This window comes from Moraxella bovis (assembly GCF_025985205.1).
Classification (GTDB): Bacteria; Pseudomonadota; Gammaproteobacteria; order Pseudomonadales; family Moraxellaceae; genus Moraxella; species Moraxella bovis.
Genome location: NZ_CP087840.1, coordinates 522,759 through 638,101, shown reverse-complemented (window position 1 = coordinate 638,101; position 115,343 = coordinate 522,759). Strand labels below are relative to the sequence as shown.

General features: G+C 42.7%; 119 protein-coding genes, 1 pseudogene and 1 CRISPR repeat array (1 of these 121 only partly in view). Of the genes and pseudogenes, 44 read left to right on the top strand and 76 right to left on the bottom strand.

The genetic code is table 11. The annotated features are described in order from the left end of the window. A protein-coding gene (epmA, locus tag LP107_RS03260) for an EF-P lysine aminoacylase EpmA (RefSeq protein ID WP_264675950.1) crosses the window boundary here: on the top strand, positions 1–115 show its 3' portion. 854 nt of this gene lie to the left of the window's left edge; 115 of the gene's 969 nt are visible here — the last part of the coding sequence; the start codon falls outside the window, past its left edge; it ends in the stop codon at positions 113–115. Here the strand turns inward: epmA and trmD are convergent, their stop codons facing one another. The 3 genes from trmD to nfsA form a co-directional block, all read right to left on the bottom strand. Then, a complete protein-coding gene (trmD, locus tag LP107_RS03255; RefSeq protein ID WP_078273933.1) occupies positions 116–874 on the bottom strand; it encodes a tRNA (guanosine(37)-N1)-methyltransferase TrmD in 759 nt (252 codons plus the stop codon). Between the two features lie 6 nt (positions 875–880). Continuing rightward, the gene (gene coaD / locus LP107_RS03250; RefSeq protein WP_078273932.1) at positions 881–1,366 is read right to left on the bottom strand and encodes a pantetheine-phosphate adenylyltransferase; all 486 of its coding nucleotides are present in this window, start codon (positions 1,364–1,366) and stop codon (positions 881–883) included. Between the two features lie 144 nt (positions 1,367–1,510). Then, positions 1,511–2,293, bottom strand: coding sequence for an oxygen-insensitive NADPH nitroreductase (gene nfsA / locus LP107_RS03245; RefSeq protein WP_078273931.1), 783 nt, complete (start codon positions 2,291–2,293; stop codon positions 1,511–1,513). A 344-nt stretch (positions 2,294–2,637) separates the two neighbouring features. Between nfsA and smpB the strand changes: the two genes are divergently transcribed. Further along, positions 2,638–3,105: an SsrA-binding protein SmpB gene (gene smpB, locus LP107_RS03240; RefSeq protein ID WP_029102357.1), complete on the top strand. Its 468-nt coding sequence runs from the start codon at positions 2,638–2,640 to the stop codon at positions 3,103–3,105. Positions 3,106–3,150: 45 nt separating this feature from the next. Here smpB and infC read toward each other — a convergent pair whose 3' ends face one another. The 3 genes from infC to LP107_RS03225 all read right to left on the bottom strand — a co-directional run bounded on the left by infC (position 3,151) and on the right by LP107_RS03225 (position 4,908). Then, the gene (infC, locus tag LP107_RS03235; protein WP_036387272.1) at positions 3,151–3,672 is read right to left on the bottom strand and encodes a translation initiation factor IF-3; all 522 of its coding nucleotides are present in this window, start codon (positions 3,670–3,672) and stop codon (positions 3,151–3,153) included. A 144-nt stretch (positions 3,673–3,816) separates the two neighbouring features. Further along, complete coding sequence (locus LP107_RS03230; protein ID WP_078273930.1) at positions 3,817–4,230, bottom strand: hypothetical protein; 414 nt, start codon at positions 4,228–4,230, stop codon at positions 3,817–3,819. Positions 4,231–4,248: 18 nt separating this feature from the next. Further along, positions 4,249–4,908, bottom strand: a complete 660-nt coding sequence (locus LP107_RS03225; RefSeq protein ID WP_078273929.1) for a hypothetical protein — start codon at positions 4,906–4,908, stop codon at positions 4,249–4,251. A 436-nt stretch (positions 4,909–5,344) separates the two neighbouring features. Between LP107_RS03225 and LP107_RS03220 the strand changes: the two genes are divergently transcribed. Further along, entirely contained in the window at positions 5,345–6,004 is a 660-nt protein-coding gene (locus tag LP107_RS03220; protein ID WP_078273928.1) for a hypothetical protein, read from the top strand. A 140-nt stretch (positions 6,005–6,144) separates the two neighbouring features. Next, entirely contained in the window at positions 6,145–6,546 is a 402-nt protein-coding gene (locus LP107_RS03215) for a hypothetical protein (protein ID WP_078273927.1), read from the top strand. Positions 6,547–7,150: 604 nt separating this feature from the next. On the opposite strand, the gene LP107_RS03210 is transcribed toward LP107_RS03215, so the two are convergent. The 4 genes from LP107_RS03210 to LP107_RS03195 all read right to left on the bottom strand — a co-directional run bounded on the left by LP107_RS03210 (position 7,151) and on the right by LP107_RS03195 (position 10,426). After that, entirely contained in the window at positions 7,151–7,372 is a 222-nt protein-coding gene (locus LP107_RS03210; protein WP_062501070.1) for a DUF2788 domain-containing protein, read from the bottom strand. Between the two features lie 68 nt (positions 7,373–7,440). After that, positions 7,441–8,634: a 5-demethoxyubiquinol-8 5-hydroxylase UbiM gene (gene ubiM, locus LP107_RS03205; RefSeq protein ID WP_112742560.1), complete on the bottom strand. Its 1,194-nt coding sequence runs from the start codon at positions 8,632–8,634 to the stop codon at positions 7,441–7,443. Between the two features lie 27 nt (positions 8,635–8,661). After that, positions 8,662–9,099, bottom strand: a complete 438-nt coding sequence (locus LP107_RS03200; RefSeq protein ID WP_078273925.1) for a hypothetical protein — start codon at positions 9,097–9,099, stop codon at positions 8,662–8,664. A gap of 283 nt (positions 9,100–9,382) precedes the next feature. Further along, entirely contained in the window at positions 9,383–10,426 is a 1,044-nt protein-coding gene (locus LP107_RS03195; RefSeq protein WP_264675951.1) for an FAD:protein FMN transferase, read from the bottom strand. Positions 10,427–10,626: 200 nt separating this feature from the next. On the opposite strand from LP107_RS03195, the gene cas12a reads away from it, so the two are divergent. From cas12a to cas2, 4 genes are read left to right on the top strand one after another with little or no spacing between them, the layout of a single operon-like run. Further along, positions 10,627–14,412 carry a type V CRISPR-associated protein Cas12a/Cpf1 gene (cas12a, locus tag LP107_RS03190; RefSeq protein ID WP_112742561.1) on the top strand — a complete coding sequence of 1,262 codons (3,786 nt, stop codon included), beginning with the start codon at positions 10,627–10,629 and terminating at the stop codon, positions 14,410–14,412. Positions 14,413–14,458: 46 nt separating this feature from the next. Further along, entirely contained in the window at positions 14,459–15,013 is a 555-nt protein-coding gene (cas4, locus tag LP107_RS03185) for a type V CRISPR-associated protein Cas4 (RefSeq protein WP_078273922.1), read from the top strand. A gap of 13 nt (positions 15,014–15,026) precedes the next feature. Then, positions 15,027–16,055, top strand: coding sequence for a type V CRISPR-associated endonuclease Cas1 (gene cas1 / locus LP107_RS03180; protein ID WP_078273921.1), 1,029 nt, complete (start codon positions 15,027–15,029; stop codon positions 16,053–16,055). Continuing rightward, on the top strand, positions 16,052–16,321 hold the full coding sequence (gene cas2 / locus LP107_RS03175; protein ID WP_029104087.1) for a CRISPR-associated endonuclease Cas2: 270 nt from the start codon (positions 16,052–16,054) through the stop codon (positions 16,319–16,321). The genes cas1 and cas2 overlap by 4 nt, the downstream gene beginning before the upstream one ends. Before the next feature lie 181 nt (positions 16,322–16,502). Then, positions 16,503–18,830: direct repeats of the CRISPR family, unit length 36 nt; unit sequence GTCTAACGACCTTTTAAATTTCTACTGTTTGTAGAT. Positions 18,831–19,047: 217 nt separating this feature from the next. On the opposite strand, the gene cmoB is transcribed toward cas2, so the two are convergent. Both cmoB and cmoA read right to left on the bottom strand, forming a co-directional pair. Then, positions 19,048–20,052, bottom strand: a complete 1,005-nt coding sequence (cmoB, locus tag LP107_RS03170) for a tRNA 5-methoxyuridine(34)/uridine 5-oxyacetic acid(34) synthase CmoB (protein ID WP_078273920.1) — start codon at positions 20,050–20,052, stop codon at positions 19,048–19,050. A 119-nt stretch (positions 20,053–20,171) separates the two neighbouring features. Beyond that, complete coding sequence (gene cmoA / locus LP107_RS03165; RefSeq protein ID WP_078273919.1) at positions 20,172–20,972, bottom strand: carboxy-S-adenosyl-L-methionine synthase CmoA; 801 nt, start codon at positions 20,970–20,972, stop codon at positions 20,172–20,174. A gap of 76 nt (positions 20,973–21,048) precedes the next feature. On the opposite strand from cmoA, the gene msrA reads away from it, so the two are divergent. Further along, positions 21,049–21,567: a peptide-methionine (S)-S-oxide reductase MsrA gene (msrA, locus tag LP107_RS03160; RefSeq protein ID WP_078273918.1), complete on the top strand. Its 519-nt coding sequence runs from the start codon at positions 21,049–21,051 to the stop codon at positions 21,565–21,567. A 209-nt stretch (positions 21,568–21,776) separates the two neighbouring features. Here the strand turns inward: msrA and LP107_RS03155 are convergent, their stop codons facing one another. The 24 genes from LP107_RS03155 to LP107_RS03040 all read right to left on the bottom strand — a co-directional run bounded on the left by LP107_RS03155 (position 21,777) and on the right by LP107_RS03040 (position 44,691). Continuing rightward, positions 21,777–23,894 carry a PhoX family protein gene (locus LP107_RS03155; protein WP_264675952.1) on the bottom strand — a complete coding sequence of 706 codons (2,118 nt, stop codon included), beginning with the start codon at positions 23,892–23,894 and terminating at the stop codon, positions 21,777–21,779. A gap of 184 nt (positions 23,895–24,078) precedes the next feature. Beyond that, positions 24,079–25,029 (bottom strand): glutathione synthase, encoded by a 951-nt coding sequence (gene gshB, locus LP107_RS03150; protein WP_112742563.1) that lies wholly within the window; start codon positions 25,027–25,029, stop codon positions 24,079–24,081. A 21-nt stretch (positions 25,030–25,050) separates the two neighbouring features. Beyond that, positions 25,051–25,506: a type II toxin-antitoxin system VapC family toxin gene (locus LP107_RS03145; RefSeq protein ID WP_112742564.1), complete on the bottom strand. Its 456-nt coding sequence runs from the start codon at positions 25,504–25,506 to the stop codon at positions 25,051–25,053. Further along, on the bottom strand, positions 25,503–25,742 hold the full coding sequence (locus tag LP107_RS03140; protein WP_078273914.1) for a hypothetical protein: 240 nt from the start codon (positions 25,740–25,742) through the stop codon (positions 25,503–25,505). Before LP107_RS03140 ends, LP107_RS03145 begins: the two co-directional genes overlap by 4 nt. 8 nt (positions 25,743–25,750) lie before the next feature. Next, the gene (gene pyrE, locus LP107_RS03135) at positions 25,751–26,389 is read right to left on the bottom strand and encodes an orotate phosphoribosyltransferase (RefSeq protein ID WP_078273913.1); all 639 of its coding nucleotides are present in this window, start codon (positions 26,387–26,389) and stop codon (positions 25,751–25,753) included. A 124-nt stretch (positions 26,390–26,513) separates the two neighbouring features. Then, entirely contained in the window at positions 26,514–28,862 is a 2,349-nt protein-coding gene (locus tag LP107_RS03130; RefSeq protein ID WP_112742565.1) for a TonB-dependent receptor domain-containing protein, read from the bottom strand. Positions 28,863–29,037: 175 nt separating this feature from the next. Beyond that, entirely contained in the window at positions 29,038–29,916 is an 879-nt protein-coding gene (tsf, locus tag LP107_RS03125; protein ID WP_112742566.1) for a translation elongation factor Ts, read from the bottom strand. 138 nt (positions 29,917–30,054) lie between these two features. Continuing rightward, a complete protein-coding gene (gene rpsB / locus LP107_RS03120; RefSeq protein ID WP_112742567.1) occupies positions 30,055–30,807 on the bottom strand; it encodes a 30S ribosomal protein S2 in 753 nt (250 codons plus the stop codon). A gap of 299 nt (positions 30,808–31,106) precedes the next feature. After that, a complete protein-coding gene (locus LP107_RS03115) occupies positions 31,107–31,562 on the bottom strand; it encodes a chemotaxis protein CheX (protein ID WP_029103043.1) in 456 nt (151 codons plus the stop codon). 135 nt (positions 31,563–31,697) lie between these two features. Continuing rightward, positions 31,698–32,060: a response regulator gene (locus LP107_RS03110; protein ID WP_029103044.1), complete on the bottom strand. Its 363-nt coding sequence runs from the start codon at positions 32,058–32,060 to the stop codon at positions 31,698–31,700. 230 nt (positions 32,061–32,290) lie between these two features. Continuing rightward, the gene (locus tag LP107_RS03105; protein WP_112742568.1) at positions 32,291–34,465 is read right to left on the bottom strand and encodes an ATP-binding protein; all 2,175 of its coding nucleotides are present in this window, start codon (positions 34,463–34,465) and stop codon (positions 32,291–32,293) included. 840 nt (positions 34,466–35,305) lie between these two features. After that, on the bottom strand, positions 35,306–36,397 hold the full coding sequence (locus tag LP107_RS03100) for an SPOR and LysM peptidoglycan-binding domain-containing protein (protein ID WP_158079639.1): 1,092 nt from the start codon (positions 36,395–36,397) through the stop codon (positions 35,306–35,308). A 137-nt stretch (positions 36,398–36,534) separates the two neighbouring features. Further along, positions 36,535–37,854: a bifunctional folylpolyglutamate synthase/dihydrofolate synthase gene (locus tag LP107_RS03095; protein WP_078273907.1), complete on the bottom strand. Its 1,320-nt coding sequence runs from the start codon at positions 37,852–37,854 to the stop codon at positions 36,535–36,537. Between the two features lie 125 nt (positions 37,855–37,979). Continuing rightward, positions 37,980–38,867 carry an acetyl-CoA carboxylase, carboxyltransferase subunit beta gene (gene accD, locus LP107_RS03090; protein WP_078273906.1) on the bottom strand — a complete coding sequence of 296 codons (888 nt, stop codon included), beginning with the start codon at positions 38,865–38,867 and terminating at the stop codon, positions 37,980–37,982. Between the two features lie 70 nt (positions 38,868–38,937). Continuing rightward, on the bottom strand, positions 38,938–39,756 hold the full coding sequence (gene trpA / locus LP107_RS03085) for a tryptophan synthase subunit alpha (RefSeq protein ID WP_078273905.1): 819 nt from the start codon (positions 39,754–39,756) through the stop codon (positions 38,938–38,940). A 121-nt stretch (positions 39,757–39,877) separates the two neighbouring features. Further along, entirely contained in the window at positions 39,878–40,351 is a 474-nt protein-coding gene (locus LP107_RS03080) for an HNH endonuclease (RefSeq protein ID WP_078273904.1), read from the bottom strand. After that, positions 40,351–41,553 carry a tryptophan synthase subunit beta gene (trpB, locus tag LP107_RS03075; protein WP_112742569.1) on the bottom strand — a complete coding sequence of 401 codons (1,203 nt, stop codon included), beginning with the start codon at positions 41,551–41,553 and terminating at the stop codon, positions 40,351–40,353. The genes LP107_RS03080 and trpB overlap by 1 nt, the downstream gene beginning before the upstream one ends. Before the next feature lie 20 nt (positions 41,554–41,573). Continuing rightward, positions 41,574–41,951, bottom strand: a complete 378-nt coding sequence (locus tag LP107_RS03070) for a type II toxin-antitoxin system VapC family toxin (protein ID WP_264675953.1) — start codon at positions 41,949–41,951, stop codon at positions 41,574–41,576. 8 nt (positions 41,952–41,959) lie between these two features. Continuing rightward, the gene (locus tag LP107_RS03065) at positions 41,960–42,196 is read right to left on the bottom strand and encodes a hypothetical protein (protein ID WP_078273901.1); all 237 of its coding nucleotides are present in this window, start codon (positions 42,194–42,196) and stop codon (positions 41,960–41,962) included. Positions 42,197–42,204: 8 nt separating this feature from the next. Beyond that, positions 42,205–42,957: an SDR family NAD(P)-dependent oxidoreductase gene (locus LP107_RS03060; protein ID WP_264675954.1), complete on the bottom strand. Its 753-nt coding sequence runs from the start codon at positions 42,955–42,957 to the stop codon at positions 42,205–42,207. A gap of 10 nt (positions 42,958–42,967) precedes the next feature. After that, positions 42,968–43,210, bottom strand: a complete 243-nt coding sequence (locus tag LP107_RS03055) for a PIN domain-containing protein (RefSeq protein ID WP_208624044.1) — start codon at positions 43,208–43,210, stop codon at positions 42,968–42,970. 173 nt (positions 43,211–43,383) lie between these two features. Further along, positions 43,384–43,620, bottom strand: a complete 237-nt coding sequence (locus LP107_RS03050; RefSeq protein ID WP_112742571.1) for a hypothetical protein — start codon at positions 43,618–43,620, stop codon at positions 43,384–43,386. 11 nt (positions 43,621–43,631) lie between these two features. Continuing rightward, on the bottom strand, positions 43,632–44,033 hold the full coding sequence (locus tag LP107_RS03045; RefSeq protein WP_078273898.1) for a hypothetical protein: 402 nt from the start codon (positions 44,031–44,033) through the stop codon (positions 43,632–43,634). A 1-nt stretch (position 44,034) separates the two neighbouring features. After that, on the bottom strand, positions 44,035–44,691 hold the full coding sequence (locus LP107_RS03040; protein WP_078273897.1) for a phosphoribosylanthranilate isomerase: 657 nt from the start codon (positions 44,689–44,691) through the stop codon (positions 44,035–44,037). Between the two features lie 313 nt (positions 44,692–45,004). On the opposite strand from LP107_RS03040, the gene gdhA reads away from it, so the two are divergent. The 11 genes from gdhA (at position 45,005) to LP107_RS02980 (ending at position 55,355) form a co-directional block, all read left to right on the top strand. Beyond that, positions 45,005–46,345, top strand: a complete 1,341-nt coding sequence (gdhA, locus tag LP107_RS03035) for an NADP-specific glutamate dehydrogenase (protein ID WP_112742572.1) — start codon at positions 45,005–45,007, stop codon at positions 46,343–46,345. A 322-nt stretch (positions 46,346–46,667) separates the two neighbouring features. After that, complete coding sequence (locus LP107_RS03030; RefSeq protein ID WP_078273895.1) at positions 46,668–47,696, top strand: aspartate carbamoyltransferase catalytic subunit; 1,029 nt, start codon at positions 46,668–46,670, stop codon at positions 47,694–47,696. A 9-nt stretch (positions 47,697–47,705) separates the two neighbouring features. Beyond that, positions 47,706–47,936 carry a hypothetical protein gene (locus LP107_RS03025; RefSeq protein WP_078273894.1) on the top strand — a complete coding sequence of 77 codons (231 nt, stop codon included), beginning with the start codon at positions 47,706–47,708 and terminating at the stop codon, positions 47,934–47,936. After that, positions 47,936–48,301: a type II toxin-antitoxin system VapC family toxin gene (locus tag LP107_RS03020; RefSeq protein WP_162860425.1), complete on the top strand. Its 366-nt coding sequence runs from the start codon at positions 47,936–47,938 to the stop codon at positions 48,299–48,301. Before LP107_RS03025 ends, LP107_RS03020 begins: the two co-directional genes overlap by 1 nt. A 2-nt stretch (positions 48,302–48,303) precedes the next feature. After that, positions 48,304–48,846, top strand: coding sequence for a Uma2 family endonuclease (locus tag LP107_RS03015; RefSeq protein WP_112742573.1), 543 nt, complete (start codon positions 48,304–48,306; stop codon positions 48,844–48,846). 68 nt (positions 48,847–48,914) lie between these two features. Beyond that, positions 48,915–49,148, top strand: coding sequence for a hypothetical protein (locus tag LP107_RS03010; protein ID WP_264675955.1), 234 nt, complete (start codon positions 48,915–48,917; stop codon positions 49,146–49,148). Positions 49,149–49,157: 9 nt separating this feature from the next. Further along, positions 49,158–49,304, top strand: a complete 147-nt coding sequence (locus tag LP107_RS03005) for an SEL1-like repeat protein (RefSeq protein WP_264675956.1) — start codon at positions 49,158–49,160, stop codon at positions 49,302–49,304. A gap of 3 nt (positions 49,305–49,307) precedes the next feature. Further along, a complete protein-coding gene (locus LP107_RS03000) occupies positions 49,308–49,811 on the top strand; it encodes a tetratricopeptide repeat protein (RefSeq protein ID WP_474198273.1) in 504 nt (167 codons plus the stop codon). 21 nt (positions 49,812–49,832) lie between these two features. Beyond that, positions 49,833–50,975, top strand: coding sequence for a dihydroorotase (locus tag LP107_RS02995; RefSeq protein WP_112742576.1), 1,143 nt, complete (start codon positions 49,833–49,835; stop codon positions 50,973–50,975). Between the two features lie 259 nt (positions 50,976–51,234). Continuing rightward, entirely contained in the window at positions 51,235–53,481 is a 2,247-nt protein-coding gene (locus tag LP107_RS14315; RefSeq protein ID WP_078273891.1) for a TonB-dependent receptor domain-containing protein, read from the top strand. 338 nt (positions 53,482–53,819) lie between these two features. Beyond that, the gene (locus LP107_RS02980) at positions 53,820–55,355 is read left to right on the top strand and encodes a mechanosensitive ion channel (protein ID WP_112742577.1); all 1,536 of its coding nucleotides are present in this window, start codon (positions 53,820–53,822) and stop codon (positions 55,353–55,355) included. A 127-nt stretch (positions 55,356–55,482) separates the two neighbouring features. Here the strand turns inward: LP107_RS02980 and efp are convergent, their stop codons facing one another. After that, on the bottom strand, positions 55,483–56,052 hold the full coding sequence (gene efp, locus LP107_RS02975; protein WP_029103061.1) for an elongation factor P: 570 nt from the start codon (positions 56,050–56,052) through the stop codon (positions 55,483–55,485). 97 nt (positions 56,053–56,149) lie between these two features. Here efp and epmB point away from each other — a divergent pair, with 97 nt between their 5' ends. Then, the gene (gene epmB / locus LP107_RS02970; RefSeq protein WP_078273889.1) at positions 56,150–57,154 is read left to right on the top strand and encodes an EF-P beta-lysylation protein EpmB; all 1,005 of its coding nucleotides are present in this window, start codon (positions 56,150–56,152) and stop codon (positions 57,152–57,154) included. A 79-nt stretch (positions 57,155–57,233) separates the two neighbouring features. On the opposite strand, the gene LP107_RS02965 is transcribed toward epmB, so the two are convergent. Beyond that, positions 57,234–57,806 (bottom strand): FxsA family protein, encoded by a 573-nt coding sequence (locus LP107_RS02965; protein WP_112742578.1) that lies wholly within the window; start codon positions 57,804–57,806, stop codon positions 57,234–57,236. Positions 57,807–57,946: 140 nt separating this feature from the next. Between LP107_RS02965 and ruvC the strand changes: the two genes are divergently transcribed. Then, entirely contained in the window at positions 57,947–58,549 is a 603-nt protein-coding gene (gene ruvC, locus LP107_RS02960) for a crossover junction endodeoxyribonuclease RuvC (RefSeq protein ID WP_078273887.1), read from the top strand. Positions 58,550–58,693: 144 nt separating this feature from the next. Further along, positions 58,694–59,998 carry a solute carrier family 23 protein gene (locus LP107_RS02955; protein WP_078273886.1) on the top strand — a complete coding sequence of 435 codons (1,305 nt, stop codon included), beginning with the start codon at positions 58,694–58,696 and terminating at the stop codon, positions 59,996–59,998. Positions 59,999–60,091: 93 nt separating this feature from the next. Here LP107_RS02955 and LP107_RS02950 read toward each other — a convergent pair whose 3' ends face one another. The 3 genes from LP107_RS02950 to LP107_RS02940 form a co-directional block, all read right to left on the bottom strand. Beyond that, on the bottom strand, positions 60,092–60,595 hold the full coding sequence (locus LP107_RS02950) for a redoxin family protein (protein ID WP_078273885.1): 504 nt from the start codon (positions 60,593–60,595) through the stop codon (positions 60,092–60,094). A gap of 201 nt (positions 60,596–60,796) precedes the next feature. Beyond that, positions 60,797–62,191: an FAD-binding oxidoreductase gene (locus LP107_RS02945; protein ID WP_112742579.1), complete on the bottom strand. Its 1,395-nt coding sequence runs from the start codon at positions 62,189–62,191 to the stop codon at positions 60,797–60,799. Between the two features lie 295 nt (positions 62,192–62,486). Next, positions 62,487–62,669 carry a hypothetical protein gene (locus tag LP107_RS02940; RefSeq protein WP_162860427.1) on the bottom strand — a complete coding sequence of 61 codons (183 nt, stop codon included), beginning with the start codon at positions 62,667–62,669 and terminating at the stop codon, positions 62,487–62,489. Between LP107_RS02940 and LP107_RS02935 the strand changes: the two genes are divergently transcribed. The 5 genes from LP107_RS02935 to LP107_RS02915 are packed head-to-tail and all read left to right on the top strand — an operon-like array spanning position 62,662 to position 67,892. Further along, positions 62,662–64,587 (top strand): hypothetical protein, encoded by a 1,926-nt coding sequence (locus LP107_RS02935; RefSeq protein WP_112742580.1) that lies wholly within the window; start codon positions 62,662–62,664, stop codon positions 64,585–64,587. The genes LP107_RS02940 and LP107_RS02935 overlap by 8 nt on opposite strands. 53 nt (positions 64,588–64,640) lie before the next feature. After that, on the top strand, positions 64,641–65,447 hold the full coding sequence (locus LP107_RS02930; protein WP_112741850.1) for a hypothetical protein: 807 nt from the start codon (positions 64,641–64,643) through the stop codon (positions 65,445–65,447). Beyond that, on the top strand, positions 65,448–65,792 hold the full coding sequence (locus LP107_RS02925) for a hypothetical protein (protein WP_078274937.1): 345 nt from the start codon (positions 65,448–65,450) through the stop codon (positions 65,790–65,792). Next, a complete protein-coding gene (locus tag LP107_RS02920) occupies positions 65,780–67,609 on the top strand; it encodes a hypothetical protein (RefSeq protein ID WP_078274936.1) in 1,830 nt (609 codons plus the stop codon). The genes LP107_RS02925 and LP107_RS02920 overlap by 13 nt, the downstream gene beginning before the upstream one ends. A gap of 58 nt (positions 67,610–67,667) precedes the next feature. After that, positions 67,668–67,892, top strand: coding sequence for a DUF2190 family protein (locus tag LP107_RS02915; RefSeq protein ID WP_078274935.1), 225 nt, complete (start codon positions 67,668–67,670; stop codon positions 67,890–67,892). 105 nt (positions 67,893–67,997) lie between these two features. Here LP107_RS02915 and LP107_RS02910 read toward each other — a convergent pair. The 6 genes and pseudogenes from LP107_RS02910 to LP107_RS02885 all read right to left on the bottom strand — a co-directional run. Further along, positions 67,998–68,447, bottom strand: a pseudogene (locus LP107_RS02910) (alcohol dehydrogenase catalytic domain-containing protein); the annotation flags it as partial. Positions 68,448–68,567: 120 nt separating this feature from the next. Continuing rightward, on the bottom strand, positions 68,568–68,735 hold the full coding sequence (locus LP107_RS02905) for a hypothetical protein (RefSeq protein WP_158079683.1): 168 nt from the start codon (positions 68,733–68,735) through the stop codon (positions 68,568–68,570). 452 nt (positions 68,736–69,187) lie between these two features. Continuing rightward, entirely contained in the window at positions 69,188–70,675 is a 1,488-nt protein-coding gene (locus LP107_RS02900) for an aminoacyl-histidine dipeptidase (protein ID WP_112742582.1), read from the bottom strand. 50 nt (positions 70,676–70,725) lie between these two features. Next, positions 70,726–72,531, bottom strand: a complete 1,806-nt coding sequence (locus LP107_RS02895) for an aminopeptidase P family protein (RefSeq protein WP_264675958.1) — start codon at positions 72,529–72,531, stop codon at positions 70,726–70,728. A 335-nt stretch (positions 72,532–72,866) separates the two neighbouring features. Then, on the bottom strand, positions 72,867–73,064 hold the full coding sequence (locus tag LP107_RS02890; RefSeq protein ID WP_078274757.1) for a hypothetical protein: 198 nt from the start codon (positions 73,062–73,064) through the stop codon (positions 72,867–72,869). 1 nt (position 73,065) lies between these two features. Continuing rightward, the gene (locus LP107_RS02885; protein ID WP_264676328.1) at positions 73,066–73,743 is read right to left on the bottom strand and encodes an ISAs1 family transposase; all 678 of its coding nucleotides are present in this window, start codon (positions 73,741–73,743) and stop codon (positions 73,066–73,068) included. Between the two features lie 166 nt (positions 73,744–73,909). On the opposite strand from LP107_RS02885, the gene LP107_RS02880 reads away from it, so the two are divergent. After that, positions 73,910–74,592, top strand: a protein-coding gene (locus tag LP107_RS02880; protein ID WP_112742585.1) for an IS1 family transposase whose coding sequence is annotated in 2 segments (ribosomal slippage) — positions 73,910–74,234 and positions 74,234–74,592 — 684 coding nt in all. Because the reading frame shifts where the segments join, the coding sequence is not laid out codon by codon here. A gap of 155 nt (positions 74,593–74,747) precedes the next feature. Here LP107_RS02880 and LP107_RS02875 read toward each other — a convergent pair. The 6 genes from LP107_RS02875 to LP107_RS02850 form a co-directional block, all read right to left on the bottom strand. Further along, positions 74,748–76,052, bottom strand: coding sequence for a TolC family protein (locus LP107_RS02875; RefSeq protein ID WP_078275054.1), 1,305 nt, complete (start codon positions 76,050–76,052; stop codon positions 74,748–74,750). A 201-nt stretch (positions 76,053–76,253) separates the two neighbouring features. Then, the gene (locus tag LP107_RS02870; RefSeq protein WP_078275053.1) at positions 76,254–77,681 is read right to left on the bottom strand and encodes an HlyD family type I secretion periplasmic adaptor subunit; all 1,428 of its coding nucleotides are present in this window, start codon (positions 77,679–77,681) and stop codon (positions 76,254–76,256) included. A 47-nt stretch (positions 77,682–77,728) separates the two neighbouring features. Next, the gene (locus tag LP107_RS02865) at positions 77,729–79,942 is read right to left on the bottom strand and encodes a type I secretion system permease/ATPase (protein WP_276001914.1); all 2,214 of its coding nucleotides are present in this window, start codon (positions 79,940–79,942) and stop codon (positions 77,729–77,731) included. A 64-nt stretch (positions 79,943–80,006) separates the two neighbouring features. Beyond that, positions 80,007–82,790: an RTX family hemolysin gene (locus LP107_RS02860; RefSeq protein ID WP_078275051.1), complete on the bottom strand. Its 2,784-nt coding sequence runs from the start codon at positions 82,788–82,790 to the stop codon at positions 80,007–80,009. A 36-nt stretch (positions 82,791–82,826) separates the two neighbouring features. Beyond that, positions 82,827–83,333, bottom strand: coding sequence for a toxin-activating lysine-acyltransferase (locus tag LP107_RS02855; protein WP_078275050.1), 507 nt, complete (start codon positions 83,331–83,333; stop codon positions 82,827–82,829). 130 nt (positions 83,334–83,463) lie between these two features. Next, positions 83,464–84,141: an ISAs1 family transposase gene (locus tag LP107_RS02850; protein ID WP_264676344.1), complete on the bottom strand. Its 678-nt coding sequence runs from the start codon at positions 84,139–84,141 to the stop codon at positions 83,464–83,466. Between the two features lie 6 nt (positions 84,142–84,147). Between LP107_RS02850 and LP107_RS02845 the strand changes: the two genes are divergently transcribed. Next, positions 84,148–84,354: a hypothetical protein gene (locus LP107_RS02845; RefSeq protein ID WP_208624045.1), complete on the top strand. Its 207-nt coding sequence runs from the start codon at positions 84,148–84,150 to the stop codon at positions 84,352–84,354. 85 nt (positions 84,355–84,439) lie between these two features. Here LP107_RS02845 and LP107_RS02840 read toward each other — a convergent pair whose 3' ends face one another. From LP107_RS02840 to LP107_RS02820, 5 genes are all read right to left on the bottom strand, one after another. After that, positions 84,440–85,426, bottom strand: coding sequence for a malate dehydrogenase (locus tag LP107_RS02840; RefSeq protein WP_078273815.1), 987 nt, complete (start codon positions 85,424–85,426; stop codon positions 84,440–84,442). A gap of 490 nt (positions 85,427–85,916) precedes the next feature. Further along, positions 85,917–87,944 (bottom strand): lytic transglycosylase domain-containing protein, encoded by a 2,028-nt coding sequence (locus LP107_RS02835; protein ID WP_228157709.1) that lies wholly within the window; start codon positions 87,942–87,944, stop codon positions 85,917–85,919. 411 nt (positions 87,945–88,355) lie between these two features. Further along, positions 88,356–88,580, bottom strand: a complete 225-nt coding sequence (locus tag LP107_RS02830) for a DUF2190 family protein (protein ID WP_078274935.1) — start codon at positions 88,578–88,580, stop codon at positions 88,356–88,358. A 58-nt stretch (positions 88,581–88,638) separates the two neighbouring features. Further along, positions 88,639–90,081 carry a hypothetical protein gene (locus tag LP107_RS02825; protein WP_264675959.1) on the bottom strand — a complete coding sequence of 481 codons (1,443 nt, stop codon included), beginning with the start codon at positions 90,079–90,081 and terminating at the stop codon, positions 88,639–88,641. Positions 90,082–90,095: 14 nt separating this feature from the next. Beyond that, positions 90,096–90,305: a helix-turn-helix domain-containing protein gene (locus tag LP107_RS02820; RefSeq protein WP_078274960.1), complete on the bottom strand. Its 210-nt coding sequence runs from the start codon at positions 90,303–90,305 to the stop codon at positions 90,096–90,098. A 164-nt stretch (positions 90,306–90,469) separates the two neighbouring features. Between LP107_RS02820 and LP107_RS02815 the strand changes: the two genes are divergently transcribed. The 3 genes from LP107_RS02815 (at position 90,470) to LP107_RS02805 (ending at position 91,667) form a co-directional block, all read left to right on the top strand. Further along, positions 90,470–90,769, top strand: a complete 300-nt coding sequence (locus tag LP107_RS02815; RefSeq protein ID WP_078274961.1) for a helix-turn-helix domain-containing protein — start codon at positions 90,470–90,472, stop codon at positions 90,767–90,769. A gap of 194 nt (positions 90,770–90,963) precedes the next feature. Continuing rightward, a complete protein-coding gene (locus LP107_RS02810) occupies positions 90,964–91,251 on the top strand; it encodes an ORF6C domain-containing protein (protein ID WP_078274962.1) in 288 nt (95 codons plus the stop codon). Next, positions 91,248–91,667: a S24 family peptidase gene (locus tag LP107_RS02805; RefSeq protein WP_112741841.1), complete on the top strand. Its 420-nt coding sequence runs from the start codon at positions 91,248–91,250 to the stop codon at positions 91,665–91,667. Before LP107_RS02810 ends, LP107_RS02805 begins: the two co-directional genes overlap by 4 nt. A 317-nt stretch (positions 91,668–91,984) precedes the next feature. On the opposite strand, the gene LP107_RS02800 is transcribed toward LP107_RS02805, so the two are convergent. Then, complete coding sequence (locus LP107_RS02800) at positions 91,985–92,374, bottom strand: hypothetical protein (RefSeq protein WP_112741840.1); 390 nt, start codon at positions 92,372–92,374, stop codon at positions 91,985–91,987. Positions 92,375–92,435: 61 nt separating this feature from the next. Then, on the bottom strand, positions 92,436–92,576 hold the full coding sequence (locus LP107_RS02795) for a hypothetical protein (RefSeq protein ID WP_264675960.1): 141 nt from the start codon (positions 92,574–92,576) through the stop codon (positions 92,436–92,438). A gap of 101 nt (positions 92,577–92,677) precedes the next feature. Here LP107_RS02795 and LP107_RS02790 point away from each other — a divergent pair, with 101 nt between their 5' ends. After that, positions 92,678–92,836 (top strand): hypothetical protein, encoded by a 159-nt coding sequence (locus LP107_RS02790; protein ID WP_162860343.1) that lies wholly within the window; start codon positions 92,678–92,680, stop codon positions 92,834–92,836. 39 nt (positions 92,837–92,875) lie between these two features. On the opposite strand, the gene LP107_RS02785 is transcribed toward LP107_RS02790, so the two are convergent. The 4 genes from LP107_RS02785 to LP107_RS02770 form a co-directional block, all read right to left on the bottom strand. Then, entirely contained in the window at positions 92,876–93,361 is a 486-nt protein-coding gene (locus LP107_RS02785) for an FKBP-type peptidyl-prolyl cis-trans isomerase (RefSeq protein ID WP_112741839.1), read from the bottom strand. Between the two features lie 78 nt (positions 93,362–93,439). Next, a complete protein-coding gene (locus LP107_RS02780; RefSeq protein WP_112741838.1) occupies positions 93,440–94,267 on the bottom strand; it encodes an HpcH/HpaI aldolase/citrate lyase family protein in 828 nt (275 codons plus the stop codon). Positions 94,268–94,593: 326 nt separating this feature from the next. After that, on the bottom strand, positions 94,594–95,163 hold the full coding sequence (locus tag LP107_RS02775) for a c-type cytochrome (RefSeq protein ID WP_112741837.1): 570 nt from the start codon (positions 95,161–95,163) through the stop codon (positions 94,594–94,596). 135 nt (positions 95,164–95,298) lie between these two features. Beyond that, on the bottom strand, positions 95,299–95,502 hold the full coding sequence (locus LP107_RS02770) for a hypothetical protein (protein ID WP_264675961.1): 204 nt from the start codon (positions 95,500–95,502) through the stop codon (positions 95,299–95,301). Positions 95,503–95,638: 136 nt separating this feature from the next. On the opposite strand from LP107_RS02770, the gene ileS reads away from it, so the two are divergent. From ileS to LP107_RS02735, 8 genes are all read left to right on the top strand, one after another. Beyond that, positions 95,639–98,446 (top strand): isoleucine--tRNA ligase, encoded by a 2,808-nt coding sequence (ileS, locus tag LP107_RS02765; RefSeq protein ID WP_112741835.1) that lies wholly within the window; start codon positions 95,639–95,641, stop codon positions 98,444–98,446. A gap of 67 nt (positions 98,447–98,513) precedes the next feature. Then, complete coding sequence (locus tag LP107_RS02760; protein WP_078273413.1) at positions 98,514–98,768, top strand: hypothetical protein; 255 nt, start codon at positions 98,514–98,516, stop codon at positions 98,766–98,768. A 93-nt stretch (positions 98,769–98,861) separates the two neighbouring features. Then, positions 98,862–99,200 carry a hypothetical protein gene (locus tag LP107_RS02755; RefSeq protein WP_162860342.1) on the top strand — a complete coding sequence of 113 codons (339 nt, stop codon included), beginning with the start codon at positions 98,862–98,864 and terminating at the stop codon, positions 99,198–99,200. A gap of 55 nt (positions 99,201–99,255) precedes the next feature. Further along, complete coding sequence (locus LP107_RS02750) at positions 99,256–99,573, top strand: hypothetical protein (protein ID WP_264675962.1); 318 nt, start codon at positions 99,256–99,258, stop codon at positions 99,571–99,573. A 102-nt stretch (positions 99,574–99,675) separates the two neighbouring features. Beyond that, the gene (locus LP107_RS02745) at positions 99,676–99,966 is read left to right on the top strand and encodes a GNAT family N-acetyltransferase (protein ID WP_264675963.1); all 291 of its coding nucleotides are present in this window, start codon (positions 99,676–99,678) and stop codon (positions 99,964–99,966) included. Beyond that, positions 99,872–100,069 carry a GNAT family N-acetyltransferase gene (locus LP107_RS14430; protein WP_420832146.1) on the top strand — a complete coding sequence of 66 codons (198 nt, stop codon included), beginning with the start codon at positions 99,872–99,874 and terminating at the stop codon, positions 100,067–100,069. The genes LP107_RS02745 and LP107_RS14430 overlap by 95 nt, the downstream gene beginning before the upstream one ends. Positions 100,070–100,092: 23 nt before the next feature. Next, entirely contained in the window at positions 100,093–100,719 is a 627-nt protein-coding gene (gene lspA / locus LP107_RS02740) for a signal peptidase II (protein WP_264675964.1), read from the top strand. A gap of 268 nt (positions 100,720–100,987) precedes the next feature. Then, complete coding sequence (locus LP107_RS02735) at positions 100,988–105,460, top strand: S8 family serine peptidase (protein ID WP_264675965.1); 4,473 nt, start codon at positions 100,988–100,990, stop codon at positions 105,458–105,460. 58 nt (positions 105,461–105,518) lie between these two features. On the opposite strand, the gene LP107_RS02730 is transcribed toward LP107_RS02735, so the two are convergent. From LP107_RS02730 to LP107_RS02690, 9 genes are all read right to left on the bottom strand, one after another. Continuing rightward, the gene (locus tag LP107_RS02730; RefSeq protein WP_115368629.1) at positions 105,519–106,283 is read right to left on the bottom strand and encodes a sulfite exporter TauE/SafE family protein; all 765 of its coding nucleotides are present in this window, start codon (positions 106,281–106,283) and stop codon (positions 105,519–105,521) included. Between the two features lie 143 nt (positions 106,284–106,426). Beyond that, on the bottom strand, positions 106,427–106,675 hold the full coding sequence (locus LP107_RS02725) for a DUF2789 family protein (protein ID WP_078273421.1): 249 nt from the start codon (positions 106,673–106,675) through the stop codon (positions 106,427–106,429). A gap of 122 nt (positions 106,676–106,797) precedes the next feature. After that, entirely contained in the window at positions 106,798–107,295 is a 498-nt protein-coding gene (locus LP107_RS02720; protein WP_228157765.1) for a YggT family protein, read from the bottom strand. A gap of 360 nt (positions 107,296–107,655) precedes the next feature. After that, positions 107,656–108,498 (bottom strand): pyrroline-5-carboxylate reductase, encoded by an 843-nt coding sequence (proC, locus tag LP107_RS02715; RefSeq protein ID WP_078273423.1) that lies wholly within the window; start codon positions 108,496–108,498, stop codon positions 107,656–107,658. Positions 108,499–108,573: 75 nt separating this feature from the next. Continuing rightward, positions 108,574–110,028: a tRNA lysidine(34) synthetase TilS gene (gene tilS, locus LP107_RS02710; protein WP_264675966.1), complete on the bottom strand. Its 1,455-nt coding sequence runs from the start codon at positions 110,026–110,028 to the stop codon at positions 108,574–108,576. A 1-nt stretch (position 110,029) separates the two neighbouring features. Beyond that, the gene (gene parE / locus LP107_RS02705; RefSeq protein WP_112741831.1) at positions 110,030–111,922 is read right to left on the bottom strand and encodes a DNA topoisomerase IV subunit B; all 1,893 of its coding nucleotides are present in this window, start codon (positions 111,920–111,922) and stop codon (positions 110,030–110,032) included. Between the two features lie 81 nt (positions 111,923–112,003). Continuing rightward, a complete protein-coding gene (locus LP107_RS02700; RefSeq protein ID WP_162860341.1) occupies positions 112,004–112,627 on the bottom strand; it encodes a GlxA family transcriptional regulator in 624 nt (207 codons plus the stop codon). Further along, the gene (locus tag LP107_RS02695; RefSeq protein ID WP_264675967.1) at positions 112,611–112,961 is read right to left on the bottom strand and encodes a hypothetical protein; all 351 of its coding nucleotides are present in this window, start codon (positions 112,959–112,961) and stop codon (positions 112,611–112,613) included. The genes LP107_RS02700 and LP107_RS02695 overlap by 17 nt, the downstream gene beginning before the upstream one ends. A 570-nt stretch (positions 112,962–113,531) precedes the next feature. Then, the gene (locus tag LP107_RS02690) at positions 113,532–113,795 is read right to left on the bottom strand and encodes a hypothetical protein (protein ID WP_112741828.1); all 264 of its coding nucleotides are present in this window, start codon (positions 113,793–113,795) and stop codon (positions 113,532–113,534) included. Between the two features lie 159 nt (positions 113,796–113,954). On the opposite strand from LP107_RS02690, the gene LP107_RS02685 reads away from it, so the two are divergent. Together LP107_RS02685 and LP107_RS02680 are read left to right on the top strand one after the other, a co-directional pair. After that, positions 113,955–114,116: a hypothetical protein gene (locus LP107_RS02685; protein ID WP_158079600.1), complete on the top strand. Its 162-nt coding sequence runs from the start codon at positions 113,955–113,957 to the stop codon at positions 114,114–114,116. After that, positions 114,116–114,454 (top strand): cysteine hydrolase family protein, encoded by a 339-nt coding sequence (locus LP107_RS02680; RefSeq protein ID WP_264675968.1) that lies wholly within the window; start codon positions 114,116–114,118, stop codon positions 114,452–114,454. Before LP107_RS02685 ends, LP107_RS02680 begins: the two co-directional genes overlap by 1 nt. A gap of 52 nt (positions 114,455–114,506) precedes the next feature. On the opposite strand, the gene LP107_RS02675 is transcribed toward LP107_RS02680, so the two are convergent. Genes LP107_RS02675 through LP107_RS14425 form a run of 3 tightly spaced genes read right to left on the bottom strand, consistent with a single transcriptional unit; the run spans position 114,507 to position 115,342 of the window. Beyond that, entirely contained in the window at positions 114,507–115,007 is a 501-nt protein-coding gene (locus LP107_RS02675) for a LysR substrate-binding domain-containing protein (RefSeq protein WP_208624072.1), read from the bottom strand. Positions 115,008–115,019: 12 nt separating this feature from the next. Beyond that, entirely contained in the window at positions 115,020–115,202 is a 183-nt protein-coding gene (locus LP107_RS02670) for a hypothetical protein (protein ID WP_208624114.1), read from the bottom strand. Next, positions 115,148–115,342, bottom strand: a complete 195-nt coding sequence (locus LP107_RS14425; RefSeq protein ID WP_208624071.1) for a helix-turn-helix domain-containing protein — start codon at positions 115,340–115,342, stop codon at positions 115,148–115,150. The genes LP107_RS02670 and LP107_RS14425 overlap by 55 nt, the downstream gene beginning before the upstream one ends. Position 115,343 lies beyond the last annotated feature (1 nt).

Sequence of the window (115,343 nt, the reverse complement as noted above, 5' to 3'; positions counted from 1 at the left end):
CGATGATTTACCGCGATGTAGTGGGATTGCGTTGGGGCTTGACCGTCTGTTTATGGTGCGTGAGAAGCTCTCTGACATTAGTGAAGCGGTGATGATGATGACGAATAGGGCGTGACTATTCATTAAGCTCCGCCAACCACTTCGCCTGCTCTTTGGTGGGTTCAAACCGCTCCCATAAGTCAGGGCGACGCTCTTTGGTGCGTTTGACTTGCTCTAAAAACCGCCATTTGGCAATATTGGCATGATGACCCGACAGCAGGACATCAGGAACTTGTTTATCCTTAAAAATCAAAGGCTTGGTATAGTGGGGACAATCTAGTAGCCCATCGACAAAGCTGTCTTCTAGGGCGGATTGGTCATCATTCATCACACTTGGCAGACGGCGAATGACGCTATCCATCAGTACCATCGCAGGCAACTCACCCCCTGTCAGCACATAGTCGCCAATGGAAATCTCGCCATCGACATAGGCACTAAGCAGCCTTTCATCAATGCCTTCATAACGCCCACACAGCAGTATCATGCCATCGAACTGGCTACATTCTACCACCGTCTGCTCATCTAGGGTCTTGCCCTGTGGCGACAGATAGATGACAGGGCAGGTAGGATTGTCCTTACCCACGTTCCCAAAATGCTCATCAGCTAGGGCTTTGGCGTGCAATATCGCCTGCTCCAACGGCTCGGCAAGCATGACCATGCCCGGCCCCCCGCCAAAGGGACGCTCATCAATCCGCCGATAGTTATCCGTGGTAAAATCTCTGGGGTTAATGGTGTGTATCACTACCTGTCCACGCCCCACCGCACGCCCCGTAATGCCATACTCTGTGGTCGCCCCGAACATCTGGGGCAAGATACTAATGACCGCAAAAAACATGACGTCTTACCCACCGAACTTTTTGGCAAAGCCGTTAAGCACACAAGACGGCACAAACTTTGAGACATCACCACCGAGTTTTGCCACTTCTCGCACGAGCGTGGACGAGACGAATGAGTACTCTTGGGCGGGGGTTAAAAATACCGCTTCAAAGCTCTCATCTAGGCTACGGTTCATGTTGGCAAGCCCAAATTCATACTCAAAATCACTCACCGCACGCAGTCCACGAATGACCGCCACCGCATTTTGCTCCTTGACAAAATCCACCAGTAGCCCTTCAAAACCGACCACCGACACCCGTTCATTGCCCTTAAAAATCTCCTGCACCAGTGCCACTCGCTCATCAAAGCTAAATAAGGGCTTTTTGTGATGAGCGAACGCCACCGAGATGATGACTTCATCAAAGATTTTTAAGGCACGATTGACAAGGTCAATGTGTCCGTTGGTAATGGGGTCAAAGGTGCCGGGGTATAGGGCTTTTTTTGGAGTCATGGCTTGTATAATTTGCTAGAAATGATATTAAAAAGTGCTTATGGTAGCAAATTTTTGGCGGTTTTGGGGATTTTATTTTAAATTTTTATAAAAAAAGAAAAAGCCGACCTGTTGTCCGGCTTTTGTCCGACTTTTGGTGTTTTCTTAGCGTTTGGCAAAACCTTGCGATTGCAAATAGTCCAGCATAAACGGACGCACGTCCCCGCCAAAGGTCTCGGCAATTTGAGCCCTCCAGTCAAGCTCCAAACCACGACCGCCATAGTAAGCTTTAACTTCATCATTATAAGCGGACAATACGTCATCGCTTGGGGTTTGATAGGTATCAGTTGAGACGATAACATCAAGCGGTAGGCGTGGACGTTGCGATTGGTTGATTTTGGAATCCCAGTCAGGGTGTCCTAGACACAGCCCAAACAGTGGCACGACGTGTTTTGGTAGTGCCAACAGCTCGCCTGCTCGCTGAATGTCGTTACGCAGTGAGCCGATATAGACCCCGCCCAACCCTAGACTCTCGGCAGTTGCCAGCATATTTTGAGCCATAAGAGCCGAGTCAATCGCCCCGATGAGCATGACTTCTGTCCAGTCGGTATTGACATCGGCAAGGGCATGATGACGATAAGCGTCCATACAAAACACCAAATATTCGGCACAGTCTTCGACATAGCCATGTCCCAACCGCTTGCCTTGGGAGATAAGGTCGTTATATTTGTCTTCGCTTAGGTTGTTCGAGATTTGGCGAAATGCCGTCCGCTTTGCCTTATCACGCACACGCACCACGCTCACCGCTTGTAGGTAGCTTGATGTCGAGACAGCACGCCCTGCTTCCAAAATAGCAGTTAGCATCTCATCAGAGATTGGCTCGCCAGTGTATTTACGCACCGAGCGGTGATTTAGCAAGGTTTCTAGGGTTGGTTTTGAGTCAAGCATAGCAAATCCTATGATGATGAATTTGCCTTATCTTATCAAGTATTACCCCCAAAGGCAAATGCTGTTTTATTAGACAAATGTAACAGGGGCGGCTTTGTTTGTAATTATCCACCAAATCTTTTATAATAGGTAGGGCATGCCCACTCTTATAAAATAAGATGAAAATTTAACACTTTAATCCATTTTTGCATGAAAAATGGCTAAATCTGGTTTTTCTACGTCAAAATCCTTGTTGATATTTCAATATCAACGGCAGACTTTTCCTTGAAAAACGGACAATTTCCCCTATTTTTCATTGCAAACACCAAAGGCAGGCACGCCCTAGACAATATTGAGATACAAACATGGCAAAAAAACCGTCAAACCAAATCTGTACCAACAAAAAAGCCCGCCACGAATACTTTATCGAAGAAACCTTTGAAGCGGGTTTATCGCTTGAAGGTTGGGAAGTCAAATCAATACGAGCAGGCAAAATGGCAATCACGGATGCTTATGTGATTTTTAAAAATGGCGAAGCGTTTTTGTTCGGGGCTCACATTCAGCCCCTACTGACTAGCTCCACGCACATCAACCCTGACAATATCCGCACCCGCAAACTGCTTTTGCACCGCAAGCAGATTGACAAACTCTTTGGCATGGTCAATCAAAAAGGCTATGCAGTCGTCCCCTTATCCTGCTACTGGAAGGGCAGTCGGGTCAAATGCGAGATTGCCCTAGCCAAAGGCAAAAAACTCCACGACAAACGAGCCACACTCAAAGAACGTGATTGGCAAATGGATAAAAAACGTGGCTTTAAGGCGGACATGAGGTAAAATAAAACCCCAATCGGCATTTTGATTGGGGTTTTTGGATTTCACTCACTTCTTCTTAGCAGGCCCTAGTAGCATACCCATTTGGCGACCTTCCACCTTGGGGGCTTGCTCTACGCTGGCTATCTCTTCGGTATCTTTGATGATACGTTCAAGTTGGGCTCGTCCAATCTCTTGGTGGCTCATCTCACGTCCACGAAAACGAATGGAGACTTTGACCTTGTCTTTGTCTTCTAGAAATTCAACAATTTTACGCAATTTGACCTGATAATCAGCTTCTTCGGTACCAGGGCGTAGCTTGATTTCTTTGACTTGGGTCTGTTTTTGGTTCTTTTTGGCTTCTTTTGCCTTTTGTTTTTGTTCGTACAAATGACGTTTGTAGTCCATAATCTTGGCAACGGGCGGTTTGGCATCTGGGACAATCTCAACCAAGTCCAGATTGTTTTCACGAGCGGTCTCTAATGCCTGTTTTAGGCTTACCACGCCAAGCTGTTCGCCGTCAGCCTGTACTAGGCGGACTTCTTTGGCACGAATGTCTTCATTGACATTTAGACGATTTGACGGTTTAATGGGTCATACTCCAAATAAAAAGATAGACCCTTATTTTACTTAAAAATTGTGGGGATTTCAAGGGGTTTTTAAACATAACCCGTATTTTTGTTATTTAATATGGAAATTTACTTAATCATTTTGTATAAATACCAGAAAATCACATCATTCTTTTCTAAAAAAATAAAAACCACCTCCATAACTGCTATACCCCCAATCACCATTTAATTTTTCAACAATACGCTTGGCATAGCGTTCATAAATATTATCTTTTCGCTCGGTGCTTGATGTAAAACTAAAATGTTTAATTTCATCAACGCCCTTTTGATAGGGCGAGTGATTAACATAATTTACAATCGCCTTAATAATCCGCTCAATGGTTTGAAAAGGGTATTTGTTATAATTAACATCGTCCATTGTTTCATCATCAACATAAAATAATGCTGATTTGCCATATTTTTCCCTTAAAATTTTAAAGTCAGGAATTAAAGTAAAATAAAATCGTTTACCCGTATAATACACCTGATAATACCCACAATCAGGAATGCTAAATTTGTCAATGACGATTTCTTTGCTCATAAAACTCCATTAAAAGGATTAACTGATGATTTGATGAATGGACTGTTTAAGGCAATCTATATCAATATTATCAGAAAATTCTGCCGATAATAATTGCGTTTTAAACGCATCAATACCAATCAACTTTTTATCAAAAATAATGCTTGCCAATGATTGACAGGCGGTATGATATTTTAAAAGGTTTTTGAGTTGTTTTTGGTTTAATTCATCAATGCTTTGTACACCCAATCTTTGATAATTTAAATTACTTTTTAAATCAGACAATTTAACAATCATTGCTTTAAATGCCACTTCTTTTCCATCTAAATAATACTGATACAACCGCACCAAATAATCCACATAATTTTGTTTAAATAAACAATTTTTATTAAATGCTGTATCATTATCACTGTGCGGTTTGGTCATTAAGCGTACGCCATTTACAACCGTCTCGCCATAATTTGCTTGAATAATATTAAAAGACAAATCGCAATCTTCCATACTGTCGTGCAAAAGTCCAATTTCCATACAATCAAAAATAAAGTTTTCATCGCTAATGGCTAATTGCTCACAAATGCGTTTGGCATTGTCCGCCACTTCATACAAATGATGATAATAAGGGCTACCGCCTTTATCTACTTGATTTTTATGCAGTTCTTTGACAAATGACGCACAGGCATGATAACGCTCAATTCTCATAAATTGCTGGCAAAGATGATAAATTAAATGTCAGGTTGGCGAATTGCCGATTGAAAATGGGGGTAAGATGACGATAAAATCGCCCAAAAAGAGAAGTTACGCAATGAGTATAACCAACTCAATACAAAAAGTCAAGACCTACAAACCGCCAATTTTACTCCATATTGATTAATAAAATAAATATTAAAAATTTAAAAAATATATTGAAAAATAAAAGTTTGTATTGTAATATCTAAAAGTAATCAAAAAACACCCCAATTTCTCCATTCCTGCTCTCTTTATTAAATTTTCTCCAACTTTTCTTTAATTAAATTTATTGTGCGATGTTTGTTGTTTGATAAACATCAATGCCCTTTTGTTTTCTTTTTTTAATCCAATTACTTATTCAACCTTAATAACCCGCTTAGTTTATCAACCTTTATTGTGGAGTTATTCTATGAATAAATCAAATCGTGTGTCTATTAAAAACAGCACCCCAATTCTTTTTCAACAAGACATTGAATGTTTTATCCATAAATTTCAAAAACACGATGCGGTCATTATCACGGCATTGCATGATGATTTTTATAAATACAAACAACCTATCTTGAATAACAACAGAGCATTGTATTCGGCATTGTTTGCACTGGGTTATCCCATTACCGAACTTGACAGTTCTTATATTAAAGACTATCAAAAACTTTTAAAATTGAACAATGATTTCTTTATGGGGTCTTATTTGGTGGTCAATCGGTTTAATAAACCTGATTTTATTGAAACGATGGCAAAATTGGCAAATTATTATGGACAAGAATTTATTTTTGTCATTCAAGGGGGTGAAAATCCCAAAGGGTATTTTTTGGGGACAAAAGAAAAAGGCAGGTTAAAACTTGGGCAAAGATTGTTTTATCCAGAATGTCATTTTTTAATGAATAATCCTAAGTTTTTTAAACCATATCGTAACAGAAAATTTTATTTTACAGGGGCGATGAATGACGGTAAAATCGGTAATAGTGAAATGAAAGGTGTGTATCAACCTGCAAATTGGTTGGGTCGGTGGGCGTGTTCAACAATGGGCAAAAGAGTATTAAGGGAAATTGGAATTTTGTGTTCTTAATATTTGAAAATAAATTGAATTAATAGAAGGTAAATAATATGACGGTAATTGAATAATTAAATAACCTATTACATTTTAATAAAAAGTTAAGTAAAAAACTTGAAACACTTTTTCAAACCAATTTTACTTATCAAGAATATGTGAAAATTAAAGAACATATTCAATATCAGAGTAAATATTTAAAACCCAAATACGATTATGAAAATTTTGAAAGAGAGCGAGAAATGATTGGGTGTATTTTGTATTCTACCATTGGGCAAGAAAGTATGGATTGGGTAAAAGAATGGTCGGACATTCCTTATGAAATTTTTACGGGGACAGAACCCAATTCTTATGGATATGACCAAGTTAAATTATTTGTAGAGAATTATTATGAATTAATGAAAGAAACAGGGCGGTTAAAAATGTTTGTTAATGAAGATTATTATCTTAATAAATGGCGAGAAAAACACAAAGACAAAAAAGATGAAATACAACAAAAGTTAAAATATTATCAAGCGTTGGTAGAAGATTGTCAAGAAGCATTAAGGAGATTGGAATAGGATTTTTATAAATTTTTAAGCACTGTTTTATTGCGATAAAAAAGTCATGTATACCTCCCTTGCCAACATGGGTGCATAGCATTTTCTTGCTCTTTTTATCAACAACGATTTGTACTTTTAAGGTGTGACCTTTCTTTTTACCTGAGTGCTGTCGCCTTTGCCTTTTTGGGTCGTTCTATGGGAATTTCTGTGGCATCGATAAGTGCCGTTTCAAGGTTATTGTCTTGCCATAAGGTTTTTTACTTGGCAAAGCAAAGTCTTGGGCGATGTGAAATTGACTGCAGTATTCTCTGTAGTGGTTTAAGGTTATCACAAGTTTACTCTCTAGGCTGATTTTGGCTTTTCTACTACCTTTTATGTTGTTCGCTGTAGGCTTCTTGGAGTATTGTAAGCATGTGTTGATACGTGGTTCTTTTTACGCCAAAGTATCGTTCAAACTCACTGTCGCTTAGTTGTTCAGCTTGCTTGGGTGTCATGTCTTGGCTTTTTGGGTGAAATGGGTATTATGGCATGTTTACTCTGGGGTTTGGAAAAGAGGTCTAATAATATATGGTGTAGGGACGTGCTGAGTACGTCCTTTGATGGTGTTGTTTTGGGTATTGCCCTAAATAAACCACGTCTTTAACACAAACTCAATCACGATTTTTAATAAAAAGCCGACAAACCCCGCCCCCAATGCCACAAAAATCCAAAACGTCCCTGCCTTGCCGGCATTGGTGCTTTTTGCCATATCCCACATGATAAAAAACAAAAAAGCAATGAACGCAGGCAGTAGCCCATACAGTCCAATCTTGACAATCAGTCCTTCGGAAATGGCAACAATCATAAAAACACCTGTGGATGAGTGAGTACAATAGTCTATTATAACATAACTTGATAAGATGGCGGCATGGCTTATTTACCCGTCAGTTGCCCTGCTATCCACCGTTTGACAGGCGGCAGATGGTTACTCACTCGCAGGGTCAAATCCCGCACCGTTTGCATGGGCGTGCTGTCATCGGTAAACATTTTTACCATCAAGTTGGTGCCGTGATATAGGGGACGGGTGTGGGCTTGGTGGCGGACGTTGTATTTTTGTAGTAGGGCAGGGCTTGCGATGTCTTGCCCTTTGGCGTGAGCGTCTAGGATGAGCGTGGCTAGCGTGTTCGCCCCCATAAGCCCTAGGTTAAAGCCGTGAGCGGTCACGGGGTGCATGCCCACCGCACTGTCGCCCACCAATGCCGAGCGGGTGGAGACAAAGGTTTTGGCGTGTACGCCCATGAGTGGATAATGGTGTACGGTGCCCGCTAAGGTCAGTTTGCCCAAGCGGTCGCTCATCATCCGCTGAACTTCTAAGACAAGCTCATCGGCATTCATGGCAAGCAGGCTGTTGGCTTGGGTATTATCTAGCGTGATGACACAGTTGGTCAGATGGTCATGTAGGGGCAATAGAGCGAGCGTTCTGCTGTACAAAAAGCACTCTCTGGCGGTCGCTTCGTTGGATAAAGGGTGTGATACCCGAAAGACGATGACCGTCCGCCCAAAGTCGTTCATCTCGGCTCCAATACCGAGCTTTTTACGCACAAAGGACAGACGGCTGTCCGCTCCGATAAGCAGGTTGGCGGTCAAGGTGCGACCATCTGCCAGGGTTACGCTCGTCCCTCGGCTGTCAGTTTTGATGTCTTGGACAGACTGTTCGGTTAGGATTTGTACATTGGGCAAATCCTTGACTTCATCATAAAAGGCTTGTCTGATGTTATGATTTGAGATGAGATTGCCCAAGCGGTCAATGCTGGTGAGCAGGTTCAAATCTTTTGGTACTTTAAAATGCAAGGCATAATTAAAATCACCATTATAAACCTTAGCATCGGCAAGTTTATAAATCTCATCATCGGGTATGCGTTGCCATGCCCCTAGGTTTAGCATAATCTCCCGAGAACGGTGAGTCAAGGCAATCTCACGCCCGTCATAAGCAGGATTTGCGATGGTATCTAGGGGGGATTTTTCGATGATGGTTACGGTCAAATCCACGCCCTTAAAATGCCGTGCAAACGCAAGACCTGCAGGCCCTGCCCCGATGATGATGATGTCGCTGTGTGCTGTGTTCATGATAAGCCTTATGATGGTGTGGACGGATTATTGGTGGTTGGCAAATTCGTTTTTTAGGGCGGTTTTTAGCCAGCCTTTTAGATCGTCAGAGACCTGTGCCATGTGTTCGCCCAAAAAGTCGTCAATTTGTTTGCTAAGCTTGTCCGTAATGCGTGCTTCTAAGACATCCAAATCCTTGGGGTGTAGCCGTTGGGCAGGGGCAGATGTCTCGCTAAATAGGGCTTGGGGTGTTTCTAGGTTGTGAATGATACGGGCAGGGATGGGCGTGTCATCTCGGTGGATAAAAAACAAATCTTCAACGGTCTGCCCAAAATCGGCATGGTTAAACTCAAATTCATGGGCAGGCGTGCTACCGTAGAGCATGTCAATGATGTCATCAAGCTCTTGATGAAAGGCGTTTTTGACGGCGGTGGGGGTGGCGTACCAACGCTTGGTAAATTGGGGGCTGGGGGAGAATGCGGTCATGATTATCCTTGTGGGGTTTTATGCTAGGGCGTGTTGAACGTTGGTATTTGCCATGAAAAATAGGGGGAATCGCCCGTTTTTCAAGGAAAAAGTGAAGTTTGATAGTTATTCTATCAAACGATCTTTTGACGATGAAAAACCAGATTTAGCCATTTTTCATGCAAAAATTGACTCAAAGCGTTAAATTTCATCATATTTTTAATGATGTTATCAATGTTCAACACGCCCTATTGTAATGTAAATTGGGGGATTTTTAAAGGCAATACTACCAAAGAGTTGATGGTTAATTTTTGCCCTGTTGTTCAAAGGCGATAAAGCCTTGGCTTTTATGGGTTTGCCAGTTGTCGCCATCTTTTGTGATAAATAAGGCGATGATGTCATTTTCATCGGCAAGTCTGATGGCATCATCTTGGGGTATGGCGGTCAAGGCGGTTGCCCAGCCGTCCGCCAGTGCGGTGGTGCTTGCGATGACAGTTACGCTTGGTACGCCATTTTCCACAGGGCTTGCGGTGTGGGGGTTGATGGTGTGGCTGTATGTTTTGCCGTCATAGTCAAGCGAGTTGCGGTAGTTGCCTGATGTCGCCATGCTTTGTCCTGATAGGGCAAGGGTGGTCATGATTTCACGGTTGGCGGTGGTGCTACCCATGATGGGCTTGTCAATGGCGAGCGTCCACGGCAGTCCCTTGTCATTGACCCCACCTGTGGCGATTTCTCCGCCAATCTCTACCATGTAGTTGGTGATGTTGTATTTGGATTTTAGAACGTCTGCTATCGTATCCACGCCATAGCCTTTGGCAATTGCCGAAAAGTCAAGCCCCACGCCATCCGCCGTTTTGGATAATTCATTGCCATTTAGCACGATTTTGTCAAGTCCGATTTTATCACGCGCAGCTAGGATTTCGGTGTCGGCGGGTGGATTTTGTAGGCGTTCTACACTCATCTTTGAGCCAAAGCCCCACAGCTCCACAAGCGGATAAACAGTCGGGTCAAAGCCGTGGTGCGACTTTTCATAGATGAGTCTACTATCGGATAGCACTTTAATAAAATCAGGGTCGATTTGTATCGTCTGCCCTGCACTTAGGGCGTTAAATTTACTAATCGTGCTGTCGGCTTGATAAGTGGACATGCTGTCGTTTATCTCATCAAGGCGGGTGTCTATGCTTGCTTGTATCTCGTCCGCAGTCGCCTCTTTTGGTAATTCAAAGGCGATGTGATAGCTTGTCCCCATCGTCTGCCCGTCTATTTTTTGGTAAGTACTGGCTGGTGGGGTGGGGGTGCAAGCGGATAAAGCAAGGATAGATAATGGGATAAAATATTGATATTTCATGATTTTTGCATATTCTCAATCTACAAACAGTAGAAATTAGCGGTGTCGTTAGACGGCTAAAATTATAACACAACACATCATAAAATGATATCTTTATCATATAAAATATTCTCATAAAAAATATTGACAAGACAAATCGCCTTTTATAAAATACAACTGTACCAAAACAGTACCTAGCCACCACTAAACGGAGATTTTTTATGTTATTTCAAGAGTTTACCCATTTATATCCCCTATCAAAAACCGTGCGTTTTGAATTAAAGCCCATTGGCAAGACATTAGAGCATATCCATGCCAAAAACTTTTTGAGCCAAGATGAGACCATGGCGGACATGTACCAAAAGGTGAAGGCGATGTTGGACGATTATCATCGTGATTTTATCGCTGATATGATGGGCGAAGTTAAGCTAACTAAGCTGGCAGAATTTTATGATGTGTATTTAAAATTTAGAAAAAATCCCAAAGACGATGGATTGCAAAAACAGCTAAAGGACTTGCAAGCAGTTTTAAGAAAAGAGATTGTCAAGCCCATCGGTAATGGCGGAAAATACAAGGCGGGTTATGACCGCTTGTTTGGGGCAAAGCTCTTTAAGGACGGCAAGAAGCTTGGTGATTTGGCGAAATTTGTCATCGCCCAAGAGGGCGACTCATCACCCAAGCTTGCTCACCTTGCCCATTTTGAGAAGTTTAGCACTTACTTTACTGGCTTTCATGACAACCGTAAAAACATGTACAGCGATGAGGATAAACACACCTCCATTGCCTATCGTCTGATTCATGAAAACTTACCACGCTTTATTGACAACCTACAAATACTGACAACCATCAAACAAAAGCACTCGGCGTTGTATGACCAGATTATAAATGAGCTGACTGCGAGTGGCTTGGATGTGTCGCTGGCAAGTCATCTGGACGGCTATCACAAGCTTTTAACCCAAGAGGGTATCACGGCTTATAATACCCTGCTTGGCGGTATCAGTGGCGAGGCAGGTTCTCGCAAGATAAAAGGTATCAATGAGCTTATCAATAGTCATCACAACCAACATTGCCACAAATCCGAACGTATCGCCAAATTACGCCCCCTGCACAAACAAATCCTAAGCGACGGCATGGGTGTGTCATTTTTGCCAAGCAAATTTGCTGATGACAGCGAAGTTTGTCAAGCGGTCAATGAATTTTACCGCCATTATGCTGATGTTTTTGCCAAGGTGCAAAGCTTATTTGATGGGTTTGATGACTATCAAAAGGACGGCATTTATGTTGAGCATAAAAATTTAAATGAACTATCCAAGCAGGCATTTGGTGATTTTGCCTTGTTGGGTCGGGTGTTAGACGGCTATTATGTGGATGTGGTGAGTCCAGAGTTTAATGAGAGATTTGCCAAAGCCAAAACCGACAATGCCAAAGAAAAACTAACAAAAGAAAAAGACAAATTCATCAAAGGCGTGCATTCCTTGGCAAGCCTTGAGCAGGCGATAGAGCATTATACTGCTAGGCATGATGATGAGTCTGTGCAGGCGGGCAAACTTGGACAGTATTTCAAACACGGTCTGGCAGGCGTGGACAATCCAATCCAAAAAATACACAACAACCACAGCACCATTAAGGGTTTTTTGGAGCGTGAACGTCCAGCAGGCGAGCGAGCATTGCCCAAAATTCAGTTAGGCAAAAACCCTGAAATCAGGCAACTAAAAGAGCTGCTAGACAACACCCTAAACGTGGTGCATTTTGCCAAGTTATTAACGACCAAAACCACGCTAGACAACCAAGACGGCAATTTTTATGGTGAGTTTGGGGCGTTGTATGATGAGCTTGCCAAGATTCCCACGCTTTATAACAAAGTGCGTGATTATCTGTCGCAAAAGCCATTTAGCACCGAAAAATATAAATTAAACTTTGGCAATCCGACATTATTAAACGGGTGGGATTTGAATAAAGAAAAAGATAATTTTGGGGTTATCTTACAAAAAGACGGTTGTTATTATTTGGCGTTATTAGATAAAGCTCATAAAAAAGTATTTGATAATGCTCCAAATACAGGCAAAAATATTTATCAAAAAATGATTTATAAATTATTGCCCGGACCTAATAAAATGCTACCCAAAGTATTTTTTGCCAAGAGTAATTTGGATTATTATAACCCTTCTGCTGAACTACTGGATAAATATGCAAAAGGCACGCACAAAAAAGGCGATAATTTTAATCTAAAAGACTGCCATGCGTTGATTGATTTTTTTAAGGCGGGTATTAATAAACATCCAGAATGGCAACATTTTGGTTTTAAATTTTCGCCAACCAGTAGCTATCAGGATTTGAGTGATTTTTATAGAGAAGTCGAACCACAAGGTTATCAAGTAAAATTTGTGGATATCAACGCCGATTATATTGACGAGTTGGTTGAACAAGGTCAGTTGTATTTATTCCAGATTTATAATAAAGATTTCTCGCCCAAGGCTCACGGTAAGCCCAATTTGCATACTCTGTATTTTAAGGCGTTGTTTAGCGAAGATAACCTTGCCGATCCAATTTATAAATTAAATGGCGAGGCACAGATATTTTATCGTCAGGCATCTTTGGATATGAATGAAACCACCATTCATCGTGCAGGCGAGGTATTAGAAAATAAAAATCCTGATAATCCAAAAAAGCGTCAATTTGTCTATGACATCATCAAAGATAAACGCTATACCCAAGATAAGTTTATGCTACATGTACCTATTACCATGAATTTTGGTGTGCAGGGCATGACGATTAAAGAATTTAATAAAAAAGTTAATGAAAGCATACAGCAATATGATGAGGTGAATGTCATAGGCATAGACCGTGGAGAGCGACATTTGCTATATCTGACCGTGATTAATAGCAAAGGCGAAATCTTAGAACAGCGTAGTCTCAATGACATCATCACCACATCGGCAAATGGTACACAAATGACCACGCATTATCATAAAATACTAGACAAGAGAGAAATAGAACGCCTAAATGCTCGTGTCGGTTGGGGTGAGATTGAGACCATAAAAGAGCTAAAATCGGGCTATCTAAGCCATGTGGTACATCAAATCAGCCAGCTTATGCTTAAATATAATGCCATTGTGGTGTTAGAGGATTTAAATTTTGGGTTTAAACGTGGTCGCTTTAAGGTGGAAAAACAAATTTACCAAAACTTTGAAAACGCCTTAATCAAAAAGCTAAACCATTTGGTATTAAAAGATAAGGCAGATGATGAGATTGGCTCATACAAAAATGCCCTGCAACTGACCAATAATTTTACTGATCTAAAAAGCATTGGCAAACAAACAGGCTTTTTATTCTATGTGCCTGCATGGAATACCAGTAAAATAGACCCTGAAACGGGCTTTGTGGATTTGTTAAAACCACGTTATGAAAATATCGCTCAGTCGCAAGCGTTTTTTGGTAAATTTGATAAGATTTGTTATAACGCAGATAAGGGTTATTTTGAATTTCATATTGATTATGCCAAATTTACTGACAAAGCCAAAAACTCTCGCCAAAAATGGACGATTTGCTCGCATGGCGATAAACGTTATGTGTATGACAAAACCGCCAATAAAAATAAAGGAACGACAAAGGGTATTAATGTCAATGATGAATTAAAATCGCTATTTGCTCGTCATCACATCAATGAAAAACAGCCAAATCTGGTCATGGATATTTGCCAAAATAACGATAAAGAATTTCATAAATCGCTGATGTATCTATTAAAGACATTGCTTGCATTAAGATATAGTAACGCCAGTAGCGATGAAGATTTTATTTTATCGCCTGTGGCAAATGATGAGGGTGTGTTTTTTAATTCGGCATTGGCGGATGATACACAGCCACAAAATGCGGACGCCAATGGGGCGTATCATATCGCATTAAAGGGCTTATGGCTATTAAATGAACTAAAAGACAGCGATGATTTGAATAAAGTCAAACTTGCCATTGACAATCAAACATGGCTAAACTTCGCTCAAAACCGCTAATCGCTAAAAGCTCAGTTTCGGCTGGGCTTTTTATTTGGGAGATGACATGGAATATCATACATTAAACATCAGTCAATTAAATGATTTTATTTTTTGTCCCTATTCTATTTATCTACATAACGTCTATCAGGCATTGGATGATGATACATATCATGATACGCCACAAGTCAAAGGGAAAATCGCTCATGAGGGCGTGGATAATGGCACATACAGCACCAAAAAGACCGTTATCACTGCCATGGCGGTGCATTCGGATAAATATGGCTTGACAGGCAAAATTGACCAATATTTTGCCGATAGCAAAAAACTCATCGAACGCAAACGCACGATTAAAACGATTTATGATGGTTATAAATTGCAGCTTTATGCCCAGTATTTTTGTTTGATAGAAATGGGGTTTGAAGTGGATTATTTGGGTTTTTATTCGATGACGGATAATAAAAGCCACGCTTTGGCTTTGCCTGATGATAAGATTATTGATTGGTTTGAAAATCATTTGTATAAAATACGTCATTATAATCCCATGACTGATAATATTTACATTAATGCCAATAAATGCACTCATTGTATTTATCAGCCTTTGTGTGATAAGACGGACTAAATAAGGAAAATCTATGCTTAGCATTTCGGACATCAAAGAAAAACAAATGATATTATTAAATAACTTGGAGGGCGGCTATCATCTTTGTATCTCGCAAGGCAATATCATCATCAAAAACAAAGACAGCGATGAGACATTAACCAAAATCACCCGCCATAAAGCCATGGCTCTGATGATTATTGGGTATTGTACGCTGACCAATGTGTTGATTGAATTTTGTCAAAAATATGGCATTGCCTTGATTTTATTAAATTCAAGATTAAGACCGATTTTGTTTGTCAGCTCTTTTGGTGAGGCAAATTATCTATTAAGACAAAAGCAATACGCCATTGGCGATAATCAAGTCTTGAATTTTGCCAAAAATTTTATAGAACAAAAAGCCAATAATTCTATCACTTTATTAAAAGGCATTCGTAAAAAAGACGATGAATTACGCCAAATGATAGAGACATTGACTGATTATCAAAGGCAGATTGGTCAAACCAAACGTTTGGATGAATTAATGGGTATAGAGGGTAATATTGCCAAAAGTTATTTTAAATATCATTTTGGGCAATTAAAACACATCTCTTGGCAAGGCAGAAAACCACGCCTGAAAATAGACTCTGTTAATGTGGTGCTGGATATGGGTTATACGCTATTATTTAATTATATAGAGATAAATTTGAGATTATTTGGTTTTGATGTTTATAAAGGCATGCTTCATCAGCTTTGGTATAAAAGAAAATCTCTGGTATGTGATTTGGTTGAACCATTTCGCTGTATCGTGGATAAGCAGGTATTAACATCATTTAATCTTGGGCAATTTAAAACAGAGCATTTTCATCAAATAAAAATGCAATACCAATTAAAACCCGAACATCAGCGAACGTATAATGCCATTTTAATGCAGGCAATCATCGCCCATAAAGTGCCAATATTTGTTTATATCAGGGATTTTTATCGTGCATATATGAAATATGCTGATAAAGATATGGCGTTTGATGAATTAGTTTTGATGTTGCCAAGCTTTGACATACAAGCAAATGGAGAAGATGTATGATAATCGTCAGTTATGATATCAGTGATAATAAAGTGCGTGGACGATTTGCCAAATTTTTAATGCAATATGGCGATAGATTGCAATATTCGGTGTACGAAATCCAAAACAGCGAACGCATTTTAAATATCATCACCGAAAAAATAAAAGCAGAATTTGAGCCTTTATTTACAGGGGCGGATAGTGTGATTATTTTTCGGTTTACAGAACGTGAAGTATTAAGGTTTGGCCATGCCAAACATCGCAATGAGGATTTGTTGATTTTATAAAAAGTCTTGGAAAAAATGATGAGGTTTGTTATAATAAGAGAGCTAAATCAAGCTAAAATATTTACTTTGCAAACCCCAGTCTTAATGCGTGATTTATCATGTTTTGTCGGTAAAAATGATTATTTTTTGTGCAAAAAACTTGCTAATTTCTCAAAAAATCATTAAAAATACCTCAAAACGGGTCTAACGACCTTTTAAATTTCTACTGTTTGTAGATACCGCCTTAGGCAAAGACACCACCCACGTCTAACGACCTTTTAAATTTCTACTGTTTGTAGATATAGCATTGACCCTAACATGATTGCAGTCTAACGACCTTTTAAATTTCTACTGTTTGTAGATGAAAAGAGCAATTAGGCAAAGATTATGAGTCTAACGACCTTTTAAATTTCTACTGTTTGTAGATAAATTAACTATTGACATTATTATAATGGTCTAACGACCTTTTAAATTTCTACTGTTTGTAGATTTTTATGTTTAGACGCATAAGTTTTAAGTCTAACGACCTTTTAAATTTCTACTGTTTGTAGATAATGTTACAAATCAAAAAAGGTATTGAGTCTAACGACCTTTTAAATTTCTACTGTTTGTAGATGAAAAGAGCAATTAGGCAAAGATTATGAGTCTAACGACCTTTTAAATTTCTACTGTTTGTAGATATGAAGGGTATCGGCTGGATTATGGACGAGGTCTAACGACCTTTTAAATTTCTACTGTTTGTAGATACATAGGGTGGTTTCCTTGTAGAGTTTGTCTAACGACCTTTTAAATTTCTACTGTTTGTAGATTTAAGTCATTGATTTTAAAGGTTTTCTAAGTCTAACGACCTTTTAAATTTCTACTGTTTGTAGATACATAGGGTGGTTTCCTTGTAGAGTTTGTCTAACGACCTTTTAAATTTCTACTGTTTGTAGATTTATTGACATGCTAAGAAAAACGGTGTAGTCTAACGACCTTTTAAATTTCTACTGTTTGTAGATCAACAGATATTTTTACATTGCAAATCAAAGTCTAATGACCTTTTAAATTTCTACTGTTTGTAGATCAATCTACCCCCCGCCAACCCTTACCACGTCTAACGACCTTTTAAATTTCTACTGTTTGTAGATTGTACGTTGTATGACCTAGCACCAACGATTTAGTCTAACGACCTTTTAAATTTCTACTGTTTGTAGATACTAAAAAAGTTTGTAAATTACTGATTTTTGTCTAACGACCTTTTAAATTTCTACTGTTTGTAGATGTTAAGTTATTGATATTGTTAAGGTTGTCTAACGACCTTTTAAATTTCTACTGTTTGTAGATCCTATTACACACTCATCTACACAGTGTTAGTCTAACGACCTTTTAAATTTCTACTGTTTGTAGATAGCCAATCTCTTGTATGTGTCGGAGTTAGGTCTAACGACCTTTTAAATTTCTACTGTTTGTAGATATTTTGTATGTTGAGTCGGTTTTTACGTCTAACGACCTTTTAAATTTCTACTGTTTGTAGATATTACACTGACGCACTATGCCAGTTTGTGTCTAACGACCTTTTAAATTTCTACTGTTTGTAGATTGTTGTATATGTATAGCTAACCACTCAAGTCTAACGACCTTTTAAATTTCTACTGTTTGTAGATTCTGTACGCATAATATTCTTCCGCTTGGTCTAACGACCTTTTAAATTTCTACTGTTTGTAGATATTATGATGACGAACGGTACAGCGAGCAGGTCTAACGACCTTTTAAATTTCTACTGTTTGTAGATCAGGATCCTTGCACACCTTTGCAACAGTCTAACGACCTTTTAAATTTCTACTGTTTGTAGATTGTCCGTTGTATGACCTAGCACCAACGAGTCTAACGACCTTTTAAATTTCTACTGTTTGTAGATAAAATTAGCTTGACAAGCCCCAAAAGGTTGTCTAACGACCTTTTAAATTTCTACTGTTTGTAGATAATTGAGTATTGATGAGCTAAGAAAAGTCTAACGACCTTTTAAATTTCTACTGTTTGTAGATTCTATAGACAAAGCCAATGACAGGATGTCTAACGACCTTTTAAATTTCTACTGTTTGTAGATAGGTCGCCAATGACCGAGTGCTTTTCGTCTAACGACCTTTTAAATTTCTACTGTTTGTAGATCATAAAAATATTTACAAAATGATTTTTGAGTCTAACGACCTTTTAAATTTCTACTGTTTGTAGATCTCAATGCTGGTGTACACATAATCATGTCTAACGACCTTTTAAATTTCTACTGTTTGTAGATTTGATAATCGCCCTTAATCTGCTATAAGTCTAACGACCTTTTAAATTTCTACTGTTTGTAGATTGATGTTGTAAATGCAGGTAAAGACCGTCTAACGACCTTTTAAATTTCTACTGTTTGTAGATCGAACAATCTAAGGGGGCTAACGCTACCGTCTAACGACCTTTTAAATTTCTACTGTTTGTAGATTACCTTCGTCCATAATCCAGCCGACGCGTCTAACGACCTTTTAAATTTCTACTGTTTGTAGATATCACAAATTTTCTCGTATTGGTTGGAAGTCTAACGATTTTTTTAAACTTCTAGGTGCAACACTTGTAATCCATTTCAAAATTAAGGGTATCTTTATGAAAACATTAAACCTCTTTCCAAACTAAAAACAACCCCTTATAAACACTGGGGTTAAAGTTTTTAAAAATCTATAAAAATCGGGGGTTGGAAAGAAGCCTATTAAATTTTTGGAATTGCATTAGGGCTTTTTGGCAATCATCACCGCCCGTTTGGGGGCAGGATAACCTTCGGCGGTTTTGGTCTTATCATCTTTATCCAAAAAGTCCACCAATGACTGATAATTCATCCACTCGGTCGCACGCTGTTCATCAGTGCTGGTTACATCAATATCCACACAACGCACATCAACAAAACCCACCTTGCCAAGCCATTTTGTCAACGCAGGCACGCTCGGCAAAAAATACACGTTATTCATCATCGCATAACGCTCAAACGGCACCAACGTGGTATGTTCATCGCCATCAACGATGAGCGTTTCTAGGACGAGCGTGCCACCGTGACGTAGCTGAGCCTTTAACTGCTCCAAATGCTCAAAGGGCGATGAGCGATGATACAGCACCCCCATGCTAAACACAACATCAAACCACCCCCCAGATGGCAACACTTCTAGTCCCACAGGCACATAATGCACGTCACACGCCCCCACAAAGTGCTTGATTGCCATAAACTGATGATAAAACAAGCACGACGGGTCAATGACCACCACCGACGTCGCCCCCGCCCCGAGCATGCGAAAGCCATGATAGCCCGAACCACCACCGACATCTAACACTCGCTTACCTGACAAATCCAAATGCGGAGCAACTCTCTGCCACTTCCAATCCGACCGCCATTCGGTGTCTATATGGATGAGTTTGTTATCCGAACCGATAAAAAAAGGGCCTTTTCGCCACGGCATGAGTGTTTTTAGCAGTGCTGTAGTTTTTTTATACTCGCCCATTTGCCAATCACCGCCCAGCGTGATGGCGACTTTATCGGTCAAATCTGTCGCCACAGGATGAACGTCAGGCAGTTTATTAATGGCGGACGCATAATAAGGAGCGTGGGCGTAGCGGGATTTGTCCTTGACATCGCCAAGCCATGTCGGCAGATGAGCAAGCCACTCATGAGCGACTGGGTTGTTTTTGGCAATGTTTAATAAAAACAGATACAAATCTTTTTCAAAATCGGCAATGGTAGTCATCAGTTATTCATGTAAAAGTTAAAATTTGGTGTATTTTTAGCAATAAGGGCGATTACAATTTATCTTGTAAATGGGTTTTAAAACCATCAATGATTTGTAAGATAAAATAAATACAGGCTTTATTTAAAAGCAATGATAGAGATAAAATTTAAAAAGCGAAACCACGTCATCTGTCTGGCAAAACCCACCGCCGTCAGTCGCTCGCTGTGCTGATATTCGCTGTCCGTGATAAGTACATTTTCTAAGGCATTTCGCTTACCACTGATTTCAAGCTCACTGTACCCATTGGCACGCTTAAAGTCATAGTACCGCTCAACTTGCCATGCGTCATTTTGCTCATCAAGCAAATGCACTTTTTCGGTCAATATCAAAATCCCCCCATCCGCCAATGCGTCATGGCATTTTTGTAAAAGTTCCGCCCGTTTGGCAGGCGGTAAAAATTGCAAAGTCAAATTCAGCACAATCATGTCGCATTCTAAAAGTGCCATCTCATTGACGTCATCGCAGATGATACTGATGTCATGATTAGGATAATGCTCACCCAACAAGGCAGTGGCACGCTCGGTCATGGGGTGCGAGTTATCAATGCCGATAAGCTCCACTTCATCCGCCCCAAACTCGCCTGCCAATGCAAACAGCACCGCCCCAAGCGATGTGCCTAAGTCATAGACACGGCTGATTTTTTTGCCGTTTTTGTGTTGGCGATGTCCCAGATGACGACGGGCAAAAATCGGCAACATAGCAAGCACCTGCCCATAACCAGGGACACTTCGGCGTATCATGTCAGGAAAGCACGCCACCACCTGCTCATCAAAGCTAAAACGGGCGTGTTTGTCAAGGGGCGTGGTAAACAGTGTGTCCGCACCAGTATTAATGACTGAGTTAATGGTCGGACTGGGGGTATGATCGCTGTGTGGCATGGGTCGTTGGACTTTTATAAAATATGTGCTATTCTACCACTATTAATCTATTTTTTCATAAATTAAAGGTGTGATTATGCAAGAGATTATCCTAGGGGGCGGTTGCTTTTGGTGTACCGAGTCAGTATTTTTGGCGGTCAAAGGTGTTGATTCTGTGACCAGTGGTTATGCAGGCGGACAAGCAGAGACGGCAGATTATGAATCGGTGTGCAGTGGACAAACAGGGCATGTGGAAGTTGTTAAGGTTGTTTATGATGAGCAGGTCATTGATTTATCAAACATTTTGGGTATTTTCTTTGCCATGCACGACCCCACCACCCTAAACCGTCAGGGCAATGACATTGGCACGCAGTATGCGTCTGTGATTTTTTATACTGATGAAGCGGATTTACCCATCATCAACGACAAAATCGCCATGCTAAAAGCAGACGGCATTAACGTGGTCACACGCGTGGAAAAAGCCCCAGCCTTTTATCAAGCAGAAGATTATCATCAGAACTTTTTTGCCAAAAACCCCACCCAAGGTTATTGCAACTTTGCCATCCCGCCAAAGTTACAAAAATTAAAGGCAGGATTTAGCACTCTTCTTAAATAATGATTCTCTCTGGTTCAATTGTAAGAGATAATTCTATTATAGAAATATTTTAGAAACAAAGCGATGTTTCTGTATGAAAAACTGTCATTCAACCACTTAATTTAAGAACTTATACAATTCATTGGTCGGATTATTTTTCATTGCAAATACAAAAGTTGAGTCTGAAGTAGCGTGTACAATGAAAATATCCGTTTAAAAGGCAGGAATCCCTACCCCTCCAGCAACTCCGCCAAAATCACGCCACCGTCTTTTTTGGTAATCACCACCGTGCCAGAGCGTGGGGTTTTGCCCCCTGCCACCGCCCCAAATGTACCCTCAGGGTGTTGAATATTGATAAACAACGCCTTACAATCAGGGGTTATGGTAATGCCTGTTACTTCACACCCTTTTGGTCCGACAAAAAAGCGTTTTAGCGTGTCGGGCGTGGCTTTTGCCCCCATGTGGGTGGTTTTGCCTGTGCTTGTGGTCAGGCTCGCCCCGTCTCCGATGTGGTTTGGCAGACTTACCAGTAGCATACAGTTGGTCGTTTTGGTGTACGCCCCGTCATCGGTCTGAATCCACAGCACGCCACGGGGGTCAAAAAACAGCCCATCAGGGGACGATAAGTCATTCTCGGCGGTCAAGCCTGATAGGTTTTGCTCGTGCTTGTCATGGGGAGATGCAAACAGATAAATATCCCAAACAAACGTACCACCTACGCCCCCTGCCGTCTCGGCAAAGCGAATGATATGCCCGTGCTGATTGCCCTTGCCGTCATAACTTCTAGGGTTGGCTCCGTTCACGTCTTCTTCTTTACGCTTAGAATTGTTGGTCAAAGTTACATAAATCTCACGAGTCAAAGGGCTTACCGACACCCATTCAGGTCTGTCCATTTTGGTCGCTCCCACCTTATCGCCTGCCATACGGGCAAACACGGCAATCTCGGCATCGTTCTCAAAGTCGGCAAGCATGGGATTTTTCTTGGACAGCTCACGCCACTGCCCCGTGCCGTCATCGTGGAACACCGCCACAAACAGCGTGCCTTTATCCAGATATTTATCGCCCACCGCAAGCCCACCGCCCACATCGGCATTCGTCCATTTGGCATCGGAGACAAATTTATAAATGTACTCGCCCCGAGCGTCATCGCCCATATAAAACACAAGCGGTTCGCCTTCGTTTGGTGGGGCAAAGGCGCAGTTTTCATGAGCAAACCGCCCCAAACTTGTGCGTTTGACCGCTTTTGCTTTTGGATTAAAAGGGTCAATCTCGGTGATATAGCCAAAGGTGTTAAAGGTATGGCGATAATCGTCCGTGGCGGTTTTGCCTGCCTTGGCGGTGATGTCCCAATGGTCAAACTCGCCTGCCTGTCCGTCCTTTGGCGTGTGCCAACTGTACGCAGGGTCGCCTATCGTGTCTTCTTTTAAGCCATATCGGGCAAGGCGTTTGTCGTTTTTGTCGCCGATGATGTCCTTATCCGCCCCACGAGCGAACACGTTCAAAAAATTCTCTTCGGTCGTCAAATACGTCCCCCAAGGCGACAGCCCTGCCCCGCATTGGTTGTTAATACCCACGCTCGACAAGCCTTGTGGGTCAAGGCGTGTTTTGACAAATTCACTGCCCTTTGCCACGCCTGACAATTGGGCTGGCGTGCCACTGGTGTAGCGTTTGTTAAAGGGTGAATCCTTGATGAGCTCATAACCTGTGGGCGTGCGTTTGACTTCCACCACCGACACACCATGAGCGTGAATCTCACGGCGAACGTCATTGGCAAGTCGTCTTTTTTGAGAAATCTTGGGAGCGGTGTCGTCTTGGTCGGAGTAGTTTTCAATGGGATTTAGGTTTGAGTTGGTGTATTCGTGGTTCATGGCAAGCAGTCCCCGTTCGGACACATCGGGGGCGTCACTGCCGTTTTTTAAGCCAAAAAACCACATTCCGTCATGGTTGTCGCCCATGCGGTATTTAAAAGATTTGCCCACTACCATACGGTCGTCCGTCCACTCGCCAAGTCCGCTGACAATGGGCATTCCCATAGGCAAAATCAGCTCGGCACGGTAGCCGTCCGCCACAATCATGTCGCCCCCTGTGTAATGGGGAACGGCGGTAAATTTTAGGGCGGTTGGGCGTTTGCCTGCCCCATTGGTTGCTATTGTTGTCGTGCCTTCTCCTGTGGCACAGCCCATAAGGAGCAATGAGCTAAAGAAACTTGCAGGGATAAGCCCTGCCCCACCCTTTAAAATGGAGCGTCTTTTGATGAGCATATTGGCAAATTCGGGGTTGTCGGTCGGGTTTGAGTCTTCGATGATTTCGTCATCGTGGTCTAGGTCGGTGTTGCTGTGCAATGGCATGGCGTACTCCAAAAGTTATCAAAGTACGCATAGGATACGAGCTTTTTATGACGGTTTTGTGAATGGTTTATGATGATTTGATGAAAATTACCGCAGTTAGTAAGGGCGTGATGAACACGCCCACGTGGCATTTCCTTAGAGTAAATTGCAATTTACCCCACAATCATAATAAATCAACCACAACTTATTTTACCAAATTTTCAATAAACTCAATAAAATCCACCGCAATGGTTGTGCCACATTGCTCGTCAATCTCACGCACGCACGTTGGCGAAGTTACGTTAATCTCGGTAATTTTTGCCCCGATAAGGTCAAGCCCCACAAAATACAAGCCATTTTCCACCAAAGTAGGGGCGACTTTTTCGGCAACGGCTCGTTCGGTGTCTGTCAGTGGCATGGCAACGCCACGTCCGCCCGCCGCCAGATTGCCCCGAGTCTCGCCCCCTTGCGGGATACGAGCCAAACAAAACGGCACAACCCTGCCACCAACAATCAACACTCGCTTATCACCGTCTTTAATCTCGGGCAGGTATTTTTGAGCCATGATAGGCAAAGTTCCTAATTGGGTCAACATCTCCAAAGTTGAGCCGATATTGGGGCTATCTGCCGTCAAACGGAAAATCCCCATACCACCCATGCCGTCAAGCGGCTTGACAATCACGTCTTGATATTCATCAATAAACGAGCGAATGTGCGACTGTTTGGCGGTAACAATGGTCGGACTCATGAGCTCGCCAAACTGCGTGGCAAAGAGCTTTTCGTTACACGCACGCACCGAGTTTGGGTCGTTTGCCACCAGCACGCCTGCCCGTTTGGCGTATTCTAATAGGTGCAAGGCGTACAAAAAATTCATGTCAAAAGGCGGGTCTTTACGCATCAAAATCACGTCAAATTCGATGGCTTTGACGGTTGATTTTTCGCCCAATTTATAAAAATCATCAGGATTTTTAAAGACTTCCACGTCCTGTTTATCCACGCACAGCTCGCCCTTATCAAGCCACAAATCATGAATGCTACAATACGCCAAGCCATGCCCACGCTCGGCTATCGCCCACATCATGGCAAGGGAGGTGTCTTTTTTGTAGTTAATGGTGGCAATATCGTCCATGACGATAAGAAAGTTAAGTTTTTTCATCAGATTTTCCAGTTAAAAATTTTAAAAAATACCACGCCAATCTGCCAACGCACAGACATTGCCATGCTTTTTGGCTTTGGCGATATGGCGAGTGTCGGCACTGACAAACGTGATGTTGCGATTGATTGCCATTGCCTGATAAATGCCGTCATACATGGACGGATAGCCACTTTTGGCATTGCCGTCTTGGCAGATTTTGGTCGCCAGTTGCCAGTCGTCAAAGTCAGGCACTTGTAACACCAAATTGGTCGCCCGATAAGCTGCGAGTAACGTCAATATCTCATTTAACTCAATGTGCAATCGCACGCAAACCGAGATAACTTCATAATCAAAAAGTGTCGGAGCAACGATTAAAATATCGTGAGCAATGCAATAATCCAAAAACTTAAAGGCTAGCGGGCTGTCATGTTCGGCGTGTAGCAGTTTGACAAAAACATTGGCATCAATCACCACACTATCAGCAAAATAAGATTTCACACCTGTCCGCCTTGTCGCAACTGATAAATCATATCCGTGGTAGAAATGCCGTCAGGTACTTTGTCAGACTGGCGTAGCGTTTGCATTTTTTTAAGCAGTTTTTCCTTGTTGATTTGATAAATTTGTTTGGCAAGCACTTCGCTGACAAACTCTGACTGCTCATCAAAAAGCACAAGCTCGTCCAACTGCTTGGCAATACTTTCATCAATCACAAACGTTCTTTCAACCACCGCCATAACGCCCCCTATACGCCATACTGCTCACGGTAGGCTTGCATTTTTGCCAAATGCTCGGTCTCGCCTTTGTCTTGCAAAAAGGTGATAATATCATCAATATCCACCAAGGCAAACACAGGCACGCCAAAATCATCTTTGATTTGCTCTACTGCCGAACGCTCGTCCTGCCCACGCTCTTTACGGTCAAGGGCGATGACAATCCCCGCAAGGCTCGCCCCTGCATTCCTTAAAATCTCAACCACTTCACGCACAGCCGTCCCTGCGGTCATGACATCGTCAATCACCCACACCGATTTGCCTGACAAATCCGCTCCGACAAGGTTGCCCCCTTCGCCATGCGTTTTGGCTTCTTTGCGGTTATAGCCCCAAGCGGTGTCAATGCCATGCGAACGCCATAGGGTCTGAGCGGTGGTCGCCACAAAAGGAATGCCCTTGTACGCCGCCCCAAAAATTGTGGGATTATCGCCCAACTGCCCTGCCAAAATATCGGCATAGCCGTTTGAGAGCATATCCAATGCCTTACCGCTTGACAATAGCCCTGCATTAAAAAAATAGGGACTAACACGTCCTGATTTTAGGGTAAATTCGCCAAATTTTAAAACGCCATAATCAAGCAGTAGCCCAATAAATTCGTTTTTGTTAAACATAAAAATCTCCGATAAAATAAATGATTACAATAAATCGTAAAATAATCTCTATTGTACTCTGTTTTGACAAATTTCCCAAATTTTTTACAATAAAAAACGCACCGAGATAGTGCGTTTTTTGTCATTAAAATCGTGCTGTGACACCAACGGTAAAAGCTCTGGCAGGTAGCGGGGCGATATAACGCAAGGGTGAGTTATGCGGGCGAGCATCCTCATTAAGCAAATTTGTACCACCAAAACGCAACGTCATCGGACTGCCCAACCAATACACGTCTTTTTTCACATCTGCACTGATAAGTGTGTAGGCAGGTAGTGCTGTCTCGCTTTTGGCGTTTTGATAACGCGGCTCATCATAATACACACCATTAATACCCACTTGCCAATCCTGATACTGCCACTTCACCCCAAGTCCGTAGCGATTGGTTGGCATATTTGGCATATAGATACCGTCGTTATGTAAAGCCACTTCACCAGCATTTAGATGTTTGTTTTTAACCAAATCAGCAAATGACGATATCGTCATACTGCCATAACGCCCCAAATCAAAATCTCGACTCACATCTACTTCAAAACCCATTACCTGAACGTCATTTTGTTGCCAGTATTTTAATGGCATCCTCGCTCCACCTGTAATCGCCCCACTTGACGCCATATGAATGTAGTCGGTGAACTTATTTGCATACACTGATGCATTTACATCAAAATCCGAACCATCAAATGATACAGACAATTCTTTGCTTTTTACCCGCTCTGGTTTTAGGTTTTGATTGCCTTCTTCGTGTGCCATGATGCTATAATGTAAATTGGATGCATAAAGCTCATTAATGTCAGGTGCTCTTTGGCTATCGGCATAGCGAGCCTTAATGCCCACTCGGTCAAACGGACGAAAAGATGCTTGGATATCATAGCTATCTAGCCCATATTTTCTGCCTTCTAGCTTTGTATTCTTGGCGTTACGATGTGTGGCAAAGTCACCCACAATATCGTGTTCAACACGTTCATGGCGGTAACCCAATGTCAAATCCACAGGCTTAAATGATAGCGTTTCTTGTAAAAACACCCCATAAGTTGTTGTATTCACATTAGGCAGATACACCGATTCGCCCGCTCCTTGAACCTGTCTTTTAGAGCCGTTTACCCCTACCACACCCGACATAAATGATTGGGGCTGATGATAAGCCGATGTGGCAAATTGACTGGTGTGAAAACGGTAGTCATTAGCCAACTGCTCCCCCACATTCTCTTTACTCCGCTCATCAACCCAACCAGCATGAACGGTCATACGATTTAGCCAAGGCGAAGCATGATGTGTCTGTGCTTCGACGGCCAGTTTATTTTGCGTGCCATCAATACGCACGGGCTGACCGCTTTTATAATCAAGCCCTGCTCCTAGATTTGACATGGAAAAACCCGGCAGTCCATAGCGACTGTGCTTTGTATCAGCAGATAAAGCGATGTAATTGCTTTTGCCATGTCCTTGCCAAAAATAACTACCTGCCACGCCCAAGCGATGATTTTCAAGATCGCTGTTGCCTAGCTTCTTATGATAATTTTCGGTAATGTCCAAAATTTTATCCACTTTCTCTACCTTGTCGGGGGTACCTGCGACATAATAGGGATTGTCTTTATATCTGGGATTTGGCGTATTGGTGAACACATCTGCCAATTCAAGTCCCCAATCGCTGTATTTATCATGAATCTTGCCCGTTGTCATGTCATAATAATCGGGCATATAGTATTTTTTGGAAGCGATGTTAAATTCGCTTTTGATGACAGGCTGGCGTTGACATGAATTCACCAAATTCATGTCATAGCCAAGCCCGTATTGGTTACGTGAAATTAATTGACTATCACACACACCCGCCTTACTTGCCCCCACAATGTCGTAGCCATCTAACTGCTGAGTAGAATACAAGACATTGACACTGATGTTTTTTTGGTTGTTAAAATTCGCCTTGATGCCATGCGAGTCAATGTCATTAAAACCTTTTTGCAAATGCACTTCAAGCCCCACAGGCTCATCATTAAGATACTTTGGCACAAGACCGCCATCAATCTCTACGCTACCACCGATGGCATGACCACCTTCTTTTACGACATTATTAAACTTTTGCACACCAACCAAACGATGAAATACTGGGTCAAAAGCGACATTTGTCCCTGCACTCATGGCATTTAGCCCATTGACCACCATGCCATTCTCTGTGATATTAACTCGATTGCCAGATAAGCTACGCACCACGGGCGAGCCTGCATGCGGACCAAAACTACTACTCTGCATGCCTGAGATACCTTTAACTGCATCACCGAGTGTTTTATTGTCTGATAATTTATTATAAATATAAGTGGCGTTTGGTGCTTTCTCATCAATATAGATGGTCATTGCAGGTAATTGAACATTGGGCAACTCTTCTGCCATTGCCGTCTGAGCCAATATCGCCAACATCGTCAAATTTAATGTACGTAAATGCATAATTACCTCAAAAAAAGATATATTATTGCATAACCATTACATAAAAACAACAAGTATCTTTGCAGAAATTCTAAACAACAGCCCAAATCCCAATCTTATATCACAACATAAAAACCCGTTAGTATAGACAACAAAAAACCCAATCACAAGATTGGGTTTTTTAGGTAGTAGCATATTAACCTTGGGCGGCAGCTTGGGCAGCAGCAACTTCGGCAGCAAAGTCTTCTTGCTTTTTCTCAATGCCTTCGCCAACTTCTAGGCGTTTAAAGCTAATAACAGTGGCATTTTCGGCTTTTAGCACGTCGCCAACTTTTTTGTCGTTGTCAATGACATAAGGCTGATTTACCAAAGTCACTTCGTTTAGGTACTTTCGAACACCACCAGTAATCATCTTCTCGACAACCGCTTCTGGCTTACCTGATTCTTTGGCTTTAGCTTCGATGATGTCTTTTTCACGAGCTAGGATGTCAGCAGGCACACTCTCTTCGTTTACCGCCAGTGGGTTGAAGGCAGCAACTTGCATGGCAACGGCTTTACCAAGCTCTTCTGAACCACCTTCATAAGACACCACAACACCGATACGCAGACCGTGACGGTAAGCGGCTAGGTTAGCACCTTCGATGACTTCGGCACGGCGAACTTGTACGTTCTCACCGATTTTTTGTACTAGGGCAACACGGGCTTCTTCTACGCTCACGCCATCTTCATAAGACAGTGCAGAGATAGCAGTCACGTCTGTGGTGTTGTTTGCTAGGGCAAGCTCAGCCACTTTGTTAGCAAATGCGGTGAAGTTTTCGTCTTTGGCAACGAAGTCAGTTTGGCAGTTTACTTCTAGTAGGAGTGCTTTGCCAGCCGTTTGGGCGATGATGATGGCACCGTCAGCGGCGATGTTACCTGCTTTTTTGGCGGCTTTGGCTTGACCTGATTTACGCAGGTTGTCAATGGCAAGCTCGATGTCGCCATTTGCTTCTTCTAGGGCTTTTTTGCATTCCATCATGCCAAGACCAGTACGGTCACGGAGTTCTTTTACGGTTTTTGCAGATACTTGAGACATGGATTTTACCTTTTAAACTTATTTTAAATATTAGCATATCATACCATCATGAATGCTTGACGACAAATTTATCAAAAAAGGCATGAACGTTTATGCAGACATTCACGCCTTTTGCTTTATCAAACAGTAATTTGATAATTATTCAGCTTTCTCAGCGTTTGCTTCTTGCTCTTGCTCGCCACCTTTGCCTTGAGTTTTGGCATACTCTTTACCTGCGATGATGGCATCAGCCATGGCAGTGGCATATAGAGTTACAGCACGAATGGCATCGTCATTGGCTGCGATGACATAATCTACGTTGTCAGGATTTGAGTTGGTATCGACCACGCCAATCACAGGAATGCCTAGGTTTTTGGCTTCTTTAATGGCGATGGCTTCATGGTTAACGTCAATCACAAAAATCGCATCAGGCAGACCATTCATATCTTTGATACCACCCAAAGCACGCTCTAGCTTTTCCATGTCACGGGTACGCTCTAAGGCTTCACGCTTGGTTAGCTTGGCAAAGGTGCCGTCTTCAGCTTGCTTTTCTAACTCTTTTAGGCGAGTGATGGATTGGCGAATGGTTTTCCAGTTGGTCAATGTACCACCCAACCAGCGATGGTCGATATATGGCATGCCTGCACGTTGTGCTTGCTCACGGATGGCTTGACCTGCAGCACGTTTGGTGCCGACAAATAGGATTTTGTTACGGTTGGCTGCTTGACCGTTAGCAAAGGTTAGAGCTTCATTGAACTGCTTAACAGTGTGTTCAAGGTTGATGATATGAATGCCGTTACGAGCACCAAAGATGTATTGATTCATCTTTGGATTCCAATAGCGGGTTTGGTGACCGAAGTGAGCACCAGCTTCTAACAAGTCACGCATAGCGATTTGAGTAGGATTTGACATGATGTGTCCTTAAAGTTTGGGTTATGCCTCCACGAACGAGTCTTAACGAATTTATCTTAATAAAGCCACAAAAGCATAGCAAGACAAACACCCCGATAAGCCAAAAGCAAGTCCTATGAAAATAAAAGCGTACATTTAGGACTTTAATTCGTGTGTGTCATTAAAGTTAAAAGTAAATGCTTAAAAAGCCATTTATTATAGCATAGATTGATCTTCTTGACAACAAAATCCGTCCACTCACCAATAAACTTTTAAAGTTATTTGCTTTGTGGGGGGGGGATGTATGACAAAGGTTAGAATTAACTGCTATAGCCCACACAAATGCCAATCACGCCATCATGCTCACGCCAATGAAAAGGAATGACATAGGTACGCTTGTCTTTGGGCAAGAAATTTACACTTGGCGCCCCATCAACAATCTTAGGTGGCGAGATGATAAAATCTGAACCAAACTCTGTGCGTGCGTTACCCGATACCGTATTTGCCACTTCACCAATAAGGTCTTTTAATAGCGCCAAAGAATTCTCAGGCTCACCTAAAGTGATGAGCAGGTCACGCAGTAGTGGGGTCTCTGCACTCACATATACACAGCCCGTCAAAGGACCTGTAATGGTAATAATACCACTATAATCATAAGCCAATGGCGTGGCATTACTGTTTAAATAAGGGGTGTCCACCTCGGTTAATTTTTCACCAACTTGGTCAAAAAACGCCATCACTGAGCTGATAAAAACATTTAATTTTTCTGCTTTCATAATACTTCTCTTAATTTCTGTGCCATGCCCTATGTCAAAATAATTTTTCAAGTAAAGCAGGCAGGAAGCCACCCAAGGACTTCCATTGGTTACAAATTCTCAACAAGCGTACACTTAACACTCATCAAACAACAATCAGTCATGCATTAACTCATCGAGTGCTGCAATGAGTTCTTCGTCAGAAAATGGCTTGCATAGAAAACCGCTAGCACCTAGTGATAATGCTTGAATGCCTGTGGCTTTGTCAGAAAGTGCTGAAACCACCAAAATACGCACCTCTTCATCTAAAGCAACCAGCTTTTCAATGCACTCCAAACCATCCATCTGAGGCATGGTCAAATCCATGGTCACAACATCAGGTTTGTGCAGTTGAAATTTTTCAACTGCGTCCGCCCCATTGGATGCTGTGGCAACCAACATGAATTTTTCGTTATTGTAAGCACGTTGAATGCGATTTCTGATGATGTTTGAATCATCAACAACCATTAATTTATACATATAAACTCCATTATAATACCCGCAAGCCTTCTAAATAATACAGCACTTGCAGGTTTTTGTAGGGTGTGCCTACCCTTGATACATTTTTATGAAATATGATTAAAATTCAACACTTTCATTTAGGACGTACCTACCATTGATGATGTTTTATCAAATTCGGTAGAAACTTAAAGTTTTGATTGATTTTTTCATTGCAAATATCAAAGATAAGCATACCCTATTAAAATTAATCACATAGGCAGTTTAATTACAAAGCGACAGAATTGACCATCTTCACTTTGAACATTAATTTTACCACCAAATTCCTTCACACGATCTTTGACAATGTCTAGTCCCACGCCACGACCTGCATCTTCATCGGTTTGGTCTTTGGTGCTAAATCCTGATGAGAACAAGGTGTTCAATAAGCGACTCTTTTCAAAGGCATACACCTCATCTTCAGTATAAGTGCCTTTGGCAATAATACGCTGACGAATCGCTTCATAGTCAATGCCCCTGCCGTCATCTTCCATACTAAAAATAAAGTCGCTCTTATTATCTCCTGCGTAAGACTGCACCATTACTTTTACAGTACCCATCTCGTTTTTGCCATTTTGGACACGAGCGGTGGGCGAGCCAATACCATGAACAATGGCATTACGAAGTAGCTGAACACACAGTTCTTTGGTGACGGTTTTTAGGCGTGCAGGAATCTTTTGACCCTCCAACCCTTGAGTGTCTAGTTGTACAAGTTTACCTTGACGTTCGGCAATGTCTTGGGCAAACTGCTCTAAATACTCACCCAGCTCTTCTTTGGCATCCACAGCTTCTTCTTTTGCCACCTGAGTCATTTCACTTCTTAGGTAGTCTTCTTGGACTCTGGCACTAACCTCTTGACAACCATGACTCATCATATTACGTGCTGCTGCATTGATACGTTCGCCCAAACCAGCAATGGTATTAGACAGACTTAACAACTCATCTAGATGCACCGTTAATGGCAAGAAATCATTACCTGAGAGTGTTGCTTGGTTTTGTAATGCATGCAGTTTATTTTCTGCCTCAGAAGCAATCTTGGTAAAACTGTGTAGCTTAAGGGCTGACGCTTCACCTTTTAAGCTGTGCATTTCACGATACAGTGACTTAGTTTTGTTTTGCAGTTCAAATTGTGAGCTACCAGGGTTTTTCAAGGTGTTGTTCATTTTCTCAATATGCTTGTGCGTATTGTCAATGAACTCACTAATCACACCAGGGCTTACGTTCAAGATGGTGGTAAGCATCTCAATCTGCATGTCATTTTGGACACGTTCTTGTTCTAGACGTTGCTCTAGACGTACCGCATCTGAGATGTCATTAACGTTCACCAAGATACGAGCAATGTCTTTGCCTTCATATACCCGAGAGAATTTAAAGTCAAGATAGCGATTCTCACTGGTACCATCTTCACTCTCACGCTGAATCATTACCTTATTTAAAGGGTTTAAGCTGTCCACCAGTTTTTCTTTAACACGTGGGTTGTATAGCTGGTCGATGAATTTTTGTGTGGTGTCAAGGTCTTTATCTGAGATACGATTACGAAGCACAGTGGTCAAGTTCTCGCCACCTAAGCGATTAGTACCGATGATGTCACTCAGGGCTTTTGAGTGTTGCTGACCGATGTTTAGGTCTCTGTCAAGCAGGAACAAACCGGTGTTTACCGTCTGCATGATCTCAGCGGTTTCTTGACGTGCCGCTTCGGTCTTAGCATCCGACTCACGCAGACGTCTTAGCACGATGAGAATAAACACGGCAAAATACGCCAAAATCGCACCCACCCCAACAAGCTGAATAATACGAATATTGCGAGCCTGAGTTTCGGCAATGTTCGTTACGTCAGAAGTTAGATCATGCAAAGCGTCATTCATCGCCAAAGATGAAATTTTGGCTTGCTCACCTACCAAACGCAGTGGCGTACTAGAATCTGCAGTAATGTCGCTTGCCACCGCCAGATACACATCTACCCTAGGTTTTAGAGCATTCCATTGTTCTTGTGCCGCCTTTAACTGGGCGATTGCACTTTCATCTGTCACCTTTGGCAGCTGATGAGCATCACCATGCAAGTCATGGTAGATACCAGCATTTTCAATGGCAGTCAAAGTTGCATCAATAGATTTACTGGTGGCATCTAGACGAGTCAATACCGTTTTCATGTGGGGGGACGTGATGTCCTCACCATAGCTTAATTGCATGTCAAAAATATCTTTAATGAGTGACTGCGTGTCGTTAGCAACCCAATGTGTGGCGTTCGCCAAGGTAGAGTTGCGTTCTAACACGTTTGATGCATAAAACGTAAATGCAAGCAAGACAAAAATCAATGCCATAAAAAGCGACATCGAGAGAATCAAACCCTGATAACGCCCTGTGGCTGGTGTGGCATTTTGAGACATAAATACTCCTAACGAGAAGTGACTGATAACCTTATTGTGGCGCTATACATTCCTTTAATATTTTTATTACATCATAAAAATACCCGAACCAAGCAACAAGGCATCTTATTAAAGTCCGCCCAAATCATATCATCACACTCAAAACCATCATGGAATGACCCCATCAGCCATCGCAACAGGTTGTTACAAGTGTTACAGATTTATTTCAAAATTTGGGCATATACCTAACATTATAACACAACCAGCACAATTATCATCAAAAAATTATTAATTTATCAGGGCAATTGCACTTATATTTAATTTTCAGCAAGGCAAATTACCCTCATAAAGAAATCGTCAATTTCCAGACATAAATCATTAGGGCGTGCCTACCATTGATAACATTTTATTGAAATTTGATTAAAATTATTGAAATTTGATGATTTAATCAATTTTTTCACGAAAAATGGCCATTCGACCACTTAATCGTGTGAATTTTCAAGATTTTAACTTAATTTCTTTAAATTAAGTGGTCGGATTGTTTTTCTGCGTCAAAAACTTGTCTGATAAAAACTCACAGCCTACGATTTTTTCTTGACAAATGTGCGATTTTTCTCTTTTTTTATTGCAAATACCAAAATTTAACACGCCCTACACAGATTTATTGATAAAAATACCAATCAATCCCACCAAACTTGTTTTGTGATAAAACCATCAATCCTTATCGCTCATTACTTATTTTTGTAAAATTTTATAGCCCATTCATCCCACCAAAAAATCGCACAACTTCATCGGTCATGAGACTATATTTTATCACGGTTAATCAATCACAATAATCAATTTATCCAAACCCTCTTAGAGCTACTGCACACGTTTTACCCATGCACCACTGCCGTCCACACGACTGTCGTTTTTGATTTTGTCACGCAAAGCGGTGGCGGCGTCTTGGTTTTTCTCTGAACCGACCAGTACTCGTACGCCACGACTGGTCTGACTGGTACTGACCTTATAGCCAGCGTTTCGGTATCTTTTGGCAAGCTCATCAGCTTTGGCTTGGTTGTCAGCCAGCGACACCTGCACGCCATAGCGGGCATTACTATCGCCGTCACTGCCCTTTTGGCGGGCTTCTTTTAGGCGTTTATCAGCACTGGCGGCGGCAGCTTTTTGGGCTTCTCGCTCTTTGGCTTCTCGCTCTAAGCGTGCCACTTGTGCTTTTGATGGGATTTTGATGGTTTTGCCAAGCGGTAGGGGGTCGTGTCGCCCCATGTTGTTGGCTTCGGCAAGGGCGGAGACAGGCACGCCATACTGACGAGACAACTTAATCAAACCGTCGCCACGCACCACTTTGTGCTGACCATTATTGGCATTTTGTGGGGCTTCATCACGGGCTTTTTTGGCTTGTTCTTTTTTCTCTTTCTCAGCTTTGTCTTTCTTATCCTGTGATTTTTGGGCTTTTAGCTTATCGGCTTTGGCTTTCTCGTCCTGTTCTTTTTTGGCTTTTTCTTTGTCGTCTTTTTCACGCTGTTCTTGCTCTTTTTTGGCTTTTAGCTCTTTTTCTTTGGCAAGTTTTTCCAAGAGTTCACGCTTTGCCTGTGCCTTGGCGACAGCAATGGCTTCGGGGCGTGTTTCCACCGTCAACGTGTCGGCAGGCGTGGCTGTGGCTTTTTGCTCAGCGGTCGCCTTATCAAGAGCCAGCTGCTGGGCTTTTTCTTGGGCTTCGATGAGTGCCATGGCTTCTTTTTCTTGGGCAAGCGTGCGAGCTTCTCGGGCTTCTTGTTTGGCGCTCAAAAGTTTGCTCTCGGTCGCCATGTCCACGGTCAAAGGCTCAACGGTTGGGCGAACCACGCCGTCATCGGCAGTGGTCGCCACGTTGTCTGTTTGGGGGATGGTCTTAGCAGTTTGTACGTTTTGGGCGGTGTCGCTTTGTCCTTGATTGACGGCATATAAAATCACACCACCACCCAAAACCAAACTTAATCCTAATAATAACTGTTTTGAAATCATCGTCTTATCACGTCTGTTAGTAATGTTTTTATTTTACCATAAAAGACAATAAAGCCAATCGGATTTATCCTGATTTTACAATTTTCTTAGACAGAACGTGGGTCATCCGCTAGCCCCAGCGCAATCAAACTCTCGCCTATCGTATGAAACGAGCCAAAACACAAAATCACGTCATCATGATTCGCCTGCGTCTCCACACTCTCTACCGCTTTAGCAATGTTGTCATGGGCATAAACGGTACTGTTTGGCAAATGCGTGGCGATTTTGGTGTGTAGCTCATCCACTGCCACCGCTCGCACATTGTCAATCTTACCAATATGCCAAGCGGTGATGGGCAACTCAAAACTGCCAATCAAGGTTAATACTTCATCAATGTCTTTATCAGCAAGCATGCTAAATAAAAAATGCAATTTGGTATTTGGATTACTGTTTTTAACATTTTGCCAAAAAGGGATAAATGATGTCATCAAAAAACTAATGCCATGCGTATTATGCCCAACATCAAAAATCCATTGTTTGCCATTTATCATTCTTTTATCAAATCGCCCTGATAATTTGATATTGTTTAAGCCGTTTTTAATATCGTCTATGCTGACGGTTAATTCACTTGCCAATATCGCACTGATGGCATTACTGGCATTAATCAGGGCGATATTTGGTTTGGGCAAATCTAATGCCATCGCTCCATTGGCATATATCCAATTTTTATCATGTGCTTGATAAATAAAGTCCTTACCATATTGATAGTATTTGGCGTTTTTGTCATGAATCATTTGGGATACGCTATTAGGCATATCACGCTCGCCATATATCACAGGCATATCATCACGGATAATCCCTGCTTTTTCAAAACCGATTTTTTCTCTATCATCGCCCAGCCAATTAATATGGTCAATGCCGATATTGCTAATCACGCCAATATCAGGGGCAATGATATTCACCACATCAAGCCGTCCGCCCAAACCAATCTCTAATACCCAAACATCGCATTTTAATTCTTTAAAAATCCAAAATGCCGATAACGTCGTCATTTCAAAAAATGATAAAGAGACATCGCAGTCCGTGCGAGCTTTTTCACAGGCATTAAAGGCTTTTATCAATAACTCATCATCAACATCTACCCCATTGATTTTAATGCGTTCGTTAAAACTTATCAAATGAGGGGATTGATACAAGGCGGTTTTGTAGCCAGCTTGGGTGCAAATCTCGCTGATGAGAGCGGTGGTCGAGCCTTTGCCATTGGTGCCTGCGACTGTAAGGACATAGGGGCGGTGTGGCAAGTCGTCTTTTAATACGCCCAACGCTTGGGCGACAGGTAGCACACGGTCAAGCCCCATGTCAATGGCGGAGACATGGATTTGACCCAGATAATTAAGCCAATCGGAGAGGGTTTGGAGGGTGTTCATGGGTGTTTTTGGTGTTAAAAATTTAGGGTATTGTGCATGATTTTTGGGGTTTTTTCAATAAAATTTAAGGGCGTTAAAAGAAAAACCCCATTTAGCAAGCCAAATGGGGTGTTATGCGTGATGATTTAGCTCACATTCGGCAATTTCATCATCTTGGTCAGCAGTCTATACACCGTATCCACAAGCTCATGGCGGTGTACCACCATATCCACCGTGCCTTTATCCAGCAAAAATTCGGCACGTTGGAACGGTTCATCAAGTACTTCACGCACGGTCTGCTCAATCACTCGCTTACCTGCAAAGCCAATCATCGCACGTGGCTCGGCAATATGCACATCACCCAGCATGGCAAGACTTGCCGTAACCCCGCCATAGACAGGGTTGGTCAGCACCACGATATACGGCACGCCCGCCAAACGCAAGCGTTCGATGACCGCAGACGTGCGAGCCATTTGCATGAGTGATAGCAAGCCTTCTTGCATTCTTGCCCCACCGCTAGACGCAAAGCAAACAAGCGGTTTACGCTCGGCAAGGGCTTTTTCGCCCGCCATGACAAACCTATCGCCCACCACCGAACCCATAGAACCGCCCATAAATTTAAAATCAAACGCACAAGCAATCAGCTCCAAATTCTTGATTTTGCCATTCATGGCAATCAAGGCTTCGCTCTCGCCCGTGGTCTTTTGGGCTTCGCTCATACGCAAGGGATAAGGCTTGGAATCCGTAAATTTTAGGGGGTCGCCTGCTTGGTAGTTTTGCCCAAGCTCGCCTGTAATGCTGTCAAAAAACCACGCCAACCGCTTGCGAGCCGACATTGTCAAATGGTGGTCGCAGTCGGGGCAGACGTATTGATTAAAAATCAAGCTGGTGTTGGTCGTCAGCGTGTGGCAATTTGGGCATTCTGTGGACGGCTCGGTCTCCACCGCAGACGGCTGAACGATACGGTCTTGCTTGATAGACGGTACAGGGCGGTTTAGCCATGTGGTTGGCGTTTGGGCTTGGGTGTCAGTCATGGTATTCCTAATTCAATATCCAAATAGGCATAGTTTACAGTTGTTTTGATGATTTGGCAAATGGTTTTTGTTAAAGGCCATCAATGGCTTGGCGTAACTCGTCCATTTTTGAAAGCACCTTATCAATGGCAAGCTCCAGCTTGTCCTTGTCATCGCCCACATCAGCAAAATGACGCACCAATTCACTACCGACAATCACACCGTCCGCAAACTTGGCAACCGCTTTGGCACTTTCACCGTCTTTTATCCCAAAACCCACACAAACAGGCAAATCGGTATCGGCTTTAATGGATTGGACTTGGCGAGCCACTTCATCGGTATCCAATGCCTTTGAACCCGTTACGCCCTTGACCGAGACATAATAAATAAAGCCTGTGCCGTGCTTTAATACCGCTTGACGGCGGTCGGCTTGTGTGGTTGGGGCAAGTAAAAAAATCTGATTGATGCGTTTGTCGGCAAGTCTTTTGGACAGCGTGTCGTCTGTTTCATTGGGCGGTAAATCGACAAGCAATAAGCCATCCACACCATTTTGTGCACACAAAGTTAGAAAATCATCATAACCGATAATTTCCACAGGGTTTAAATAGCCCATTAACAAAACAGGTGTTGTGGTATTGGTCTTGCGAAATTCGCCCACCATTTGCACGGCTTTTTTGGTACTGGTGCCAGCGTTTAAAGCTCGCTCACCAGCTAGGCTAATCACCTGTCCGTCCGCCATTGGGTCGGAAAATGGCAAGCCAATCTCAATGATGTCCGCCCCTGCCGATACCAGCTCGTGCATTAAATCCACCGTAACGGACGGATTTGGGTCGCCTGCCATAATATAAGGGATTAGGGCTTTTTTGTTTTGCTGTTTTAGGGTAGCAAAGGTTTCTTGAATTCGAGTCATCATTTATTCCTATTTAGAAATTTCTAATGGTAAATTTAATAAACGATAATTTTTATTATCCTATTACAATTAAATTTACATGATTAATTTGCGAAAGTTAAAATGGCATATTGATTTTAACCTATTTAATACCTTTCTTTAATTCACGCATTTTTGCCACAGCATTATCAAAATCTTGTTTTGCTTGATTGATGATGTTATTCATTTCTTGCTGTATGCGTAAATCCATGATTTGACAATCTTTTTGATTGTACCAAGATTGGATTTTTTCATAACGTTTTTGAAAAACTGATTTTGGCAAATTTTGGCATTTTAATGTTAAAAATAATACCCAATCCTGCTCACGCTTTTCATCGCCATTGCAATGACGGCACGCCAACACAAAATTATGCTTGTGATTTGTACCGCCATCGCTGATTGGGATTAAGTGGTCTAAATGTCCGCTTCGTTCAGTGATTTGACAATCGCAATACGCACAGCGATGATTAAAATATTGCCAAATTTGCCGTTTGTCGCTGGTTGTGGGATAGCCAAAAATAATTTGCGACAAGCTTCGCCCAATGGCGTTTTTTGCCCTTGACGGAGTCACGGACATTAAATCTCAATCCCGTCAATACTCATCACGGTATGCAAATCTTTATCGCCACGCCCTGACAGATTGATAATTATAGACTTATCTTTATCCATGGTTTTGGCAAGTTTTAACGCATAAGCGACCGCGTGCGAGCTTTCTAGGGCAGGGATAATGCCTTCGGTTTTGGTCAAAATACGAAAGGCTTCTAGAGCTTCATCGTCATTGATGACAGGGTAATTGACACGCCCAGCGTCCTTTAGAAAGCTATGCTCAGGGCCCACACCGGGGTAGTCAAGCCCTGCCGATATGCTGTGCGTGTGCAAAATTTGACCATCATCGTCCGCCATAAGGTAGGTGCGATTGCCGTGCAACACGCCCACACGCCCTGCATTTAGGGGGGCAGAATGCTCGCCTGTGTCAATGCCGTGTCCGCCTGCTTCCACGCCATAAATCGCCACACTTTCATCATTCAAAAACTCATAAAACAGCCCCATCGCATTTGAGCCACCACCTACACACGCCACCAAAGCGTCAGGTAATTTGTTTTCTTTTTCAAGGTGTTGTAAACGAGCCTCTCGTCCAATAATTGCCTGAAAATCTCGCACCAAAAGCGGGTAAGGGTGCGGACCTGCCACCGTACCAATCACATAATAAGTATCGTCCACATTGGTTACCCAGTCTCGCATCGCTTCGTTCATTGCGTCTTTAAGCGTGCGAGAGCCACTTGTTACAGGCACGACTGTCGCCCCCAAAAGTTTCATACGATAGACATTCATTTTTTGGCGTTCTACATCGTCCGCCCCCATATAGACCACGCATTCTAGCCCCAACCGTGCGGCGATTGTCGCTGTTGCCACACCGTGCTGACCTGCCCCTGTCTCGGCAATGATACGCTTTTTACCGACCAATTTTGCCAAAAGTGCCTGACCGATGGTGTTATTGACCTTGTGTGCACCTGTGTGGTTTAAATCTTCTCGTTTAAGATAGATTTTTGCCCCGCCTGTTTCTGCTGTTAAGCGTTTGGCAAAATACAAAGGCGTGGGACGACCGACATAATTCACCAAATCGTCATTATACCCTGCCCAAAATTCTGGGTTATTTTTGACCGATAAATAAATGCGTTCTAATTCTTCCAACGCACTCATCAAAGTTTCGGACACAAAGCGTCCACCGTGGATACCAAAATGCCCTGATGTATTGGGGAATTGGGTGTAGTCTGTCATAGGGATTTTCCTTTAATTTTTCACCAAATAACATCAATTGGAAATGCCATTATTTCATTATCACAACTGATTGATGTTAAATTTTCAATTTGAGCTTGAGCGGACAACATTCTATCAAATGGGTCTGAATGTTTTAAGGCGTATTCGCCTGATAATTTGGCGTGTCGCCAATTTACCGACAAAGGTTTAAAATCAGCATCAATCATTAGCTCTTCAAAATTTTCTAATATTTTTTGAGCTTTGCCTAATTTGCCTTTTCGGTGTTTGGTTGCCATTTTCCAAACACTTGCCGAACTGACATAAATTTGATTATCATCATTGGTTAAAATATCAATGGCTGTTCTGGATAATTTCTCAGGTTCGGTATAATACCACAATAAAGTATGGGTATCTAACAAATATCGCTTTACCATTTTTCCAATTCATCCTTATCCAAAGGCTCATAAAAAGCAGGGTCAGCTTTATAATCAGATAATCTGCCTAATTGTTGTTGGCGTTTGCTGATTTTTGCTTTTGGTTGTTCATGGATTGAAAATGGCTCGTCCAAAAATACAACCATAACTTGACTGGGTTTATCAAATGGCGGTAATTCATTTAATGAAATTTTACCACCTTGATAAATGCCGCTAATTGTATAATGCATAATTTTTCCTATATATCCTTCACGACCGTCAATCCCGCAAAAGTTTGGGCGACAGGCATGACTTCTAGTCGGTTAATATTAATATGTTTGGGCTGATTGATAAGCCATAATACCATATTACTAATGTCTTCAGGGCGAATAAATTCCACATTTTCATAAACCTTGCCCGCACGGTCATCATCGCCATAAAAACGTACGTTACTAAACTCCGTGCCACCGCACAAACCAGGTTCTATGTTGGTAACTCGCACTTTTTTGCCAATCAAATCGGCTCGTAAATTGAGACTAAACTGCGTAACAAATGCCTTAGTCGCCCCATAGACATTCGCTCCAAAATACGGATAATTGCCTGCCGTTGATGAGATATTGATGACATAGCCGTCATTTTTGGCAACCATAAATGGTAAAATCTCGTGCGTGATATTAACAAGCCCCAAATTATTGGTATTTATCATCGTTTGCCAATCGTTAATATCCGCTTTATCGGCAGATTCCAAACCAAGTGCCAACCCTGCATTATTGATAAGCACATCAATATTTGCCAAAATGTCATTAGGCAAAGTTTGCAAAGCCATTTTTGTGGCGGATATGTCGCCAATATCAAAGCACAGCGGAATAAAATTATCACCAAGGTCGTTTTTTAATTCATCAAGTTTATTTTGACGGCGACCTGTGCCAATAACGGCAAAGCCGTTTTTAATACAATCAATGGCAATTTGTTTGCCAAAACCTGATGTTACGCCTGTGATTAGAATGTTCATAGATTTTTCCTTAAATAAATGGATTGATGATTTTTATGGGTAAATTTGCAAAATCTTTTTCATTGCGAGTTACCAAGATAAGATTATGATATTTAGCAATGCTGGCAATCCAAGCGTCATTCTCTGCTCGTGGATTTGGTGTATGAAATTCGGCACAAATCAAACTAATATCAAAATTAATGGATAAAATTCTACCACCAAAATAAGGCATTACAAAATTATCAAACCATTCTTTTAAATGCTTGCCTTGCATTGGGTCTTTTCGCTCTTTTCATAAAACGCCACAATATAATTCCATTATCACGACATCAAAAGTAAAAATTTGACTTTTTGGTTTGTCTTTTATCCAATCTACAACACCTAGATTGGCTTTGCCTGATTTGATTTTGCGTAATTCTGAAATAATATTATTATCCAACAAATACATCAATCAAGCTCCAAAAAGCGATTTTGGCTGGAAATAGGGTCGACTTCATCAAACTCAATATCCGATACATCAGCCCCATCATAAGCAATTGCCCATTCGTATAAGGTTTGGTTATTATCCATTTGATTACCTATGGTGCTGGTAACAATTTTTCCTTGATTAACAAAGTTAATTTGTTCGCCTTGTATGATGGCTTGTTGCACCATTATGAGTAATAAACTAATTTCTACAATCATATTTACTCTTCTTATCTTATCTGATTAATAATTGCGTGACTATCTTTGGTTAAAATTTTGGTGATTATACCATACTTAACGCACATAATGCATATGCACAAAAACCAAAAAATAATCCAACATAAAAACAATATTAACCAAATTAACCTTCTATATCTAAAATACCAAAATCCAGAACCCAAACTTAGCATAAAACACGCAGATAAAAAATAAGTTTGTTTAATAGCTTCAACGCCTTCATGATAAGTGGTTCTAGCACCCCTAACACCGCCAATGCTAATTGCCTGTTCAGTTAAGGCAATAAAAATCATCGTGCCAAATACTATCATTCCCAAAATACCAGCACACCAAATGATGATTTTTAGACTTTTATCGTGATTGTCTCGAATGATTGGTTTGCCAATTTGACTCATTTTATTTTACCATATTTTTTATAAACTCACTCATTTTAATTTCACACTTCACCCCCTTTTCCTTTTCAATTCCCCCACTGACATCAACGCCTTTTATTTTTGCCATTAATGCTTGATTGTTCACAATTTCGCCAATCGCATCAGGCGTTAATCCCCCTGCCAAATAAATCGGCAAAGGCGAATTGTCAGGGATTTTTGTCCAATCAAAGACAAGCCCTGTTCCGCCATACGCCGTATCGCTAAAAGCATCCAAAATCACGCCACTTGCTCCGTACGCTTTTAATGCGTTGATTTGATTTAACAGCGTGTCGCTGGTGTCGTCATTTTTTACCCGAATGGCTTTTATCCAGCGTTTATTAACCGCACGGGCAAGCGTTTGGCACTTAGCAGGCGTTTCATCGCCGTGAAATTGGATAATATCAAAGGCGACTTCTTTTGCCAAATTGACAAGTTCATCCTGCCCCATATTGACGACCAAAGCAACAATCGTGGTAAACGCTGGCACGGCTGACACAAGCGTCTGGGCGGTGGCAATGCTGACAGCACGGGGGCTTAGCGGATAAAACACCAGTCCCACCGCATTCACGCCAAGAGCAATGGCGGTCTGTAAATTGTCCGTGCGAGTAAATCCGCAGAATTTGACGGCTAAGTTTTTCATTTTAACGACTTATTTATGGGGTAAAATTTTCTTAACTTACCATTATTTTGTGTGATTGTCTATGGTCTGTGAGACTATTTTCTAAGAGATTTTAATTTATAATAAAAATTAATTAAATATTCATTTTTTATGATAATTATCCAATAATCAATGACATAAAATCCTTGTCTTTTTGGCAAAAAGTAGGTATTATTAACTTCACTGATATATTCATTAATTTTTATGATATAAATCATTGTGGCGATAGCCATTAATTAAATCAATGAATGTACCTTTCACTCAATCCATACTTGACCAACCTAAGGAATATGCCATGACTATCCAGTCCGCCATCGCCAAAGTCGAGCAAAACTACGCTCATCAGCCAGAATTCATCCAAGCCGTCAAAGAAGTCGCCATGACTATTGAGAAGGTCTATGCCGACAACCCAAAATTTGAGACCCTACAAGTCTTTGAACGCCTATGCGAGCCTGACCGTATCATCTCTTTTCGTGTCAATTGGGAAAACGACAAAGGCGAGATTCAGGTAAACCGTGGCTGGCGTGTCCAATTTAGCAACGCCATTGGTCCATATAAAGGCGGTATCCGCTTTCACCCAACCGTAACCGAGGGTACCTTAAAATTCTTGGGCTTTGAGCAGATTTTCAAAAACGCCTTAACAGGCTTGCCTATGGGCGGTGCTAAAGGTGGCTCTGACTTTGAACCCAAAGGCAAAAGTGAGGCTGAAATCCGCCGTTTTTGCTATGCGTTCATGCGTGAACTTCACAAAAATGTCGGCAAAGACATGGATGTACCAGCAGGCGACATCGGTGTGGGCGGTCGTGAAGTGAACTATATGTTTGCGATGTATAAAAACCTAACCCGTGAATTTGAAGGCGTACTCACTGGCAAAGGCGTGGGTCACGGTGGCTCGCTCATTCGTACCGAAGCGACTGGTTATGGTCTCGTGTACTTCCTTGACAACATGCTAAAAGTCAATAACGACAGCCTAGAAGGCAAAACGGTGCTGGTATCAGGTGCAGGCAACGTGGCTCAATATGCTGCCGAAAAATGCCTACATTTGGGCGGTAAAGTCATCACCTTCTCTGACTCAAAAGGCACGCTTGTGGATAAAGACGGCTTTACGGCAGAGAAAATCGACTGGGTCAAAAACCATAAAGCCAACGGCAAAGCATTGGCGGATTATGTCGCAGAATTTGGTGGCGAGTGGCTGGCAGGAGAGCGTCCTTGGCAGTTTGATGCTGATGTGGCTCTGCCTTGTGCCACCCAAAACGAAGTCAGTGAGGCAGATGCTCACGCCCTAGTCAAACATGGCGTAAAATACGTTGCCGAAGGTGCAAACATGCCACTGACTGCCGAAGCCATCGATGTGGTGCGTGAGCATGGTGTTGCCTATGCCCCTGGTAAAGCTGCCAACGCTGGCGGTGTGGCGGTGTCTGGCTTAGAGATGAGTCAAAACTCAGTGCGTAAATATAAGTCGTTTGAAGATTTGGACTTAGAACTACAAAAAATCATGAAAAACATTCATGAAAGTGCGTTGGAGGCTGGCAAAAAATACGGCACAACCGAAGGTACGATTGACTATATGACAGGTGCGAACGTGGCAGGCTTTACCCAAGTTGCCAATGCACTGGTGGCGTACGGTTATCTATAAATCGCTGACTTGCGTGAATTGTTAATAAAGAAAATCCGTCCAATATGGGCGGATTTTTCTATTACCTTAGTGCAGGTCTAGCTTTTGTATATTTGCAATCAAAAATGAGAAAAATCGCCCATTTTCATTGCAAATACAAAAGGCGGGCACGCCCTAATTTTGTGTCTAAAAATTACCAATTTTTTAAAAACATAATTTTATCTGCTAAAAATTAAATATAGCGCGATTGCTCTGAAAATACCATCAAGAAATATTCCCAAATCCTCCAAACTTTGCTAAAATGGCTTAATTTGTTTTTTTGGTAAGTAAAAAAGGATAAAAAATGCACTCCACCCCCAGTCTAAACCTTAGTCCAAATGACCTAACCGCCAAACTGCACCGCTCCCAATCCGCCCCCCAGCTTACGCCTGACGGCAAACTCTGCCATTTTTTAAGCGTGGAAGGGTTAAACAAAGACATTTTGACCCAAATTATCCATAAAGCGGGCAGTTATTTGCTCCCAAACGGTCAAATCCAAAACTCCACCGAGCTTGACGGCTGTACGGTGATGAACCTATTTTTTGAAAATTCCACCCGCACCCGCACCACTTTTGAAGTCGCCGAAAAACGCTTGGGGGCAAATGTCCTAAACCTTGACATTGCCAAATCGTCCACGAGTAAGGGCGAGAGCCTTGCCGACACGCTGTGGAATTTGCAGGCGATGACGGCGGATATGTTTGTGGTGCGTCATTATTCGTCTGGGGCGATGCACTTTATGGCAGAGAAGGTCTGCCCAAGCGTTGCCGTTATTAACGCAGGGGACGGTCAGCACGCCCACCCCACGCAGGCGATGCTGGATATGCTGACCATTCATCGTGAAGCCAAAAAGCCCTTTGACGAGCTGTCCGTTGCCATTATTGGCGATGTTAAGCACAGTCGTGTCGCTCGCTCGGACATTTGTGCTTTGCAGACTTTGGGCGTGAAAGACATTCGGGTGGTCGCCCCCAAAACCTTACTCCCCAAAGGCATTGAACGCTATGGTGTGTCGGTGTTTGACGATATGGACAAGGGCATTGCAGGCGTGGATGTGCTGATTGGACTTCGCATTCAAAATGAACGCATTGGTTCGCCCCTTTTGCCGTCCACTGCTGAGTATTTTAAAATGTATGGCATTACCGACAAACGGCTTAAACTCGCCGACAAAGACGCAATCGTAATGCACCCTGGCCCGATGAATCGTGGTGTGGAAATTGCGTCCGATGTGGCGGATGGCGTGCAATCGGTGATTTTAAAACAGGTCAATAATGGCATTGCCGTTAGAATGGCGGTAATGGCAATGGCAATGGAAGGGCAAAGAAGTTTGAGAAACTAAGGATAAAAAATGACAGCAATTACCCTTAATTTATCAGATAATTTGGTTTATGAGGCTAAACAAGCAGGCATTTATAATGAAGTGCTTTTGACGCAAACTTTAAATGAATTTTTAAAAACACAATTAAGCAACAAACAAAAATCAAAATCCGAAGTTTATGATTTTATAATGAGTTTGCCGAAAGCCAATTATGCCGATGACGGATTAACCATTCAACAAAAATTGCGAGATGAATGGTAATGTGTTTATTGGACACTAATTTTGTTATCAATTTACAAAAGCGTAAGTCTGACGAATTGCAATTTTTATTGGATAATCAGGTAAAATTTGATGAATGTTTTGTTAGTGTGATTACAAAACTAGAAGTTTTGGGATTTCACGGTCAAATTGCTGATGAAAAAGTGGATATGGAAAAACTAATTGGTAACTTTCGTTGTTTTGAGTTGGATTTTGTTATTCAACAAAAAACCATTGAAATCAGAGAACAGCGAAAAATAAAACTGCCAGACAGTATTATTTTGGCAACTGCTTTGGTTAAAAACAAACGATTGGTTACGGCTGATGTTAAATTAAATTCGGCTTATCAGTTTTTTAAAGGAAATTAATAATGTCCGCCCTAGAAAAAATCGCCCACCTCTCTGAACAAGAGTATTTATCTTATTATGATAAATTGCAGGGGCAAAAATATGAATTGGTTGACGGTCATATTTATGCCCAAGCAGGGGCAAGCCGTACGCATAATAAATTGGCGGTTAATGTTGGCACAAAATTGCAAACGCATTTAAAAAACAATCCTTGCCAGCCTTATATCAGCGATTTAAAGGTAAAGGTAGAAAATAACTATTTTTATCCTGATGTGGCGGTAAATTGTGGCGATGATGAGTGTATTGCCGATAAACCGATTTTGATTATTGAAATCTTATCCAAATCTACCGCCTTTTTGGACAAAACCAAAAAACTTTGGGAATGTGCCCAATTAGAAACCGTACAAGAATACGCCACCGTTGAACAATCTTTTAAACAAATCACTTTATATCGCCGTGAAAACGATTGGCAAGCCGAAATTTTTGAAACGGGCGAGATTTATTTTAAAAGCATTGATTTGATTGTAAATATTGATGAAATTTATCAAGGAATTTTGGTCAATTGATGTTGGTTTTAACATTGGGCGTAAGGTGTGTATTTTGCACCGTATTTTAACCATTTAATAAGAGAATAATGATGTTTAAAAAACTTTTGATTACCTTATTATCATTAAGTTTGGCACCTTATGCAATCGCTGAAACTCTAACAGATTTTTATGGAAATCCAATTCCAAAAGAGCAACAGCAAGAAATGGAAAGGCAAGTTAAGGAATTAGAACTTCAAGCCAACACGGGAAATATAGAAGCAATTTCTGAACTTACTCAATTTTATTTATATTCTGGCAATAAACAAAAAACCCTTTATTGAGTTGATAAAATGGTGGAAAATGGCTATCCAGATGCTTTGACGATATTAGCCGATGCTTATGAAAATGGCTATTATGGGTTTGAAAGAAATACCGAAAAAGCATTTGAATATTATTTAAAAGTAGCCAATTTAGGAGAATTGCATTCACAATTATGACTTATAGATTATTATCTTGGTAGAAGGGTGGTGGAAGGTGGCTTTTGTAATTGTAGCAATATAGATTATCAAAAAGCCTTAGAATGGGCAGAAAAAGCCAGTAAACTAGGTTCTAGTGAAGCGAACCGAAAGATTGCTGAAATTTATCTTAATCGTGATGAAAACAACCCAAATTATCAAAAGGCAATAGAATATTATAATTTGGCAATTAAACAAATAAAAGTAGAGCTAGAAAAACAGCCAACTGACAGTAGTCATAAATTGCATTTGGTTTGGTCTTATACTGATTTGGGTGAAATTTATTATCAATTAAAAGATTATCAAAAAGCTAAATTAAACTTTGAAAATGCCATTGATTTGGCTGATTATCATTCATCTAGGGCTTATTATGGATTGTCATTGCTTTATCATCATGGTTATGGCGTACCAAAAAATATTAAAAAAGCCGATGAATTGCATAAAAAATCTTGTGAACTTGGTTATGTACCTGCTTGCGAAAATCAATAAACTTAAAAAGATGAGAATTTTATGAAAAACCTACTCCCCCCCACTTGGCAATCGCCAACCCTAACCAAAAGCGACACAGACGACAAATGGCTTATTCCGCCCATTGTGGATTTGTGCGGTGTGATTGCAAATGACGAACACGCCACGATAGAGAGCGAGAGCATTTCGGCATATCACAATGGTATTTTGCACATTTGTACACCGCCTGCCAGCTCTCGCCCACTGGACAACCCATCTTTGATTGACGACATTCGCCACAAGGCAAGTAAATCGGGCGTCAAGCTCTATGCCATTGGGGCTTTGACCGCATCGCTTGGCGGTGAAAAACTTGCCAACATTGCAGGGCTAAAACCCAAAACGATAGCGGTGTCCAATGGGCGATCTGGGTTTGCGAGTGATGATGTACTTTTGCGAGCGTTGGAATACGCCAAAACCTTTGATGTTAAAGTGTTTTTTTACCCAGACGAGCCGAGCCTTACCAAAAATGGCGTGGCTCACGATGGCTATGTGGCAAGCTATCATGGTCTTTCGGGCATTCCGTGGATTGCCGAGACGGTCGCCCTTGCCAAACAGCTTCTTATCGTCGAAGAAACGGGCGTGTCGGCTCATTTTAGCCAGATTAGCTGTAAATCGTCTGTGGAACTCATTCGCACCGCTAAGGCAAAGGGCTTGCCCGTTACCTGTGATGTGGCGATGCACCAGCTTCATCTGACGGACGATGCGATTGACGGCTACAATACTTTGGCGTTTGTCTATCCGCCCCTTCGCTCCGAGACTGACAAGCGGGCATTGATTAAGGGCTTGCAGGACGGCACGATTGATGCGATTTGTTCTCATCATCAGGCGGTTTCTATGACCGCCAAACTTGCCCCATTCCCCGAAAGCACCGCTGGGATTAGCAATTTTGATACTTTTGTCAGTTTGGGGTGTCAGCTGGTGGCGGACGGCATTTTGACCGCCGAACAACTGGTGGAAAAGATTTGCACCAATCCTGCCAAAATCGCAGGCATTGAAACGATTTATCACGAAAAAGGCGGGGCGGTGCTGATTGACCCAAACTGCGAGTGGACGGTCAGCGATGAGACGATGTTGTCAATGGGCAAAAATACGCCGTTTACTAACCAAACATTGGTAGGTAAAGTAGAAAAAGTATTTTTTGATTGATTTTATAAATTAAAAAATCATTTACTATTTAAATTACCTATCAAATAAAAAGACTTACTATATGTAAGCCTTTTTTGTTTATAAAAACTTAGCAATGGACATTATTTTACAAAGAAATAAAATTATCAAATAATAAAAAATATTATTTACTTTTAAAAATAAAAATGTTAATATTATTGCCAGTTTATTACCAATCCTTACATGATGTAGGGTTTGTTCCTTTGTTTTGATAGTTATATTTTGCTATTTAGGTGATTTTATGAAACAAAAAACCTTTGCACTACGTCATCTGACCTTTGCAGTCATTGGCACGATGACAGCGACCGTTGCCATGGCAAACACTGCCGAGAGCGGGCCGACGGTTGATTTGGGGCATGAAGTGATTACCATTGACCGTCAAGGCACCAAAGTTAAGACGAACGTGGTAACTTTGCAAGAAAAAGATGAGTCTACCGCCACAGGACTGCGTGAACTTTTAAAGTCTGAACCTGCCATTGATTTTAGTGGCGGTAATGGCACATCATCTTATCTAACCATGCGTGGTATGGGTCAAAACTCCATTGATGTTAAAGTGGATAACGCCTACTCTGACAGCCAAATCCTATATCATCAAGGTCGTCATATGCTAGACCCTAGCCTTGTCAAAATCGTCTCTGTACAAAAAGGTGCAGGTTCGGCGTCTGCTGGTATCGGGGCGACCAATGGTGCGATTGTTGCCAAAACAGTAGATGCTCAAGATTTGCTAAAACACACTGATAAAGACTGGGGTGTGAAAGTTAATGCGGGTTATAGCAGTAATGATGAACATAGCTATGGCGTAACAGGCTTTGGCAAGGCAGGTAACTTTGACTTTTTGGTTGATTATAACGAAACCAGTCAAAATAATTACAAACCTGGTAAAAAAACAGGTCAAAAAGACAGTGCAACACCACCTGGCAAATATCGTAGCTCCTACACTGCCAGCACAAACCCAGCTCCTGCCTCAGAATGTGCCTATCGTACTAAAAAAGATGGCACTATTACAGATACGTTTTGTAAAGACCCAAATCACCCCAGTGATGAAGTGGCATTCCAAGCAATGGATAAAGAAAGCTACTTAATTAAAGCAGGTTACAATCTGGGTGAACATCGTTTTGTACTTAGCCATTTTAACACAACCAATAAAGGTATGCGTAACGTACGTGAAGAATTTGATTGGGTTGTTATTCCAGGAGAGCTAGATACTTCAACCAAGGTTAAACTTGACAAAGAAGGTAAGCCAAAGGCTGGTGCCATCAACTATGGTGGACATCGTAAATTATCCATGCAAAACACCAACCTTGAATACAAAGGCAAAGCAGGATTGTTGGGTGAGGCAGAAGCCAATGTTTATTTTATGAAAAATGAACGCAAATCTGGCAATGATAAATTCAGTGGTTATGCAGGCAATGTAGATGCTCCAAACGACACTTCGGTTAAAACCACAGGAGCAAATTTAGGTTTTGATAAATACATCAATGATGACACACTATTTAAATATGGTGCAAACTATCGCCATCAAGAAACCACCCCTAACCGTGCTCACAACGACAAACTACAAACCACAGAAAAAGATGATATTGGTGTGTATGGTGAGATTATTGCTGATATTGGCAATTTTACCTTAACGGGAGGTATGCGTTATGATCACTTCAATTATACTTCTATCAGCAACAAGAAAGTTTCTGATGGTGCATTCAATCCAAGCGTAGGCATTATTTGGCAAGCCACGCCCGATCTTAGCTTCAATGCTGTGCACAACTACGCCACTCGCAGTCCACGTCTTGTAGATGCTCTGCTATCATCAGGAAGTCGTGCTGCTGATATTGCTGATGGTACAAAAGCAGAACAAGCCAAAAACACCGAGATTGGTTTTAACTACAACAACGGCAATCTATCAGTTGATGGTACCTATTTTTGGCAAGAGATTGATAATCTGCTAACCAGTGGTGCACGTCATCGCCCAGGTGATGAACATAATACAATCTTTAATGTGGGATTTGCCAAAAATAAAGGGTATGAAATCAATACTCGTTATAGATGGAATGGCTTTACTGCTCGCTTAGGTGTGGCTGAGAGCGATCCTGAATATTACAGTGGTAACAATGCAGAGGGCAAACCAATCCGCTTTGATAACCGTGAATTTGGTAGTAACATTGGTCGTACTTGGACAGCAGGTCTTGCCTATCGCTTTGCCAATCCAAATTTAGAAATTGGTGTCAATCACCGCAAAGTTGATGATGTAAAAGGTCAAAGTGCCTACATGACCCCAATCTCAGGCTCTCGTGGTAACAACTTAAATCTAATCAAGTATGGTTATGACGTAACTGACATTTATGCCAACTGGAAACCATTCAATAACGACAAATTAAATGTAAACTTTGCCGTTAACAACGTCGGTGATGAGTTCTACTATTCACACTCTGCTATCAAGGGTTTGCCTGGTGCTGGTCGTGAATACCGTGTCGGTGTAAACTTCACTTACTAATCTTTTACCAATCCTACCCTGAATATTGTCCTTTTCTCCACCACCCAACTTTCATGTTTGAAGGTTGGGTTTTTAATCATTAAAACAAAGGATAAATAAAAAGTTTTGTGAAAAATTGGTTATATCGCTAGCATTGTAGCGGGTGTTTGCGATAAACTGATGGTGGTAGTGTGTTGTTTTGTTAATTTGTCTTGGCTTTTGTAAACTTTGTGTCACTAAAAGCGGTTATCATGCTATTGTATTATAAGCAAGGCATGATTTTTGCAAGGCTGTTAGCTGGATTTATTTTCCATTGTAAAAATTTATCTGTAATATTGGTTTTAATTTAAGGGGCGTATATGCATCCAAATTCTTTTATGGTATTTAACCATTACATGACCAGTCCAATAGGCTCGGTTATTGGGGCGATTTTGATTTTCTTGGTGGGCTATTTTGCCGCCTTAATTTTTGGCTCTTTGACCAAAAAAGTCTTAACCAAAATCAATCTTAATCAAAAAATGAACACTCAAACAGGCAAAACCTACGATTTGCATAGCCTACTTAGCAAAATCGTCTTTTGGTTTGTGTTTGTGATAGCCATCTCGGCAGCTCTAAATCAGCTTAATCTTGCCACCATCTCAGCACCGTTTGCCAACATGGTCAATCAAGTACTGCTATTCGTGCCAAACCTGCTTGCCGCTGCTGCCGTGGGTGTGATTGGCTGGGTGGTTGCCATCGTTACCAAAAACGCCACATTGGCAGGTCTATCCAAAACTACGCTAGATGAGAAATTAGCTCAAGAAGCATCAGTTAAACCCATGAGTGGCACGATTGCTGATATGGTGTATTGGCTGATTTTGCTTGTGGTGCTCACCATGGTACTGGGTCGTTTGGGTCTAAACGGACTATTCACACCACTGACCAACATGATTGATAAGATGTTTGCCTTTGTGCCAAATATCTTTATCGCAGGCGTGATTTTCTTTATCGGCTTTGTTGTTGCCAAGATTGTTAAGGGCATTGTCTCTAACTTGGTCGGTTCGCTAAACATCCAAGCCCTAGCCACTCGTGCAGGCATCAGCGAGAAAAACAGCTTGCCAAATATCGCAGGTTCGCTGGTGTTCTTATTTATCATTGTGCCGTTTACCATTGCTGCCCTTGATGCCCTAAAAGTAGAAGCCATCAGTCGTCCTGCCACCAACATGCTTAATAAAATCATGTCCGCCTTGCCAAACGTCTTTACGGCGGCGGCGATTTTGGTGGTTACCTATTTTGTGGTGCGTATGGTTGCCGACATCATCAAAGGGCTACTTCAAAACACCCAAGTGGACGCACTACCTGCCAAGCTTGGTGTACAAGAAGCCCTAGGCGAGCAAAAAGTATCAGGCCTGGTGCGTTGTGGTATCATCTTCTTTGCCATACTGTTCGCGTCTGTGGCAGCCGCTGATGTGCTAGGCTTTGTCCAAATCAGTGACATCGTCACAAGCTTTATCCACTTTGGCGGTCAGATTATCCTAGGTGCGGTTATCTTGGTTATCGGTTTTTGGCTCTCTGGCATTGTTGCTGGCGTGATTGAGCGTTCACAGCAAGGCTCAAAATGTCTAGCCAACATCGTGCGTACGCTGATCATCGGGCTTGTGCTTGCCATGGGTCTAAAAGCGATGGGTATCGCTGATAGTATCGTGAACCTCGCCTTTGGTCTAACGCTAGGCTCTGTGGCGGTGGCGTTTGCCCTTGCCTTTGGTCTGGGCGGTCGTGAAGCAGCAGCTCGCTATCTGGCTCGTATGCAAGACAAGCTAGAAGCCGAAAGCGACAACAAAATCATTTTACCAACCGATGAAACCACCAAAACAGAAGTATCATCAACGTTTAATAGCGATGATTTGAAAAAATAATCAGCTCATCATACAAAAACCCAAAAGTGTTATGCTTTTGGGTTTTTTATTGCCATAAAAAAGCAAGGTATGTACTGTACTAAAAACAAAAAACAGCCCATTTGGACTGTTTTTTTCGTGTCAAATATCACACACGAGACAGATATTCTCCCGTACGGGTATCTACTTTAACCACTTCATTTTGTTGGACAAATAGTGGCACACGCACCACCGCCCCTGTTTCTAGTTTGGCAGGCTTACCGCCACCGCCTGAGGTGTCGCCACGCACACCAGGGTCGGTCTCAACGATTTCAAGCTCCACGAAGTTTGGCGGAGTAACCGACAGTGGCGAGCCGTTAAATAGGGTAATGGTGCAACGAGCGTTTGAGTTTTCTTTTAGCCATTGTGCTGAGTCGCCCATGGCGTTTTTGTCGGCTTGCATTTGCTCAAAGGTCTCAGGGTGCATGAAATGCCAAAACTCGCCGTCATTGTACAAGTATTCCATCTCGGTATCCACCACGTCCGCCCCTTCTAGGCTGTCGCCTGATTTGAAGGTTTGTTCTAGGACTTTACCGGTTTTTAGGTTACGCAGTTTGACACGGTTAAAGGCTTGACCTTTACCGGGTTTGACGTATTCGTTCTCTAGGATAGAGCAGGGGTTGCCGTCAAGCATGACTTTTAAGCCTGCTTTAAAATCATTGGTAGAAAAACTTGCCATGAAAATTACCTTAAAAAATAAAAATAAAAAGTAAAATGCGTTATAATGACGCATTTTAACCGTCTATTATACTGAAAATTACTAAGTTTTGTCAAAAATGAACGACATTTTTTTTAATCAGCCCAACTGGCAAAAAGAGTTATCGAATGCCATAAGCGACGTGGCAAGCCTTTACGAGTTGTTAGAATTGCCCTTACCAAACGAATTTCATGCCCCTACCAAGTTCCCCTTAAGAGTGCCACACGCCTTTATCCAAAAGATGAAAAAGGGCGACCCCAACGACCCTTTATTACGTCAAATCCTACCCGACATTGCCGAGAGTTTGCCTGTGGCGGGCTATACTGCCGACCCATTGGACGAAAATACTCATAACCCTATCAAGGGATTATTGCACAAATACCAAAGCCGAGCCTTAATCACGGTAACGGGGGCGTGTGCGGTGCATTGTCGTTATTGTTTTCGTCAGCATTTTGACTATGGGGCAAATTTGCCAAACAGCCAAGACATTCGCCAAATCTGCCACTATATCGCCAATGACAAAAACATCAATGAAGTGCTATTAAGCGGGGGCGACCCATTAAATATTAACAATCGCCGTTTTAATGAATGGATTAGGGCGTTGTCTGATATTGATAATATTAAGACCATTCGCATTCATACCCGACTGCCTGCGATATTGCCAAACCGTATTGATGATGAATTCATTGATATATTGGCACATTGCCCAAAAAATATCGTCATGGTGCTACATATCAATCACGCCAATGAAATAGACAACGCCCTTGCCCAAAAATGCCAAACCCTAAAAAAACACGGCGTGGTACTATTAAATCAAAGCGTGTTATTAAAAGGGGTTAATGATAATGTAGAGATATTGTGCCAATTAAGCCATGCGTTATTTGATATTGGGGTGTTGCCGTATTATTTGCATATTTTGGATAAAGTGGCAGGGTCGGCTCATTTTGATTTGCCGACAGACAGAGCGATACAGATTTATTGGCAACTTTTGGAAAAATTATCGGGCTATCTTGTGCCGAAACTGGTGCAAGAAGTGGCAGGTAAACCATATAAAGTGCCGATTGATATTTATAAAAATTGTTAAATTTAAAAATCGCCTAATTTGATATTAAGCGATTTTTTATTAATATTAAGATTAATTTAAATAATGATTTAAGGTTAATTTAATCATCATTTGCTGATTTTTTAACTGTTTTGGCTTGTCCGTCAATGGTGGTGCGAGAATTGCCATAATTACCGCCAAAACCGCCATTACCAAAGGGATTGCCTTGTCCAAAAGGGTTATTGGGGTTCACACCGCCCATGCCACCAAAGGGGCTTTGTCCACCCATTTGTTTTGCCATCATTGCCATCATTTTTTCTTGGTTGTTCATGGCGTAGTTTTTGGCTTTGGTGGTCAGCACCTTTTGAATGGCAGGTAGGAGTAGCAAAAACGCTCCGATGTCGGTCAAGATGCCCGGTAGGACAAACAAAATCCCTGCAATGCCCATCGCTACTGATTTGGTAATGGTGGACTCGGGGGGCTGATTGGCAGGGTTGGGGATAACGCCATTTTTCATCTGCTGAGCCATGGGGTTTAGAGTGCTGGCAGCTTTTTTGATGAGTGCCAAACCAATAAAAAACGCCACAACAAACCACAAAAACACAAGCCAACCGCTCATAAATTGAGCCAACAGATACCAAATCAGCATTTCAATGATGAACCACACCAAAGCAATACCCACAACAACGCCCATACGTTTTCCTTATTAGTTTAGAAATTTAACACAAAATAGTTTATAATACCAAATGTTTGTGCTAACGCCAACTTTTTAAAGGCAAGGGTAACAATTTTTAACATTTATCTTTTAATATTTTTTGGGTAGATTTCATTAATATGACACTCATCATCGGCATAGACCCTGGCTCTCGCATGACAGGTTATGGCATTGTGCGTGCGGTGGGCGACCGCTTGACCTTTATAGATGCAGGGACGATACGCACTGACAGCACGGATATGCCGGTGCGTATCAGTCAGATTTTTAATGGCATTGCAAGGATTGTCGGTCATTATCAAAAATACCACGATGAGCCGATACATTCTGCCATTGAGCAGGTGTTTATGGCGACCAACCCTGATAGTGCCCTAAAGCTCGGGCAGGCTCGGGGGGCGGCGATTGCGTCTTTGACGGCACAGGGTTTGACGGTGTCAGAATACACCGCTCGGCAAATCAAGCAGGCGGTGTGTGGCTATGGGGCGGCGGACAAAGAGCAAGTAACGGCAATGGTGTGTCGTCTGCTCGCCCTTGATGTCGTGCCACAAGCGGACGCGGCGGACGGGCTGGCGTGTGCAATTTGTCATGCTCATTCTAGCCATTCCATGCACAAACTTTTGGGCAACACTGCCCTAAAAGGTCGCTCGGCAAGTAAGAAAAAAGGGCGTTGGCGATTATCCGAGACTGACTTACTAAGCCAAAATAAACTGATAAAGCCACAATAGTTAGGGCGTGCCTGCCCTTTGTAATACAATTGCATTTTAAAATTTGTAGAAACAGAAAAGACAAGCATACTCTAAGGCGATGATTTTTAATTGTCGCTTTTTTATAAAAATGAAAATCTAAATTTAAAACGATAAGGTAAAAATATGTCATTCTTTCCCAAATTCACCCCCTACAAAGGCGACATTGCCACAAGTCCTGTTGCCACCTATGAATACTTGCCCCCTGCTCAGACGGTCATGCTTGGCATTCAGCACGTCCTTGCCATGTTTGGGGCGACCGTGCTTGCCCCCATTTTAATGGGCTTTGATGCCAATCTTGCCATTATGATGAGTGGGATTTGTACGATTTTGTTTTTTGTCATGACAGGCGGACGAGTGCCGAGCTATTTGGGGTCGTCCTTTGCCTTTATTGGCGTTGTGGCGGCGGCGACCGCTCATGCGACAGGCTCTGGGGCGAACCCCAATCTTGGCGTGGCACTCGGTGGCATCATCGCTTGCGGTGTGGTCTATGCCTTGATTGGTTTTATCGTCATGGGAACAGGCACTCGCTGGATTGAAAAGCTCATGCCCCCTGTGGTAACAGGTGCGGTCGTCATGATTATCGGACTAAACCTTGCCCCCGTTACGGTGTCAAGCGTGGCAGGTAAGCCCTTTGAGCTTGCTATGACACTAGTTACAGTGCTTTGCATGAGTGGTATTGCGGTGTTTGCCAAGGGCTTTGTAAAAAGACTCCTGCTTCTATTAGGTCTGGTGCTTGCTTATGCTATTTATGCCGTTGTCGCCAATGGCATGGGGTTTGGTAAGCCGATTGATTTTGGTGTGATTGGGCAGGCAAGCTGGTTTGGCGTGCCAAACTTCTCCGCTCCTGTGTTTGACATGAACGCCATGCTTATCATCGCCCCTGTGGCGTTTATCCTTGTGGCGGAGAACTTGGGGCATATCAAGGCGGTGGGGGCGATGACAGGCGAGAATCTTACCCCACAGCTTGGCAAAGCATTCGTGGCGGACGGTGTGGCAACAGCACTCTCGGCAGGGGTAGGCGGTACTGGCATGACGACTTATGGCGAGAACATTGGGGTCATGGCGATTACTCGGGTGTACTCTACGCTCGTGTTTGTTGTGGCGGGGGTGTTTGCGATTTGTCTAGGCTTGTCACCAAAATTCGGGGCGTTAATCCAAACCATTCCCACGCCTGTGCTGACAGGTGCGTCCATTGTCGTGTTTGGTCTGATTACCATTGCAGGAGCGAAAATTTGGATTGACAATAAGGTGGATTTTAGTGATAACAAAAACCTGATGGTCGGGGCGATTACCGTGATTTTGGGCACGGGTAATTTTGGTTTGATGATTGGTTCGTTTGATTTGGGTGGTATCGGCACGGCAACCTTTATGGCGATTTTGTTAAATTGGGTGCTGGGGATGGGTAAGGATAAAGATGGGATTATGTAGAGCTACATAGAACTGACCAGAACTGATGCACGATGGGACAAAGTGGGCATGGTAAGTTTTTGGTATTCATACTAAAAGAATTGGGGGCAAGCCCTAATACAGTCCTACCCACCACAGCCGTAATTTTAACAGCCAAAGCGGTGCAATGCCTGTAAAACTTTGAGCGACTTTGCCATCATCTAATATCACAAAGGATGGTGTTACCTGTCCACCCCACTCGCCAAATACCGCCCCATGTTGGTCATTAATGGTATAAAAATCATAGCCGTGTTTGTTCATATAAGCAAGTAATTCATTGTCATCGCCCGATGACACTGCCACGCTTAGCACATCACGACCATCAGCGTGCAGGGCTTGGACGTTAGGGCTGGTTGTGCGACACACCCCACACCACGACCCCCAAAAGTAGATAAGCACAGGCGTATCATAACTTTGTGAGACGACATCGACCACCTGCCCTGTGCTGTTTTGATAGACAAGTTTGGGACTGTCAGGCATGACAGGCGACCGCCACAGATTGACCGCTGTGTAGATGACGACAAACATCACAAGGTAAGTCAAGGCGGAAAATAAAGTTTTGCGAAGTTTTTTTATCATTTTACAAATAAAAACTGTCTTATAGCTAACGAACTTGATATTTACCACAGGCTTTGTAAGGGTGTGCTGTACACACCTATGAAAATAACGGCATATTAAAGGACGTGCTCAGCACGTCCCTACATTTATATATCATAAATTTGTGGTAATTTAAAACTCTTTGATGAATTTATTAAGATGGGTTTTTAAATTTAACAATCCTTAACTATCAAAAATCTTACCACGGTTCATAATCCCATTAGGGTCAAACACCGCCTTCACCGCTTTCATGTATTCAATCTCGGCAGGCGAGCGAGTGTAGTCTAGATATGGCTTTTTGGTCATGCCCACGCCATGCTCGGCACTGATTGAGCCTTTGTATTTTTTGACCGTTTCAAAGACGTATTTATTGACCGTTTGGCATTTGGCAAAAAAGTCGTCTTTGGTGAGATTGTCAGGTTTTAGGATATTTAGGTGCAAATTACCATCGCCAATATGCCCAAACCAGCAAATCTCAAAATCCGGATAATTGTCCTTGACAATCTGCTCAATGTCATTGATAAAATCGCCCAAATGCGTAATCAGCACCGACACGTCATTTTTGTAAGGGGTAAACGCCGAAATCGTCTCAGAAATGCTCTCACGCAATTTCCAAAGTTCATGCAGTTGCCCCACGCTTTGGCTCATCACACCGTCTTCAATAAGACCGTCTTCGGTGCAACTTTCAAATACACTCATGGCGGTGTCTAGCACGTCATCGGAGACGGCTTCAAATTCTAGCAAAACATAAAAAGACGTACGGCTCTCAAAGGGTTCTTTGGCGTGTCCTGCGGTCAATAACTTATCGATTGCCACGCTGTCAAAAAATTCAAAAGCGGTCAAATGTAACGCCTTGCCAAACTTATCAAGCAGTTTGACCACCGAACCAAAATCAGGCACACCCAAAACCATTGCCGTTAGATTCACAGGCTGTTTTTCAAGTTTTATCAATGCACGAGTTACAAAGCCAAGCGTGCCTTCTGCTCCGATAAACAGATGACGAAAATCGTACCCTGTGGCGTTTTTTAGCATACCGCCATTTAGCTCCAAAATGTCGCCCTTGCCTGTTACCACCGTCAAGCCTAGGATTTGGTTACGAGTCATACCATAGCGGATTACCTTAATGCCACCTGCGTTGGTGCCGATATTACCCCCGATTTGGCTTGACCCCGATGAGGCAAAATCCACCGCATAGTATAGATTTTTGGATTCGGCAAACTCTTGCAAGGCTTTGGTGACCACGCCAGCTTCGACCTCCACCATGCGGTCGGCTTCATAAAACGTGCCAATGGCGTTCATTTTATCAAAACTTACCACCACTTCACCATTGCTTGCCACCGCCCCTGCCGACAGTCCCGTACGTCCACCGCTTGGCACAAGGCAGATGCTATGGGTGTTGGCAAGGCGGACGATGTGGGCGACTTGTTCGGTTGTCTTGGGAAAAACAACGGCATTTGGGGCAGGAGCAAAATGCTTTGTCCAGTCCTTGCCCCAGTTGTCTAGGCTGTCAGGGTCGGTTTTGATTTGGCTGTCGTCAAGTATATGACGAACCTCATCCAAAAACGTGGTGTGGGTCATGATGGCTCTCTATGTCTCATTAAAATTTGAAATGTATTCATATCATACAATGACGCATTATAACCTTTCAAACGTGCGGTGTAAACGACAAAAAAGTTGTGATATTAACAACAAAAAATTAAGCACTCCTCCAAAAAACACACTGTAACAAAAACCAAAAAGACAGCTTAAACAAAAGTTAATATTTTACGGTTTGAAGACGCAAACTGGGTGTTTCATTATATTAACCATGGGTGGGTGCAGCATGGTTTTTTGGCTACTACCATATCTTCAATTATCACAAAAACCCCAAAAATCACTCTCTTCTTAACGCCCTATCCTCCCACCAATTCTCCCCCACAAAACCGTCCGCATATTTCTCGCCCATTTTGGGGGCATCAATGAGCAAATCCAGTTCTTTGGCACTTTTTACCGCATTATCAATAGACTCGTACCACGGATTTCTGCCCAAACTGAACACGCCCCAGTGCATGGGCACGATTGAGGGTTATGATGAGATTGCCCTAGGGGCGGTGATTAGCACCAGTGGGCGTAAAGGGCGTAATATCACCCAATCAGGTGACGGCTCGCACGGCACTTATGGGGCTGGGACGGTCTTTATCACGCTGACCGATGATGGTAAGGGCAATCTGATAGACAGCCACGGCAAAACCGTGGGTAAAATCACAGGGGGTAAGGCGATATTTAACCCTGACACCACGGTGTCCATCCCCAAAGCTAAGTACGGCAAAGATAAAATTGGCGAAAAAGTGTACTCGCAAACAGAGACAGAGCTAACCTGGAATAATATTACCTATGCCACAAAGACGTATCAAGACATCTACCGTACGAGCTTTGCAGGCTTTGACTATGTGCCAGCAGGGGCAACGCTTGCCTCTAATGCCGTCATCACAGCCAGCTATTATGACACACACCCTGCTACCGCAAAGTCTGAGCCTGTGGCGGTTAGCACATCTATTAAGTTTGTCATCAATACAGGTGAGCTAATTATCCCAAGCTCAGTGCGGTTTGTGATGAATGGTAAATCCTACTTTGATAAAGACGGCTCTATATACACTAACTTAAACACCGCCACAGGGCAGGCGGACAAAATAGGAAGCATTGATTATAGTACAGGCGAGCTGATACTCTCTGACCCCATTGGGGCAGTGTCGGTGCAATCTTTGACCACGAGCGTCAGTGCAGGTCGTACCGACTCCATCAGTTTTATCACGCCGTCCGCCCCCATTCGTCCCTCATCGCTGACCATCTCGGCAACCACCCTAGATGGCAAAAAAATCTCTGCCACCGCCAATGCCAAAGGCGAGTTTGACAGTGAGTACATCTTAGGATTGGTGGACGTGGAGTATGGTTTGGCAAGTGTCAAATTTGGCAAATGGGTAAACGCTGACGGCCACGAGAGTGAGAGCTGGTATAACGCTGATGCGGTCGTGGACGGACAAATCTTTAAGCCTGCTCATGTGTTTAGCTCGTCCATTACATACAGTACCGTGGCTTACTCTTATCTGCCTGTCGATAGCACCACCATACGCATTGACACCGTCAGGCTGCCCCAAGACGGACGTGTACCTATCTTCCGCCGTGGCGATACTATCCTTATCACCAACAGCCTAAAACAAACACTCGGCTCGGCTCACAAGGCAGGTCAAACGATACAACTTGACCGCACCGACTTAGACCGCCTGTGTATTACCGACAGTACAGGCAAGGCGGTCAATGCCGAGCTGTGGGATTATGATTTGGAGGCGGGCAGTATCACATGGACAAGTCCGCTCGATTTGTCCGATTATGCTCTGCCCTTATTTGCCACTTGCACGTGGGAGGAGCGAAACCGCATACACAGCGTAGACATTGACGGTACGCTGACCCTGATATTTCCGACCAAACGGGATTATCCGTTGGAGGACACTTATGTGGCAAGCGTACTCATCGGCGGTAATTTGCAAGTGCGAGCTTCCGTGCCATTTACCCAAAGAAACTGGACGAATGTGTGGCAAGACACCCGCATTGGCGACGAGCCATTAAACCGCTTAAATGTCAAAGATTATCCCATTGTCTTGACCGATGATGGGGCGATAGACGAGAAATGGCTGATTAAGTTTACCAGTAGCTCACAGTTTGAGCTGTACGGGCAAACACTCGGCTTTGTGCTAAAAACCGACACCTTACAAGACTTAGCCCCAATCAATCCGTCCACCAAAAAGCCCTACTTTACCATACCCAAACAAGCCTTTGGGGCTGACACGCCGTGGAGCGTGCAAGAAGTGGTACGGTTTAACACGTGGGGGACACTGCTACCTGTGTGGGTCATCTGTGCCGTCCAGCCGTCAGCGGACAACCCTAAGGGGTCAGACGGCTATACGCAGGTGTTGTTTGGCGATACGACCGAGATTTAAAGCGGTTTTAAGTGTATTTTAATGTTAATTAATCAAGCTTTAAAGGATAATTTATGAGCTATTTAAATCCCATCACCCTAACCCCCAAACTCTACCAATCCACCGACCTACAAGCCCCACAGCTCACAGGGGCGATGGGCGATTATAAAAGCGTGTGGAAAGCCTGTCTGGTAACAGGCTACGGTAATAAGGCAGGGGCAGGATTTATGCTTGACAACGAAACCGACCATTCGTGTGATTTTATCAGTCCGAACATCATGATGGACAAGTTTGGTGTGGAGGAGGATAATTCGGCATATAAGCCTTATTATTATAATGGCACAAATAAGGTATCGCAATGGCCTAGCAACACACAAAAATCACACGCCAGAAATCCAAGCTGGACAATGTTAGTCTGCGAACTCGGTGTGTATTTTGTCATTACCACAAATGGCATGAGCCAAGTGGGGTATTTGGGTCTCATTAAATCAGCGATTAATGATAATAATATTAACTTTGTACGGCTAAATATTGGGAACTTATCAAGTTCTAGTTACAACAGCTTTTTAGGCAGTCTTAAAATTGGCAACTATACCAACGCCCGTATCTTATCTAATGGCTATGACTTAGTAAAATCGCTCAAAAAAGACTTCTTGGTTAGCCTAGTCTCTGATGTCTTTTGGCGACAAGATGGGGCATTGCTCGGCTCTCAGCCCGCCTTACTGATACAAAACAGTCTGACTTTGCCAACGGATATTCAGATCACCGAATATCAAGGCAGACCTGTGTTGTATATATATGTGGTCAATGGTACAAATAGTTATTACCAAGCCAATTATAGCTTTGGGGTGATGATTTACTTAGACTACTGGGAGTACTAAATGCAAGTACACAGCAAAGCAGATGTGGCTCTTGCCCTACCTAATGTGGGCTACATCGCAGGGGATAATGACGGTATTGTAACAGTGGGCGGTGTCCCTGCCCGCCGTGAAATGGTGGTGTTTAATATGGATTTGTCGGTGCATTCACGCTTTTACAGTCTTGACAACGGGCATTATCTGATTAACAATCTTGACCCAAATCAGCAGTATCTCATCATGGCACGAGACCTGCCCCCATCCGATGGGGTGGAGCGTTACGAACCTGCCACTTGGGATTATGTAACCCCCATGAGCGACAAAACCCAAGCCGAGCAAATGGAACTGTGGCAGTCATGGCAGACCTGACCCGTGATAAATTGCCCTTGCCACTGACACGGCGGATAAGCGACAGACCACCGTCCGACCGCTTACCGCTTACCCTAAATCGTAAGTTAAGCACGCTGGATGTGGTCTTGCCAACACCGATTGACCCAACACCTAAGCCCACTGACCCAACCCCAAAAAGACAAAACCCTGTCATGGCAGAGTTTGATAGCCTAATATCTGACCCACAGGGCGTGAATATGGGCAGACAAGTGAGTATAGCAAGTGATGAGGTGGCACGGGCGTATAGTGTGGTGTATGGTGATACGCTAACAATGGCTTATGGGCGTGATATGTCTACTCGTCATTTTGCCCCTGTTGCTAGTGGGGCAGATAGTGCTATGGGTACGCCTTATCTGATTGGCAGTGTCTATCAGCACACATGGCAAGCTCTCATGGCACTTCACCACGCTCATCACATCAGCGTGAGCGATGGTGTGGGACTGTTTAGTTGTAATCTTGTCAAATATGGGGCTAAGGGCTATTTGCAGGGCGGTACGCAGGGCAATTTATCAGACGTGGCAGGACTATTTGGCGATAACACCCACCAAGCAGGCAGTACGCTGATTGCTCGCCCTAGCACACACACGATAACCCACAGCACTCCTGTGCCATGTCGTTATTATCCTGTGCCAGAGCCTGAGCCTGACAAGCCCGTCTCGTATTGTCGTATCAGACCACCATCTGACCGCCTGCCACTGGCTTTAAGACGCAAACGAGGCGAGCACCCTGCGGGTGCCTTGCCCCTACCGCTTATTTGTTGGCATGACTTACCACCGACTGCCACCCCCAATTTAGGAGCTTATATCGTGCATAATACCATCACTGCAACCATCGGTGGGGTCAATGTCAATCCCTTGTCATTTAGCATTAAGACCGACATGGACAGCTTTTGTTGGCAAGGACAAATTGAAATCCCCACCAAAGACTTTGATAAAATCAAAGACAAGCTAGGCAGCCGTGGTAATGAGCCGATGATTAGCGTGGTCATTAACAACCACCGCTTTGTCATCATTGCTGAGGAGCTTAGCAAAAACCGCTCATTTGTCAATCACAGCTACACGTTATCAGGACGAAGTGTTACCGCTCGCCTGTCAGCAGACTATGCGACAAATAAACAAGGCGGGTTAAATCAAGCCCTCTACGCCAGTCAGCTTATCATGAGTGCGATGGTAAATACAGGCATGACGGCAGAATATCAAGCCCCTGATTGGCTGATTAAAAAAGGGGTATATAGTACCGACAAAACCCCGATGGGGGTAATACATGATGTGGCAGAGGCGTGTGGGGCGTTTGTGTATTCGCATCCGCACGAGCCAAGCCTTGTCATTAAACCTCGCTACAAAGTGCCTGCGTGGAAGCTTGCCACGGCTGAACCTGCTTTAATCCTTGCTCTTGACCCTGTAAAAAGCATCAGTGAGCAACAAAGAGTAAGTCCTCTTTATGATAATGTGTGGCTGACCAGTACAAGCCGTCTTGATAACGTCTATCGCAGACAGTCGGCACGCATGACAGAGGCACCCACACAGTCTGACGAGCTATTGACCGACCAAATCGCCACCATTGCCAAAGGCGTGCAAATACTGTCAGAATCAGGCACGCACATGGACATGACGGTAACGACACGTTGGGCGGATAAATACGGCTTGCCCCTTGCGGTGGTGGGCGATGTTTGGCAAATCAACGATGACGGCGGTTATAAGGCAGTGGTGGTCAGTGTTGAGGTGCAGGTCAAGGTGGAAAATGGCGTGCCGACCATTTGGCAGGTGGTAGGGCTTGATAGGTATATGGGAAATTAATAGCCGATTATATTATACATTAATGCTCTAAAAAGTCAATAATTCAAAGGCAAAAAAAATGAATTTATATCAAACATTTAGCAAGCTCTTTGCCACACCCAAAGGCGTGGCACAAATCACAGGTCAAAAGGGGCAAGGCGTGGTGGTCGGGCAGACACTCGGTGGGGTGTTTGTCGTGCTAAACGGACAGGCAGAGGTGGGCGATATGGTCTATTATGACCGACAGACTCATGAAATCACAGGGCAAGCTCCGCAGGGGGAGCGAGGGGAGTTTGGGGTGTAAGTTTGTTAGATTAATATCTGCATACTGTGATAAAAATATCTGCATAATTGAGTTTTCTTTATGCAGATATTTTTGCGATTTTATGCAGATATTTTTGCGATTTTACACTTCTGCCACCACCGTATATTCGCTAAAAGTCGAACAGCTCATATAGTGATAAATCGGCTTGCCTTCATACGAAAAACGGCTCGTGCCGTCTGGCATCACGCCTTGTCCTTGCGTGGCTCGCACCGATACGCACAAATTGCTTTTGTTAGACTGACAAAACTCGCACTGTCCACATTCTGCCGTATAAAGCGGAATGACGTGGTCGCCCACCGCCACACTCTCTACGCCTTCGCCCACTTCCACCACCACGCCCGCCCCTTCGTGTCCCAGCACGACAGGGAACAGCCCTTCGGGGTCAGCCCCTGATAGGGTGAAGGCATCTGTATGGCACACACCTGTGTGAGTGATTTTGACCAAGACTTCGCCTTTTTTGGGGCGTTCTACATCAATTTCTACGATTTTTAAAGGCTGGTTGGGGGCGAATGCCACCGCCGCACGGGATTTTATTGTATTCATTGTGGATACCTGATTGTGAAAATGGCAAATATTATAAGGCGTTACAGATATTTTGGCTAATTGATAATTGTGATAAGTGGGTATTAGATTTTGTGATATTCTAAAAATGCATTATTTTAATTTTAACCGCTTATTTTTAATAAGCTCATTAGCCTCCATATCCCCAAAAACAATCTCATTATCATCAATCATCGCCGTGATTTGATTATCCCCACGCATTAACCTTAATTCATTGCCAATCATTTGCCAATCGCTGGCAAATCCTGTCAATATTGGCAAAGGCTGATCGCGAACATCTTTGGTATATTGCCAATTAAAAGTTTAATGATTTTTAAATTTATACAACGTTAAAATTTGGCTGTTATCTTGATAAACACGATAACGGCAAAATAGGCTATTTATAAAAAATTCTTTAAAGATACAGCTAATAAAATTGAATTTTACTACGAAAACCGTTTGCCACAAGCTTGCCTGCAGGTCGGTTTCCGTCATGGGCAGGCTTAGCTCACCACGAACGAAAAACCGTAGCACTTTTTCATTTTGTAGGGTGTACACCACTACGATCATGATAGAATAAAGAGAAAACTAAAAGGACTAAGTCCTGTGAAATACAGAAACTTCGTCCAATCAGGGTTAATCAAGCCTTGATACAACTTAACCTTTTATCTTATGTCTAAGATTTGGGGTCGGTTCATTCCACTGCGGACGGTTTTTTGACTCAACCGCTTTTTTCACGCTTTCACAGGCGAATTTTTTAAAATATCCATCAAAAGTTGCCAATACACCGCCACGCTCGCCACGTCCACCGCTTCATCAGGCGAATGGGCGTTGATAATCGTGGGCCCCACAGAGACGATGTCCATGTTGGGATAATTTTTCTTAATCAATCCGCATTCTAGCCCTGCATGAATGACCTTGATTTTGGGTTCATGCCCCAAAATATCAGCATACAAACGGGCAGTTATGGGCGTAATAGCAGAGTTTGGGTCATAGTTCCACCCCACATAGTCGCCGTCAAACACCGCTTTTGCCCCCACCAAATCCGCCATGCTTTGCAAGGTGCTTATCACGCCTTGTTTGCCGACTTGGGTCAAGGAGCGGACAAGCAAGGTCGCCACCAGCTCGCCATTTGCCACACCCAGCACCCCAAACGATAGCGAGGTCTCCACCACGTCAGCGATGTTATCGCTGTATCGCACCACGCCAGACGGCAGTACATTGATGAGGTTTATCACGCTTTGGCTGTTTTCTATGACGGTATCGGGTCGCTCGGTGTCTTCTATCGTGATAGACAGTTTGGGTTCTGCCGTGCCGATTTCACTCTCTATGTCTTTGATAATAGTAGATAAATTTTCCAAAAACTGCTCTTTGCCCGCCCCATTTATCACAAGGGTTGCCACACTTTCTCGGGCAATGGCATTTCTTAGCGAACCGCCTTTGATGTCAGCGATTTTAAAGTCACACGTCTGCGATAAAGTCGCCAACACTCGCCCCAACAGTTTAATGGCATTTGCTCGGTTTTTGTGAATGTCCACGCCCGAATGCCCACCCTTTAAGCCCTTGACAGTCAAACTTATCGCACTGTCATAGCCATTTTCCACATAACGCACAGGCAACGCCAAATCAGCGTCCACACCCCCTGCACAGCCCACATAAATCTCGCCTATCTCTTCGGTGTCGGTATTGATCATGATTGGGGCGGTCAGCGTCCCCGCCTGCAAGCCTATCGCCCCCACCATGCCCGTCTCTTCGGTCATGGTCAGTAGCACTTCGATGTCAGGGTGAGCCACCGTCTCATCGCTTAGCACCGCCAAACAGCTCGCCATGCCAATGCCGTTATCCGCCCCCAACGTGGTGTCAGTCGCCTTTATCCATGCCTTATCATCGCTAAATCGCATGATGATGGGGTCTTTGGTAAAGTCGTGATGTGTGTCGGCATTGGCTTGGGGTACCATGTCCAAATGGGCTTGCAGGGCAATGGGCGTGCGGTTTTCCATGCCGACTGTGGCAGGTTTTTTGATGATGACATTACCAATCTCATCACGCCACACGGTAAGCCTGCGAGAACTTGCCCATGAGACGATGTGGCTTGCTATCGCTTCTTCGTGATAAGACGGGTGGGGAATGCTACAAATCTGGGCGAACCACCGCCACAGCTCGCTCGGGGCAAGGTCTTGGATGACAGATAGATTATGGTTTAGGGCGTTTTGGTTTAACATAGAATTTTCCTTGTGGGTTGTTTAAAATTGGTATTTAATAGATAAAAAGCTCACACCGCCTGCGTCCGCTCAACAAGCCACGCTTTTGCCCGACCGTCCACACGTCCGATAAGCTCATCATGAACAAGTTTGTGATAATCGTTCAGCCAACGCTTCTCCTGTTCGGTCAAAAGATGTGGCAATATCAGACGGGTATCAAATGGGCATAAGGTCAAATCTTCAAATTTTAAAAACTCACCAAACTCGCTTTGATGTGCCTTGACCGCCACGACCAGATTTTCAAGGCGTATGCCCCATTTGCCTTCACGGTACAGCCCCGGCTCGTTACTGGTTATCATGCCTTCACTCATGATACGTTCAGGCGTAACAGGGGCGGTGCGTGAGATGACCTGCGGGCCCTCATGGACGTTTAAAAAATAACCCACGCCATGCCCTGTCCCATGCCCATAGTCTAGCCCCTGTTGCCAAAGTTGGTTACGAGCCAATACATCTAGTTGCATGGACGGTATGTCTTTGGGGAAATGGGCAGTTGCTAGGGCGATATGAGCCTTTAACACATAGGTAACATCACGCTTTTCGTCATCGCTAATTTGCCCCACGCCTGCCATACGAGTAATATCAGTCGTGCCGTTTTTGTACTGAGCCCCTGAGTCAATCAGTAGCAAACCGTCCCCGTCCAAATACGAAAATCGCTCGTCTGTCGCCCGATAATGCACAATCGCCCCATTGCCACAAAATCCTGCAATCGTATCAAAACTTGCCGAAACGTGGTTTGGCTGGCGACTTCTGGCACACTCCAACATCTCATCAATATCAAGCTCGGACACACGCTCGCCTTGGGCAAGCTTGTCTTCTAGCTCGGCAAAAAACTCGCACAACGCCACGCCGTCTTGACGCATGGCTTCACGGATATGGTTGATGTTATTGTCCGATTTTATGGCTTTTAACACGGTGGTAGGATTGACCGCTTTGATGAGTTTGGCGGTTTTTGGCAAATGGGTGAGCGTACCGACCGCCACTTTGGCAGGGTCAAATAACAAGCTCTCTACATCGCCCAAACGTTCCGCCACGCTGTCATAATGAGCCACGTCAATGCCCGCCACGCTTAGGGCGGATTTGGCGGTGTCGGTGAGCTTGTCATCATGGACAAATAAAGTCGCTGTGTCTGGCGTGATAAGTAGGTGCGACAAAAACACGGGGTTAAAATTCACGTCCGCCCCACGCAAGTTGGTGAGCCACGCAATGTCATCAAGACCACTAACAAGATGATGAGTCGCCCCCCTTTGGGTCATAACTTCACGCACTTGGATAAGTTTTTGTTTGGCACTCGTATCCACAAACGTCTCATCATGCACATAAATCAGGGCGTTGGGTAGGCTTGGGCGGTCTTGCCAAATCTGTCCCAAAATGTCGGTGTCAATCACAAGCTCCATGCCACGCTCGGCAAAGGCTTGGCTTAGACCATCAAACTCCGCCATAGACAACACCGCCCCGTCTATCGCCACTTTTGCCCCTTGGGGTAGGTTGTCCGCCAAAAACTGGGCATAAGTGGGGCGAGAATGCTCCATTTTTTGTAGCTCAATGCCTGTGCCGTCAAGCTCAATGGGGGCTTGCACCCAATAACGGCTGTCCGTCCACACCCCTGCAAAATCATGCGTGATGACCAAAGTACCAACCGACCCTGTAAAGCCCGACAACCACGCCCGACCTTGCCAATACACAGGCAAATACTCGGACATGTGCGGGTCAGCAGACGGTATGATAAGGGCGGACAATCCACGCTCGGCAAGTATCTCACGTACAGCAAGCACTCGGGCGTGGCGGACATCGGACGGGGTTTTGTGAAAGTCGGTCATAATTTTTCCTTGATGATAATACAAACGCCTATTTTACACCCAAGCCATTTTTGATACAACATTTTAGGGCATGTCTGCCTTTGGTATTTGCAATGAAAAATGCCTGTTTAAAAAAGCAGGGGAATCACACGTTTTTCAAGGAAAAAATAAAGGCTGTGGGTTTTCCATCAGACAAGTTTTTATTATGAAAAACAATCCAACCACTTAACTGGGTAAATTTTAAGATTTTTACTTAACTTTTTAAATAAGCGGTCAGATAGCCATTTTTCATGCAAAAATTGATTGAAATTGTCAAATTTCCATTGCATTTTGTGAAAATCCTCAGAACAATCGCACTACCCCTTACCAAACAACAACTGTTCAAGATAAGACTTATTCTGTGAAGCTCTCATTTTACTGCGTTTCACAGAGAGTTTAGCATCCCCATTGACTCGAATTAAGTTTAATGCGGTACGAGTCGGTAATGCTTTATTTGTTTTTTCATTACGTTCAAGACTTTTTTGGTCATCTTCACTAAAGATAACATCTAACACCCTAACGGCGTTCAGTGGTCACCTTATCTTTAACATCACGAATGGATTCTACCATGACCACTGCATGAAGGTTAGTCCAATCATCTTTACCTGATAACCAATCAAGTTGTGTTGATGTCGCATAACATCTTGTCTCAATACGACCGTGGTCTTTTTCGACAGTCTGTATGCTGGTCATGTTGTTATTATTAAGCTTGCTGTTTAACCACAGTACGATGTCTTCATACAAAGTTTTGTGGTTTTGCTTTAAGGCAAAGATGTACTTGGCTTTTGCTTTAATGATTTGTTTGCTGATGTCTTTTTGACAGTAAATGGCATCGGCTGTCACTATACTACCGCTGATGTCAATGAGTTTTAACAGTTGGGGTAATGTGCTAATTTCGTTGTTTTTATCAGCAATGTCAACTTGAGCAAGAATGAGTTTGGTTTGACTGGCAAAGGCGGTAACAAGCTGTAATGCGTTGTCATTTTTGTAGCCACCTTGGATGAATTTACCATCAATGGCGATGTGTGGATGATTGGCTTGGGTTTGATTTATCCACTCACTAAAGTATCGACTAAGTTCATCTTTGTTAAGGCGTTTAAAGACATTGCCAAAGGTGTCATGTGAGGGTATGCCATGAGTTAAGTCAAAAAATGTGGCAAACCATGTTTTGTTTTCACTGCCAAAGTCTTCTATGTCTACCTAGTCATGATAACCACAGATAACTGCGGTTAAAGCAATGGTTAGAATGTTTTTAAGTGGGTGTAGCAGGTTTTTGTTTTGACGCCTTGGGTCATGAACCTATGATAAATAGTCAATGGGGTTTGTGAGCATAAAGAATGTCCTTTTTGCTCACATTTTAATGATTTATTGTGGGTTTGTCGATGGTTGTAGTGCGATTGCTCTAAATGGCAGACAACGCTATAAGTGCAAAGGTTGTAGTCATTACTTCTCTGTCAAAAAGCCTATTCGCCATAAAAGTAATGAGACCAAACAAATGGCAATCAAGATGTACTTAGAAGGCTTAGGGTTTCGTGCCATTGGTAGATTGCTGAATATTTCTCATCAAACAGTCTATAAATGGGTCAAACAGCTTGGAGAAGAACATCAAATCAGATTTGATGATAAGCAAGAAATTGACCTTGTAGAACTTGATGAAATTCACAGTTATACCAAACACAAAAAAACTACTGCTGGACCCCGCTTGCCATCAGCCGACATACAAAACGCATCTTAGGCTTTGTTTGTGGTAAGCAAGACACCAACACTTTTATGAAACTGTACAACCAACTAAACCCATACAACATCAAACTGTTTTGTTCTGACTACTGGAAATCCTATCAAGAAATTATCCCAAGTCATCAACAGTTACAAAGCAAAAAAGAGACTTTTACCATAGAAGGTTATAACAGCTTGATTCGACATTACCCAGCAAGGTTCAAAAAAAGAAGAACTAAATGCTATTCTAAATGTCAGCATATGATAGAATGTTCTGTTAACCTACTCTTTGCTAAGTGGAATGGGTGTTTGAAGTTTGTGTTTTGAGTTTACAATGCCTTCATATTTTAAATGGTATTTGGCTGTTTTGGGCGGTTAAATAAGACAACCAGCACCAAAAACTCTTGAACACTTGGATAAAAGCCAATCAAAGCAAAACTTGAATTTTGATCAAAAAAACTAAACCCATTTGGTGAAATACTTTACAGATTGCCTTCCAATCCCAGTCCGCTTTCTCTTATTAAGGCTGCATAAGCTATCAAAAAATTATATCTTGCCTCTGCAAGTTTTTGTTCTGCCTGGGCAACCGCTTGTCTTGCTTGTATAATTTCTAAACGATTTCTCATGCCATATTTTTGCCCTGTCTCAGTTGACTTTAATTTAAGCTGACTACTCACAAGTGCACGCTCTTGTGCAAGAATCTGGTAATGTGCGGCATTACTTTCAGTATAAGCTTGACGAATAGCCAGTTTAATTTGTCGCTCGCTTGCCACCAACCTAGCTTTGGCTGCCTCATATTGATTTAGCGATTCACGCATCTCACTGCTTAATTCACCTCCAGTCAACAAAGGAATTTTCGCACGCAACTGTATGCTAGCATCTGTTCCGGTTCTAAAATTTTGATGACCTCCATCTTGAGAGACTGATCGATGATAATTATTCTGATAATCAACTTGTGCCACTAACACAGGCCATCTTTTGTTTTTTACAACTTTAATCGCCTCTTCTTTACTACTAACATCATACTTTTGTGCCTTATATTCATGATTATTTTCCAAAGCCATATTCTGCCATTCCTCTAAACTGTGTTGCGAAATTCTTAATAGATAACGCTCAATCAAATTTGAAATATTTACCATTTCAATCTCTTTAACATCCAATCCTGTATAATCATTAAACTGGTTCTCCAAAATTTGTTTTTTAAGTATTGCTGAAGTCTCTTGTGCCAAAGCATTATCATAGCCCGCTTGAGCTTCATGAACATCCAACGCTGTAGCGACACCCTTATTAAACAAAGCTTTCGCTTGCTCAACCTGTTGCTCGTAAGACATTTTTTCTGCTTTATATGTAGCTATATTTTCATTACTAAGTAGGATTTTGAAATAATTTTCCGTTACATTGTATAATAGTTTTTCTTTAACAGAATGATAAATTTGTTCTGCCACTTCGCTATCATAGCGACTTTGACTATATCGAGACATTTCACTTGCATTAAATAAAGTTTGGCTAAGCTGTATATTCCAGCCTTGCGTTTGCTTGACAGAGCTAGATGAGTGAGGTTTGTACTGGTAATTAATATCTCCAGAAACTCGAGGAAAGAAAACCGATTTGGCTCGTTGCTGTTGCTCTTGAATAGAATTCTTTTGATGAAAAGCTATCTGATAATCAATAGAATGTTGCTGTGCAGCCACCCACGCTTCTTGCAAATTAAACGCAGAAGCAGTAGAGCTACTAGCAAACCAAAGAAAATAAAGATAAATAAATTTTTTATATTCAAAACTTTTCATTATTTTTTAATACTCCACAATTACAAAAAGACCAAGATAACTTACTACACTCTACAAAATGAAAAAGTACCACGGTTTCCGTTTGTGGTGAGCATGTCGAACCATGACGGAAACCAACCCGCAGGCATAGCTCAGGGCGAACGGTTTCCGTAGTAAAATTCAATTTTGTTAGCTGTACATAGTATAAAATATGCTATCAATTTAGCGTTCTCGAAAACTTTCATCAACTTTTGTCTGCAATGGACTTAATATATAATCCAAAACACGACGTTTACCTGTTTTAATTTCAGCAGTAACATTCATTCCTGGCGTTAAGTTGATTGTTACTCCATCTATATTTAATGTGCTTTTATCAAGAGAAACAAGTGCAGTATACACTAGACCTAAATGTTGATGTTCTATAGCATCATGACTAATACTTTTTATTTTACCTGTTAAATAACCATAACGTGTATAAGGAAAACTCTCGATTTTGATGATAACATTCTGCCCAGCTTTTACAAAGCCGATATCTTTATTTAGCACTAATACCTCTACTTCCACTTGATTATCGTTAGGTGCCACAACCATAATTTTTTGTGCTGCTTGTACAACTCCACCTAAAGTATAAGCTGTTAGCTCTTGTATAGTACCATTAACAGGTGATTTAATACTCAGCAATTTCTGTCGCTGCTTAGCTTTATTAGTTTGACCAGTATATTGATTAATCTGTTCATTGGTTTGGCGTAAAGATTCTAATGTATCACGTTTTAGATTTTGAGTATATAACATACGGTTCTGTTCAGCTTGCATGATTGCAGCCTGTATTTTTTGAATCTGACTACGTGTACTTTGTAAATCATTTTGATTGCTAAGTAATTTGCTTTCTTGTTCTAGATAAGCATGCTCAGATATAAAATTTTCTGCTTTGAGACTCCGATAATCATCAGTCTTTTGATGTTCAATTGCACCAACTGAAACCAACTTTTGTTCTTGGGATCGAGCAGATTGTAATTCTGCTTGATGTCCTTTTAAGGTTAATTTTAGTTGTTCATCTTGTGCTAACCATGCTTGATATTGATTTTGGGCTAAAGTTTGAGCTTCATTAATTTCCGATTCTGAAATATTTAAAGACTTTGCATATGCTACATCAATCTGAGGATTAATACGGTGATTTAATGCTGATAAAATTGCTTCAAGGCGTAGCTTAGATAATTGCGCTGCTCGAAGGGCTTTCTCGGACTGAGCAACATCACTATCTGAACCGATTCCCACTAAATCTACTAATATTTCACCTTGTTGAACATTTTGACCATCACGTACATAAACTGCTTTAACTATCGCTGTTTCCAAAGATTGAATAGTCTTGCTACGGCTACCTGAAGAAATTTTACCTGAAGCTGTAGCAACAATGTCAATCTGTCCAACCCAAGACCATAGCAAAGCAAATAGGACAAATATCATGATTATTCTAGCTGTCCACTTAGAAGATCTGGATACAGGTGTGTCAGTGAGTTCTAGATGTGCAGGAAGAAAAGCGAGTTCTTCTTTAGTACGCTTAGGAGGGGTTAGTTGGTCTCGAACTGCCCATGTATTGCGCCAAACGGTTATATAGCGAATAAAAAAATCTTTAAGTGCTTGTATAAACATGAATTATTTCCCTTGGTTATTTAAATAACAGCATTAATAGCACAAGTTTATCCATTCTGCAAATCATATAAATAACGATAGTAACCATCTTCTTTTTGCAACAATTGTTGATGTGTGCCTTGCTCTACAATTTTCCCCTTGTCCATTGCAATAATGCGATGTGCCATTTTTACGGTAGATAAGCGATGTGCAATAATCAACACTGTTCTACCTTGGCAAATTGCCTGCATATTTTGCATAATAGCCCTTTCCGACTCATAGTCTAATGCACTAGTAGCTTCATCAAAAATCAAAATACGCGGATTGGTAATTAAAGCACGCGCAATAGCGATACGCTGGCGTTGTCCACCTGACAAGCCTGCACCTTGCTCTCCAACAATCGTATCATAACCCTCAGGCAATTCCATAATAAAGTCATGTGCCCCAGACATCTTGGCAGCCTGGATAATAAACTCTAATGACATGCCCGTATCAGTTAGGGCAATATTATCTCGAATACTACGATTGAGTAACACATTTTCCTGCAAAACAACACCCACTTGGCGACGCAGCCAAGCGGGATCAGCTAATGCCAAATCGTTTCCATCAACTAATATTCGCCCATTTTCTGGTACATATAAACGCTGTACTAATTTTGTCAATGTTGATTTACCTGAACCAGAGCGTCCTACGATACCTAGTATCTCTCCAGCGTTAATCTGTAAATTTAAATTCTGTAATATTAAATGCCCATCTATTTTGTAGCGAAAATCAACATTTTCAAATGTAATATCACCCTTAATATCAGGTAAAGTTAAGCGAGATGTAGAATGCTCAGTTGGAGTATTTAAAATATCACCCAATCTCGCCACTGAAATACCTACTTGCTGAAAATCTTGCCATAGCTGTGCCAGGCGGATAACAGGAGCGGCCACCTGACCTGCCAGCATATTAAATGCTATTAATTGACCTACCGATAGCTTGCCTTCAATTACCAATTTTGCACCAATCCATAGAGTTGCCACAATAACTATCTTTTGAATGAGTTGTACTCCTTGCTGCCCAACCATTGCCAACTTAGCTACCCGAAAACTAGAAACCACATAAGCTGCTAATTGATTATCCCAGCGACGGGTCATTTGAGGTTCAACTGCCATTGCTTTTACCGTACCAACCGCAGTAATACTTTCCACTAAAAAAGATTGATTATCTGCATTGCGTGCAAATTGATCATTTAGTCGAGTGCGTAAAATTGGGCTAATAAAGGCAGACCAAAACGCATATATTGGTAATGATGCCAAAACTACCAGTGTTAAAGTAGGGCTGTAATACCACATTACAAACAAGAATATAAAAGAAAACACCAAATCTAAAACTGAAGTGAGAGCTTGACCAGTTAAGAAATTGCGGATATGTTCCAATTCACGTATACGTGCAACTGTATCGCCTACTCTTCTACTCTCAAAATAAGCAAGCGGTAGAGCTAATAGATGACGAAATAATCGTGCTCCTAGCTCTACATCAATTCGAGAGGTTGTATGAGCAAAAATATAAGTGCGTAGACCACTTAAAATGACTTCAAATAAACTTACTACCAACAAGGCAATCGCTACCACATCCAGAGTAGAAAAACCACGATGCACCAATACCTTATCCATCACAACCTGAAAAAACAATGGCGTAATCAGAGCAAAAATCTGTAGCACCACTGAAATAACGATGACTTCAAAAAAAATATAACGATATTTGATTACCGCAGGAATAAACCAAGTAAAATCAAATTTAGCCAATGAACCCAATATTGACGCACGGGAAGTTACTAGCATTAACTTACCAGAATATCTTTCAGAAAACTCACTTGCATCTAATATTATGGGACGATTCTCAATCAAATCGTAGATGAGATATTTTGCAGCAGATCCCACCCCATCAATTTTAGTTAGTATAAAATGAGAGTTTAAATTTTGATCTAAATCGGGCTTATTATCACACCACACCAAAGCAGGAAGTGTTATCATTGACAATCGAGTTAAAGGCTGTTTTATAATCTTTACCTTTAATTCTAATTTCTTTGCTGCCAACATCCATTCAATTTCATTCAGGTCTCCTTTTGTATTATCAGAAAACTGATGCATAATGTCTGCTGGACTTGCAGAAATACCATAGTATTTGGCAAGGATAACCAGAGCAGATAGAGCAGGTTGTTGAGCATAATCTATCATAACTAAATTACTATTAAGGGTTTGTAAATTAAGTCTAATTAAAGAAGTATCACCACCCATATCACTAGTTTCATAATCTATAACCAATGATATGGGTGGTGATATTGTCTAGTAAATTAAATCACTAAACACTTGGAGCCAAAATTCCTTGAGTTGGTTGTGTAATTGGCTGTAAGGCGTTAGAACTCACACTATTTGCTGTACCAAATAGTGCCATTGACCCAACTAGCTTATTTAAGCTACTTGCAATGTCCGAAGCAGATAATTTTTGGCTCTTATTCTCATCAGCAAGCTTTTTCAATTCTTGAGATGTAATTACTGTACCATCTTTCTTATCTTGCAAAATTTTATCAATTTGATCGGAAGTGATATAACTACCATCTTTACCAATTAGTTGCTCAATTTTATGATCTGTTTTATTACTTTGATAATTTTGTAAATTTGATGTTATGTACCATCTTGGTATGTTAATACTACCTGAATGATCATTTCGTTTAACTATAATACCCTCTTTGGTACGTTCAATCATAATATCAGATATATTTGCATCTGCAAATGCTAATTTATCATTGCCCGTGCCATCGTACAAAGTATCATTACCATCACCTTTCCGAAAGATATAGACATCATTACCAGCACCACCATTTAATACATCATCACCAGAACCGCCATCGAGTAAATCATCGCCTTCATCTCCAGAAAGTCGATCGTTGCCTTTACCACCAAACAAGCGGTCGTCACCAGCACCACCATCGAGTAAATCATCACCTTCACCACTATGGAATATGTCGTTGAATTTAGAACCTTTGAATACATCATTAAATTGAGAACCAATTACTTCTTCTACTGATTTCAAATTATCGGTAGACTGATAACCATACCCAACTTTTCTTAATTCATAATCACGATACTGGATAGTTTCAGTACGTTTACCCACCTTGGTTTCTTGACGCTTCACAACTTCATGGTAGATATCACCTCGAGCAACCTTACGATTAACTGTATAACTGCCTGCTTCTGTTGCACTCGTACCATCTACAGTAATATTACCAAATCCTCCGTCTTTACTATAGAAGACACGATCGTGTCCATCTCCACCATCAATATTCATTTTACCTTGACCAACAAAGATATCGTCATTGCCAGCTTTTGCATTTACTATTAGACCAATCTCGTCTGTGCCTTCTGTCTCGGCTACACGCTGAATAACTTTAGAGAAATCTAATTTAGAACTAGCCTCTCCATCTGTAACTTGCCAGTTTTTTACACGTCCGAATTTTAACTTATTAATATAAGAGTATTTACCATTAGTTAAACGTTCACGTGATTCAGTTCCTGCTGTTAACAAAGGCGAAGTGAAATGCAACGCTTGCGTTTTTTTCCCATTTGAATTACTAATGTCTATGATACCAGTTTTAGCATCCAAAGTAATATTGGAACCAGCTTCAACTTTCTTGCCATCTTCAAAAGCATCTGCATAAGCTTTTCCGCTCTTAATGCGTTCACCCAATTTGGTAATACCTGCTAACTCACCAATATTATTATCCCAACGTTGTTGGGTGATTGCAATAACACGTTCAGCTTCCAACTCTTTATTTAGCTCAGACAAAAATTTTAAGTTATTAGCTAAATAAGCAGCATAACGAGAATCATAGCCTTTATCAAAATAGTTCTGACCGCCATTTTGCTTTTCCCACTCTAAAATTTTACCTTGTAAACGGTTAGCAACACTTTCAAACATTGCCTGTTTAGACGCTTCTAAAATTCCAGAGATCAATCCTGTAACACCTGCAACTAATAGTGCAATCGGTGCACCAACAGCAGATCCTACAGCAGCAGCGGAAACACCAGCAGAAACTGCACCTAATGCCGTACTAATTGTAGTTAATGAAGCTTCAATAGTACCCACACCACGCTGATATTCAGCCAATAAATGATCCCCATCATAGCCAAATTTTCGGAATTGTTTTGCAAACTCATCAAGAGCATTAGCATGATTGAATTTATCTGCTGCATTCATAAATGCCAAAGGACTAATTGCCAACATAATCGATGAAGTAATTAAAGCAGCAACAGCACCAGTAGTTGATAGACCAGCAGCAACACGTTGTGCTAAAACATATGAAGAAATTGCTTTTGTTACATTACCAATAACTTGATTGCTTAATTCAAAACCTGCAGCAACTTTTTTGCCAGTCGATGCATTTTTATCCGCTAAAGCAAAGCCTGCAGAAATGCCTGATAGCAAACCAGTAATTATTTCCAAACCAAGATTTGTTTTAGAAAAATTTAAGTTTTGCAACTTGTTTCCTATATTAGAGAAGCCTTTAGCCTGCGATATAGTAGAACCTAACTTTGCTAACTGTGAAGAAAATGCTTCAATCGTTTGAGTACTCTGAGATAGATTACCAATTATCTCATTAATCAAGTCAATACTAGCTTTAGCCAAAGCATCAGGTGCAGCATCACCTTTTTTGATTAAAGAATCAAGTTCTATACCCGCTAATGCAGTGCCCAAAAAAGAGCTTAATGTTGATAATACATTACTTGCTTTACCTAATTTACGATCAATATTTTCTACACTGTCTAACCCTTTGGCTAACTTATTGGTAGAATGTTTTTGTAAGAACTTTTCTAATTTTGTTGCAGAAATAGCAATACCAGTTTGTGTGAGAGAGAGAAACTGATTTACTGTGTCAACAGATTTTTTTGCTGTTTCAGTGTGATTAGGCTCTTCTGCTAAACGAGCAATACCTAATTCATCAGCAGCTTTAATAAAATCATTTAAAGTCCCACCTTTTTGCGGATCATAATCTTTGGGAATAGCCAAGTAAAGATTTTTTAATCCAGACTTTGTTGAATTCAAGCCTGCTTGAATATTAGATTTAATTACATTTATATTGGACATAATATGTCTCTCCTCGTTGTGTTAGAAAAGGTTGTATTAATTATCTTTAGATATAATAAAATTATTCTGAGTTGACAATTTGCTCGTCAAATCTTCGTGATATTGTGCAAATATTCTTGAGGCTAATTTTGAATCAACAGACTTTCCATAAAATTCAGATATCTTACCATGCGATGAATTTCCATCTACACGAATCGCTCTAAACAATTCATCTGAAAATAACGTTCTCATGTGTTTTGTGAGTGTAAGACTATCGCCAAATGGAGCAATCCAGTCAATAAACCAGTTTCGGTCACCTGACTGCCAGTCATCTAACTTAAGAGAAGTAACATCGTTAATATATTTAACCTCGTTTTCTAAACTAAGTTTAGCCCAACTACAATATGCTACAGGCATATCTTCTCTTTTCAATATAACATATTGACCTGTCTCAATTGCCGGAATAACATTGGTCGCAAACAAAGACAACGTCCAATGTTTATGCATATCAGAGTTAGACCAAAGCCATGCAATTAAACCTAGCTCTGCAAACTTTTTCGTCATTCTATATTCCTAAAAATACGCTAAAAAATACAGATCGGATTGTAAAAACTACACACACACACACACTTATGATACCATAAAAACCCCTAAAATGTCAACTACACACTTAATCCAGCGCAGAACAATCGCACTACCCCTTACCAAACAACAACTGTTCAAGATAAGACTTATTCTGTGAAGCTCTCATTTTACTGCGTTTCACAGAGAGTTTAGCATCCCCATTGACTCGAATTAAGTTTAATGCGGTACGAGTCGGTAATGCTTTATTTGTTTTTTCATTACGTTCAAGACTTTTTTGGTCATCTTCACTAAAGATAACATCTAACACCCAATGCTGACTGTTTTCAATAGACCAATGGTTACGAATGGCATCAGCAATCATATTAACATCTGTCAGGGAGCTTAGGTAATAACGGCGTTCAGTGGTCACCTTATCTTTAACATCACGAATGGATTCTACCATGACCACTGCATGAAGGTTAGTCCAATCATCTTTACCTGATAACCAATCAAGTTGTGTTGATGTCGCATAACATCTTGTCTCAATACGACCGTGGTCTTTTTCGACAGTCTGTATGCTGGTCATGTTGTTATTATTAAGCTTGCTGTTTAACCACAGTACGATGTCTTCATACAAAGTTTTGTGGTTTTGCTTTAAGGCAAAGATGTACTTGGCTTTTGCTTTAATGATTTGTTTGCTGATGTCTTTTTGACAGTAAATGGCATCGGCTGTCACTATACTACCGCTGATGTCAATGAGTTTTAACAGTTGGGGTAATGTGCTAATTTCGTTGTTTTTATCAGCAATGTCAACTTGAGCAAGAATGAGTTTGGTTTGACTGGCAAAGGCGGTAACAAGAGGATTTATAACATCGGTATCGGTGGTGGGGCGTTACTTGGTGGTATGGTCATCGCTCATCAAGCCCTAGGACTGACCATGATAGGCTATGTCGGGGCAGGCGTGATGTTACTGGCGGTATTGGTGCATGGGATGAGTGTGAAAATGACACGTCATGCCTAGGACTTGTAAAGCCCCTACAAATCCCTTTAAAATGATAAAAAAATACCCCCTATCGTACGATAAGGGGTATTTGTCTAACTGCTAATTATAGCAAATGTGCAATCGCATCACGCTCTTCGGTTAGCTCGTTTAGCGTAATATTGATACGCTCTTGGCTAAACTCATCAATCTCTAAGCCTTGAACGATTTTGTATTCGCCATTTTCGCAGGTTACAGGGAAACCGAACATCACGCCTTCTGGGATATCATAAGAGCCGTCAGACGGAACGCCCATGGTTACCCATTCGCCATTTGAGCCCAACGCCCAATCTCTCATGTGGTCAATGGCAGCGTTGGCAGCGGAGGCCGCTGATGACAAGCCACGAGCTTCGATGATTGCCGCACCACGTTTACCAACTGTTGGCAAGAAGGTGTTAGCGTTCCACTCTTGGTCGTTAATCATCTCTTTGACGCTCTCGCCGTTAATCGTCGCAAAACGGTAGTCAGCGTACATGGTTGGGCTGTGGTTGCCCCATACGGTTAGGTTCTTGATGTCTTTGACGGCTTTACCAGTCTTTTTGGCGACTTGGGTCAAGGCACGGTTGTGGTCTAGGCGTAGCATGGCGGTGAAGTTTTTAGCAGGTAGGTCTGGGGCAGACTTCATGGCGATGTAAGCGTTGGTGTTGGCAGGGTTGCCGACTACCAAAATTTTCACATCACGGCTTGCCACGTCATTTAGGGCTTTGCCTTGTACGGTAAAGATTTTGGCATTTTCTTGGAGTAGGTCAGCACGCTCCATGCCCGGTCCACGGGGACGAGCACCGACAAGCAGGGCATAATCTGCGTCTTTGAACGCCACATTTGGGTCATCTGTGCCAATCACGTCATGCAGCAATGGGAAAGCACAGTCATCAAGTTCCATGATAACACCCTGTAGGGCTTGTTGGGCTTTTTCGTTGGGGATTTCTAGAAGTTGCAAAATCACAGGCTGGTCTTTGCCAAGCATCTCACCGCTGGCAATACGGAACAATAGGCTATAACCAATCTGACCTGCGGCACCAGTTACCGCAACACGAACAGGCTGTTTGCTCATGACTTATCCTTAAAATAAAATTTGAAAATGGAAAAAATTTTGCTCAATTTTGCCTTTTGAAACCCATTTCAAAAACTGCAAAATCGCCCTAGTGTAGCATATTTTTTGGGGTATTGGCAAAGGTTTTTTGGGGCAAATTACCACCAATCGGCTTTTGTTAATTTACCATAAAAAGCTCGTACATTGACAGGCTTGTGTGGATTAGCGGTATTGGCAGGCTAAGTCATAACCCTTTTCACAGGCTTTGCTAAACCAGTATATAGAATGATGTTTTTGCATGAAAAATGGCTATCCGACCACTTAATTTAAAAAATTAAGTTAAAACTCTTAAAATTTACCCAGTTAAGTGGTCGGATTGTGGCTCGAAGTCAAAAGCTCGTTTGATAGAAGACTCACAAACTTCACTTTTTCCTTGAAAAACGGGCGATTCCCCTGCTTTTTTAAACAGGCATTTTTCATTGCAAATACAAAAGACAGGCAAGCCCTAGACTTACCAAGACGGCGATACTGTTCCCATGCGTTGGCTAATTGGGGTGTATCTGCCGAGTATCACGCCATAGATAGTGGCATTTTCCATGACGTGCTTGACATACTCACGAGTCTCTGAATACGGGATGGCTTCGACATATTGGTCAGCACTGATGGTACCATGCTTGGGTAGCCATTTGCGAGCAGGGGTTGTGCCAGCATTGTAGGCGGCGGTGGCAGGGGCGATTTGTCCGTTAAAATCACGGGTCTTATCCGACAGATACCATGTGCCATAGCGGATGTTGGTGTCAGGGTCGCTTGAATTACCACTACCGCCGATTTTGCCGGCAATCATCTTGGCGGTGTTTGGCATGATTTGCATCAGCCCACCTGCCCCCACACCCGAGCGAGCATTGGCAGCAAAACGGCTCTCTTGGCGAGTGATGCCATACGCCCACGCAGGATCAATGCCTGCACTGCCTGCATGAGTCATAAAACTGTGCTGATAAGGCATGGGGTGGCTAATCGCTGATGCTCTTAGGGGTGAATTTTCCATGGCGTGAATGCTACGGCTATAAATCCCCATGTCGTGGGCTTTTTTGGCAGCGGCAAGCACGAGCTGATGGTCGCCTGCGTTTGTGGTGGTACGCACCGCCCAGTTCCACTCACGCTGAATATACTCCATACTCGCCCCACTCTCCATGAGTTTAAAGGCACGAGCAAAATCAGGGTTTTGCATGATACGAGCGGTATCTCTGGCACTGATGTTTGGCATGCCGATACCGCCGATGTCATTGGCAGTTAGGGGCATGTTTAGCCTATCACGGGCAAGCAGACCATAATAATCTAAGTTTTTGGTGAGATTTTGGTAAATCTGACGAGCTTGTCCGCCCTTGCCCGTCTGCTCATAAGCACGAGCCAACCAATACTGCCAAACATTCTCGCCTGCCTTGGTCTTGTTCATCGCCCCGATGGCGTTAATCACGTCCGTCCATTGCCCAAAATAGATACCTGCTTGGGCATAGTCTTCGGCTTCTTCAAAGTTAAACGGCTCGCCCAGGCTGTTTCTAAACCAATGTACCGCTTCCATATTAAAGCCGTCATCGGTATTCATGTTCATACGCTTAACGGCAATGCTCCGCCATGCATAGCGACGTGCCATGTCCGAGAGCAGTTTTTGAGGGCGGGCGTTGTCTTGATTAATATCATAATTGAGCTGAGTGCTGGCCTCCCAATATGAACGATGAGCCAGTTGGCTGATGGCATAGACATATAGGTATTGGTTCGTCTCGCTAAACGGCATGGCATGAAACTGACTAAAAAAGCCGTTGGGATTTGAGCGGATAGTCGCAAGCGTGCCATAGTCGATGGTTAGGTTAAGCTGACGGGCAAGGCTGATGATGTCCGCACTCTTATCAAGGGGTGGGTTGCGTGATGACAGCTGACGGGCGTCGATTCTCATCATGCGAATCAGCTGTTCGTGGCGGTCGGTGCGACTGATGTGGCGGTTATTGCCCATTTCTAGGGCGAGCTTGTCGCACAAAGACTGCTTGATTTGGGTGTTTAGCCAGACATTCTCTTTTTGCTCTAAGGCACGGGCATCATTTGCTCCGTTATGACCTAGGGCAATGGCACATGCTTCAGACGCATCGGCATTGCGGATATTAGGAATGACCGCACGCACGCTGTGATAGTCACCTTGGCGTGCCTTTTCTTCGGCATAGTCTGCCACGAGTTTTTCACTGATGACGTGGTTGGGGTACTGCTGAACAAAGCTGTTAATGGTGCTAGGGTGATGATAGGTGATGTCGTTGTTAAGTCGCCAATAGGTCGGGTACATGGCAAACAGCGAGCCTTGCATGCTCTGCTCATACTGATACATGGCGTTGGTGTTGGACTTTTGGCGTTCGGCTTCCATGAACTGATAGACACTGCCGTCTTGGCTATAATCTTTGGCATTGGCACATGCCACAAGCGATACGCCCATGACAGATAGGGCAAGGGTAGATAAAGATAAAAAGCGTCCAGATGAGCGGTGTTTGGTGTGCATGATGGGTTCCATGATTTGGGCGGTAAAAAGATGGGTTAGCTTATCAAACTAATTTTGCAACTCATTTAGCGGTTGTATAAAAGTTGTAAATTTGGCGGATATTTTTAATGGCACACCCAACACACCTGATATTTACCACAGTTTTGTGGGGACTGGCTTTGAATACGTTTATAGGGCATTATTTTTACAAGTCGTACTCAGCACGCCGCTACATCATTGAATTTGTAGTAATTTTAAAGTTTCTTGGCTATAAATAATCAACCATGAAAATAAAAAACACGGACAAACAATGCCAACCATTTTTATTTTAAAAATCCCCAAAATACTGTAAAATCGCAAAAATATCTGCATAAAGAAAACTCAATTATGCAGATATTTTTATCACAGTATGCAGATATTAATCTAACAAACTTACACCCCAAACTCCCCTCGCTCCCCCTGCGGAGCTTGCCCTGTGATTTCATGAGTCTGTCGGTCATAATAGACCATATCGCCCACCTCTGCCTGTCCGTTTAGCACGACAAACACCCCACCGAGTGTCTGCCCGACCACCACGCCTTGCCCCTTTTGACCTGTGATTTGTGCCACGCCTTTGGGTGTGGCAAAGAGCTTGCTAAATGTTTGATATAAATTCATTTTTTTTGCCTTTGAATTATTGACTTTTTAGAGCATTAATGTATAATATAATCGGCTATTAATTTCCCATATACCTATCAAGCCCTACCACCTGCCAAATGGTCGGCACGCCATTTTCCACCTTGACCTGCACCTCAACACTGACCACCACTGCCTTATAACCGCCGTCATCGTTGATTTGCCAAACATCGCCCACCACCGCAAGGGGCAAGCCGTATTTATCCGCCCAACGTGTCGTTACCGTCATGTCCATGTGCGTGCCTGATTCTGACAGTATTTGCACGCCTTTGGCAATGGTGGCGATTTGGTCGGTCAATAGCTCGTCAGACTGTGTGGGTGCCTCTGTCATGCGTGCCGACTGTCTGCGATAGACGTTATCAAGACGGCTTGTACTGGTCAGCCACACATTATCATAAAGAGGACTTACTCTTTGTTGCTCACTGATGCTTTTTACAGGGTCAAGAGCAAGGATTAAAGCAGGTTCAGCCGTGGCAAGCTTCCACGCAGGCACTTTGTAGCGAGGTTTAATGACAAGGCTTGGCTCGTGCGGATGCGAATACACAAACGCCCCACACGCCTCTGCCACATCATGTATTACCCCCATCGGGGTTTTGTCGGTACTATATACCCCTTTTTTAATCAGCCAATCAGGGGCTTGATATTCTGCCGTCATGCCTGTATTTACCATCGCACTCATGATAAGCTGACTGGCGTAGAGGGCTTGATTTAACCCGCCTTGTTTATTTGTCGCATAGTCTGCTGACAGGCGAGCGGTAACACTTCGTCCTGATAACGTGTAGCTGTGATTGACAAATGAGCGGTTTTTGCTAAGCTCCTCAGCAATGATGACAAAGCGGTGGTTGTTAATGACCACGCTAATCATCGGCTCATTACCACGGCTGCCTAGCTTGTCTTTGATTTTATCAAAGTCTTTGGTGGGGATTTCAATTTGTCCTTGCCAACAAAAGCTGTCCATGTCGGTCTTAATGCTAAATGACAAGGGATTGACATTGACCCCACCGATGGTTGCAGTGATGGTATTATGCACGATATAAGCTCCTAAATTGGGGGTGGCAGTCGGTGGTAAGTCATGCCAACAAATAAGCGGTAGGGGCAAGGCACCCGCAGGGTGCTCGCCTCGTTTGCGTCTTAAAGCCAGTGGCAGGCGGTCAGATGGTGGTCTGATACGACAATACGAGACGGGCTTGTCAGGCTCAGGCTCTGGCACAGGATAATAACGACATGGCACAGGAGTGCTGTGGGTTATCGTGTGTGTGCTAGGGCGAGCAATCAGCGTACTGCCTGCTTGGTGGGTGTTATCGCCAAATAGTCCTGCCACGTCTGATAAATTGCCCTGCGTACCGCCCTGCAAATAGCCCTTAGCCCCATATTTGACAAGATTACAACTAAACAGGGCTTTTTTAAATACGCCCATTTTGGTTTTTGGCAACAACTGCAACCCTAAGTCTGCTAATTCTTGTGCTGTATAATAAGCATTCATATTATACCCCAAATTTATTCATTTGAATTAAATTTATCCAAATCCCAAAACCCAAGTTTTTGAGCAATCTCAAACGACCGCCCATAAAGCCCCTTGCGTTCGCCATTTAACACTTTGTAGACTTCGGTTACTGGATAACCATTTGCCAACGCCCAATTTTTGACAGTCATACCTTGCGAGTACAACCTTTGTTTTATTAGGTTTGACTGCTGTTCTCTGGTCATAAAAACTCCCAATTTGCTTGAAAATATGGTATAATTACCCTTTCTTTTAACCTGTTTTTACAAGGATATTTCCTTGTATGCGTGCATTATATTTTATTCAAATGAATAAATCAATATTTTTTTATTCATTTGAATAAATATTTTTAAAAATCTAGGAAAATTAAATGTTTGGCGAACGCCTAAAATCCGAAAGAAAACGACTTGGGCTAACCCAAGAGACATTTGGCGAGTTGTGTGGTGTCAAATTGTTGGCACAGTCCAATTACGAAAGTGGTAAACGCAGTCCAGATGCTGACTACCTACAAAAAGCCCACCAAGCAGGCGTAGATGTTGGATATTTGGTAACGGGGCAACAGACAGCACTCACCCAATTAGATGAAAATGAGAGACAGTTAATAGAAAAATTGCGACAGTTGCCCGATGAGCAAAAAAGTGCGGTAATGAGATTTTTATTAAATAATTGAAAGATAAACCGTAAACTTTTTACTCTTAAATGGTTTTTGTGAGTTTACGGTTTAAAATTAAGAAAATTCAATAAATCCAAAAAAATTATATTGTAAATCAACAATATACATAAACCGTAAACCAAATTTTTAATTTTCTAAAAAGTTTACGGTTACAGAACACAAACTGTAAACTAGCAAATAAGGAAATCGTTATGATTAACCACAAACCAACACTTCTAGAAGACCCCACAGAAGAGCCAATTTTTCTTTTTTCTTACGAGGTGGAGAGATACAGAAAAGAATGCTTGTCGCAAGAACAAAAAGACACACTAGAAAAACTTGTTAATGAAGTGCATTTGAACAATCCCCAAAAAACGATTATGGATATTTGGTTGGCGTTGGTTGAGCATTGTGGTGTTTCCAATTACCACAGCATAAAGAAAGACAACTACGATGAAGTATTGTCATTTTTGCAAGGTATGATACCAAACACACAATGAGCTTTTATTTTAAAGGGGTTATTGCCAGTGCAGGGGGCGGTAAGTTTAGCGATGGCGTGATTGGCACAGATGACTTTTTGGCTTTTCGCAAAGAGTGGATTAACCGCACAAGCCTTACAGCAAGCCAGCTTGTCGCCATTAACACAGACGGCGACAGTATGTTCCCCACAATACCAGAAAACGCTACTGTCTTAATTGACAAATCAAAAAACACCGCCAAAGACGGTCGTATCTATGTGATACGCATCGGCGAGCAGTTGTATGTCAAACGCACCCAGTGGCTACCGACAGGGCTACGGCTCATCAGCGACAACACCATTTACGACCCCATAGACCTATCAAAAGCCGACCTAGACAGCTCCGACATTGAAGTCTATGGGCAAGTCGTCCACATCAGCTACGACTTACCCCACTAGCTACCACTCACGCATAAAAAAGCGACCACTACACTTGCAGGGTCGCTTTGGTTTGAAGTGTTTTGATGGGCTTTTAAACGGTTTTAAACGCTATTTAAATACCTATCAAACTCCCATCATTTATGCAGGTTTTTTTATCATTTTTCTATCAATTTCTCTCATTTTTTATCATTTTGTTTCGTGCATATTCTTGACCGCCCAACCGCCCACAGCTTAGATGTATCAATGGCTCGGGCTTGGTCTGCTCTCTGGTCTGGTCTATGCAGGTTTAATCAGTCCCCCATAGTCTAGGGCGTGCCTGCCCTTTATAACACAATTTAAAATTTAGAAATATGGCGAAAATAAAAGAATGTTTTTGCATGAAAAATGGCTAAATCTTGTTTTTCATCGTCAAAAACTTGCCTGATAGAAAACTCACAGCCTACGTTTTTCCCTTGAAAAACGTGCGATTTTTTCTCATTTTTCATTGCAAATACAAAAGGCAGACACGCCCTAATAACCAAAAATAAATAATAAAGCACAACGGCGGTCAACAACGCCCCGATACTTATCTTTATGATTAAATGTTTGCCTTGTGCAGTCGCCACACCCAAAAACACCATCGCCAAGATGATAAAAAATGCGTCGCCAATAAGTATTGAGATGATAACAGCTAAGGCGATAAGGGCGATAGCAAATGGCTGATGTTCTGGGTTAAAAAATAACATAACAAATATCCCTTTTGCTGTGGTTGATGTTATTTCTTATCATTCATAATTCGCACTTCTTTTATGGCATGGGGATATAATTCACGCAAATCGACTCATTTTTATCATAACGATTTTTAAAAAAGTCGGTGTGTTCGTGATAGCGATGAATGTGCATAAAGTCATAAACTTTTTGCTCATCTGTGGCATACATCGACAACATTAAATCCTGCCTTTTAAATCCACTCTTTTGATAAACTCTTTGAATGTGCCACAAACCGTTTTGGCAGGTGTACGAGAATAAGTATACAAGCCATAATTAAAATGATAAACAACAAACAGCCCAATCACGCCCCAAATACCAAATTTGACGGTGTCGGTTTGTCATGGGCAAAAAACAAACTTGCCATCATCGCACCAATGCCAAGCGTCATCGCCTTGTCGTCTACAAAGAGTAAAAAGATGATACCTGTATGGCAATGACACCATAACCGAGCTTTTTTGAGATTGGGGCGTTGTCGCTCATTTTAGCTCAATCGCCATTTGTTCCTTTGGTGTAACCTTAAAAATTTGCACCTTAAACAGCACATCTTGCCCTGCCAAAGGGTGATTAAAATCCACTTTGACTTCATTATCATCAACATGGCAAATTACCCCCGCCAAGGTATTTTGACCTTTATCGGCAAATTCTATCATCATGCCGACCACAGGATTTGGCTCGGATAAGCTAAATTTGGTGCGGGGAAAGGTCTGCACATTTTCGCCATTCCATTCGCCAAAGGCTTGTTCTGGCGGTAGATGAGCGGTGCGGGTGTCGCCTGCTTTTAGGTTGATGAGTACCTGCTCAAAGCCTGCCAGTAGGCTCTCATCGCCTACCGTCAAGGTTACAGGCTTGTCTCGCCCAAAGGTGCTATCGATGACCGTGCCGTTTGGTAGGCTGACTTCAAAATGTAGCGAAACGGTGCTACCGTCTGTAATGCGAATCTCTTCGCTGGGTAAAATGTTCATGTTAAAATTCCAAAATAAAAGTGGGGCTAGTTTACCACAAGCCCCATGTATAGTAAAATTGCCAATACCTTTTGGCAATCAGTCTTCACCAAGTAGCCTTCTCGCCCAAGCAATCACGGGCAAATCCACCATTTGCCCATCAATGGCGAACACCGCCTGCCCTGTGGCATGATGATGAGATAGCACTTTTTTGGCAAAGGCGACATCGCCATCACGCACTTTGTGTGCCTGTACCACACCCAACTGCTTGGGGTGTATGACAAGACAGCCACCAAAACCAAAATCACAAGCGTGCGTAAGCCATCTGGCAAAGCCGTCATCATCGCCAAAATCAGAATAAATCGTCTCAATCGGAGCATTTAGGCCATGTGCCTGCGAGTGTAACACCAGCTCGTACCGCACCTTATCAAGCATAACCGCCCCTGCCGATGTATGCCTACCAATCCCTAGCGATGTCAATAAATCCAAACAGCCATAGCTCAACGCCACAAGCCCCACCGCCCCTGCCATAGAAGCAACATTTAGCACGCCTTGCCCGCTCTCAATCATGGCAACCACAGGGCAAGCGGTCAGTTCATGAGCCAGACTGATCTGCTTGGCATTTTCGGCTTTGGGGAGTACCACCGTGCTGATGATGTCGTGGGACTGCACCCATTCACAATCCAAACGAAACTCGCCATGAGACGCCCCATGTATCCGCACCCACAGCTCTGGCGTAGTCTGTGTTTGCTCCATAGTGCCTAACAAATCATCAAGTTCAGCACGCACATCATTAGGCGAGCGGTCGGCGACGGCGTCTTCTAGGTCGATGATGATGGCATGGACATGGGCGGTTATGGCAGGGTCGGTTAGGGCTTTGATGATACGCTTGGGGTGCGTGGCAGGGACGAATAGATAGGCGAGCATGGTAAATTCCTTTTGAAAATTAAATGTATTGTCATTTATTATAGTGGGGATGATTTATTTTTGCAAATTGACGTAATGACAAAAAGTATGGCAAACATGGAATTTGCCTCATGTCATATTAATAGGGAATAATAAAGAATACGTAACCGAAAAAAATTTATAAAAGAAAACGACACGGGTGGATTAGAAACTCAATGAATTAATGGCAGATAAAAAACCCAATAACAAAATTGGGTTTTTATTTCAATATGATTTATTGACATTACAATCAGCGATATTTTATTAAATTTATCGGATAAATGATATTCTATCCGATAAACATCAATTTACTGAACTTGACTCACCATATAATCCACTGCCGCATATACTTCAGCTTCGGTAACGTCCCCTGCCACCTGTGCTGGCATTTTACCAAAGCCTTTGGCAGAGTGTTTGTGCAGGGTGTCTATGCCCTTATCCAAGCGTCTTGCCCAGTCGGCTTTGGCGGTGAGTTTGGGGGCATCCAACAGCCCTTGCTCGTGGCAGATTTTGCAAGTTTTCTCATAGCGCGCCTTACCTTCGGCGATAGATAAAGCCTGTACTGGGGCGGGGGCGGTGTTCGCTTGCTCGGCATTGTCCACTTGAGCAGTCTCAACGGTACCCTTGTCGGTCTTATCAGATGTGGCAGAGTCGGTGGTTGCCACTTCATCAGCTTTGGAGTCGTCTGTCCCGACAGACTCAGTGGTCTCTGGTACGACTTCATCAGCTTTGGGGGCAGTGCTAGTCGACTGGGCGGGGGCAGTTTGGGTATTAGGCTCGGCTTTTGGAGCGGGTTCGCTAGGCTTGTCGCCACCACAAGCAGTCAAAAATAAGGCACTTGCCAATAATAATGATAGGGTTTTGCTGGGATTTTTCATAAGATAACCTTGCAAGTTGGCTGATAATTATCCTACTAATATACCGAATTTTTATAAGGAATTAAAGCGGAAAATTGTAAAGATGAATTTTTGATGAATTTTATAAATGGGAATGAGAATTATAATAGAAAATTGTTAAAACTTATCATCAAATTTAATCGTATCATTCTTTTTATAAAACTGCCAAAAATAATACAAACTTTCCAATACCATATAAATGGCAATAAAAACAACAGCAGGATTATCATAATCCTTTTTAATAAAAACAAAATAACTCAAAATGACCGCACAAAATAGCATTGTTAATTTTGAAGTGGTTTTTCTGCTTATCTTTTTCATCATTATCCAGTTACCCAAAATAGTATCCTAATCTACCAAATCCCCCCAAAAAGTCAAATTTCACTCATTGCAACCTTTCTAAATTTAAGCATTTAAGGTATAATTACCCATTTTCCTTTATTTTTACGAGCCAATTATGACAGAACAAGTCCAAACCGACTACAAAAACACCCTAAACCTTGCCGATACCGCTTTTGCTATGCGGGGCGATTTGGCAAAACGAGAACCTGCTTGGCTTGCCAAATGGTACAAGGACGATGTTTATGGACAAATCCGCAAAGCCCGCGGGGGGCGTGAAAAATATGTCCTACACGATGGCCCCCCTTATGCCAACGGTCAAATTCATCTAGGACACGTTGTCAATAAAGTTCTAAAAGACATCATCGTCAAATACAAAACCTTGGACGGCTATGACGCTCCTTATGTACCGGGGTGGGATTGCCACGGTTTGCCGATTGAACAAAAAGTAGAAAACGAGTTTGGCAAGGTCGGACACGCCCCCAAAGCGGATAAGAATGGCGAGCCGATTACTGCCACGCAATTTCGTAAGGCGTGCCGAGACTATGCGATGAGTCAAATTGAGCTACAAAAGGCGGATTTTAAACGCCTTGGCGTGCTGGGCGATTGGGACAATCCGTATTTGACGATGAATTTTAAAACCGAAGCCGACATCGTGCGGACGCTTGGCAAAATCTACAACAATGGGCATATTGTGCGTGGTATGAAGCCTGTGAATTGGTGCTTGGATTGTGGTTCTGCCCTTGCCGAAGCGGAAGTGGAATACGAAAACAAAACTTCCGATGCGATTTATGTTGGGTTTGATATTGTTAATCGTGGCGATTTGGGGGCGACCGCCAATTTGACAGGCAATTTGCAAGCCGTCATCTGGACAACGACCCCTTGGACATTGCCCGCCAACCAAGCCATTAGTGCCAATGCGGAATTTGATTATGCGATTATTAAAACTGAAAAAGGGCATTTTATTGTCGCCAAAGACTTAACCGAAGACTTTGCCAAAAATATCAATTTGGAAAATTATGAGATTGTGGCAAGTGTTAAGGGTTCAGAATTAACCGCTCTAAAAGCCCAGCACCCCCTAATCAGCGAGCGTCAAGTTCCCTTTATCACAGGTGAGCACGTAACGGCGGACAGCGGTACAGGCTTGGTGCATACCGCCCCTGCTCACGGTGTGGACGACTATAATGTTGGGCGTGCCAACAACCTGCCAACCGAAAACCCTGTGGGCGGTAATGGCGTGTATTTGGAAACCGCAAAAGTCTTTGTTGGCGAACATATTTATAAGGCACAGCCCAAGATTATCGCCACGCTACAAGAAAGCGGACACCTGCTTGACCATAAAAAAATCACCCACAGCTATCCGCATTGCTGGCGACATAAGACACCGATTATTTTTCGTGCCACGCCCCAATGGTTTATTTCTATGGAAACTAAGGGACTTCGTGAACAAGCGTTATCCGACATTCCAAAGGTAACTTGGACACCTGCGTGGGGTCAAAACCGCATTGAATCAATGATGAACGGTCGCCCTGACTGGTGTATTAGCCGTCAGCGGACTTGGGGCGTGCCAATTGCCTTTTTTATACACAAAGACAGTGGCGAGTTGCACCCCGATACTTCTGCTTTGATTGAAAAGGTTGCTGGGGTCATTGAACAAGGGGGCATTGAAGCGTGGTTTGATGCACCGATTAGCGACTTTTTAAATGAAGCCGATTGTGAAAACTATGTCAAATCCACCGACACGCTTGATGTGTGGTTTGACTCTGGTTCTACCAACTTTGCCGTTTTGGGTAGTCGTGGCGAATTAACCAACCCTGCTGATTTGTACCTTGAAGGCTCTGACCAACATCGTGGCTGGTTTCAATCATCGCTTTTGGTGGCGGAAAGTGTGTACGGTCGTCCGCCTTACAAACAAGTGCTAACGCACGGCTTTACGGTGGACGCAAAGGGCTATAAATTATCAAAATCCAAAGGCAATACCAAAGGCTTTGAACCTGCCGAACTTGCCCAAAAATACGGCATTGACATTGTCCGCTTGTGGGTTGGGTCGTCTGATTACCGCTACGAAATGGCGGTCAGTAAAGAAGGCTTTGACCGTGTCAGCGATATGTACCGCCGTATCCGTAACACCATTCGTTTTTTGCTTGCCAATACCGATGACTTTGACCCAAGCAAAGACTTAGTGCCAGCAGGCGAGCTTGTCAGCCTTGATAAATACATTTTGCACAAAGCCACGCAAGTCCAAAACGACATTCGCACCGCGTATGATGCGATGGATTTTCACCAAGTGTGCCAGCTTGTTACCAATTTTTGTGGGGCGGATTTGGGCGGATTTTACCTTGACATCATCAAAGACCGCCAATACACCAGCAAGGCGGACAGACACGCTCGCCGTTCGGCACAGACCGCCATTTATCACATCGCTCACGCCCTTTTGCGTTGGATTGCCCCAATTTTATCCTTTACCGCCCAAGAAGCGTGGGAAGTACTAAAAGGCACGGACGGCTATGTCTTTACAAAAGAGTGGTACGAATTGCCAAAAGTCGCCCTAACCGACATCACGGACACAGATTGGCAAGCGATTTTGGCGGTCAAAGAAGTGGCAAATAAGGCAATGGACGATGCTCGCACCGATAAAGTTATCAACAGCAGTTTGTCGGCACAGCTTGACATTGTGGCGGACAGCACCACCTACCCAGCCCTTGCCAAACTGGGCGATGAGCTAAAATTTGTGTTTATCACCAGTAGCGTCAGCCTAAATCAGGGCAATGAATTGGCGGTCAAAGTTGCCCCTGCGACTGGCGAAAAATGCGTGCGTTGCTGGCATATTTTACCAAGTGTCGGAAGCGTTGCCGAACATAAGGACATTTGCCCAAGATGTGTGGAAAATGCCTTTGGCAATGGCGAAAATCGTAAATTTGCTTAATTTGTTTGGTAAAATTATAAGGGCGAATTGGCGTTCGTCCTTATAAATTACTTATTGGAGAACAACAATGCCCAAAAAATCCATTGCTTTATATTTGTTGTTGGCGGTTGTGATTGCGATTGTCTTAACTTTTTTAACTTTTGCGACACCGCTTGGGGTGGTTTTATATTATACTTCACTTGCTTTTATCGTGGATAAAATGACACAAGGCACAGGCGATACAGGCATTGGTATTGTGATTTATTGGACATTGTTTGCCAATTTTATTTGGGGGCTTGTGCCTTTGTTGTTGGCGTATAAGAAAAGTAAAGGTAAATTTTAATCTGTAAGGTGCGTATTACGCACCGTTTTAAGATAATACTTGTCAATGGTGCAATTATATTTGATAAATATGAAAAAATGTGTATTGATATTCTTGATAATTATTGCATTGATACTTGCAGGATTGGCTTTATTTGATGTTATCAGTCGTTATCAGTTGATTGTTGCTTTGGCAATCATTAAAATAATTATTATTGCTATTGGCGTATCAATGGGTGCATTTGACAAAGAGCCTGCTCAAATTAGCGATATTACAGTAGATACTCATAAGGATACTTATATTTATTGCGGGATTGGTGTTATTATTAGTTTGATGTTGTCCTTTATTTATTTTTTAACACAAAATCAAATATTTTTGGGATTATCCATTGCGGTATTTATTGGTATTTTGGTAAAAATTTTTATGGCTTTACATTATCAAGATAATCCGTAGGTGCGTATTACGCACCATTATTGTCAATCAATTAGAGTTACTGAGGTAAATAAAAATGCTAACAAAAGTTGAATATCCTTGCCCAAATTGTCAAAATTTATTTAAGCCCAAAGCCTTAATTAAAAAACCCTTTAAGGGAGCATTAAAGCCTTATCAATTTACGCCAGAACCTGCCATTCATTGTCCGCATTGTGAGCAAAAATTAAAGGCAATTTTCCCTGTACAATACGCTTGGGGATTGGTTGGTTTGGTGGTTTTGATTTGTTTGATGATAATTGCTAAATCTATTTTTGATTTGCAATTCAACAAAATGATTGATAATGTAATTACGGCTAGTATGTTCTTGATTGATATTTTGTTAAACGGTGCGTAATACGCACCTTACGCCCATTGAATAAGTCAATAAGGACAAATAATGCAAATCCGTTTTATGACCAAAAATGACATTCCCTAAACCTTTGAACTAATGAAAGCATTGGCGGTTTTTGAACATTATATTGACAGCTTTGCCATTACGCCGGACATTGTTAAAGAAAAAGGCATTGATAAAAATCCGCCTGATTTTTATTGTTTGGTGGCTGATGATAATGGGACAATCGCAGGAATGCTTGTTTATTATTTTTTGCCTTATACAGCTCAAAATTGCCCTGCCATTTATATGAAAGAGCTTTATGTTGATGAAAATTTCCGCAGTCAAAAGGTTGGTAAAAAAGTTGATGTTAAAATTAAAACAAATCGCCAAAGAAAACAACTGCCAAACCATTAAATGGACGGTTGCCCCTTGGAATGATAGGGGAATGAAATTTTATGAATGCTTAGGGGCAAAACAAAATACCGAATGGGTCAATTATGAATTGGCGGTGGAATGATTTGTTATTGAATAATTCGTAAAGTGCGTAATACGCACCGTTTAAAATATAAAGCCCAAAACTGGTGCGTAAGCACCTTACAATTTAAAAATGTTAAGAAATTGATTATGTCAGAAAATACCCAAAACAAAACCCCCAATTTAGCATTAAATGGCAAATCCGCCTTTGGTTATTATGTCCTTGCCCTTGCTGTTTTAATCATTGACCAAATGACCAAAATCGGTTTTCAAAAATGGCTTGTTGCTGAATTTAATTCTGTGCCTGTCATTGAACCGTTTTTTAATTGGACTCTGGCGTATAATCGTGGAGCGGCGTTTAGTTTTCTTGCCAATCAAGGCGGTTGGCAAAAGTACTTTTTTGCCTTGCTTGGTATTGCCGTATCGGTATTTATCATCGTCTATCTCCGCCAAATTCCCAAATCTGCCCGTGTCCTGTCCTTTGGATTGGCACTTGTATTGGGCGGGGCGGTGGGTAATGTCATTGACCGTTTTTTATATGGTTATGTGATTGATTTTATTCATATTCATTGGGGAGATGCGTGGCACTATCCTGTGTTTAATGTGGCGGATATGGCGATTATGGGTGGTATGGCACTTGTGGTGTGGGATATGTTGTTTTTTGAAAGTAAACGCAAAAATGGCGTATCGTGACAAATCAAACAAACAGCTTATTTACCTTCTTTATTTTAAAAATGCCTTTATTTGACAAGCGTTTGATGAATAAATTTATCAGTACCATTATTTTATCTTTACTTGTTGTTGCTTATTTTCAATCAGATGGACAATGTTTATCTCACTGGTATAACAAAAACCACCGCTTGTCTAATTTTTTATAAAAAACGCACATTTTTTTACAAAACTGATTTAAAAATGTTACAATTTACCTGTGAACATCCATTTTATATTCATAGGTAATCGCATGAAACCCAACCATTCTTTTATCCTAAAACCCCTTGCTGTCTCTTGTTTTGTCGCAATGACCGCAACTGGCTGTGCCATCGATGACGACATTAACGCCACTCAGCACTCCAATCTCATCATTAATAATGCCGACCCAAGCATTATTCGTGCCGAAGAAGAAGCTAAACGCAAGGCTGAGGAAGAGGCTAAGCGTAAAGCAGAAGAGGAAGCCAAACGTAAAGAGGCAGAGCGTCTTGAAAAAAAACGTCAAGAAGCCGAAGCCAAACAAAAAGCTCAACAAGCTGCCCTTGATAAAATCAACAAGGCTCGCCAAACCGTTGGTAAGGCTAACAGCACCCTAACACAAGCTCAAAAAACAACCACCGAAGCACAGAGCCAAGCATCAAACCCTGCCACTGCTGACAACGCCATCAATCAAGCCAACGTTGCTTATCAGCAGGCTAACACCGCTCTAAATAACGCCGAAACCGCTCTTGTCGAAGCAGAGCAAGCCCTAAAAGATGCCAAAGCAATTGGTGCCAATCAAGACATCATCAACCAAGCTCAAAAAGCAGTAGAGGATGCCAAGCAGGCGATAAACACCGCTGAAAATGTTCGCACGCAAGCTCAAAATGCACGCAAGCAAGCCGAGCGAACTAAAAGCGACAATGCAAGTCAGCAGATTGCCAAGCAAATCGAAAAAGCCAACGCCCAAACCAATGAAGCGGTCGCTACCGCCAACACAGCAAAAGCCGAGCTAAATAATGCCGATAGCCAAGCTGAGCAAGCAAAAACTCAAGCAGGTAATCCTGACACTGCTCAGTCTGCCATTGACCAAGCCAAAAAAGCAGAGCAAACCGCCCAAAATGCTCTAGATAAAGCCCAAGAAGCGGTCAAACAAGCACAAACGGCACTTGATACCGCTAAAGCTACAGGCAATCAAGAAGCGATTAAAAAAGCCCAAGATGCATTAAATAATGCCAATGACACTGCCAAAAAAGCCACAGATGCCAAAGAAAAAGCAGAAGCTGTCATCGCTCAAGCCCAAAGCACACTTGACAAATATCAAGCCGAACAAGATAATCAAAATAATGCCAAAATCAAGCAAATCAAAGACACCGCAACTGGCATTGCCAATACCGCAAACACGCTAATAAGCAATCTTGACAACACCAAAAAAACTGCTGACAATGCCGCCAAGCAAGCAAATGCTTTGATCACCACCGATCAAGCACTAAAAGACGCTGATACTGCCAAAACACAAGCGGTAGATGCTGAACAAAAAGCTCAAAAAGCACTGACAGATGCCCAAAAAGCACTGATAGATGCCAAAGCCGTTAGTGCAAATAACGAAGCTGTAACCGCCACCCAAAATGCCATCAAAAAAGCCGAAGAAGCACTGGCATCTGCCCAAGCCATCAAAAAACAAACTGAAGCTGTCAGTAAACAGGTAGAGACGACAGAAGCAAAGGCTTATGTTGCTCCCATATCCGATGACACCATCAAAAAAGCCAAGCCTGACCATACTCGCAAGGTCAATGACTCATTGGTTAAAGCCCAGCCCACACCTGCCCAAGACACCATGGCAGGCTATAGTAGTATGGATAGGGTTAGCCCTGAAGGGGAGTTTGTTGAGAGTAAAACCAACGCGTTTTATGGTGTCAATCAAAATGAATATGCCAAAAAAATCACAGAGTTAAAAACATCCATTGACACCACCAAGCTCTCTGTCGGTGTCATTGATAGCGGCATCAGCCCTGACAACCCTGACTTGGCAGGAGCCAAACTCAGTGGCAATAATCTGGTTGCTTGCAGTAACTACGACTGCTTCATGAATTTACCTTATATGATGTCAAAACCCAAAGATTCTCACGGTTCTAACATGGCAGCAATTATTGCAGGTAACAATGGCATGACCAATGCCACCATTTATTCGTATACAGATGGTAATTTAGGTAATGGAGATGAATTTGTTGCCATGCATAAACTAAATAAGGATCAGGGGGTTAAAATCTTTAACAACTCATGGGGTTACATCCCTGAACCTGGTCAAAGTGACAATGGCTGGCTTGAAGATGCCATGACTGCCACACCCAATGGCGATACCAAAAACAGCCCATACAAGGAAGTTCAATCCATTCATGAACTCATCATCGAAAATGATGCCCTACTCATTCACGCCACGGGCAATGAAAACAAAAACAACACCTTTGGCGAGCGATTAATCCCCAAACTCAATCCTGACTTTAAAAAAGGATTTTTGGCGGTCTCCGCTCCTCGTGAAGACTTTGTCGAAGCCAACTACTGTGGCGATGCGGCCGAATGGTGTCTTTCTGCCACATCCACCACATCCCATCATGACAACGATGGTACAAAAGTCACATATCAAGGCACATCGCCTGCCACAGCTCGTGTTACGGGTGCCGCCCTACTCGTCAAGGGTGCTTATCCTTGGATGAAAAATGAAAATCTGGTGCAGACCCTGCTTAGCACCGCCCAAGATTTTGATGACCTAAAAGCACGAAATACCACATTCTTAACACTTGCAGAGGTCAAAAAGTCAGAAATCAATCCTGACCGACCAGCTTATGAAGCTTTAGATGACAAAGGCAATAAAATTATCGTTCAAGCAGTTGACACACCTTGGCAGAATCGCACCATCGTCAAAAACATCGGTGGCAAAAACATCACTCATGAAAGCGGTTGGGGTCTACTAGACACCATCGCTGCAACCCAAGGTTATGGTGGTTTTTACTGGGACAATGTCATGTTGGATGTCACAGGCAAAGACACCGTATCTGTCTTCTCCAACAACATCAAAGGCAATTACGGCTTCACCAAAGCAGGTGATGGTAAACTTGTCCTAACAGGTAATAACACTTACAAGGGCGACACCGTCATTACTGATGGCACCCTTGAAATTAATGGCGATAATGGCAACTCAGTCATCAATATCACAGGTGGCGAACTGACAGGGTATGGCACAACAGGCAATGTTAGACAAACTGGTGGGGCGGTCAATAACGAAGGCAACCTAACCATTCGTGGCACCTACACCATGAATAATGACAGTACCTTTAAAGCCAAATTTGGCAATCTTTTGACCGTCACCGAAAAAGCCACTCTGGATGGCACGCTTGACCTATATGATGAAGTTAAGCAAAGCGAACCACTCATCAAAGAGACAGGTTCAAAAACCACTGTACTACGAGCAGGTGAGCTAAGCGGTACTTTTGATACCGTCAAATCCAGCAATGCTCTATTTAGCATCATCAAGACCGAATATAGTGGCAAGGTTGGTACCGACGGCAAGACCACGCCTGACGCCATCACCAAAACTGATGTGGTGGTGAGTGCCAAACGTAACAAACTAAGCAATATGGGCAGTAGCAGCACTGCCAGTATCGGACGCACCAAAGTTGAGCAAAATTTAGATAAAGTACTAAGCGAGATAGATGCCAAAGACAGTGCAGGCACGCTGGCTGGTAGCGAGAAAGGCTTTGCCATCGGCTTTGCCAACAAAATGTCAATGGCAACCAACAAATCCTTGCTTAGCACATCTGGCACGCCTGCCATCATTGGCAATAAGTACAATGAAGCTCTGTTTGGACTTGACCCTGCGTTTTATGCCAATAACGCCGTTCATGCCATCGAACAAAGTGGCACCCAAGCGACCAATTTTGCCAAAAACATGGCAAACACCGCCAACGGTGTATGGCTAGAGAGTACTTACCAAGAATATGAGCTAGACCTGCCAAGCAGTCAAAGCGAGCGTGAAGTCCGCAACCAAAGCATTGGCGTGGCAAAAACAGGTGAGCGTTTTGGCTTAGGCTTACAGCTTGACCTAGGTCGCCTTGAGTTGGACGAGCAAAACGACAGTACCAACCACAACATCGAGACAGATGTCGCCACTCTAACCGTGGGTGTTAATAGTGATGTGGGCAACAACGCCAAAGGTACGCTATGGGCAAAAGCAGGCGTACTAAACAGTAACGCCAAAAACAACACTCATAACAAACAAAAGTATAATGGTCAGCTCTATGCTGGCGGTGTCCATCTTGGCACTTCATACGCCCTAAGCCCCAATGCCAGCATCAAGCCTTATATCGGGGTTAGCTACCATCAATATCAGCATGACAATGCCCACTTTGATGACGGTGTTGTGGCGGTCAAAGACATTGACGCCACTCGTTGGCAAGGCACCATTGGCGTGGATACCGAGTACCAAATCAACCCCCAATGGCAAGTCCAAGCAGGTCTGCAATACGACAACGCTTTTGAACAAGACGCAACGATTGCCAGTGCTTACTCAGGCACCAATACTGACGTCACCTTTGATGCATGGGAGACTGGTAAAGATAAAATCCAAGCCACTGTTGGTACCAGCTATCAGATTGACCCAAGAAACCGTGTCAGCCTAGATTATGATTATTTTAAAAGTGAAAAATCTGACGGCGACCGTGTACAGCTTACCCTAAGCAGTCGTTTCTAAGCCATTACAGCAAAATAAAAACGGTTCAAATTGAACCGTTTTTATTTTAAAGATTTTATCACAAAATCCGAATCCCCTGCCACAGAGCATACACCCCAAGCACAAACAGCACGACCGAGATGACATGACCAAAGACTTCTTGAGAGAGTCTGTTACGCATCTTTGAACCCAAATAGACAAACAGCATAGAAATCACAATCACGATTCCAAGCATGGTCATCTGCTTTTGGCTAAATGCCATGATGAGCGGAGTCAAGGTAAATAGCTGAATGACTTTGGTAATCAAAATACTCATGTTATTGACAATCACCATCTCATGCTTGGTGCGGTCTGTGCCGATAAGATAAATCATCAAAAACGCCACAATGGCATTGGTAACACCGCCGATGACCCCAACCAAAAACCCCGCCACCGCCATTGTTTTTTTATCTCTTTTAAAGGTAATTCTAAACCTGCTGTATTGGGTAATAATATAGACAATGAGCGTCAGACCCAAAAAGATTTTTAGATAACCATCAGGAAACAGCAGAAGTAGTCGCACCCCAACCAAGCCACCCAAAAAACTCATCACAAACAGCCAAAAGTACTCTTTACTGTATTTGATAATGTTGGCAACAATACCTCCACCCGTGCGAAGCATGATGAGATTTAGGATGATACACGGCACAATAACCATCGCCACCGCAATTTTAAGTGGATAAAAATTGGCAATAATCGCGGTGCCAACAATGGGATAGCCAAATCCTGCCACACCATGCAACAACGCCCCAAGTACAAAAAAAACAATGATAATCCAATCATTATTATCAAATTGTGATAGCATGAACTGCCCTTATTCCAAATCATAAAAACGTGGGCAATTATCGCAAACTTTATCCAAAAAGTAATATGCACGATAAGTCATTGCTTATTCCAAAAACGAAAAACACCGCATAAAGCGGTGCTTTCAAGCCTTTTTGTATGAGTTTAGGCAGGTTTATTTTCTTCATGCAGTCTTGCATTTAGCTCATCAATAACAAGCGACCAAACTGCATCTAGCTTCCATTCTTCACGAATAAACATACTTTGTTGCTCATCTAAAAATGGGGCATCTGCCAATGTCACATTCTCAGGCAGTTGATTGTTTTTGATAAAAGCATCGATCTCGCTATCCGAGTTTGGCAAACCAAGCTGGGCAAATAGGTCATTCATGGTGTGTTCGGCATTGTCTAACATGGTATTCTCCAAAGTAAATAAATGAATGGTAAGTCCTTAAACTTGTTTTTAATTCTAACAAAATTTGGGCTTGATATTGTGTGTTTTATGTGCTGATTTTTATATAAATGTAAAAAGCAGAACTACACCAACGCCGACAAGATATTGCCGCCCACAATGCGAATGCCCATTTCCAAGAGTGCCAACGCCAAAATGGCAACCAACGTCGAAAAGTCAAGCATGCCCAGATTGGGCGTGATTTTGCGAAATGGGGCGACAATCGGCTCTGCCATCTGCATGATCAGCTCCATGAGTGGATGCATGACCTGAAACAGCATGATGACCCAGCTTAGAATGACCGACGCAAACACGATATACTGAAACATATCAATGAGCGAGAGTATCGCCGTCAAACTGCCACTAAAAAACAATACAAGCGGGGTCATGGGCTTACCCAAAATACTCGCCATGCCTGCAATCTTGATAAAGGTCAAAAGGAGCATCAGCACCACCGCCGATGTACTAAATCGCCCCTTACCCAAATCAGGAAAAATCCGCCCAAACAGCGTAACCACTGCCGAGAGCATGTAGGTAACTTTGGCATAAGGGTGCTTGGGGTCAATCTCAGCGAACTGAAACATAAACCTTAAGAAACAAATGATTAAGGCAAAATTGACAACGACATTAAAAATAATGGTAATCGGTTCATTCATAAGTGGTAGTTTCTATCATCGGTCATTGTTAAAATGATGTGGGTAAATCATTATGGGGTTAAGTTTTAGAGTAACTATTTTTAAAATTAGGTAGTAGTCTAAAAAGTATGCTGAACTAGTTTTCCGTTCGCTCTGAGCCTGCCTGCGGGTAGGAAAACCGTTATGGGCAGGCATAGCTCGCCACGAACGGTTTTCTTTGTAGCATACTTTTTGAACCAGAGCCTAAAATTAATATAAATTGTAAGGTGTGATACGCACTGTTTTGGTTAATTTATCAATAAATTTCAATCATTTATCATCAAATAACGCACCCAGCTCCACACTTCTGTCATAACACGCCACCATCGCTCGCCCAAACGCACCGCCCACGTCATCACGCTCCAACGAAGCCAATGCCTGTGCGGTCGTTCCGCCTTTTGATGTTACGCTCATACGCAGTGCCTGTGGGTCGCCATCTTTGGCAAGTAGTCCTGCCCCTATCATGCTCTGCACCGCCAAACGATGAGCATCATCGGCAACGAGTCCCATCTCTATCGCTTGGGCAGTCATGTGTTCTAGCACATAAAAAAAGTACGCAGGGGCAGAGCCCGCCACCGCCGTTACAGCGTGCAGTTTGGTCTCATCGTCCACCCATACCGCCAAGCCACAGCTTGTCATGACCGCTTCGCACACATCCTTATCGGACGGGCTTGCCGTCTTGTCGGCATACAGCCCTGTCGCCCCTGCACCCACCGCAGACGGTAGGTTTGGCATGGCACGCACCACACGCCCACAGCCTAAGGCTCGTTGGAGTGTCACGCATGGCACGCCTGCCAGCACCGACAAGACGAGCTTGTCCGCCAAATATGGGGCAAGGCTTGGGGCAACGTCCATCAGCACTTGGGGCTTGATAGCAAGCACTACCACGTCCGCCTTTGTTATCAACTCATGGGCGGTGTCAGGCGTGGTGGTTAATACGCCTTGACTGGCGAACCGCTCTCGCTTGTCGACATTTTTGTCTGATACACCAACGGTTAAGGTCAAATCATGGCAATCTTTGGCGGTCAATAACCCCCCAATCATCGCTCCTGCCATGTTACCGCCACCGATGAATATCACTGTTTTATTTTGTAATGCGTGAAAGTCCGTCATGTTGCCCTGCCACTGCCCTTTAAAATTCTAACCAATCCGCCATTTTACATGAAATGCCCTAATTGTGCAAAAATTTCATGTCCTATCCACCACAAGCAACGTCCGCCCCCACCGCCCATCATCAAACACCCCACGCAAGGCGTAAAACATAGCACTGTCAGTCAGCCACCACTTATCCATGCTCATCACAAGTACCATCTCATCATGAACATACAGCCCCCACAGATTGGCACGGTGCCATGTGGGAACGCTTAGGCACTGGTAGAGTTTTTTACCGCCAAGTTTGGTAAAGCCGATTTGGGTTTTGCCGTCCTTATCCACATACGGCTCATAAATCCGCAGCCGCTCATCACGGCTCACAGACTGAATATAAGCCGATTTATCCGCAAATAATTCACACAAACCATCATGAAAATCCATAAAAATGGCAAGTTTGGTATTTTGTTTTAGGATAATTTTAGATGAATTTAGGGCGATTTTGTCATCGCTCATCTCATCTTGTAATAACACAAACAGCTCATGATGATAGCGGTACAGGGTGTTTTTATAACGGCACAGCACCACCGCCCTGCCATTACCACCCACGTCATCGCCATCACCACCTTGCCAAAGAATCTGTGTACTATGGTCGCCATCAGTACGAGCGGTCAATGCTAGGGTATCGCTGACGGTCTGATAACTGGGCGGTAGGGGATTATCCGCTTGCACAAAAAACCGCACCACCGCCGACTGCTCATGTGCTGAGAGCAGGCGTAACGCATGAATGTCCAAACAGCCCACAAAAGGCGTGTGGGGCGTGGCAAGGATGCATTTTTTAACCAACTCAAACACCGTGTCACTGATGAGTGCGTGAGCGTCATTCATCAGATGAGCGGTGCGAGCGATGTTTTGGCGAACCTTTGGGTTTAGGGCGGTCAGGCGTGGCAAGATGTCGTTACGGATAAGACTGCGAGCATTGTCGGTCGTCTCATTGGTCGGGTCGTCCACATAGGGCAAGGCGTGGGCGTGGGCAAATGCGGTAATCTCATGGCGAGACACGCCAAGCAAGGGGCGATGTAGGTTCATTGTCCGCCCTTGTACGGTTTTGGTGTTCCATGCTCTCATGCCTGATAAGCCCTGCACGCCTGCCCCGTTGATGAGTCGCATAAGTACCGTCTCGGCTTGGTCATCGGCATGGTGCGCCACCAATAGCACGCCATCGTCCACCATCGCCCCCATGAGTGCCTGATAACGGGCGGTGCGTGCCGATGTTTCGGTTTTTTTGGCAAGCGTTAAAGGCAAAATTTGCCAGTCAAATCCATGCTCGTCTGCCCACGCTCCCACCAGTCTCGCCCAGTCGTCATTTGCCTGTTGTATGCCGTGATGAACGTGCAGGAGCGTGGGTAGCCTGTCCAATCTGCCCTGCTGATACAACAGATAACAGCCATACGCCAGAGCGAGCGAGTCTCGCCCACCACTACACGCCACATATAAAGGATAAGGCACGTCATTTAGGGCGGACAAGGCGGACAAAATGGGGCAAGCGGTCATCTTACACCGCCAAATCCGCCAAATCACCCTTACTTTCTAGCCACGCCTTGCGGTCGGACGCTCGTTTCTTTGCCAAAAGCATGTCCATAACGCTACTTGTCGAAGTAAAATCATCAATGTCAAGCTGTACCAAACGGCGAGTATCAGGGTTCATGGTCGTCTCACGCAAATGGTCGGGGTTCATCTCGCCCAAGCCCTTAAAGCGGGTGATTTGCGGCTTGCCTTTGGACTTGGTTTTTTTCAAGATGGCGTTCAATTCATCATCGTCCAAGGCATAATGCACGTCCTTGCCAATGTCAATGCGATACAGTGGGGGCATGGCGACAAACAAATGCCCTGCTTCCACAAGCGAACGAAAATGCTTGACAAACAACGCACAAATTAGCGTGGCAATGTGCAGCCCATCACTGTCTGCGTCCGCTAGAATACAGATTTTGTCATAGCGTAATTCTGATAAGTCATCAGACGCTGGGTCTACCCCTATGGCAATGGCAATGTCGTGTATCTCTTGGCTGGATAATACGGTATCGTGTGAAACCTCCCATGTGTTTAGGATTTTGCCGCGCAGGGGCAGTATCGCCTGAAAATGGCGGTCTCGGGCTTGTTTGGCTGACCCGCCTGCACTGTCGCCCTCCACCAAAAACAGCTCCGCTCCGTCCTTAAATTCGCCCTTACAATCGGCTAGTTTCCCTGGTAAGGCAGGACCTTGGGTGATTTTTTTGCGGGCGACTTTTTGGGCGGATTTGAGCCGTTTGCCTGCTTTACTGATGGCAAGCTCGGCTATGGCTTTGGCGGTGTCGGGGTGGGCGTTTAGCCACAGACTAAATGCGTCTTTGGCAAGGGTCTGCACGAGTGGGGACGCTTCACGGCTGGATAGGCGTTCTTTGGTTTGACCGCTAAACTGTGGCTCGGCAAATTTTAAGGACAAAATATAATTGACCCCGTCCCACACGTCATCGGCAGTTAGGCGGACGTTTCTGGGCAGTAGGCTATGAATTTCACAAAACTCACGTAGTGCGTCCGTAATGCCCGTGCGTAGCCCATTGACGTGCGTACCGCCTTGTGCGGTAGGGATAAGGTTTACATAGCTTTCGCAAATGGGCGTGCCTGATTCGGGTAGCCACGCTATGGCAAAAGTCGCCCCACCACGTTCGCCCCCTGTTGGTTCTTGGCTAAAATAAAATGGCTTATCAGGGATAATGGCAAGCTCGCCAAGCTGCTCGGTCAAATACTGCACCGCGCCATCTGTGTATTGCCAGCTTTCGCTGTCGGACGGTTCGGGCTCACTCACAAAGTCAATTTTTAGCCCTGCCGACAGCACGGCTTTGGCTTTTAGGTTGTGTTTTAACGATTTAATTGAGAATTTGGGATTGTCAAAATACTGCTCATCTACCCAAAATCGCACCTGTGTGCCACGTTTTTTCTTATTAGGGGACGGCTCGTGAGTTAGGGGCGTTGTCGGTACGCCATTCTCAAAATTCATCTGATACTGCGTGCCGTCTCGCCAAACGATGACTTCCACCCGTTTGGATAAAGCATTAACCACGCTGATACCCACACCATGCAGACCGCCACTGATGGCATAATTGTCCGTGCTAAATTTGCCCCCTGCGTGCAGGCGTGTCAAGATGAGCTCCACGCCCGACTGATTAAATTCAGGGTGAATGTCGGTAGGCATGCCCCGTCCGTCATCAAGTACCGACAGCGAGCCGTCAGCGTGCAGGGTAACAGTGATGTGCTTGGCGTGTCCTGCCAACGCTTCATCCACCGAGTTGTCAATGACTTCTGCCGCAAGGTGGTTGGGACGTGTGGTGTCAGTGTACATACCAGGGCGACGGCGGACGGGTTCTAGCCCTTCTAGGACTTCTAGGTTTTGGGTGGTGTAGTTGGTCATTGTGCTTTTATGAATGTTAAAAAGGGGTATTGTAACCGATTTTGGCAGATATTTAAATTTGATGATTAAAATTCTTACCAGTCAGCTAGCCCCAAAACTCTTCCTAAAACTTTGCGGACTGACACCAAAACGCGCCTTAAACTGCATTCGCAAATTGCTTGCCGTGCCAAAACCTGTCTTATCTGCGATGATTTCAATCGGCAAATCCGTGCTTTCCAAATAGTCTTGCACTTTTGCCAAACGCTTGGCGGTCAGCCACTGGCTCAAAGTCATTTGCGTGGCGGTTTTAAAATAGCGGTTAAAACTTCTTTTGGACAAATGCACCCTGTTTGCCAAATCGTCCAATTTATGATTGTCCGCCAAATTGTCGCTTAAAAATTGCAATAACTCATTGATTTTTTCGTCTTTGGCGTGGCTAATCGGGCTGATGGCATTAAATTGGGCTTGCCCGCCTTCTCGGTGTGGTGCGGAAACCAAATGTTTGGCAAGTTCATTAGCAACCTTCACCCCATGCAGCGTACGAATAAAATACAAGCAACAATCCAAGCCCGCAAACGCCCCTGCTGATGTCAAAATATTGCCGTCATCAATATAAAGCCGATTGCTGTCTAGTTGAATATGCGGGAATTTTTCTTTAAATGCCCGCTCGCCTGCCCAATGGGTTACCACCGTTTTGCCCTGCAAAATATCAGCAAAAGCAAGCACAAAAGTGCCATAACACAGCCCGATGATTTTTTGCCCTGTGCGTGGGCGGTTTGCAGTTTTTGGCAGAGTTTGGCATTTGGCACATCGCCCACAAAGCCACTAATGACAATGATGTCCGCCGTGTCCAATAGCGACAAATCGACAGTTCCGCAATTTTTGCCCCAAATTCGCTTAAAATCGCCTTGCCATTGTCGCTACATACCGCAAAATCAAACAGCTTTTGCCCTTGATAAGTGGCTTGAAACAGCGAAAAAGGAATATTAAAAACAAAATCGTTACAGCCGTTTTGGGCGTAAAGGACTAGGGTTGGGGGAGTACATTTATTCATTATCATTAACTTCTACTTGATTAACAATAAAAGCCATAAAAGTTTTGTATTTTGTTTCAGAGAAATCATTTTTAAAAATAAAATCAAAAAAATGAATTAACTATAAATCGCAATATATCAAATAGAAAAATTGTCATATAGAAAAATATAACAATAAAAATCATAAAAATAGAGATAAAATAAAAATTTATAATTAACTGTGCGAACACAACTTCTGGATTATCTGGTTTTAGTAAATTGATTAGCATAACAGCTGACATTGATAAAAATGCACAATCAATCCAATAATTCTTGGTTTTGCATCAGTTTGATAAGTGAATTTCCTCCAATTAAATTTATAAATTGTTGGATAGCCATCTCTATATTTTTTCCAATCTTCAAATTTTTTTAAAGTTTCAATAGTTGCATAATTTTTACCCAAATTTCTTATCATCCAGTCATTTCTCACTTCGTAAATTGAAGAGAACTCACAAGAATATTTTTTATTATGATGATTTATAATACTTTTCTCATTATATTTTAAAATTGAAAAATATAATATCATTGTTATAAAGTATATTATAATGGAATAAAAATTTATATTATTAAATTCTTGTGATTTTTTATAAAAATCCAAAATTGATAACACAATAAAAATAAAAAAATTGGTATCAAAAACCAATATTTCTTTTCTGAATTTCTTAAAGAAAATAGGTTTGCGTAAAAATCGTTAATTAACTGCAATGTTTTATTTTTATAATAATAAACAGCTTTCTTGGTTGGAGAATGTTTTTTTGGCAAAAGCAATATTGATTGAGGTTGTTCGTATTTATTAAAAATCATATTTTTAAAATTTTTCATAAAAAACCTGCTTTAAAAGCTATATTTTACCAGCATCAATCATAACATAAATTTTAAATTTTGGCAAAATCCTTGTGTTGATTGGCAATATTGCCTATTTTAGCATAAGGTAAAAATCATTAAAATACGCCCATTATTTAGCCAAACTAGGAAAACCCTATGAAAACCGCCCTACTTATCATTGATGTGCAAAACGAATATTTTGCGTCCGCAGGCGGCAAATTTGACCAATTTAATGTGGACACCATCGCCCAAAACATCGCAGGTACGCCAAAACTGCCGAGCAAAACGGAGAGCTTGTCATTGGCGTTCAGCATTTAATGGCAAAAGATTATCCGCTGTTTGCCGAAGGCTCACACGGTGCAAAACTGCATTCATCGGTTGCGGGCATTTTGGCAGATAAGCCTTTGGTGCAAAAGAGACACGTCGACAGTTTTTTAAACACCAATTTGCTTGAAATCTTGCAAGAAAACGGCACCCAGCAAGTGGACATTTGTGGCATTATGACCCAAAACTGCGTAACCCACACCGCACTTTCTCCCCTTGCCAAAGACTATAAAATCCGTGTATTATCAAATCTTTGCACCGCACCGACCGAGCTGATTCATCAAATCGCACTTGGGGCGTTGGCGAATAGAGCGTGGATTGAGGTGGTTTAAATTTGATAAAAAAACACCGTTTAATATTTGAAATTAAACGGTGTTTTTATATTCAGGCTGCCTGAATTTTCCCCAAAACAAACTCCACAAACACCCGCACAATCGCAGACGGATACCGCTGTGAAGCATAGAGCATAAACAAATCATAATTGGGCTTTTTAAGTTCTGGCAAAATTTCCACCACACGCTTATCTTTTATCCACTCATTTGCCGTACAATCAGAAATTTGCCCAATCGCCTGCCCCTCTAAAACCATATATTCCACCGCAGAAGCATCATTGCTGGCAAACAAAAACGGCAAGGCGATTTTCTCTTTATTCATTTGAATGACGACTTCGTTTTCGCCATTTTTTGCCCAAGTGGCAATGGGGAAATTTTTCAGCTCTTTCAAGGTGCTTGGCGTACCAAAACGAGCCAATAACTCGGGGTGAGCTACCCATTTTGTGCCGAGCGTGGCGACTTTTTTGGCGATAAAATGCTCGCCGTGCAAATTGCCAATCCTAAACACCACGTCAATGCCATCAAGACTTAAATCCAAAATGCGTTCAGTCATCGTGGCGTGAATTTACACATTGGGGAATTTTTGCCCAAATTCGCTAACCCACGCCAGCACAGGTTCGCATTTGGGTGGTGCGGAAATCCGCAAAATGCCTTTTAAATTTTGCTCATCATCAAACAACACTTGCTTGGCATTCAGCAAATTATCAATGGACAAATCCACTTCCTCATAGAGTTTTTGTGCCGCCATTGTTGGTTTAACGCCTGATTTTTGGCGGTCAAAGAGTTGATTTGTAAGGATTTTTCCAGCTCGGCAATTTGACGGCTAATGGTGGCAATCGGCACGCCCAATTTTTCAGCCGTTTTGGAGAGACTGCCGTGTTTAATCACG

Excerpts from the sequence above, each read along its gene's own strand:
- trmD (WP_078273933.1), bottom strand. The coding sequence starts at position 874 with ATGTTTTTTGCGGTCATTAGTATCTTGCCCCAGATGTTCGGGGCGACC.
- coaD (WP_078273932.1), bottom strand. The coding sequence starts at position 1,366 with ATGACTCCAAAAAAAGCCCTATACCCCGGCACCTTTGACCCCATTACC.
- nfsA (WP_078273931.1), bottom strand. The coding sequence starts at position 2,293 with ATGCTTGACTCAAAACCAACCCTAGAAACCTTGCTAAATCACCGCTCG.
- smpB (WP_029102357.1), top strand. The coding sequence starts at position 2,638 with ATGGCAAAAAAACCGTCAAACCAAATCTGTACCAACAAAAAAGCCCGC.
- LP107_RS03230 (WP_078273930.1), bottom strand. The coding sequence starts at position 4,230 with ATGAGCAAAGAAATCGTCATTGACAAATTTAGCATTCCTGATTGTGGG.
- LP107_RS03225 (WP_078273929.1), bottom strand. The coding sequence starts at position 4,908 with ATGAGAATTGAGCGTTATCATGCCTGTGCGTCATTTGTCAAAGAACTG.
- LP107_RS03220 (WP_078273928.1), top strand. The coding sequence starts at position 5,345 with ATGAATAAATCAAATCGTGTGTCTATTAAAAACAGCACCCCAATTCTT.
- LP107_RS03210 (WP_062501070.1), bottom strand. The coding sequence starts at position 7,372 with ATGATTGTTGCCATTTCCGAAGGACTGATTGTCAAGATTGGACTGTAT.
- ubiM (WP_112742560.1), bottom strand. The coding sequence starts at position 8,634 with ATGAACACAGCACACAGCGACATCATCATCATCGGGGCAGGGCCTGCA.
- LP107_RS03200 (WP_078273925.1), bottom strand. The coding sequence starts at position 9,099 with ATGACCGCATTCTCCCCCAGCCCCCAATTTACCAAGCGTTGGTACGCC.
- LP107_RS03195 (WP_264675951.1), bottom strand. The coding sequence starts at position 10,426 with ATGAAATATCAATATTTTATCCCATTATCTATCCTTGCTTTATCCGCT.
- cas12a (WP_112742561.1), top strand. The coding sequence starts at position 10,627 with ATGTTATTTCAAGAGTTTACCCATTTATATCCCCTATCAAAAACCGTG.
- cas4 (WP_078273922.1), top strand. The coding sequence starts at position 14,459 with ATGGAATATCATACATTAAACATCAGTCAATTAAATGATTTTATTTTT.
- cas1 (WP_078273921.1), top strand. The coding sequence starts at position 15,027 with ATGCTTAGCATTTCGGACATCAAAGAAAAACAAATGATATTATTAAAT.
- cas2 (WP_029104087.1), top strand. The coding sequence starts at position 16,052 with ATGATAATCGTCAGTTATGATATCAGTGATAATAAAGTGCGTGGACGA.
- cmoB (WP_078273920.1), bottom strand. The coding sequence starts at position 20,052 with ATGACTACCATTGCCGATTTTGAAAAAGATTTGTATCTGTTTTTATTA.
- cmoA (WP_078273919.1), bottom strand. The coding sequence starts at position 20,972 with ATGCCACACAGCGATCATACCCCCAGTCCGACCATTAACTCAGTCATT.
- msrA (WP_078273918.1), top strand. The coding sequence starts at position 21,049 with ATGCAAGAGATTATCCTAGGGGGCGGTTGCTTTTGGTGTACCGAGTCA.
- LP107_RS03155 (WP_264675952.1), bottom strand. The coding sequence starts at position 23,894 with ATGCCATTGCACAGCAACACCGACCTAGACCACGATGACGAAATCATC.
- gshB (WP_112742563.1), bottom strand. The coding sequence starts at position 25,029 with ATGAAAAAACTTAACTTTCTTATCGTCATGGACGATATTGCCACCATT.
- LP107_RS03140 (WP_078273914.1), bottom strand. The coding sequence starts at position 25,742 with ATGGCGGTGGTTGAAAGAACGTTTGTGATTGATGAAAGTATTGCCAAG.
- pyrE (WP_078273913.1), bottom strand. The coding sequence starts at position 26,389 with ATGTTTAACAAAAACGAATTTATTGGGCTACTGCTTGATTATGGCGTT.
- LP107_RS03130 (WP_112742565.1), bottom strand. The coding sequence starts at position 28,862 with ATGCATTTACGTACATTAAATTTGACGATGTTGGCGATATTGGCTCAG.
- tsf (WP_112742566.1), bottom strand. The coding sequence starts at position 29,916 with ATGTCTCAAGTATCTGCAAAAACCGTAAAAGAACTCCGTGACCGTACT.
- rpsB (WP_112742567.1), bottom strand. The coding sequence starts at position 30,807 with ATGTCAAATCCTACTCAAATCGCTATGCGTGACTTGTTAGAAGCTGGT.
- LP107_RS03115 (WP_029103043.1), bottom strand. The coding sequence starts at position 31,562 with ATGAAAGCAGAAAAATTAAATGTTTTTATCAGCTCAGTGATGGCGTTT.
- LP107_RS03110 (WP_029103044.1), bottom strand. The coding sequence starts at position 32,060 with ATGTATAAATTAATGGTTGTTGATGATTCAAACATCATCAGAAATCGC.
- LP107_RS03105 (WP_112742568.1), bottom strand. The coding sequence starts at position 34,465 with ATGTCTCAAAATGCCACACCAGCCACAGGGCGTTATCAGGGTTTGATT.
- LP107_RS03095 (WP_078273907.1), bottom strand. The coding sequence starts at position 37,854 with ATGAACACCCTCCAAACCCTCTCCGATTGGCTTAATTATCTGGGTCAA.
- accD (WP_078273906.1), bottom strand. The coding sequence starts at position 38,867 with ATGACTGACACCCAAGCCCAAACGCCAACCACATGGCTAAACCGCCCT.
- trpA (WP_078273905.1), bottom strand. The coding sequence starts at position 39,756 with ATGACTCGAATTCAAGAAACCTTTGCTACCCTAAAACAGCAAAACAAA.
- LP107_RS03080 (WP_078273904.1), bottom strand. The coding sequence starts at position 40,351 with ATGTCCGTGACTCCGTCAAGGGCAAAAAACGCCATTGGGCGAAGCTTG.
- trpB (WP_112742569.1), bottom strand. The coding sequence starts at position 41,553 with ATGACAGACTACACCCAATTCCCCAATACATCAGGGCATTTTGGTATC.
- LP107_RS03065 (WP_078273901.1), bottom strand. The coding sequence starts at position 42,196 with ATGCATTATACAATTAGCGGCATTTATCAAGGTGGTAAAATTTCATTA.
- LP107_RS03060 (WP_264675954.1), bottom strand. The coding sequence starts at position 42,957 with ATGAACATTCTAATCACAGGCGTAACATCAGGTTTTGGCAAACAAATT.
- LP107_RS03055 (WP_208624044.1), bottom strand. The coding sequence starts at position 43,210 with ATGCAAGGCAAGCATTTAAAAGAATGGTTTGATAATTTTGTAATGCCT.
- LP107_RS03050 (WP_112742571.1), bottom strand. The coding sequence starts at position 43,620 with ATGATTGTAGAAATTAGTTTATTACTCATAATGGTGCAACAAGCCATC.
- LP107_RS03045 (WP_078273898.1), bottom strand. The coding sequence starts at position 44,033 with ATGAGTCAAATTGGCAAACCAATCATTCGAGACAATCACGATAAAAGT.
- LP107_RS03040 (WP_078273897.1), bottom strand. The coding sequence starts at position 44,691 with ATGAAAAACTTAGCCGTCAAATTCTGCGGATTTACTCGCACGGACAAT.
- gdhA (WP_112742572.1), top strand. The coding sequence starts at position 45,005 with ATGACTATCCAGTCCGCCATCGCCAAAGTCGAGCAAAACTACGCTCAT.
- LP107_RS03030 (WP_078273895.1), top strand. The coding sequence starts at position 46,668 with ATGCACTCCACCCCCAGTCTAAACCTTAGTCCAAATGACCTAACCGCC.
- LP107_RS03025 (WP_078273894.1), top strand. The coding sequence starts at position 47,706 with ATGACAGCAATTACCCTTAATTTATCAGATAATTTGGTTTATGAGGCT.
- LP107_RS03020 (WP_162860425.1), top strand. The coding sequence starts at position 47,936 with ATGTGTTTATTGGACACTAATTTTGTTATCAATTTACAAAAGCGTAAG.
- LP107_RS03015 (WP_112742573.1), top strand. The coding sequence starts at position 48,304 with ATGTCCGCCCTAGAAAAAATCGCCCACCTCTCTGAACAAGAGTATTTA.
- LP107_RS03010 (WP_264675955.1), top strand. The coding sequence starts at position 48,915 with ATGATGTTTAAAAAACTTTTGATTACCTTATTATCATTAAGTTTGGCA.
- LP107_RS03005 (WP_264675956.1), top strand. The coding sequence starts at position 49,158 with ATGGTGGAAAATGGCTATCCAGATGCTTTGACGATATTAGCCGATGCT.
- LP107_RS02995 (WP_112742576.1), top strand. The coding sequence starts at position 49,833 with ATGAAAAACCTACTCCCCCCCACTTGGCAATCGCCAACCCTAACCAAA.
- LP107_RS14315 (WP_078273891.1), top strand. The coding sequence starts at position 51,235 with ATGAAACAAAAAACCTTTGCACTACGTCATCTGACCTTTGCAGTCATT.
- LP107_RS02980 (WP_112742577.1), top strand. The coding sequence starts at position 53,820 with ATGCATCCAAATTCTTTTATGGTATTTAACCATTACATGACCAGTCCA.
- efp (WP_029103061.1), bottom strand. The coding sequence starts at position 56,052 with ATGGCAAGTTTTTCTACCAATGATTTTAAAGCAGGCTTAAAAGTCATG.
- epmB (WP_078273889.1), top strand. The coding sequence starts at position 56,150 with ATGAACGACATTTTTTTTAATCAGCCCAACTGGCAAAAAGAGTTATCG.
- LP107_RS02965 (WP_112742578.1), bottom strand. The coding sequence starts at position 57,806 with ATGGGCGTTGTTGTGGGTATTGCTTTGGTGTGGTTCATCATTGAAATG.
- ruvC (WP_078273887.1), top strand. The coding sequence starts at position 57,947 with ATGACACTCATCATCGGCATAGACCCTGGCTCTCGCATGACAGGTTAT.
- LP107_RS02955 (WP_078273886.1), top strand. The coding sequence starts at position 58,694 with ATGTCATTCTTTCCCAAATTCACCCCCTACAAAGGCGACATTGCCACA.
- LP107_RS02950 (WP_078273885.1), bottom strand. The coding sequence starts at position 60,595 with ATGATAAAAAAACTTCGCAAAACTTTATTTTCCGCCTTGACTTACCTT.
- LP107_RS02945 (WP_112742579.1), bottom strand. The coding sequence starts at position 62,191 with ATGACCCACACCACGTTTTTGGATGAGGTTCGTCATATACTTGACGAC.
- LP107_RS02935 (WP_112742580.1), top strand. The coding sequence starts at position 62,662 with ATGGGCACGATTGAGGGTTATGATGAGATTGCCCTAGGGGCGGTGATT.
- LP107_RS02930 (WP_112741850.1), top strand. The coding sequence starts at position 64,641 with ATGAGCTATTTAAATCCCATCACCCTAACCCCCAAACTCTACCAATCC.
- LP107_RS02925 (WP_078274937.1), top strand. The coding sequence starts at position 65,448 with ATGCAAGTACACAGCAAAGCAGATGTGGCTCTTGCCCTACCTAATGTG.
- LP107_RS02920 (WP_078274936.1), top strand. The coding sequence starts at position 65,780 with ATGGCAGACCTGACCCGTGATAAATTGCCCTTGCCACTGACACGGCGG.
- LP107_RS02915 (WP_078274935.1), top strand. The coding sequence starts at position 67,668 with ATGAATTTATATCAAACATTTAGCAAGCTCTTTGCCACACCCAAAGGC.
- LP107_RS02900 (WP_112742582.1), bottom strand. The coding sequence starts at position 70,675 with ATGTTAAACCAAAACGCCCTAAACCATAATCTATCTGTCATCCAAGAC.
- LP107_RS02895 (WP_264675958.1), bottom strand. The coding sequence starts at position 72,531 with ATGACCGACTTTCACAAAACCCCGTCCGATGTCCGCCACGCCCGAGTG.
- LP107_RS02875 (WP_078275054.1), bottom strand. The coding sequence starts at position 76,052 with ATGAAAAGTTTTGAATATAAAAAATTTATTTATCTTTATTTTCTTTGG.
- LP107_RS02870 (WP_078275053.1), bottom strand. The coding sequence starts at position 77,681 with ATGTTTATACAAGCACTTAAAGATTTTTTTATTCGCTATATAACCGTT.
- LP107_RS02865 (WP_276001914.1), bottom strand. The coding sequence starts at position 79,942 with ATGGGTGGTGATACTTCTTTAATTAGACTTAATTTACAAACCCTTAAT.
- LP107_RS02860 (WP_078275051.1), bottom strand. The coding sequence starts at position 82,790 with ATGTCCAATATAAATGTAATTAAATCTAATATTCAAGCAGGCTTGAAT.
- LP107_RS02855 (WP_078275050.1), bottom strand. The coding sequence starts at position 83,333 with ATGACGAAAAAGTTTGCAGAGCTAGGTTTAATTGCATGGCTTTGGTCT.
- LP107_RS02840 (WP_078273815.1), bottom strand. The coding sequence starts at position 85,426 with ATGAGCAAACAGCCTGTTCGTGTTGCGGTAACTGGTGCCGCAGGTCAG.
- LP107_RS02835 (WP_228157709.1), bottom strand. The coding sequence starts at position 87,944 with ATGCACACCAAACACCGCTCATCTGGACGCTTTTTATCTTTATCTACC.
- LP107_RS02830 (WP_078274935.1), bottom strand. The coding sequence starts at position 88,580 with ATGAATTTATATCAAACATTTAGCAAGCTCTTTGCCACACCCAAAGGC.
- LP107_RS02825 (WP_264675959.1), bottom strand. The coding sequence starts at position 90,081 with ATGAATGCTTATTATACAGCACAAGAATTAGCAGACTTAGGGTTGCAG.
- LP107_RS02820 (WP_078274960.1), bottom strand. The coding sequence starts at position 90,305 with ATGACCAGAGAACAGCAGTCAAACCTAATAAAACAAAGGTTGTACTCG.
- LP107_RS02815 (WP_078274961.1), top strand. The coding sequence starts at position 90,470 with ATGTTTGGCGAACGCCTAAAATCCGAAAGAAAACGACTTGGGCTAACC.
- LP107_RS02810 (WP_078274962.1), top strand. The coding sequence starts at position 90,964 with ATGATTAACCACAAACCAACACTTCTAGAAGACCCCACAGAAGAGCCA.
- LP107_RS02805 (WP_112741841.1), top strand. The coding sequence starts at position 91,248 with ATGAGCTTTTATTTTAAAGGGGTTATTGCCAGTGCAGGGGGCGGTAAG.
- LP107_RS02800 (WP_112741840.1), bottom strand. The coding sequence starts at position 92,374 with ATGTTATTTTTTAACCCAGAACATCAGCCATTTGCTATCGCCCTTATC.
- LP107_RS02795 (WP_264675960.1), bottom strand. The coding sequence starts at position 92,576 with ATGTTGTCGATGTATGCCACAGATGAGCAAAAAGTTTATGACTTTATG.
- LP107_RS02790 (WP_162860343.1), top strand. The coding sequence starts at position 92,678 with ATGATAAACAACAAACAGCCCAATCACGCCCCAAATACCAAATTTGAC.
- LP107_RS02785 (WP_112741839.1), bottom strand. The coding sequence starts at position 93,361 with ATGAACATTTTACCCAGCGAAGAGATTCGCATTACAGACGGTAGCACC.
- LP107_RS02780 (WP_112741838.1), bottom strand. The coding sequence starts at position 94,267 with ATGCTCGCCTATCTATTCGTCCCTGCCACGCACCCCAAGCGTATCATC.
- LP107_RS02775 (WP_112741837.1), bottom strand. The coding sequence starts at position 95,163 with ATGAAAAATCCCAGCAAAACCCTATCATTATTATTGGCAAGTGCCTTA.
- LP107_RS02770 (WP_264675961.1), bottom strand. The coding sequence starts at position 95,502 with ATGAAAAAGATAAGCAGAAAAACCACTTCAAAATTAACAATGCTATTT.
- ileS (WP_112741835.1), top strand. The coding sequence starts at position 95,639 with ATGACAGAACAAGTCCAAACCGACTACAAAAACACCCTAAACCTTGCC.
- LP107_RS02760 (WP_078273413.1), top strand. The coding sequence starts at position 98,514 with ATGCCCAAAAAATCCATTGCTTTATATTTGTTGTTGGCGGTTGTGATT.
- LP107_RS02750 (WP_264675962.1), top strand. The coding sequence starts at position 99,256 with ATGCTAACAAAAGTTGAATATCCTTGCCCAAATTGTCAAAATTTATTT.
- LP107_RS14430 (WP_420832146.1), top strand. The coding sequence starts at position 99,872 with ATGTTGATGAAAATTTCCGCAGTCAAAAGGTTGGTAAAAAAGTTGATG.
- LP107_RS02735 (WP_264675965.1), top strand. The coding sequence starts at position 100,988 with ATGAAACCCAACCATTCTTTTATCCTAAAACCCCTTGCTGTCTCTTGT.
- LP107_RS02730 (WP_115368629.1), bottom strand. The coding sequence starts at position 106,283 with ATGCTATCACAATTTGATAATAATGATTGGATTATCATTGTTTTTTTT.
- LP107_RS02725 (WP_078273421.1), bottom strand. The coding sequence starts at position 106,675 with ATGTTAGACAATGCCGAACACACCATGAATGACCTATTTGCCCAGCTT.
- LP107_RS02720 (WP_228157765.1), bottom strand. The coding sequence starts at position 107,295 with ATGTTTCAGTTCGCTGAGATTGACCCCAAGCACCCTTATGCCAAAGTT.
- proC (WP_078273423.1), bottom strand. The coding sequence starts at position 108,498 with ATGACGGACTTTCACGCATTACAAAATAAAACAGTGATATTCATCGGT.
- tilS (WP_264675966.1), bottom strand. The coding sequence starts at position 110,028 with ATGACCGCTTGCCCCATTTTGTCCGCCTTGTCCGCCCTAAATGACGTG.
- parE (WP_112741831.1), bottom strand. The coding sequence starts at position 111,922 with ATGACCAACTACACCACCCAAAACCTAGAAGTCCTAGAAGGGCTAGAA.
- LP107_RS02695 (WP_264675967.1), bottom strand. The coding sequence starts at position 112,961 with ATGATAATGAATAAATGTACTCCCCCAACCCTAGTCCTTTACGCCCAA.
- LP107_RS02690 (WP_112741828.1), bottom strand. The coding sequence starts at position 113,795 with ATGAAAAATTTTAAAAATATGATTTTTAATAAATACGAACAACCTCAA.
- LP107_RS02685 (WP_158079600.1), top strand. The coding sequence starts at position 113,955 with ATGAAAACCGCCCTACTTATCATTGATGTGCAAAACGAATATTTTGCG.
- LP107_RS02680 (WP_264675968.1), top strand. The coding sequence starts at position 114,116 with ATGGCAAAAGATTATCCGCTGTTTGCCGAAGGCTCACACGGTGCAAAA.
- LP107_RS02675 (WP_208624072.1), bottom strand. The coding sequence starts at position 115,007 with ATGACTGAACGCATTTTGGATTTAAGTCTTGATGGCATTGACGTGGTG.
- LP107_RS02670 (WP_208624114.1), bottom strand. The coding sequence starts at position 115,202 with ATGGCGGCACAAAAACTCTATGAGGAAGTGGATTTGTCCATTGATAAT.